At 28.6% G+C, this 115343-nt stretch carries 98 protein-coding genes, 2 tRNA genes and 1 pseudogene (1 of these 101 running past the window's edge); 40 read left to right on the top strand and 61 right to left on the bottom strand.

Translation table 11 applies throughout. The features are described from left to right. The 3 genes in view from C4S76_RS10240 to C4S76_RS10230 are tightly spaced (each overlapping or abutting the next) and all read right to left on the bottom strand, a layout consistent with a single transcriptional unit that may run on beyond the window. Positions 1-343, bottom strand: the 5' portion of a protein-coding gene (locus C4S76_RS10240) for an ArnT family glycosyltransferase (RefSeq protein WP_105194370.1). The gene continues 1301 nt to the left of window position 1, outside the view; only the first 343 of its 1644 coding nucleotides appear in the window; the start codon lies at positions 341-343; the stop codon falls past the left edge of the window. Next, positions 333-995 (bottom strand): lipid-A-disaccharide synthase N-terminal domain-containing protein, encoded by a 663-nt coding sequence (locus tag C4S76_RS10235; RefSeq protein WP_317045863.1) that lies wholly within the window; start codon positions 993-995, stop codon positions 333-335. The genes C4S76_RS10240 and C4S76_RS10235 overlap by 11 nt, the downstream gene beginning before the upstream one ends. Then, entirely contained in the window at positions 992-1708 is a 717-nt protein-coding gene (locus C4S76_RS10230) for a glycosyltransferase (protein ID WP_105194368.1), read from the bottom strand. Before C4S76_RS10230 ends, C4S76_RS10235 begins: the two co-directional genes overlap by 4 nt. A gap of 145 nt (positions 1709-1853) precedes the next feature. On the opposite strand from C4S76_RS10230, the gene mdh reads away from it, so the two are divergent. Both mdh and C4S76_RS10220 read left to right on the top strand, forming a co-directional pair. Continuing rightward, positions 1854-2792 carry a malate dehydrogenase gene (gene mdh / locus C4S76_RS10225; RefSeq protein WP_105194367.1) on the top strand — a complete coding sequence of 313 codons (939 nt, stop codon included), beginning with the start codon at positions 1854-1856 and terminating at the stop codon, positions 2790-2792. A 299-nt stretch (positions 2793-3091) separates the two neighbouring features. After that, on the top strand, positions 3092-4372 hold the full coding sequence (locus C4S76_RS10220) for a UDP-N-acetylmuramoyl-tripeptide--D-alanyl-D-alanine ligase (RefSeq protein WP_105194366.1): 1281 nt from the start codon (positions 3092-3094) through the stop codon (positions 4370-4372). Positions 4373-4610: 238 nt separating this feature from the next. Here the strand turns inward: C4S76_RS10220 and C4S76_RS12055 are convergent, their stop codons facing one another. From C4S76_RS12055 to porG, 7 genes are all read right to left on the bottom strand, one after another. Beyond that, positions 4611-5351 (bottom strand): VOC family protein, encoded by a 741-nt coding sequence (locus tag C4S76_RS12055; protein ID WP_245915828.1) that lies wholly within the window; start codon positions 5349-5351, stop codon positions 4611-4613. Positions 5352-5788: 437 nt separating this feature from the next. Next, positions 5789-6541, bottom strand: coding sequence for a helix-turn-helix domain-containing protein (locus C4S76_RS10210; RefSeq protein ID WP_105194365.1), 753 nt, complete (start codon positions 6539-6541; stop codon positions 5789-5791). A gap of 306 nt (positions 6542-6847) precedes the next feature. Further along, positions 6848-7372 carry an OmpH family outer membrane protein gene (locus C4S76_RS10205; RefSeq protein WP_105194364.1) on the bottom strand — a complete coding sequence of 175 codons (525 nt, stop codon included), beginning with the start codon at positions 7370-7372 and terminating at the stop codon, positions 6848-6850. Positions 7373-7411: 39 nt separating this feature from the next. Next, a complete protein-coding gene (locus tag C4S76_RS10200; protein ID WP_105194363.1) occupies positions 7412-8563 on the bottom strand; it encodes an OmpH family outer membrane protein in 1152 nt (383 codons plus the stop codon). Between the two features lie 92 nt (positions 8564-8655). Continuing rightward, positions 8656-11241: an outer membrane protein assembly factor BamA gene (bamA, locus tag C4S76_RS10195; RefSeq protein ID WP_105194362.1), complete on the bottom strand. Its 2586-nt coding sequence runs from the start codon at positions 11239-11241 to the stop codon at positions 8656-8658. Between the two features lie 14 nt (positions 11242-11255). Continuing rightward, positions 11256-11996 carry an isoprenyl transferase gene (locus C4S76_RS10190; protein ID WP_105194509.1) on the bottom strand — a complete coding sequence of 247 codons (741 nt, stop codon included), beginning with the start codon at positions 11994-11996 and terminating at the stop codon, positions 11256-11258. A gap of 11 nt (positions 11997-12007) precedes the next feature. Further along, positions 12008-12856, bottom strand: a complete 849-nt coding sequence (porG, locus tag C4S76_RS10185) for a type IX secretion system protein PorG (RefSeq protein WP_146105733.1) — start codon at positions 12854-12856, stop codon at positions 12008-12010. A gap of 256 nt (positions 12857-13112) precedes the next feature. On the opposite strand from porG, the gene C4S76_RS10180 reads away from it, so the two are divergent. After that, positions 13113-14090, top strand: coding sequence for a polyprenyl synthetase family protein (locus C4S76_RS10180; RefSeq protein ID WP_105194360.1), 978 nt, complete (start codon positions 13113-13115; stop codon positions 14088-14090). A gap of 107 nt (positions 14091-14197) precedes the next feature. On the opposite strand, the gene C4S76_RS10175 is transcribed toward C4S76_RS10180, so the two are convergent. From C4S76_RS10175 to C4S76_RS10160, 4 genes are all read right to left on the bottom strand, one after another. Next, positions 14198-16399, bottom strand: a complete 2202-nt coding sequence (locus C4S76_RS10175) for an FUSC family protein (protein WP_105194359.1) — start codon at positions 16397-16399, stop codon at positions 14198-14200. 43 nt (positions 16400-16442) lie between these two features. Further along, positions 16443-16838 carry a DUF1634 domain-containing protein gene (locus tag C4S76_RS10170; protein ID WP_105194358.1) on the bottom strand — a complete coding sequence of 132 codons (396 nt, stop codon included), beginning with the start codon at positions 16836-16838 and terminating at the stop codon, positions 16443-16445. A gap of 12 nt (positions 16839-16850) precedes the next feature. Continuing rightward, positions 16851-17723 carry a sulfite exporter TauE/SafE family protein gene (locus tag C4S76_RS10165; RefSeq protein ID WP_105194357.1) on the bottom strand — a complete coding sequence of 291 codons (873 nt, stop codon included), beginning with the start codon at positions 17721-17723 and terminating at the stop codon, positions 16851-16853. A gap of 93 nt (positions 17724-17816) precedes the next feature. Further along, positions 17817-19724: an ABC-F family ATP-binding cassette domain-containing protein gene (locus tag C4S76_RS10160; protein ID WP_105194356.1), complete on the bottom strand. Its 1908-nt coding sequence runs from the start codon at positions 19722-19724 to the stop codon at positions 17817-17819. A gap of 110 nt (positions 19725-19834) precedes the next feature. Between C4S76_RS10160 and C4S76_RS10155 the strand changes: the two genes are divergently transcribed. Further along, on the top strand, positions 19835-20386 hold the full coding sequence (locus tag C4S76_RS10155; protein WP_105194355.1) for a hypothetical protein: 552 nt from the start codon (positions 19835-19837) through the stop codon (positions 20384-20386). Between the two features lie 64 nt (positions 20387-20450). Here the strand turns inward: C4S76_RS10155 and C4S76_RS10150 are convergent, their stop codons facing one another. Continuing rightward, positions 20451-21260, bottom strand: coding sequence for an enoyl-ACP reductase FabI (locus C4S76_RS10150; protein WP_105194354.1), 810 nt, complete (start codon positions 21258-21260; stop codon positions 20451-20453). Between the two features lie 480 nt (positions 21261-21740). Here C4S76_RS10150 and ligA point away from each other — a divergent pair, with 480 nt between their 5' ends. Continuing rightward, positions 21741-23738, top strand: coding sequence for an NAD-dependent DNA ligase LigA (gene ligA / locus C4S76_RS10145; RefSeq protein WP_105194353.1), 1998 nt, complete (start codon positions 21741-21743; stop codon positions 23736-23738). A 198-nt stretch (positions 23739-23936) separates the two neighbouring features. Continuing rightward, positions 23937-24788 carry a helix-turn-helix domain-containing protein gene (locus C4S76_RS10140; RefSeq protein WP_105194352.1) on the top strand — a complete coding sequence of 284 codons (852 nt, stop codon included), beginning with the start codon at positions 23937-23939 and terminating at the stop codon, positions 24786-24788. A gap of 288 nt (positions 24789-25076) precedes the next feature. Here C4S76_RS10140 and hisIE read toward each other — a convergent pair whose 3' ends face one another. The 11 genes from hisIE to holA all read right to left on the bottom strand — a co-directional run bounded on the left by hisIE (position 25077) and on the right by holA (position 35094). Next, positions 25077-25673 carry a bifunctional phosphoribosyl-AMP cyclohydrolase/phosphoribosyl-ATP diphosphatase HisIE gene (gene hisIE / locus C4S76_RS10135; RefSeq protein ID WP_105194351.1) on the bottom strand — a complete coding sequence of 199 codons (597 nt, stop codon included), beginning with the start codon at positions 25671-25673 and terminating at the stop codon, positions 25077-25079. Further along, complete coding sequence (gene hisF / locus C4S76_RS10130) at positions 25670-26422, bottom strand: imidazole glycerol phosphate synthase subunit HisF (protein ID WP_105194350.1); 753 nt, start codon at positions 26420-26422, stop codon at positions 25670-25672. The genes hisIE and hisF overlap by 4 nt, the downstream gene beginning before the upstream one ends. Positions 26423-26534: 112 nt before the next feature. Next, a complete protein-coding gene (gene hisA / locus C4S76_RS10125) occupies positions 26535-27257 on the bottom strand; it encodes a 1-(5-phosphoribosyl)-5-[(5-phosphoribosylamino)methylideneamino]imidazole-4-carboxamide isomerase (protein ID WP_105194349.1) in 723 nt (240 codons plus the stop codon). A gap of 51 nt (positions 27258-27308) precedes the next feature. Next, positions 27309-27545: a hypothetical protein gene (locus C4S76_RS10120; RefSeq protein WP_105194348.1), complete on the bottom strand. Its 237-nt coding sequence runs from the start codon at positions 27543-27545 to the stop codon at positions 27309-27311. A 41-nt stretch (positions 27546-27586) separates the two neighbouring features. Beyond that, positions 27587-28318, bottom strand: a complete 732-nt coding sequence (locus tag C4S76_RS10115; RefSeq protein WP_105194347.1) for a hypothetical protein — start codon at positions 28316-28318, stop codon at positions 27587-27589. 57 nt (positions 28319-28375) lie between these two features. After that, positions 28376-28954, bottom strand: coding sequence for an imidazole glycerol phosphate synthase subunit HisH (gene hisH, locus C4S76_RS10110; RefSeq protein WP_105194346.1), 579 nt, complete (start codon positions 28952-28954; stop codon positions 28376-28378). Between the two features lie 104 nt (positions 28955-29058). Next, entirely contained in the window at positions 29059-30153 is a 1095-nt protein-coding gene (gene hisB, locus C4S76_RS10105; RefSeq protein ID WP_105194345.1) for a bifunctional histidinol-phosphatase/imidazoleglycerol-phosphate dehydratase HisB, read from the bottom strand. Between the two features lie 5 nt (positions 30154-30158). Beyond that, entirely contained in the window at positions 30159-31190 is a 1032-nt protein-coding gene (hisC, locus tag C4S76_RS10100) for a histidinol-phosphate transaminase (protein ID WP_105194344.1), read from the bottom strand. 96 nt (positions 31191-31286) lie between these two features. Beyond that, positions 31287-32567, bottom strand: coding sequence for a histidinol dehydrogenase (gene hisD / locus C4S76_RS10095; RefSeq protein ID WP_105194343.1), 1281 nt, complete (start codon positions 32565-32567; stop codon positions 31287-31289). Positions 32568-32649: 82 nt separating this feature from the next. Beyond that, the gene (gene hisG, locus C4S76_RS10090; RefSeq protein ID WP_105194342.1) at positions 32650-33507 is read right to left on the bottom strand and encodes an ATP phosphoribosyltransferase; all 858 of its coding nucleotides are present in this window, start codon (positions 33505-33507) and stop codon (positions 32650-32652) included. A 576-nt stretch (positions 33508-34083) separates the two neighbouring features. Then, entirely contained in the window at positions 34084-35094 is a 1011-nt protein-coding gene (gene holA, locus C4S76_RS10085; protein WP_105194341.1) for a DNA polymerase III subunit delta, read from the bottom strand. Between the two features lie 11 nt (positions 35095-35105). Between holA and C4S76_RS10080 the strand changes: the two genes are divergently transcribed. Continuing rightward, positions 35106-35549 (top strand): type I restriction enzyme HsdR N-terminal domain-containing protein, encoded by a 444-nt coding sequence (locus C4S76_RS10080; RefSeq protein WP_105194340.1) that lies wholly within the window; start codon positions 35106-35108, stop codon positions 35547-35549. Between the two features lie 82 nt (positions 35550-35631). On the opposite strand, the gene C4S76_RS10075 is transcribed toward C4S76_RS10080, so the two are convergent. Further along, positions 35632-36846, bottom strand: a complete 1215-nt coding sequence (locus C4S76_RS10075) for an MFS transporter (RefSeq protein WP_105194339.1) — start codon at positions 36844-36846, stop codon at positions 35632-35634. Between the two features lie 353 nt (positions 36847-37199). On the opposite strand from C4S76_RS10075, the gene C4S76_RS10070 reads away from it, so the two are divergent. The 3 genes from C4S76_RS10070 (at position 37200) to C4S76_RS10060 (ending at position 40191) form a co-directional block, all read left to right on the top strand. After that, positions 37200-38261, top strand: a complete 1062-nt coding sequence (locus C4S76_RS10070) for a 2Fe-2S iron-sulfur cluster-binding protein (RefSeq protein WP_105194338.1) — start codon at positions 37200-37202, stop codon at positions 38259-38261. Positions 38262-38353: 92 nt separating this feature from the next. Beyond that, complete coding sequence (locus C4S76_RS10065; protein WP_105194337.1) at positions 38354-39535, top strand: acetyl-CoA C-acyltransferase; 1182 nt, start codon at positions 38354-38356, stop codon at positions 39533-39535. Positions 39536-39828: 293 nt separating this feature from the next. Then, positions 39829-40191, top strand: coding sequence for a hypothetical protein (locus tag C4S76_RS10060; protein WP_146105732.1), 363 nt, complete (start codon positions 39829-39831; stop codon positions 40189-40191). A gap of 129 nt (positions 40192-40320) precedes the next feature. Here C4S76_RS10060 and C4S76_RS10055 read toward each other — a convergent pair. The 8 genes from C4S76_RS10055 to C4S76_RS10020 form a co-directional block, all read right to left on the bottom strand. After that, positions 40321-40391: transfer RNA gene (locus C4S76_RS10055), tRNA-Cys, on the bottom strand. Positions 40392-40445: 54 nt separating this feature from the next. Further along, a complete protein-coding gene (gene folB, locus C4S76_RS10050) occupies positions 40446-40802 on the bottom strand; it encodes a dihydroneopterin aldolase (protein WP_105194335.1) in 357 nt (118 codons plus the stop codon). Beyond that, a complete protein-coding gene (metF, locus tag C4S76_RS10045; RefSeq protein ID WP_105194334.1) occupies positions 40803-41756 on the bottom strand; it encodes a methylenetetrahydrofolate reductase [NAD(P)H] in 954 nt (317 codons plus the stop codon). 135 nt (positions 41757-41891) lie between these two features. Beyond that, entirely contained in the window at positions 41892-42368 is a 477-nt protein-coding gene (cdd, locus tag C4S76_RS10040) for a cytidine deaminase (protein WP_105194333.1), read from the bottom strand. 48 nt (positions 42369-42416) lie between these two features. Beyond that, positions 42417-42845, bottom strand: a complete 429-nt coding sequence (gene ndk / locus C4S76_RS10035) for a nucleoside-diphosphate kinase (RefSeq protein WP_105194332.1) — start codon at positions 42843-42845, stop codon at positions 42417-42419. A 77-nt stretch (positions 42846-42922) separates the two neighbouring features. Beyond that, a complete protein-coding gene (locus C4S76_RS10030; RefSeq protein ID WP_105194331.1) occupies positions 42923-44545 on the bottom strand; it encodes a 2-oxo acid dehydrogenase subunit E2 in 1623 nt (540 codons plus the stop codon). A 29-nt stretch (positions 44546-44574) separates the two neighbouring features. Beyond that, positions 44575-45576: a pyruvate dehydrogenase (acetyl-transferring) E1 component subunit alpha gene (gene pdhA, locus C4S76_RS10025; protein ID WP_105194330.1), complete on the bottom strand. Its 1002-nt coding sequence runs from the start codon at positions 45574-45576 to the stop codon at positions 44575-44577. Between the two features lie 348 nt (positions 45577-45924). Beyond that, on the bottom strand, positions 45925-46503 hold the full coding sequence (locus C4S76_RS10020; RefSeq protein ID WP_105194329.1) for an NAD(P)H-dependent oxidoreductase: 579 nt from the start codon (positions 46501-46503) through the stop codon (positions 45925-45927). A gap of 995 nt (positions 46504-47498) precedes the next feature. Between C4S76_RS10020 and C4S76_RS10015 the strand changes: the two genes are divergently transcribed. From C4S76_RS10015 to C4S76_RS09985, 7 genes are read left to right on the top strand one after another with little or no spacing between them, the layout of a single operon-like run. Beyond that, on the top strand, positions 47499-48125 hold the full coding sequence (locus C4S76_RS10015; RefSeq protein ID WP_221405012.1) for a TetR/AcrR family transcriptional regulator: 627 nt from the start codon (positions 47499-47501) through the stop codon (positions 48123-48125). A gap of 7 nt (positions 48126-48132) precedes the next feature. Next, positions 48133-49401: a TolC family protein gene (locus C4S76_RS10010; RefSeq protein ID WP_105194508.1), complete on the top strand. Its 1269-nt coding sequence runs from the start codon at positions 48133-48135 to the stop codon at positions 49399-49401. A 4-nt stretch (positions 49402-49405) separates the two neighbouring features. Continuing rightward, positions 49406-50302: an HlyD family secretion protein gene (locus C4S76_RS10005; RefSeq protein WP_105194507.1), complete on the top strand. Its 897-nt coding sequence runs from the start codon at positions 49406-49408 to the stop codon at positions 50300-50302. 50 nt (positions 50303-50352) lie between these two features. Continuing rightward, positions 50353-51252 carry an ABC transporter ATP-binding protein gene (locus C4S76_RS10000; RefSeq protein WP_105194327.1) on the top strand — a complete coding sequence of 300 codons (900 nt, stop codon included), beginning with the start codon at positions 50353-50355 and terminating at the stop codon, positions 51250-51252. Beyond that, a complete protein-coding gene (locus C4S76_RS09995) occupies positions 51233-51964 on the top strand; it encodes an ABC transporter ATP-binding protein (protein ID WP_105194326.1) in 732 nt (243 codons plus the stop codon). Before C4S76_RS10000 ends, C4S76_RS09995 begins: the two co-directional genes overlap by 20 nt. A gap of 42 nt (positions 51965-52006) precedes the next feature. Then, positions 52007-53113, top strand: a complete 1107-nt coding sequence (locus C4S76_RS09990; RefSeq protein WP_105194325.1) for an ABC transporter permease — start codon at positions 52007-52009, stop codon at positions 53111-53113. Then, on the top strand, positions 53110-54210 hold the full coding sequence (locus C4S76_RS09985) for an ABC transporter permease (RefSeq protein ID WP_105194324.1): 1101 nt from the start codon (positions 53110-53112) through the stop codon (positions 54208-54210). Before C4S76_RS09990 ends, C4S76_RS09985 begins: the two co-directional genes overlap by 4 nt. A 194-nt stretch (positions 54211-54404) precedes the next feature. Here the strand turns inward: C4S76_RS09985 and C4S76_RS09980 are convergent, their stop codons facing one another. Then, entirely contained in the window at positions 54405-55055 is a 651-nt protein-coding gene (locus tag C4S76_RS09980) for a DedA family protein (RefSeq protein ID WP_105194323.1), read from the bottom strand. A gap of 271 nt (positions 55056-55326) precedes the next feature. Between C4S76_RS09980 and C4S76_RS09975 the strand changes: the two genes are divergently transcribed. Beyond that, entirely contained in the window at positions 55327-55746 is a 420-nt protein-coding gene (locus C4S76_RS09975; protein WP_105194322.1) for an Hsp20/alpha crystallin family protein, read from the top strand. Between the two features lie 116 nt (positions 55747-55862). Here C4S76_RS09975 and C4S76_RS09970 read toward each other — a convergent pair whose 3' ends face one another. Then, positions 55863-56855 carry a homocysteine S-methyltransferase family protein gene (locus C4S76_RS09970; protein ID WP_105194506.1) on the bottom strand — a complete coding sequence of 331 codons (993 nt, stop codon included), beginning with the start codon at positions 56853-56855 and terminating at the stop codon, positions 55863-55865. 225 nt (positions 56856-57080) lie between these two features. On the opposite strand from C4S76_RS09970, the gene C4S76_RS09965 reads away from it, so the two are divergent. Beyond that, the gene (locus tag C4S76_RS09965) at positions 57081-57575 is read left to right on the top strand and encodes an RDD family protein (protein WP_105194321.1); all 495 of its coding nucleotides are present in this window, start codon (positions 57081-57083) and stop codon (positions 57573-57575) included. Between the two features lie 147 nt (positions 57576-57722). Here the strand turns inward: C4S76_RS09965 and C4S76_RS09960 are convergent, their stop codons facing one another. Beyond that, the gene (locus C4S76_RS09960) at positions 57723-58718 is read right to left on the bottom strand and encodes a helix-turn-helix domain-containing protein (RefSeq protein WP_105194320.1); all 996 of its coding nucleotides are present in this window, start codon (positions 58716-58718) and stop codon (positions 57723-57725) included. 155 nt (positions 58719-58873) lie between these two features. Here C4S76_RS09960 and C4S76_RS09955 point away from each other — a divergent pair, with 155 nt between their 5' ends. The 3 genes from C4S76_RS09955 (at position 58874) to C4S76_RS09945 (ending at position 63254) form a co-directional block, all read left to right on the top strand. After that, positions 58874-60625, top strand: a complete 1752-nt coding sequence (locus C4S76_RS09955) for an ABC transporter ATP-binding protein (protein ID WP_245915827.1) — start codon at positions 58874-58876, stop codon at positions 60623-60625. Between the two features lie 150 nt (positions 60626-60775). Further along, a complete protein-coding gene (locus C4S76_RS09950) occupies positions 60776-61504 on the top strand; it encodes a DUF6796 family protein (RefSeq protein ID WP_105194319.1) in 729 nt (242 codons plus the stop codon). Between the two features lie 28 nt (positions 61505-61532). Next, on the top strand, positions 61533-63254 hold the full coding sequence (locus C4S76_RS09945) for an ABC transporter ATP-binding protein (RefSeq protein WP_105194318.1): 1722 nt from the start codon (positions 61533-61535) through the stop codon (positions 63252-63254). 86 nt (positions 63255-63340) lie between these two features. Here the strand turns inward: C4S76_RS09945 and dprA are convergent, their stop codons facing one another. The 5 genes from dprA to C4S76_RS09920 all read right to left on the bottom strand — a co-directional run bounded on the left by dprA (position 63341) and on the right by C4S76_RS09920 (position 67889). Next, positions 63341-64426 (bottom strand): DNA-processing protein DprA, encoded by a 1086-nt coding sequence (gene dprA / locus C4S76_RS09940; protein ID WP_105194317.1) that lies wholly within the window; start codon positions 64424-64426, stop codon positions 63341-63343. 107 nt (positions 64427-64533) lie between these two features. Further along, entirely contained in the window at positions 64534-65274 is a 741-nt protein-coding gene (locus C4S76_RS09935; protein ID WP_105194316.1) for an alpha/beta hydrolase, read from the bottom strand. A 198-nt stretch (positions 65275-65472) separates the two neighbouring features. Further along, positions 65473-66441, bottom strand: a complete 969-nt coding sequence (dusB, locus tag C4S76_RS09930; protein ID WP_105194315.1) for a tRNA dihydrouridine synthase DusB — start codon at positions 66439-66441, stop codon at positions 65473-65475. A gap of 361 nt (positions 66442-66802) precedes the next feature. Beyond that, entirely contained in the window at positions 66803-67024 is a 222-nt protein-coding gene (locus C4S76_RS09925; RefSeq protein ID WP_146105731.1) for a hypothetical protein, read from the bottom strand. A 520-nt stretch (positions 67025-67544) separates the two neighbouring features. Next, positions 67545-67889, bottom strand: coding sequence for a winged helix-turn-helix transcriptional regulator (locus C4S76_RS09920; RefSeq protein ID WP_105194313.1), 345 nt, complete (start codon positions 67887-67889; stop codon positions 67545-67547). A 106-nt stretch (positions 67890-67995) separates the two neighbouring features. Here C4S76_RS09920 and C4S76_RS09915 point away from each other — a divergent pair, with 106 nt between their 5' ends. Continuing rightward, the gene (locus C4S76_RS09915) at positions 67996-68820 is read left to right on the top strand and encodes an alpha/beta hydrolase (protein ID WP_105194504.1); all 825 of its coding nucleotides are present in this window, start codon (positions 67996-67998) and stop codon (positions 68818-68820) included. Positions 68821-69303: 483 nt separating this feature from the next. On the opposite strand, the pseudogene C4S76_RS12050 reads toward C4S76_RS09915, so the two are convergent. From C4S76_RS12050 to metH, 8 genes and pseudogenes are all read right to left on the bottom strand, one after another. Continuing rightward, positions 69304-69624: pseudogene (locus tag C4S76_RS12050) on the bottom strand (DUF2071 domain-containing protein); the annotation flags it as partial. A 12-nt stretch (positions 69625-69636) separates the two neighbouring features. After that, the gene (locus tag C4S76_RS12045; RefSeq protein ID WP_245915826.1) at positions 69637-69783 is read right to left on the bottom strand and encodes a DUF2071 domain-containing protein; all 147 of its coding nucleotides are present in this window, start codon (positions 69781-69783) and stop codon (positions 69637-69639) included. A 117-nt stretch (positions 69784-69900) separates the two neighbouring features. Beyond that, a complete protein-coding gene (locus C4S76_RS09905; protein WP_105194312.1) occupies positions 69901-71181 on the bottom strand; it encodes a TolC family protein in 1281 nt (426 codons plus the stop codon). Between the two features lie 12 nt (positions 71182-71193). Continuing rightward, positions 71194-74283 carry an efflux RND transporter permease subunit gene (locus C4S76_RS09900; protein ID WP_105194311.1) on the bottom strand — a complete coding sequence of 1030 codons (3090 nt, stop codon included), beginning with the start codon at positions 74281-74283 and terminating at the stop codon, positions 71194-71196. Between the two features lie 13 nt (positions 74284-74296). Then, positions 74297-75415, bottom strand: a complete 1119-nt coding sequence (locus tag C4S76_RS09895; RefSeq protein ID WP_221405011.1) for an efflux RND transporter periplasmic adaptor subunit — start codon at positions 75413-75415, stop codon at positions 74297-74299. A 122-nt stretch (positions 75416-75537) separates the two neighbouring features. Next, positions 75538-76902: a sensor histidine kinase gene (locus tag C4S76_RS09890; protein ID WP_105194310.1), complete on the bottom strand. Its 1365-nt coding sequence runs from the start codon at positions 76900-76902 to the stop codon at positions 75538-75540. Continuing rightward, positions 76899-77576, bottom strand: coding sequence for a response regulator transcription factor (locus tag C4S76_RS09885; RefSeq protein WP_105194309.1), 678 nt, complete (start codon positions 77574-77576; stop codon positions 76899-76901). Before C4S76_RS09885 ends, C4S76_RS09890 begins: the two co-directional genes overlap by 4 nt. Positions 77577-77945: 369 nt before the next feature. Continuing rightward, on the bottom strand, positions 77946-80615 hold the full coding sequence (gene metH / locus C4S76_RS09880) for a methionine synthase (protein WP_105194308.1): 2670 nt from the start codon (positions 80613-80615) through the stop codon (positions 77946-77948). Between the two features lie 111 nt (positions 80616-80726). Here metH and C4S76_RS09875 point away from each other — a divergent pair, with 111 nt between their 5' ends. Beyond that, the gene (locus C4S76_RS09875; protein ID WP_105194307.1) at positions 80727-82031 is read left to right on the top strand and encodes a M48 family metallopeptidase; all 1305 of its coding nucleotides are present in this window, start codon (positions 80727-80729) and stop codon (positions 82029-82031) included. A 45-nt stretch (positions 82032-82076) separates the two neighbouring features. Here the strand turns inward: C4S76_RS09875 and C4S76_RS09870 are convergent, their stop codons facing one another. Next, positions 82077-83600 (bottom strand): DUF6770 family protein, encoded by a 1524-nt coding sequence (locus tag C4S76_RS09870; RefSeq protein ID WP_146105730.1) that lies wholly within the window; start codon positions 83598-83600, stop codon positions 82077-82079. Positions 83601-84052: 452 nt separating this feature from the next. Continuing rightward, positions 84053-86845, bottom strand: a complete 2793-nt coding sequence (locus C4S76_RS09865; RefSeq protein WP_105194305.1) for a hypothetical protein — start codon at positions 86843-86845, stop codon at positions 84053-84055. A gap of 197 nt (positions 86846-87042) precedes the next feature. Here C4S76_RS09865 and C4S76_RS09860 point away from each other — a divergent pair, with 197 nt between their 5' ends. The 3 genes from C4S76_RS09860 to C4S76_RS09850 are packed head-to-tail and all read left to right on the top strand — an operon-like array spanning position 87043 to position 92431. Then, positions 87043-89562, top strand: coding sequence for a tetratricopeptide repeat protein (locus C4S76_RS09860; RefSeq protein ID WP_105194304.1), 2520 nt, complete (start codon positions 87043-87045; stop codon positions 89560-89562). Positions 89563-89613: 51 nt separating this feature from the next. Further along, positions 89614-91425 (top strand): HSP90 family protein, encoded by a 1812-nt coding sequence (locus C4S76_RS09855; RefSeq protein ID WP_105194303.1) that lies wholly within the window; start codon positions 89614-89616, stop codon positions 91423-91425. Positions 91426-91483: 58 nt separating this feature from the next. Next, complete coding sequence (locus C4S76_RS09850; protein WP_105194302.1) at positions 91484-92431, top strand: DMT family transporter; 948 nt, start codon at positions 91484-91486, stop codon at positions 92429-92431. A 60-nt stretch (positions 92432-92491) separates the two neighbouring features. Here C4S76_RS09850 and C4S76_RS09845 read toward each other — a convergent pair whose 3' ends face one another. Continuing rightward, positions 92492-93859: an HTTM domain-containing protein gene (locus tag C4S76_RS09845; protein WP_317045861.1), complete on the bottom strand. Its 1368-nt coding sequence runs from the start codon at positions 93857-93859 to the stop codon at positions 92492-92494. A gap of 134 nt (positions 93860-93993) precedes the next feature. Between C4S76_RS09845 and C4S76_RS09840 the strand changes: the two genes are divergently transcribed. The 4 genes from C4S76_RS09840 (at position 93994) to C4S76_RS09825 (ending at position 98811) form a co-directional block, all read left to right on the top strand. Further along, a complete protein-coding gene (locus C4S76_RS09840) occupies positions 93994-95181 on the top strand; it encodes a hypothetical protein (RefSeq protein ID WP_146105729.1) in 1188 nt (395 codons plus the stop codon). Positions 95182-95197: 16 nt separating this feature from the next. Next, positions 95198-96262 carry a hypothetical protein gene (locus C4S76_RS09835; protein ID WP_105194300.1) on the top strand — a complete coding sequence of 355 codons (1065 nt, stop codon included), beginning with the start codon at positions 95198-95200 and terminating at the stop codon, positions 96260-96262. Positions 96263-96446: 184 nt separating this feature from the next. After that, entirely contained in the window at positions 96447-97850 is a 1404-nt protein-coding gene (locus C4S76_RS09830; protein ID WP_105194299.1) for an NAD-dependent succinate-semialdehyde dehydrogenase, read from the top strand. Positions 97851-98184: 334 nt separating this feature from the next. Beyond that, positions 98185-98811 carry a porin family protein gene (locus C4S76_RS09825; RefSeq protein ID WP_105194298.1) on the top strand — a complete coding sequence of 209 codons (627 nt, stop codon included), beginning with the start codon at positions 98185-98187 and terminating at the stop codon, positions 98809-98811. Between the two features lie 518 nt (positions 98812-99329). Here C4S76_RS09825 and C4S76_RS09820 read toward each other — a convergent pair. After that, positions 99330-100844, bottom strand: a complete 1515-nt coding sequence (locus C4S76_RS09820) for an oligosaccharide flippase family protein (RefSeq protein WP_105194297.1) — start codon at positions 100842-100844, stop codon at positions 99330-99332. A gap of 405 nt (positions 100845-101249) precedes the next feature. Here C4S76_RS09820 and C4S76_RS09815 point away from each other — a divergent pair, with 405 nt between their 5' ends. Beyond that, on the top strand, positions 101250-101792 hold the full coding sequence (locus C4S76_RS09815) for a hypothetical protein (protein WP_105194296.1): 543 nt from the start codon (positions 101250-101252) through the stop codon (positions 101790-101792). 1003 nt (positions 101793-102795) lie between these two features. On the opposite strand, the gene C4S76_RS09810 is transcribed toward C4S76_RS09815, so the two are convergent. Together C4S76_RS09810 and C4S76_RS09805 are read right to left on the bottom strand one after the other, a co-directional pair. Further along, positions 102796-103668 (bottom strand): aldose 1-epimerase family protein, encoded by an 873-nt coding sequence (locus C4S76_RS09810; RefSeq protein WP_105194295.1) that lies wholly within the window; start codon positions 103666-103668, stop codon positions 102796-102798. Positions 103669-103778: 110 nt separating this feature from the next. After that, complete coding sequence (locus C4S76_RS09805) at positions 103779-104378, bottom strand: NAD(P)H-dependent oxidoreductase (RefSeq protein ID WP_105194294.1); 600 nt, start codon at positions 104376-104378, stop codon at positions 103779-103781. Between the two features lie 1550 nt (positions 104379-105928). Between C4S76_RS09805 and C4S76_RS11835 the strand changes: the two genes are divergently transcribed. The 7 genes from C4S76_RS11835 (at position 105929) to C4S76_RS09775 (ending at position 110009) form a co-directional block, all read left to right on the top strand. After that, positions 105929-106072, top strand: coding sequence for a hypothetical protein (locus tag C4S76_RS11835; protein WP_181044106.1), 144 nt, complete (start codon positions 105929-105931; stop codon positions 106070-106072). 315 nt (positions 106073-106387) lie between these two features. Continuing rightward, positions 106388-106822 (top strand): hypothetical protein, encoded by a 435-nt coding sequence (locus C4S76_RS09800; RefSeq protein WP_105194293.1) that lies wholly within the window; start codon positions 106388-106390, stop codon positions 106820-106822. 98 nt (positions 106823-106920) lie between these two features. Then, complete coding sequence (locus C4S76_RS09795) at positions 106921-107136, top strand: hypothetical protein (protein WP_146105728.1); 216 nt, start codon at positions 106921-106923, stop codon at positions 107134-107136. Between the two features lie 242 nt (positions 107137-107378). Further along, a complete protein-coding gene (locus C4S76_RS09790) occupies positions 107379-107711 on the top strand; it encodes a hypothetical protein (RefSeq protein WP_105194291.1) in 333 nt (110 codons plus the stop codon). 627 nt (positions 107712-108338) lie between these two features. Next, the gene (locus tag C4S76_RS11830; RefSeq protein WP_181044105.1) at positions 108339-108491 is read left to right on the top strand and encodes a hypothetical protein; all 153 of its coding nucleotides are present in this window, start codon (positions 108339-108341) and stop codon (positions 108489-108491) included. A 153-nt stretch (positions 108492-108644) separates the two neighbouring features. Further along, positions 108645-108869, top strand: a complete 225-nt coding sequence (locus C4S76_RS09785; protein ID WP_105194290.1) for a LysM peptidoglycan-binding domain-containing protein — start codon at positions 108645-108647, stop codon at positions 108867-108869. A gap of 831 nt (positions 108870-109700) precedes the next feature. Then, positions 109701-110009, top strand: a complete 309-nt coding sequence (locus tag C4S76_RS09775) for a hypothetical protein (protein WP_105194288.1) — start codon at positions 109701-109703, stop codon at positions 110007-110009. Between the two features lie 169 nt (positions 110010-110178). On the opposite strand, the gene C4S76_RS09770 is transcribed toward C4S76_RS09775, so the two are convergent. From C4S76_RS09770 to C4S76_RS09755, 4 genes are all read right to left on the bottom strand, one after another. Continuing rightward, positions 110179-110263 (bottom strand) — tRNA-Ser (locus tag C4S76_RS09770). Positions 110264-110343: 80 nt separating this feature from the next. Further along, positions 110344-111558, bottom strand: a complete 1215-nt coding sequence (gene lysA, locus C4S76_RS09765; RefSeq protein ID WP_105194287.1) for a diaminopimelate decarboxylase — start codon at positions 111556-111558, stop codon at positions 110344-110346. A gap of 49 nt (positions 111559-111607) precedes the next feature. Further along, positions 111608-112624, bottom strand: coding sequence for a glycosyltransferase family 2 protein (locus C4S76_RS09760; protein ID WP_105194286.1), 1017 nt, complete (start codon positions 112622-112624; stop codon positions 111608-111610). Continuing rightward, positions 112588-113463, bottom strand: a complete 876-nt coding sequence (locus C4S76_RS09755) for a lysophospholipid acyltransferase family protein (RefSeq protein WP_181044104.1) — start codon at positions 113461-113463, stop codon at positions 112588-112590. Before C4S76_RS09755 ends, C4S76_RS09760 begins: the two co-directional genes overlap by 37 nt. Before the next feature lie 129 nt (positions 113464-113592). Between C4S76_RS09755 and C4S76_RS09750 the strand changes: the two genes are divergently transcribed. Beyond that, on the top strand, positions 113593-115343 hold a 1751-nt coding region (locus C4S76_RS09750; protein ID WP_181044103.1), incomplete at its 3' end, for a choice-of-anchor L domain-containing protein.

Genomic DNA, 115343 nt, shown 5'->3' with positions numbered 1-115343 from the left:
AGCTACTTTTATTTGAAAACCCAATTTTTATAGAAAAAATATAAATGTATATAACTAATAATAATGTAATGCATACAACAGCCAAACGCAATACAAAAACAGAATCAAATCCGAAAAAAAATCCTACTAAAGCTGTTATCCAAGTAGGTAATGGTGGCTTTTCATATCGGGGTTCTTCATTAAGGGTCGTTAAAAACCAATGGTTGTCCTGTACCATTTCACGTGCAGTAATAAAATTACGAGCTTCCATAATATTAACAGGAAGAATGCCTAAGTTAGGCACAAGCATAATTACAGTGACAATAAATAAGAAAAAAAGAGGTTTATTATTATTATACGACATGATTTTTCTTTAAAATGATAATATTTCTGGAATAAGCAATAATCCCCACTCCCTGACCTGCAATTAATACAGGATTTAATGTAATAATAGCATAGGTAAATATCATCAGTGATCCTGTTAGGCTCAATAACCAGAATCCCATAGGTAACTCAGATTTTTTAATTCTTTCCGAATAAATCCATTGATAAACAAAGCGCATTGTAAATAAAATTTGTCCAAAACTTCCCCAAATAATTAACCATACAGGATCTTGTTTAAATAATTTGTTAATATCAAAAGCATTATTAAATACCCCTAACCCTATTACAATTACAGGAAGAGAGTAAATAAAATATCGTAATGTAATAGGATATTTTTCCCAAGCATTATGAAGTTGAATATTTCGTATATATATATAATAGGTGATCAATTGTCCTAACATAATAGAAAAGTCATGCAATAAAAAACCATGTATAAACATAAATATAGAGGCCAATAAACTAACTTGCCAAAAAATAAGATCAGAGGTAACTTTTTTATTTTTCTCTGCTGATATCCATTGGATAATCATTCGACTTGAAAACAAAATTTGAGCAAAAAATCCCAAAGAAATTGCAATATATCTTATAAATTTATCACTCAAAAAAACTTCGTCTGCTAAGAAATTCATCATAATTTTTTCTCAGCAACTTTATAGTTAATATATTTCTTTTTCATCCATAAATAAGCAAAACAATCACTTAGAGGACCCAATAAACGATTCCATAAATGAAATTTAGATTTTCCAGCTATTCTTTCGAAATGTTGAACAGGGATTTGTTTTACTTTTCCGTTCTGTAATAAAATCATAGCTGGAAGAAATCTATGCAATCCTTTAAACATAGGAATTCTTTTTGCATATTCCGTATGAATTATTTTTAAAGGACAACCAGTATCATCCATTCCGTCATGAGTAAAAGCTCTGCGTATTCCATTGGCAATTTTAGAAGACATATTTTTAGTAAAACTGTCTTTACGATTTGATCTTACTCCTGTAACTAATTGGAATTCATCTGTATATTTTAATAAAATATTGAAATCCATAGGGCTGGTTTGTAAATCGGCATCAATATAGCCCACCAATTTAGTATCAGCAAAATCAAATCCGGCTTTTATAGCAGGACTTAATCCATAATTTTTATCAAATGAAATAAAAGTGAACCCCTGAGTTTCTTTGCAAATTTTTTTAATAATTAATAAACTATTGTCTTGGGAACCATCATTTACAAAAAGGACTTTAGATTTCTTTTTTGCTAACTTTAAAAAAGATTCCATTTCATTTTTTACTCTTTCGAGATTTTCTTCTTCATTAAAAACCGGTATAATTACCGTTAAGTCATATTCCATGTATAGTTTCAAAATTATTTTTTCAAATTTATAAAAAATTAGTAAATTGAAAGTTTTAAAATTACTATCTAAAAGATGACAAACGACATTTTTTATTAGTTAAGAAAAATCTACTTTTGAATAAAATTTATAAAAATAAGAAAATATGAAAGTAACTGTAGTAGGTGCAGGAGCTGTTGGGGCTACTTGTGCTGATAACATTGCAAGAAAAGAAATTGTTGACGAATTAGTTATCGTTGATATTAAAGAGGGTTTTGCAGAAGGGAAGGCTTTAGATATAACTCAGACCACATCTCTTTTAGGTTTTGATACTACTGTAACCGGAAGTACTAATGATTATTCTAAAACAGCAGGAACAAATGTAGCTGTTATTACTTCAGGAATTCCAAGAAAACCCGGAATGTCTCGTGAAGATTTAATTGGAACTAATGCAGGAATTGTTAAAGAAGTCGCTTCTAATATTTTAAAATATTCTCCAGATGCTATTTTAGTTATTATTTCCAACCCAATGGATACTATGACTTATTTAGCTCTTAAATCTTTAGGATTACCTAAAAACCGAGTTATTGGAATGGGAGGAGCATTAGATTCTTCACGTTTTAAAACTTATCTTTCTTTAGCCAGCGGTGCTTCACAAAATGATATTCAGGCAACTGTTATAGGGGGGCATGGAGATACAACTATGATTCCTTTAACCCGATTTGCATCTTGCCAGGGGGTTCCTTTTTCTAAATTATTACCTGCAGATCAATTACAAAAAGTTGCTTCTGATACTATGGTAGGTGGAGCAACTTTAACTAAATTATTAGGAACTTCAGCTTGGTATGCTCCTGGAGCTGCTGGTGCTGCAGTGGTAGAATCTATTATAAGAGATGAGAAAAAAATAATACCTTGTTCTGTATTCCTTGAAGGAGAGTATGGAGAATCTGATATCTGTATCGGTGTTCCAGTAGTTTTAGGTAAAAATGGAGTTGAAAAAATTGTAGAATTAGAACTTAACGATGAGGAAAAATCTAAGTTTAAAGCTTCTGCTGATGCTGTAAGAAACATGAATAATGTATTACATGATATGAAAGTTTTATAGGAAATTCTTCAATATATATCAAATTAAAAACAGCTTATTTATTCGTAAGCTGTTTTTTATTTAAAATATATCAGAATTTAATAACAGTTTTAAGAGTTCTTCTTTTATTTCAGATGGACTTTAAATTAATTATATTATTAGTTTTTTCCATTTAAATATAGCATAAAATTCAGAATATAACTTAATTTAAATGTTAATTATCTAAAATAGAATAGCAATTTTTAATTCTATATTTTAATAAAAACTATTAAAAACACCTATATTTGTTTGTTTTAAAGCATATATATTTATATAGAAATATGACAATTGAAGAATTATACTCTGTTTATTTACAATCTTCCGGAGTAATCACAGATACACGAAAAATAATAAAAGGAAATTTGTTTTTTGCCTTGAAAGGGGAGAATTTTAATGGGAATTTGTTTGCTTTACAGGCAATTCAAAATGGAGCTTTGGCTGCTGTGGTGGATGAGGAAGATTATTCTGATCCTGAAAAAGGGATTTTTTATTTTGAAAACAGTTTATTTACTTTACAAAATTTAGCCAGATATCATAGAAAACAATTGAATATACCTGTGATAGGACTTACAGGGAGCAATGGGAAAACTACCTCTAAAGAACTTATATCATCTGTCTTAAAAGAAAAATTTAAAGTTTTATATACACAAGGTAATCTTAATAATCATATAGGAGTTCCTTTAACAGTTCTTTCTATTAAACCGGAACATGAGATTGCTATTATAGAAATGGGAGCTAATCATCAGAAAGAAATAGAGTTATTGGTAGGGATTTCTCAACCTACTATAGGTTATATAACTAACTTTGGTAAAGCTCATTTAGAAGGATTTGGAGGTGAAGAAGGTGTAATAAAAGGAAAATCCGAATTATATACTTTTCTTAAAAAATTTAATAAAATAGCTTTAGTTAATTCGGATGATTATAAACAAATGGAACTTACCGAGAATATTGAAAGAATTACTTTTGGCTCTAAAGGATATTATAAGTTTTCTTTAGCCGGAAGTTACAATCATGGTATAAGTGTTGAATATGAAAAAACAATTATAAATTCTCAACTTACAGGAGAGTATAATTTTACGAATATTTGTGCGGCAATTTCTTTAGGTTTATTTTACGATCTTTCTATAAGTCAGATAAAATGTGGGATAGAGAGTTATAAACCTGAAAATCAAAGATCACAAATAGTAGAGAAGAATGGGATTACTCTTTTATTAGATACTTATAATGCAAATCCTAGTAGTATGGAAGTTTCATTAAAGAATTTTTCATCTTTTATAGGAAGTAAAACAATTATTATAGGAGATATGTTTGAGTTAGGGAGAGAATCAGCTACAGAACATCAGAAAATAGCAGATTTGGCAGAAAGTTTAGGGTTTGAATTTATTTATTTAGTAGGTGAAAATTTTTATAAGACCAATGACAATAGTTCTAATATAAAAAAATTTCGTTCTACAGAGGAAATAAAAAATTATGTAAAAACACATAAAATATCCACTCAAAATATATTATTAAAAGGATCAAGAGGTATGACTCTGGAAAAACTTATAGATTATATTATTTAAAAATATAATTATTTGCATTTATATATAAAAGATTGGGTTAAAAATACTAATGAAGCCGTTAATAATATTCTAGTTAATAAATACAAAATATTGAAAATTGTATAAGTAAAAAGTTATAGTATTGAAATTAATTTTTAAATACACATATATTTTTTCAGACATTAAAATTTATGATGTCTGAAAAAATATATGTGTTATATATAATTTTAAAAAGTAGATTATAATAATGTTAATGTATTTATGAAGTATAATCAGTTAATCCGATTATATTATTTGAAGGGTCTATAAATTCAACAGCCCATCCTGTTTTAATTTTAAAAGGTTCTGTCAAAAAAGTTACGTCTTTATTTTTCAATTCTTTGTACATTGCATTGACATTCTCTACCTCTATCCATAATGAGGGTTTTGCATTGGAAAATTTTTGTTTATCTTTCAATATTATTGCAGGTTCTTCATCTCCAACTGAAAATGCTATCATTCCTTTTTCCTTAAATTCAAATTTTATTTTCAAACCTAAAGTTTCAGCGTAAAATTTCTTACTTTTTTCATAATCATCAACCGGAAAAAAGAAATTATCATAATTGATCTTTTTTTTAGTATTTTCTGCTATTGTTAAAATAAACCCATTATTATCTCGAATAGCAAATTCTTCAATACCATACGAAGTTGTGTTCATTTCTTTTACTAAATATTCGGTCTTACAAATTTTATTGTATAATGCATTCTTATTATCCATTTTAATGTAAAAACTTATTGCAGACTGTAATGGTTTTCCATTCAATTCTGGGTATTCTTCTACCAGATTATTGTAATCTTGGAACATTAGACTAATATTTCTGTAAGTAACCATTGCCCAAATAACCTTATTTTCATCAGATACACTCATAACTTTTTTGAAACCTAATACGTGCGTATAGAAAATTACTGTTTCATTTACACTTTTAACCCCTATGTTAGGAGATAATGATTGATATTCCATAAATTTATTGTTTAATTATTATATTATTTTAGTATGTTTATTGTAATCAGAGATTAGTTCTGATAGCTTATTCGTATAAGTTTATTCTAATTGGCTATGCTATTTTAAAAAATTAGCCAACCAAAGTCGTCTGATTATCTATTTATATTTTTTTAGTATTGACTATTGAAAACAATACATATTATTTTAATCTAAATCATTAGTCTATTGCTTTTTTAATTTATATTTTGGAATTTATAAAATATGCACATTCCGTTAATAAAGAAAGTTATAAGGTATCGAACACTATAGAATATAGTATAATAATATATAAACTATCGTATGTATGGTACAATGTAACTGATAAATCTTTTACTTTTATAAACATATCTGATTTTCAGCTAAATTAAAATAAAGTGAAGGTTAAACTTGTGTAAGAAAACGACAAATATTTATTTTTATAAATGTAAGGGAGTATTTCCTGTAAAAGTTTTAAAATCTTTAATCAGATGTGAATGATCATAATATCCACAATCAACTGCTATAGAAAATAAACTTTCAGTAGGATTTTTTTTTATATAAGATAGAGTATGTTTGAATTTTATAATTTTACTAAAGGTTTTAGGAGATATACCTACCGCTGTTTTAAATTTTCTTTCAAAATTTCGTAGAGAAAGACAACTTCTATTCGCAATATCAATAAGTGGGAGCCTACCATTTGTTTTTTTTATAAGTTCAGTTGCAAAAACAATTTGATTGTTAAGCTCAAATATAGAAATCAATCTTTGATTCAAATATAGATCAATATGTTTTATTTTAGCTATAGAAGTTTCTAATTCAGGCAATTTAGCATAAAATTTTTCTTCAAATAAAGTGTCAATTAAAGTTAAATCTGTCTTGCTATCTGTAAAATAATTTATTGGAATTTTTGTAAATGCTGTAATCCCAGCAGGTTTAAAACGGATGCCTAGCATAGATATATTTTGATAATAAGAAATTTCTGAGAAAGTTGTCATGGTTCCTATTAAATTAGGCAAATATGGAACTAATGCTCCATTATTGGGAATTTGGTTAAATGAAAAAATAATATCTACACATCCATCAGGAAATATTTTATCAATTTCTTTTGTCTTTGCATAACCTTCCGCTATCCAATAAGTTTCAATATAAGGTAATAAGGATATAGAAGGTTTATATTCTTTAAAAATCATTTATTATTTTTTATAAGTAAATATATATAAAATATTAGATGTTATATGTCTATTTTTGAAATAGTATTTTTATATAAAGGGAAATTTTTTTAATATAAAATTATTTATAATAAGTTTATGAGATAATTATTATGACTATAAATATATAATCTGAGTCCTTGAATATTAATTTAAATGTTTAATGTAAAGTCAGGAATAAACAAATAGAAGTTATTTGTATTCTTTTTATTATATAAAAAAAGGAATAATAGATAAAAAAACCATCTATAAAATAGATGGTTTTTAATATTTAAAAAAAGGAATATTCTATTTAAGTCCTAATTTAGTTTTAACATCATTTAAAATATTTGGTCCTTCCGCATATAAAAGTGTAGGTTGTGCAGTATCGAATATATAAATATATCCTTTTTCCTTAGCTACAGCATTAATGGCTTCTTGTGCTTTTTTTGTAATTGGAGCATACAAGTTATCTTGTTTTTGTTCTAATTCTTTAGCAGCAGTTTCTCTTAAAGCAGCTAAACTTTGCTGATCTTTTTGAAAATCTTCTTCGTATTTTTGAAGTTGGCTTTTCATTTTTTCTAAATCTGCTTGAGATTTAGATTGTAAATCTTTTTGGATTTTTTCATATTTAGCAGTAAAGTCTTCTTCTTGTTTTTTTATTTCTGATTTTTTCTGATCTGCTAAAGTTTTTAATTGGTCATCTGCAGCTTTTTTTTCCGGCATTAAACTTAATAATTCTAAAGAGTTTATATGAGCTATATTTTGTGCTTTTACAAACTGTAATACACCAATAAATGTAGTCAATAGTACTGCTAATGTAATTTTCTTCATTTTATTTCAATTTTTTAATATTACTTATTATTTTCAGTTTTATTTTTTAGGAGTATATTTACTTCCATAACCGCTTTTCGGTTTAGAAGATTCTGTTGGTTGAATTTCCGAATCAATTGCTTCAGAATTTTTAATGTCTTCTTTTACTTCCGGTTTTTCGGTTTTCTTTTTAGGAGTATATTTACTTCCATAACCGGTTTTCGGTTTAGAAGGTTCTGTTGGTTGAATTTCCGAATCAATTGCTTCAGAATTTTTAATGTCTTCTTTTACTTCCGGTTTTTCAGATTTCTTTTTAGGAGTATATTTACTTCCATAACCGGTTTTCGGTTTAGAAGATTCTGTTGGTTGGTCTTCCGAATCAGTTGCTTCAGAATTTTTATTTTCTTCTTTTACTTCCGGTTTTTCGGTTTTCTTTTTAGGCGTATATTTACTTCCATAACCGGTTTTCGGTTTAGAAGGTTCTGTTGGTTGGATTTCCGAATCAGTTGCTTCAGAATTTTTATTTTCTTCTTTTACTTCCGGTTTTTTGGTTTTCTTTTTAGGCGTATATTTACTTCCGTAACCGGTTTTAGGATTATTGTCTATTGACTCTTCCTCAATTTTATCATTATAATTATTAGAATTATTTACTTCTGAATTTTTAGAGGCTGTTTTTTCTTTTTTATCTTTATCTTTATTTTTATCATTTATTCCTAACTGTTTGAGTACTTTATCTGTAATATCATATTTAGAATCAGTAAATATCATAATTAGATCCGATGATTTATCAAATACAATATTATATTTATCTTTAGCTGCTATTGTATTTATTGCATTCCAAATTTGATCTTGTAAGGGTTTAGCTAAATTGTAGCGTAAAGTTACAGATTCACCATTTGAGCCAAATTTTTTATCAATAAATTCATTCAATAGCTTTTCAGTACTATCTATTGTAGCTAAACGATTTTTTTGTTGATCTTCAGTTAATAGAATTTTTTCGTTTTCAAATGAAATTTTAAGTTTTTCAATTTGAGATTGTTGGTTAACAATATGATCTTGCCACTTTTTAACTTCATTATTTAAACGTTGCTCTGAATTCTGAAATTGAGGTATTTGTTTTAGGATATATTGTGTATCTACATATGCCATTTTTTGTGCACACCCTAACCCAAAAATCAATATTAATATATAACTTATTAATAATTTTTTCATTTCGATTGTTTTAGTTTTACTCCAAAATCTTGCCAAATTTTAAAGTCTTTATGAATTTACAACATAATTTTCATTTTGTCATTCATTTCATTTTAGAATTGTTGTCCAAATATAAAATGAGTTTCCCATCCATTAGGATTTGAAGAATTAATTGTATTATCAAACCCTTTTGCAAAATCGAATCCTAACATTCCGAACTGAGGCATAAATATTCTTATTCCAAAACCAGCAGATCTTTTTAATTGAAACGGATCAAATGATTTATTATTATTCCATGTATTTCCTCCTTCTACAAATGTTAATGCATAAATTTTGGTTGCTCCACCCATTAATACAGGATATCTAAGTTCCATCATAAATCTAGCATAAGATGTTCCTCCGCCTAATGGAGTAATATCTTCTCCACTACGACCTCCAAACGAAGTAGCGTCTTTATATCCTCTTAAAGGTATAATTTCTCTACCATCAAATCTATTTCCATATAATCCGGTACCCCCTAAATAAAAACGTTCAAATGGAGGAATTCCTATATTTGAATTATAGTCATTTAAAAATCCAAATTCACCCCCTGCTTTTAGTACAAATTTACCAACTAACTCTTGGTACCAGTAAGCTTTCATTTTGATTTTATAGTATTCTAACCATTTATATTTTTCATTATCGGTTTTTTTTCTGTAATCATCATTGTTGAAAGCTGAATATGGAGGTGTGAATTTTAATGATACTTCAAATTCTGATCCCATAGTTGGAAATATAGGATCTAATCCGGCAGAATATCTTCCTAAGGTTACATAAAAACTAAAGTTATTACTTTCTCCATTATTCCATTCGGTATATCCAGATTCTGAATTTTGATTTGCTATGTTAAATGGATAATTTTTAAAAGAATAAAGTTGATAATTAATACCATAAGATAAGCGGAAATAATTATCAGGCCAGTTTAAACGTGTTGTTAAACCCACCTGTGCTCCGTAAATGTATAATCTGTTTTTTCCTACTGCATAATAATCATTATAATTCAAGAAAGTTCCATAAATAGAGGCAGTCAAAGAAGTAGGTTTTTTCCCGGTAATCCATGGTTCTGTAAATGATATACTATAGTTTTGATAATTGCTTCCTGCCTGTGCTCGTAAAGAAACACTTTGTCCATCTCCCATAGGAATAGGTTTCCATGCTTTCTTTTTAAAGAAATCATTAAATGAAAAATTACCAAATGTTAACCCTATAGTTCCTATAAATCTATTTCCACCATATCCTCCTTGTAATTCTACTTGACTATTAGAGCCTTTTTCTTCTAGTTTATAGTTTACATCTACGGTTTTTGTTTCTGCGTTAGGAGTAATATCTGGTCTAAGCGCTTGGGCTTCAAAATATCCCATTTGTGCTAATTCCATCATAGTCCTTTGAATATCCTCCTTTGAAAATAATTGACCCGGATATGTTCTTAATGATCTTTGTATTACGTGATCGTGTGTACGTGTATTTCCTGAAAAAGTTACTTTATCCCAATAAGCTTGTTCTCCTTCTTTTATTTTAACTTCAACATCTATAGTGTCGTTTCTTACAGCTTTTTCAATGGGAATAACACTAGAGAAGACGTATCCGTTATTATAATATAAAGTTGCTATATCATCATTTTTTTCTGATCCGGATATTTTTTTATTTAAACCTACGGCATCATAAGGTTCCCCTTTTTTATATCCGATAATTTTAGAAAGTATCTCACTTGAGTATACAGAGTTTCCAGAAAAAGTAATATTCCCTAGATAATATCGCTTTCCTTCTGAAACATTTACTGATATATTAAAATTATTTTTATCGGTTCTTATTACTGTATCTGAAACAATTTTTGCATCTCTAAATCCATAAGATTGAAAGGTTTCTACTACTTTAGTTAAGTCCTCCTGATATTTTTCAGGGATATATTTAGATTTTTTCCAAAATCTGTAAACTCTTTTTTGCTTAGTATTTTTAAAAGAACGGGCTCTTACTTTTGACGCGTTTAATTCTTTTGTTCCTGAAATTTTAATAGATCTTACTTTAACTCTAGGTCCCTTATCTATTGTTATATTCCAATTAACTAAAGTAGAATCTACCGGGTTAATTTGTTCTTTTATGATAGCATGTGCATCTGGAAAACCTTTATTAGCATATTGAGTTCTTATGTTATTCTGCAATTTGGTTCTTAAATCATCTGTAATTTTACTTTTAGATTTCAATCCGTTTTCTTTGATAAGCTTTTCACCTTTAGATTTGCTTACACCGACAAACTTTACTGTTCCAAGATCCGGTAATGCTTTTAAATTAATTCTTAGGTAAACGTTTTTACCTTCTATTTTCGTTAAATAGATTTCTACATCTGAAAATAATTTAGAATCCCATAATTTTTTTACAGCTGTGTTTATCTGCATACTAGGGATTTCTATTGGATCTCCTTCATATAGACCGGTATAACGCATAATCTGATTTTTAGAATATTTATCGGTTCCGGTAATTTTTATTTCTTTTAGTATGAATGAAGTATCATTAATATCGTTGGATGATTGGTTTGAATCTTCGTTTTTATTGGACAAAAAATTTTCAGCCAAAGAATCTTGAACTGCTTGGTTATTATCTGTAAACTGTGAATATAAGAATACTTGTGTAAAAATTGCAATTAGCGTTAATAATTTCTTCATAAATGTTTACAATACTATTTAATTTTTAACTGTTCACTTGTTTTTCCAAATCTTCTTTCTCTGGATTGATAAAACTTAATTGCATTTAAAAATTCTTCTTTATTAAAATCAGGCCATAAAATATCCGTAAAATATAATTCAGCATAAGCGATTTGCCAAAGTAAAAAATTACTGATTCTTCTTTCACCACTTGTTCTTATTAAAAGATCAACATCTGGAATATTTTGGGTATATAAATAATTACTAAACAAATTAGTATCTATTTGATTAATTTGTATTTGATTATTAATAACTTCAGATATAATTTTTTTAGTAGCAGCTAATATTTCTTCTTTAGAACTATAACTCAAGGCTAATATTAAGGTTCCTTTTTTATTATCTTTTGTATTTTCAATTAGTTTGTTAAGTTCTGTTAATACATTTTTTGGTAATTTTTCTGTATTACCTATTACTTTCACTCTAACACCATTTTCATTAAGTTTTTTAGTCTCCTTTTTTATAGTGTTAATTAACAGGTTCATTAGTACATTAACTTCTAAAGCCGGCCTCTTCCAATTTTCAGAAGAAAAAGTATAAAGTGTAAGATAAGGTATGTTATAATCATTACAAAATTCTATCGCTTCTCTTACTGCCTTAATTGCACTTTGGTGACCAAAGGTACGATTCATTCCTCTTTTTTTTGCCCATCTTCCATTGCCATCCATAATAATAGCTACATGTTTCGGCATTTTTTCTAATGTATTATCTTCAGACATCGAAATTAAATTTAATAACAATAACAAGGAGGCCTTCCAAAAGTATAGGTAAGATTTAACCCCCAAATTAAGTACCAATCATTACTTTTATAAGTGTTTCCTGTTTGATGTTTTCCAATAATTTCAGCATTTCTTTTGTTTATTTCATCGGTATAAAGTGCGTCTAATAAATAACTACTTGTATTTATTGTAAATTTATCTGTTTTTATAGCACTATAATCCAAGTTATCTTGGAAAGTATATCTTGCTCCTACTTCAAATGAAAGAAGCCAATTATAATTGAATTTAAGTTTAAAACCAACTCCAAAAGGTATACTGAAATCTACTTTATTACTTTCACTATAGCTAGATTTTGTGTCAAAATCTTTAGGAGAGGAGGGATATTTAAGAGAGCCGTCAGGGTTTTTATATAAATCATGAGTAATAGTATATTTACGGTCATTATAACCATATGCAGCAATTCCCCCAAAAATATAAGGCGATCCCCCAAGCCTTTTTATATCGTTAATATCAAAGAAATAATATTCAAATAAAGCAGAACCTTCTATTATTTTATTATCATCTTTTATATCTCTGTCATATCTGTAATCTTCACTGGCCTTATAATCATCAAAATAAACTTTATTATAAATTAAATTAAATCTTAAACTTTGACGGTTATTAAGATTTAAACGATAAAGAAGCCCTACTGAAATAGGTATTCTATGTAAATCCATAGGGAAAATTTCTATATAATTGGTTTTACCAATGTCTCCAATTATATTAGCTCTACCTAAAGATAATCCGAATTCATGTCTTTGTGCAATGACAGTTACTGAGGAACTTATTATTATGATAATTAATAATAAAAATTTTTTCATACTTAGTTTCATTATTTTTACAATAATTACTTAACGCAAAATTTAATATTTTGTTGCAATCTTATAAGTATTTTGTCAGATTTTAAGAGGACAAATATAGTAATTCTTTTTGTGTATGCATCTTTTATTTTATATTTAACGTATTTTTATGAGTGGAATTTTTAGGTAAATCGAAATATAGATAATATTAAGCAACAAATTTAATTTTGCTTTTGAAATTTACTTTTTATGAAAAAAGTATTACTTTTGAACTCTAATGTCTAAAGTAACAGAACGCATTAAAGCTCCAATTTCTGATGAAATGAAGCTCTTCGAAAAAAGATTCTATGAATCTATGAAGAGTAAAGTTCCTTTATTAGATAGAATTACTCAATTTATTGTAAGACGTAAAGGAAAGCAAATGCGGCCTATGTTTATTTTTCTAACGGCTAAATTAACCGGGAAAATAACGGATAAAACTTACCGTGCTGCTTCATTAATAGAATTAATTCATACAGCTACTTTGGTACATGACGATGTGGTAGATGAAAGTTACATGAGACGGGGTTTTTTTTCCATTAATGCATTATGGAAAAATAAGATAGCTGTTTTAGTGGGAGATTATTTACTTTCAAAAAGCGTTTTACTTGCTACAGATAATCAGGATCTTGATCTTCTCAGCATAATTTCACGAGTAATAAGGGAAATGGCGGAAGGCGAATTATTACAATTGGAAAAAAGTCGAAAATTAGATATTACTGAAAAAGTATATTATGAAATTATTCGCCAAAAAACTGCAGTTCTTATTTCTGCCTGTTGTGAATCTGGAGCTCGTTCTGCCTATGCTTCAGATGAAATAGCTAATAAACTTAGACTTTTTGGAGAATATGCAGGAATTGCATTTCAAATTAAAGATGATCTTTTTGATTATACTAGTACAAATATTATAGGTAAGCCTGTTGGAATTGATATACAGGAAAGAAAAATGACCCTTCCTTTGATTTATATTTTAAATACTACAGATCCTGAACATAAAAAATGGCTGATAAATTCTATAAAAAATTATAATAAAAATAAAAAAAGAGTAGCAGAAGTTATTGATTTTGTAAAGAAAAACGGAGGTTTGGATTATGCTATTAGTATAATGAATGAATACAAGCAGAAAGCATTAGATATTTTGCTGTCTTTTCCTAAAAACGAAAATAGAGATTCTTTAGAGCTTATGCTTACTTACGTTATAGAGAGGGAAAACTAAATTGTGCATTTTTATTTTTTTTTAAATAATGGCCTCTTCAAAATATATTTTAAATACAATTTTTTATGATTGGTTTTTCGTTCTAATAGAAAATTACTTGATTAGAATTATGAAATATATTTGTTAGAAATTTTCCATTCTTCAAATTCTTGTAACTTTATAATGTAGTTATAAATCTGTAAAATTAGCGAATGAATTTCTTTCAGTTGATAGGAAAATAAGGATTCATTATAATTTGAAAAATCATTTTCTTTTAAAGATAAATCTGTTATAATAACATTTGAATTTTGACTTATAACAGCTATACAGTTATAAAGAATGTCTTCAATATTTTTAATTATTATTTTATCATCTCCACTAACATCTATAACTTGAGAAGAATAAGTTCTTAAAGAAGAAATTCGGGTAGATAATAAATTTATTAGTGTAATAAGATTGTAAATATCAGACTTATAATTTTTAGACAATTTAGGTTCAGAAATAACTCTTTGAAAAGCACTGGATAAATTAGAAGTACCTAGTAAAACGTCTTTTCTGGAAAGTTTTATTTCTGTATCAGAAAATTTATGTTCGTTCAGTAAATTATTAGAGATTTTTTGGAAATACTTCAAATTATATTTTAGCAGTTTTCCTATTAACATAGGAAGAACTTTAAATTCCCAAGTAGGAAGAAAGGAAAAGCTGATTATAAAAGCAATTATGATAGCTATAGTGGTTCCTCCGATTCGATGATAAATATTAGTCCAGTTATTTCCATTGTGATGGTCCAAAAAAAGTAATAGAATAACAAAAATTGTTACAAAAGCTACCCCAACTTTATAATTAATGGGGATAAAGCTATAAGCACCAATAATACTTATGGTAATAACCAAGGTTATAATGTACGGATTTTGAGTAATAAGCAGAACTAATAAAGTAATAATTCCTCCCGTTAAGGTTCCTTTTAATCTGTCTATAGCAAAATTTTTAGTATTCCCATACACTGGTTTTAAAATAAGTATGATTGTAAGGAATACCCAGCAAAAATAATTAATTTGGAGTAGAGCACAAGCTATATAAGCTAAAAGTATAGAAAAGCTCATTCTCAAAGCATATTTAAATATATTAGATCTTAAATTAAGATTAGCTTTAAAAGAAGAAAAACTATAATTATATTTTTGAGTAAACTTTTTTAAATCTAAATCTTCATAGGCACTTTTATCCTTTTCAAATTCACCATTTACTAAAGATTTAATAATCTTTACTTGTCTATAAAAGGTTTTAAATATTAACCTTATATGTTTTAAAACATGTAAATCAATTCCACTGGGAATATTGGTATTTTCAAAATATATAATTTGATTTTTTAAATTAGATAATATTGAAGAATCAATAAGAACAGTTACTTTTTTATGTAAATTTATTGACCAACTAATACCATTAAGTATATCTTGCATATTATCCAGTTGGCTGCAAAAATCAGTTTTCAGATTACTATTTTCAAGGGAAGAAATAAGTTTAGGGTCATGAAGATTTAATGAAATCAGGTGTTCATATAAATCTATTAAAGCACTAAAAATAAGAGCCATCCTTCTGCCTTTAGCAGAAAAGCTTTTAGCATTTATTCGTAATTTAAATAAATTTTCTCTGATATCTTCCTGACTACTGTGAATTTTTTCTTGTTTATCAAAAAGCCTGCTCTGTATATCTTCAAATTTATTTTTTTTGGGAGGATTAGGAGCTGCTTTTTCAAGATAATAACTTTTCATTAAGCCGGTATATTCACTTAAATATTTTATATTTTCACTAATCTTTTGCTCTGCTACACGGAAAGGCTGAATTCTCCACAATCCCAGTGATACAATTCCATAATAAATTACTCCGAGCATAAAGAACAGAGTATTTACACCTAGAGAAGGATTTTCAAAACCGCAGGCATAAACTAAACATAATAAAGCAGAGGTCCCGACACTCACTGCTCTGGAACCATATATAAAAAACATGGAGAAAAAGAAACCACAGAAAGTAGCCCATAAACCAAAAGCGATTGTATAAGGTAATAACAGCTGGCTAATAAAGACAACTAGAAAATAGAAAATGGCAGCAACAGATTGAGTATAAAATTTAATTTTTATAGTACCCGGATTATCACCAATACCTGCAACTAAAGCGCCTGATGAAGTTAATATACCTATACTCAATTGATTAAAAAACATACTAACCAAAATGGGGGTAACCATTGCAAAAGCGATTCTTAATCCGCGGCTAAAATAAAAACTGAATACAAAATATGTACTTTCAGAAAATATGTTTTGAAAACGTTTAGACATAGAAATTCAAAAATATATGAAGAAAGATAAATATAAAGATGGTTTAACTTTCAATTCCAAAAAATAAATTAGCTAGAATAATACTAAGTACAATACAAGTGATAATAACATACATATAGTCATGTTCAATAGCAAAAGCTAAAATGGAGAAAACGATTCTTAAAATAGGCGTGGCAATTAATACAGCTACTCCCAATTGAATGATGGCTAATCCATCAAATTGTAAAACCTTGGGAAAAATAGTGCTTAATTCTCTTAAATATTCTGGAGCTCCGGTAAAAGTTTTGAAGTTAGGAACCTCATGAGGATGTTGACTTACATAAATAATTCCCCCTAATATGGTAATTATAGATGATAAAATAACACCATATCTAAGTAGTTTTCCAATATATAGCTCTACATCTCTTTCAATCCAAAATCTTTTAGAAAATATACTCATATATTATAAAATTTATAATTTAGGAAATTTTACCGATGGAAACCAGTGTACTAAACTAGGTTCAAACCCACGATATATCATTTGTATAGCCAATATAATAATTACAAAACAAAATATTTTGCGTAATAAAGAAACATTAATTTTCATTAATATTTTTGAGCCCAAAAAAGCTCCTATTAATACCCCTACCACGATGGGCATGGCTAAAACAGGTTCAATTTGTCCTCTTTGAAAATAAATTACAGCACTAGCCGCTGCGGTAACACCTACCATAAAATTGGAAGTAGTGGTAGAAACTTTAAAAGGAATTTTCATTGCAGTATCCATAGCTAAAACTTTCATAGATCCGGATCCAATTCCTAAAATTCCTGATAAAATACCGGCAAATGTCATTAAAGAAAAACCTCCGGCTACATTTTTAACATTATAATTTTTTATACCTTCCCGAGTAGGGTAAGTACTGTTTAACTTTAGTAATGAAGCAGTCTTGCTAGGCTTTCCTAAATAAGGGGATTCATTTTTTTTTCGGATAGTCATAATGCCTGAAAAAATTAAAACGATACCAAAAATAATGTATACCGCAGAAGCAGGTAAAAATACGGCTAATAAAGCACCAATTACGGCTCCTAAAGTTGTAGCTATTTCCAAAAACATTCCTATCCTTACATTGGTCATTCCTTCTTTAATATAAGCAGCAGCTGCTCCGGATGAAGTAGCAATAGAGGTAACTAATGCGGTTCCAACAGCATATTTGATATCAACACCAAATCCCAAAGTTAATAATGGAATAATTACTACCCCTCCCCCTAAACCAGTTAGAGAACCTAACATTCCGGCAAAAATTGCACCCAAAAATAATATAAGGGTAAAGTATAATATTGTCAAAGTATAATTAGATTAATTTGTTAAAAAACAAATATATAAAAACCATTTAAATAAAATTATTGAATATAAATAAATATAATCTTGTATAAAAAATTATTCATTTAATTCATGGTATATTTCTTCCCATTTTTTATTCAGTTCTTCTAAGTCTTTCTTTAAAAACGAATAAGTGGCTAATTCTTCTTCTGTTGGATTTTTTTGGATAAATAGATCTTCGGTTTTTTTAATATCTTTTTCAATGTTTTCAATTTCAATTTCAACCTTTGATAATTTATTTTCCAATATTTTTAGTTCCTTAGTTTTATCTTTATCGGTTATATTTTTAGATTCTGAAACATTTATAGAGGCAACTTTTTTCACAGTAGATTTCTCTATGTCTACCTCTCGCATGTTTTCTTTTTTTCTATAATCTAAATATTCACTAATTCCGCCTAAAAATTCTTTAACCTCTCCGTTTCTGAATTCAAAAATCTTCTGAGCAAGTCCGTCTAAAAATTCTCGATCGTGAGAAACTAGCAATAAAGTTCCTTTAAAATTTTGAAGCGCTTGTTTTAAAATAGCTTTTGATTGTAAATCCAAATGATTGGTCGGCTCATCCATAATTAAAGTATTAAAAGGACGTAACAATAATTTACAAAGAGCTAAACGGTTTCTTTCACCCCCGGAAAGAACCGAGACCTTTTTTTGCACCTCATCGCCTTGAAATAAAAAAGAACCTAATAAATCTCTTACTCTAGGGCGGGATTCTTCAGTTGCCGAATCTTCTGCTTCTTCCAGAATCGTTTTATTAGGATTTAGAACTTCTGCCTGGTTTTGTGCAAAATAACCGATTTGTACATTATGACCTATTTCCAATTTACCATTATATGATAAAATACCATCCATAATTTTTGCCAAAGTAGTTTTTCCTTGTCCGTTCTGGCCTACAAAAGCAATCTTTTCTCCTCTTTCGACATAGAAGTTTGCATTTTGAAAAACAATATGTTTATCAAAAGATTTTCCCAGATTTTCTGCTTTAAATATAATTTTACCCGGAATTACACTGGGTTCAAATTTTATATGGAAACGGGTAACATCTTCATCTTCCACCTCTATTCGTTCCACCTTATTCAATTTTTTTATAAGTGATTGAGCAAAAGATGCTTTGGAAGCTTTGGCTCTGAACTTATTAATCAATTGTTCTGTACGTTTTATTTCCTGTTCTTGATTTTTTTGAGACTGAATAAGTTTTTCTTTTCTTTCTTGTCTTAATATAAGATACTTAGTATAATTGGCTTTATAATCCTGAATAGTGCGGTTAGATATTTCAATAGTTCTATTGGTAACGTTGGTTAAAAACTGTTTGTCGTGAGAAACTAATACGACAGCACCTTTATAGTTAATAAGAAACCCTTCCAGCCAAATAATAGATTCAATATCCAAGTGGTTAGTAGGCTCGTCAAGAAGCAGTACATCATTTTCCTCCAATAGTAATTTTGCCAGTTCAATTCTCATTCTCCATCCACCAGAAAAATCATCTGTAAGTTTAGTAAAATCAGATTCTTTAAATCCTAACCCTTTTAATATTTTTTCAATTTCACCATCTATATTGTATCCTCCTAAGTGAGAAAATCGTTCTGTAAGGTCTGTTAAGTCATGAATGAGTTTATGATATTCTTCAGATTCATAATCAGTACGAGTAGCCAATTCATGATTAATAGTATCAATTTTTTTATTGATTTTGTTCAATTCTTTAAAAGCCTGCATGGCTTCATCCCATACTGTACGACCTTTTTCAAAGTCCAAATCCTGTTTTAAAAATCCGATTCGTACTTCTCCTTCTTTCTCCACATTTCCTTCGGTAGAAGGTTGTTCTCCAGCCAAAATTTTTAATAAGGTAGATTTTCCGGCTCCATTTTTACCAGCCAGTCCAATCCGGTCATTTTTATTAATTCTAAAATTAACATTTTCAAATAAATAACTTCCGGCAAAATGTAACCCTAAGTTTTGAACTAATATCATTTTTATACTTGAATTTTTGGACAGGCAAAGGTACTATTTTAAACTTACATACATTATAATTGTCTGATGAAAAAAAATATTAACTTTGTTTTAGTTTAAATTTAAAACCTATGAAAAAAGTTATTTCTTTATTATTTATGTTCCTAATTATGGGATTAATTTTTACTAGTTGTAATGATGATGATGATTATTATTATTATCCTATAGATAATAATAATAATAATAATAATAATCCTTTACTTTATGAAGTAAATAATGTATCTTTCAATTACGATAGTTCTGCCAATATGTATTTATTTCAGTCTAAATTTAAATTTAAATTATATAAAGGGGTGAACGTATTAATTTATTTACTATCAGATTGGGATAATAATGAGCCTGTTTGGATGTTACTTCCTAATTCTGCATTATATACAGCTTCTGATAATAAGACATATAACATGTTTTTCAATTATAATTTTACTAATAAGGATTATCAAATTACAGCTTGGAGCGACCCTATGCCACAGTATTTGACTGGTATAACATTTAGAGTTGTTGCAATTCCTGGATTTTTCCCAAAATCGAAAAGTGCAACACCTCCTGTGGATTATAGGGATTATAATGCGGTTGTAAAATATTTTAATATAGATGAAAGTAAAGTAAAAGTAATAAAACCTTAATTCATGAAAATAAAAAGAGGCTTAGAAAAATAAAGCCTCTTTTTATTTTTTGTAAAAAGAAATATTATTTTTCATAACGTTTCATAACTCTTTCACTCACCCCTACATTGGAGAATCCACCATCATGGAAGAGATTTTGAAGTGTAACTTTTCTGGTTAAGTCAGAAAATAAAGTAACACAATAATTAGCACAATCATCAGCTGTAGCATTTCCTAAAGGGGAGATTTCCTCGGCAAATTCTATAAATCCACCAAATCCTTTTACACCGTTTCCTGCTGTAGTTGGAGTGGGGGATTGCGAAATGGTGTTAACCCTAACTTTATTCTTAATTCCCCATTCATAACCAAAACTTCGGGCAATACTTTCCAAATATGCTTTATTATCAGCCATGTCATTATATCCCGGGAAAATTCTTTGTGCAGCGATATAAGTAAGAGCTAATATACTTCCCCATTCATTCATCGCATCCTTATCCCAAGCGGTTTTCATTACTTTATGAAATGAAACAGCAGAAATATCCCAGCCTTTAGTCAGCCAATCGTAGTTAATATCTGTATAATCCTTTCCTTTTCGGACATTAATGGACATTCCTATAGAGTGCAAAATAAAATCCAGTTTTCCGAATTTAGCTAGGGCATGATCAAAAAGCTTTCCTAAATCCTCTATAGAAGTAGCATCTGCAGGAACTACATCTGAGTTTGTTTTTTCAGCCAAAGCATTCAATTCTCCCATTCGTAAAGCTACAGGAGCATTAGTTAACACAAATTCAGCTCCTTCTGCGTGTGCTTGCTCAGCAACTTTCCAAGCTATTGAATTAGAATCTAAAGCTCCAAAAATAATTCCTTTTTTCCCTTTTAATAATCCGTAAGACATATTGTTCTTTTAAAAAATTAATAAGACAAATTTAGAAATTATTTTTTTATATTAGAATGATGTGTATTTATATTGACTTGCTTAATATATATTTATAAAAAGTTAAATATTTTAGAAATTTAAATAAAAGTAAATTTTCGGAAAAATAACTTTCCTTATGTAGTTTTTGTTTAATATTACCTTTTTTGTAAAACCTAAAAATTATATAATTCTAAAATTGTAAAAAAAATCTAAAACTACCTAGTTGGGTACAAGTTTAAAAAATATGAATTTTTTCTTTGTTTTTATATAATGAATTATTATGGAAAGAAACTTTTTTATAATATTTTTATAGTTAAAATGAAATAAAAAAGCGCATATAACATAGTTTGTAAATACGTTTATAACTTATTTATTTACATTATGGTATATTTTGTAAATAATAAAATTTTTTTTCAAGAGCTCTTTTATTAATTTTGAATTTAAATACAGTTCAAAATTATGAATGATATACAATCAAGAATAAAGGTTTTACGTCAAGATATAAATAATCTGAATTATAAATATTATGTGCTAGATCAATCCGAAGTTTCAGATTATGAATTTGATAAAATGATGGAAGAACTGAAACAACTGGAAAAAGATTATCCACAATATGATGATCCGGACTCTCCTACCCATAGGGTTGGAGGACAGATTACAAAAAAATTTCCGACAATTGTTCATGAAAAAAGAATGTATTCATTAGATAACAGTTATTCTTTTGAAGATATAAAAGAATGGTCGAGAAGAGTAACGAAAGCAATTGATGAAAATGTGGAATATGTTTGTGAACTTAAATATGACGGTCTATCTATTAGTATATTATATGAAAATGGACAATTAAAACAGGCAGTAACACGTGGGGATGGAATTCAAGGAGATGAAGTTACAGCTAATGTAAGAACCATTCGATCAGTTCCTTTGAATTTATCAGGAAAATATCCTTCCAAATTTTATATACGTGGGGAAATTATTATGCCTAAAAAGTCTTTAGATAAATTAAATTCCGAAAGAGTAAAAGAAGGATTAGAACCTTATGCAAATCCAAGAAATACGGCCAGCGGAAGTTTGAAATTACAAGATAGTGGAGAAGTAGCCAAAAGAGGGTTGGATTGTTATTTATATTATGTACTTACTGATGATAGGGAATTTTCTACACAGTGGGATTCTTTACAACATGCTAAAGATATGGGCTTTAAAGTAGGAAATTATGCAAAATTATGTAATAATTTAGAAGAAGTAAATAAGTTTATAAATTATTGGGATACAGAAAGATATAATTTGCCTTTTGAGATTGATGGTGTCGTTATTAAAGTTAATTCAATCTCAGAACAAGATGAACTGGGTTATACAGCAAAATCTCCCAGATGGGCAATTGCTTATAAATTCAAAGCAGAAAAAGTAGAAACTCAGTTACTAAGTGTAGATTATCAGGTAGGAAGAACCGGGGCAGTTACTCCTGTAGCAAATCTTAAGCCCATACTATTAGCGGGTACAACGGTGAAAAGAGCATCTTTGCATAATGAAGATTTTATTGCAAATTTAGATTTACGTATTAATGATAAGGTTTTGGTGGAAAAAGGAGGCGAAATAATTCCGAAAATAATAGATGTTAATTATGATAAAAGAGAACCAGGAACAATAAAATTAGAGTTTATAAAAAATTGTCCTGCATGTGGTACCACATTAGTTCGCAAAAAAGATGAAGCTGCTCATTTTTGCCCAAATGAGAAAAGTTGTCCGCCACAGGTTATAGGAAGATTAGAACATTTTGTTTCTAGAAGAGCCATGGATATTAACAGTATAGGAGCAGAAACTGCTTTTATGTTGTATAAAGCCAATTTAGTTAATACTATATCCGATTTTTATATATTGCAAAAAGAGCAATTGTTGGTGCTGGATAGAATGGCTGATAAATCGGCTCAAAATATTATTGAAGGGATAGAAAATTCTAAACAAATTCCTTTTGAAAGAGTTTTATTTGCTTTAGGTATAAGGCATGTAGGTGAAACCATGGCTAAGAAATTGGCTAAAAAATTCAAAAATATTGATAATTTACAAAAAGCTTGTTTAGAAGAATTAATAGCTACAGAAGATATTGGAGAAAAAATAGCCCTGAGCATTCAAGAATATTTTTTAAAAAAAGAACATCTAGAAATTATTAAAAATCTTAAAAAAGCAGGACTAAAGTTTGAATTTGAAGAAACTCATATTCAACTCTCTAATGTATTAGATGGTAAAACCTTTCTATTTACTGGAAAACTGTCAGTTTTTACCCGCGAACAAGCAGAAGAAATGGTGGAGCAGCATGGAGGTAAAAATATATCATCGGTTAGTAAGAATCTTAACTATTTGGTTGTAGGAGAAAAAGCAGGTTCAAAAATGAAAAAAGCTCAGCAGTTAGGGAGCGTAATTATTCTGAATGAACAAGAGTTTTTAAATTTATTGAATGAATAATATTTAAATTATAGTAAAAATCATTAAGTTTTTCTCTTTGTTTATATAAATAATTATATAATTTATGATTTTAATCATAATATTGGAGATGTTAAATAGAAAAAATATTTCTAATTTTTTACAATAAATAAATTTGTAAAAAAGACTTGAATTAACAAATAAATGATAGTTTTTTAATCAAAAGTCTTATAAACTATTATGCAATTACTTTACATTAATGAACACCTTTCATGTTTAAATTATGAAGGAGGGAGTAGTCCTACTATTGAAATTAAAAATATTTTAAAAAGAAAACTATGGAAAACAGAAGCCCAAGTTGCAAAAATTATATTTATTACAAAAGGAGCTATAAAAATTTCTTTTGGTGATATAGAGGAAGAAATCCAACAGGGTAAAATAATATTAATACCTCCGGCAACTAAATTAAAAATTCTTGCAAAAGAAGATACATGTATTACTATATTCAGATTAAGAGTACAGATACGTTTATGTGACAGGTATTCCTTAGAACAACTTTTGCGAGATGAAAATATTAATACTGTAAAGAAACAGAATTTTTTAGATATAAACCCGATAATGTCTGGTTATATAAATATGCTGAATACTTGTATTATAGACCAACTTAGATGTATTTATTTTTTTGAAATTAAAATAAAAGAATTATTTTTTCTTTTGAGAGCGTATTACAGCAAAAGAAAATTGCTGTGTTTTTTTTATCCTTTGTTAAGTAAAGATACCCGATTTTCGGATCTTATTTTGCGTAATTATAATAAAATAAAAACAGTTAAAGAATTAGCAGATTTAACACATTATAGTATTTCAGGATTTGAAAAACGTTTTAAACGGGTATTTGGAATTTCACCATTTAAATGGTTAAAACAACAAAAAGCAAAAAATATTTATCATGAAATTAATTGCAGTGGGAAAACTTTTAAAGAAATAAGTCTTGAATATGATTTTAATTCTCCTGCACATTTAAATAATTTTTGTAAAATAAATTTTGGAGATACTCCCGGAAATATTCGCAAATTAAATAATATTTCCACCTAAAAGGCAGAAATTTAGAAAATTTGGGTGATTATATATAATCTAAAGAACATATATTAAACATAATTTTGTAAAAATAATTTATTACTAAAAAACTTAAGAAAATAAAATGTTAATGATTTTTCTAAAATTTTGTAACACACACACTAATGCAATTTTATTGTATGAAAAATTATCATCATTTTTATTTAAATGAACAACTAAAAAAGTAGTATTAAAATAATACTACCATATGAGTTGCATTTGTAATTTTAAGCCCAATTGATTACGTATTTTAATTTCAGGTGCAGCTCATTTATTTTTTTTATGCCTTCCTCTTAAAACAGTCTCAATATCTTCTAATTTAAAGCCTTTCGATTTTAAAAGAACTAAATAATGGTATAATAAATCTGCCGCTTCATTTTTAAATAAGGTTTCATTATTATCCTTTGCTTCTATAACAACTTCAACGGCTTCTTCTCCAACTTTTTGAGCTACTTTATTAATGCCTTTTTGGTATAATTGGAATGTATATGAATTCTCTGTTTTATTATCAATTCTTTGTTCGATTACATTTTGTAATTCATAAACAAAACCTTGTGAAGTTTTTTCACCAAAGCAGGAATACATTCCGGTATGGCATGTTGGACCGTCTGGCGAAACTTTGATCAATAAAGTATCTTGATCACAATCTAAGGAAATATCTTTCACCCAAAGATAATTTTTTGAAGTTTCTCCTTTGGTCCATAAACGATTTTTGCTACGGCTGAAAAATGTTACTTTTCCTTCTTTTTTTGTTTTTTCAAAGGCTTCCTCATTCATATAGCCTAACATAAGTACCTGTAAGGTCAGGCAGTCTTGAATAATTACCGGAACCAGTCCCTTACTTTTATTAAAATCTATGTTCATCTTATTGGAATATTTTGAATTTTTAAATATTTTTTTAGTTCAGGTATAGGAATTTCATTAAAATGAAAAATACTGGCTGCAAGAGCAGCAGAAGCTTTAGTTTTTAAAAAAACATCTGCAAAATGTTTTTTTGTTCCAGCTCCTCCGGAAGCAATAACCGGAATATTTACCGTTTTAGCAACTTCGTTAGTAATATCTAAAGCAAATCCATTTTTGGTTCCGTCATTATTCATAGAAGTAAGTAAAATTTCACCCGCTCCCAGTTTTTCTACCTGTTTTACCCAATCAAGAGTAAAAATAGGGGTAGGTGTTCTTCCTCCATGAGTGTAAACTTTCCAGCCGTTTTCTTCTTTTTTAGTATCAATAGCAACTACCACACATTGACTTCCGAATTGAGAAGCAATTTCAGAAATCAATTTCGGTTTTTTTACCGCTGAAGAATTAATACTAATTTTATCCGCACCTGCTTTTATAAGAGAAGAAACATCATCTACAGAGGTAACCCCTCCACCTACCGTAAAAGGAATATTAATTTCATGTGCTATTTTGTCTACCAATTGTATTAAAGTAGAACGATTTTCAATGGTTGCAGTAATGTCTAAAAATACAAGTTCATCAGCTCCTTGTTTTACATAAGCTTTGGCTAATTCTACAGGATCTCCGGCATCTGTAAGACTTACAAAATTTACTCCTTTGACCGTTCTTCCATTTTTTATATCCAGGCAGGGGATAATACGTTTTTTTAACAAGGTTTTATTTTTAAGTTTTTTTTAACCAATTTACGATTATTTATTTTCAGTTTAACAAGTATATAAATAAAGTTTATAAAAGTCATTTTTAATGAAATAGGTGAATTATATGTCATAATTTATCAATCAATATTCGTAAATCGTTAATAGTAATTTTCTTTTCATAAATAGCTTTTCCAACAATGGCTCCTTCACAACCTATTTCTTTTAACCTGTGTAAATCATTTATGGAAGAAACCCCGCCGCTGGCAATAAGCTTTACTGAAGTTTTTTGTAAAATTTCCTTATAGAGGTCATTCGAGGTTCCTTCCAGCATTCCGTCTTTAGAAATATCTGTACAGACAACATAAGAAATTCCTTTTTTTTCATAACTTTCAATGAAATCAACAACGTCCAAAGAAGATGATACCATCCAACCCTGAGTAGCTATCATACGATTCTTACAATCTGCACCTAAAATTATCTTATCACTTCCATAGGTCGTGAGCCAAGATTGAAATAATTTCGGATTCTTAACTGCAATGCTGCCTCCGGTAATTTGAGAAGCCCCATTTTCAAAGGCTATTTTTAAATCTTCGTCACTTTTTAACCCTCCTCCAAAATCTATTTTTAAAGAAGTTTGAGAAGCAATTTTATACAGCGTTTTGTAATTGATTATCCGGCTGGATTTTGATCCATCCAAATCGACCAAATGTAAATATTCAATTCCGGCATCTTCAAATTCTTTGGCAGCATCTAAAGGATCTTCCCTATAAATTTTTTCAGTGGAGTAATCTCCCTTGGTTAGTCGTACACATTTTCCATTAATAAGGTCTATAGCAGGTATGATTCTCATGTTTTATTTTTAAAAGTTAAAATTATGAATTACAATTTCATTTATCAATTATCATAATCTTTTTTTAATAAGAGCAAATAAAAATCGCTTAGCATATTCGTTTATAACCAAATCTATATTTATGTATGCATCTTTAGTACAACATAAAGTCCAGGAAATAAAAAGGTTAATTACTTCTTCACATTTATCAGATTGCGATTTGTTGTTTTTTCTATCTTGCCAATTCCAACCTTTAAAGAAAGAAAGTAGTTTTGGGTTTTCTTGTAATAGTTCTGTATAGTTATTCACAAATTAAATTTTTAGGGTCAAAATATTTCTAATTTCGTACTTTATAAATCAGACTTTTTCTCTATATCATATAAGATGAATTGGGAAGGCCCGGGATTATAAAGAGCTAGTAATAACCTGTTTTTATATTCAAATACAAATCGTTTTTGGTGAGATTGATATTTTGTATACAGTAATTTTGCTTTTTCAGGTTCAAAACCCGAAATATTCTTTAATCCGGTTGCAAGAATTTCCACATCTTTTTTCTCTCGAGTATTAGGGGGTAATCTTACTTCTTTATAGAAAGAATCATCCATATTTATTATAGATAAATCAGTTAACATTTCAGAATATTTCTCCTGTTGTTTGTCGGATGTTGTAAAGTCGGATTTAATCAGTCTATATCCGTTTTCTGTTTTTTTTATTAAAAATATTCCTAAATCATGATGAGTCGAATCTATTGAATATGGACAATCCCCTGTTATTTCCAATACATCTAATTTTAAACGGATGTGTGTTTCATCAATATTTTTAAAAGTTCCTTTGGAATGAGGAAAACAATCATTACCACACCAAGCAGAATATCTGGACTTAAAAGTACCGTTAGGATTGAAGGTTACACTGTTTCCATACATCTGCCCTTGTAAAGATTCATCCTCTTTTGCTGGAGATAAATTATATTCATCTGTAGAATATAAACCAATAATTTCATCAATTTTCCATAGGCCGTTTAAATTGTTTTGTGTAAATCCAGATGTCGAAATTAGTAAGAATAGGAAAAGAATTTTTTTCATACAATAACGTTTTTAAATTATGGATTGTTTTTTATTGATATTTCCATAAATATAGAATTATAATTCAATAAAACTTTTCAATATTTTTTCTCCCACATCTGCTGATTTTTCAGGATGGAACTGTGTGGCATAAAAATTATCTTTGTGTAATGCCGCACTAAAAGGCAGAATGTAATTACACGTTGCAGAGGTGCTTTCACATAGATCCGCATAATAGCTGTGTACAAAGTAAACATCTTCATTTTCAGCATTATTTTTAAAGATTTCTCCTTGTAAATCGTAAATGGTATTCCAACCCATGTGCGGAACAATCTCCGTAGGAGGAAATTTCCTTACCTCGACTTCAAAAATATTTAGGCAATTTGTATTTCCCTCTTCCGAATGTTTACACATGAGTTGCAGTCCTAGGCATATTCCTAAAAAAGGTTGTGTCAATGATTTTAGTAAGGTATCCATACCTCTTTCCTGTAAGTAAAACATGGCACTACCGGCTTCACCTACTCCCGGAAAGATAATTTTATCTGCATTTCGAATAGTTTTTTCATCATCAGTAACTATAGACTCAACTCCCAATCGGTAAAGTGCGTTTTGTACGGATTTTATATTTCCGGCGTTGTATTTTATAATTGCAATCATTTTTAATTTTAATTTACGATTTATAAAGTACGATTTTTACTATTGTGTTGTTCTATATTATAAACATTTAGTTTATTCGTAAATCGTACCTCAAAAATCAAAAATTATAATAAACCTTTCGTAGAAGGTAAAGCAAAATTAGTATCCGTTTGTTTTACGGCCATTTTAATGGCTTTTGCAAATGCCTTGAATATGGCTTCTATTTTATGATGTTCATTTTCCCCCTCAGCTTTTATATTAAGGTTACATTTGGCGTTATCGCTAAAAGATTTAAAGAAATGATAGAACATTTCTGTAGGAAGTTCCCCAATTTTTTCGCGTTTAAACTCTACTTCCCATACAATCCAAGAGCGTCCTCCAAAGTCAATAGCCACTTGTGCGAGACAATCATCCATCGGGAGGAGAAAACCGTAACGCTCAATTCCTTTTTTGCTTCCTAATGCTTGTAAAATAGCCTCTCCTAAGGCAATTCCTGTATCTTCAATTGTATGATGTTCATCTACATACAAATCTCCATCGACTTCAATATATAAATCCATATTTCCATGTTTGGAAATTTGTTCCAGCATATGATCAAAAAAACCTAAACCTGTATGAATAAAACTTTTACCTGAGCCATCTAAATTTATTTCTAACAAAATTTTTGTTTCTTTGGTATTTCGTACCACTTTTGCTTTACGGGGTTGTTTTTTCAGATATTGATAGATTTCTGTCCAATTTTGGGTATGCAAAGTAGCATTGCTATTTTTTTCTTTTCCCATATAAATAGATTTTGAACTTAAGTTCTTAGCCAACTGTACATCGGTGAGCCGATCTCCGATCACATACGAATTGGGTAAATCGTAATTTCCTTTTATATAATGGGTAAGCATTCCGACTCCTGGTTTTCGTGTAGGAAGATTTTCGTATTCAAAACTTTTATCTATGAGAATTTCAGAAAATTTAATTCCTTCATTTTCAAAAGCCTGAATTATTTTATTTTGAGCAGGCCAAAAAGTGTCTTCAGGAAAAGACTCGGTGCCTAACCCATCCTGATTGGTAACCATAACCAGCTCATAATCCATTTCCCGAGCAATTTTTGCAAGATTTTGAAATACTCTCGGGTAAAATTCAAGTTTTTCCAAACTATCTAATTGGTAATTTGTGGGAGGTTCAATTACTAAAGTTCCGTCTCGGTCTATAAATAGTACTTTTTTCATAGGATTTAGTTGAGTTTTTTTAATACCGTGATTAATTTTTCATTTTCTTCAGGAGAACCTACCGTTATACGTATACTATTATGGATTTTAGTAGTCTGGTTTCGTACAATTATTTTTTGATTTAGTAATTCATGAAAAATAAGGTTTGCTTCTTTAAATTCTACTAAAAAGAAATTGGCGTCCGAAGGATATATTTTAGTTACTATAGATAAATTTTCAAGTTCCTTTCGGATTTTTTCCTTTTCTGAGAATATAATTTTTCTTCTTTTTTCAAATTCTTCTTTTTGGCTTAATGCTTTTATAGCTGCTTTTTGGTTTAAAACACTGATATTGTATGGATGCTTTACCTTATTAAGTAGTTGAATAATTTCCGGGTTTGAATAAGCCATTCCTACACGAACACCGGCGATTCCCCAAGCCTTACTAAGGGTTTGGAAAATTACAAGGTTGGGATAATGATCTATTTTATCCAGGTAAGAATTTTGGTTTGTAAATTCTATATAAGCTTCATCAATCGCTATAATACCTTTAAAATTTTCTAGAATAAAATTTATATCTTTCGGATGTATATTATTTCCGGTCGGGTTATTTGGAGAGCAAATTACAATAACTTTAAGATTTTCGTCATGAAAATATTTCTTTGCTTCTTCAATATTAATCTGAAAATCGGATGTTAGAGGAATATCAATAATTTCTACTTCATTAAGTTCTGCTGCTACCTGATACATGCCGAAAGTAGGGCTAAAAAACATAGCCTTATCTTTTCCCGGATTACAAAAAATACGGTAAATATGATCTATGATTTCATCACTTCCATTACCTACAAAAATTTTTTCTATAGATATATTTTTAATTTGACTCAGTTTACTTTTTAATTTATTTTGATAAGGATCAGGGTATCGATTATTTTCTCCAAAAGGATTTTCATTTGCATCTAAAAATATTCCTTGTATTCTTCCTGATTCATCTCTTGCACTCGAATAGGGTTGCATGGCAAGAATATTAGGACGAGCTAATTTTGATATATTGGTTTTCATTTTTTTATTTTATAATATTTGTATGATAATTTTAAATACGCAGTATAAATAAAAATAAATTTAATACATATATATTAAATTTTTAAATTTATTCGTTTAATTTTTGTTTATTCGGATACTCACAGCATTTTTATGTGCAAATAATCTTTCAGCTTCTGCCATCAATTCTATAGTTGGACCTATTGTTTGAAGACCTTCTTTACTTAGTTCTTGAAAGGTAATTTTTTTAATAAAACTATCTAATGAAACTCCGCTGTAATTTCGGGCATAGCCATTAGTTGGCAATGTATGATTAGTTCCACTGGCGTAATCTCCTGCACTCTCACAACTGTAATTTCCTAGAAATACAGATCCAGCATTTTCAACGTTATATCTGTATTCTTTTGCTTTGTCAATAGCTAAAATCAGGTGTTCTGGAGCATATAAATTGCTAAATTGGAAACATGTATCTAAATTGTCAAATAATATTCCTATGCTGTTATCTAATGCTTTTTTAGCAATTTCTTTTCGGGGAATTTTTTCTAATTGTGTGGTTACAGAATTTATGGTTTGATTTAAAATAGATTCGTCTGTAGTAAGAAAAATCACTTGGCTATCAGGTCCGTGTTCTGCTTGAGAAAGTAAGTCGGCAGCAATAAAATCTGGATTTGCTTGGGAATCAGCTATTACCAATACTTCACTGGGACCCGCGGGAAGATCTATGCTAACTTTAAACTCCTGTGCATACTGTTTGGCAGCAGTTACATATTGATTGCCTGGTCCGAATATTTTATAAACAGAAGGTATGGATTCTGTACCTATAGTAAGTGCAGCTATGGCTTGTATACCTCCGACTTTAAAAATTTCTGTAATACCAATAGTTTGAGCCGCAAATAAAATTGCCGGATGTATATTTCCTTTTTTATCAGGAGGAGTGCATAAAACGATCTGCCTGCATCCGGCAATTTTTGCTGGAACGCCTAACATAAGTACTGTGGAAAATAAAGGTGCAGTTCCTCCCGGAATATATAAACCGATTTTTTCAATAGCTCGAGATTCTCTCCAACATTGTATTCCGGGTTGAGTTTCTATGAATTGAGAGTTTTCTTTTTGTGAAAAATGAAATTTCTCTATATTGCTTTTGGCTTGAAAGATTGCTTGTTTTAATTCTTGGGATAGTAAGTTTTCAGCCTCTTTTAATTCTTGTTGGGTAACTTTTATTTGTTTGAGCTCTACTCCATCAAAATGAAAGGTATATTTTTTTAAAGCAGTGTCAGCAGATTCCTGAATATCCATGAAAACCTGTTGTACAATATTATGTAAAGATTTTTTTTCATTTTGAGGACGTTGAATGAGCTCTTTCCAATTTTTTTGAGAGGGATTTTTTATAATTTTCATTTCTGTTTACAATTTTTAATCTATGATTTAGTTTATTTCATCATTTGAGATAAAAAACACATATGGGGGTAATTTAAATTTATTATAGAATCATTTTTTCTATTGGGACGACTAAAATACCTTGAGCCCCCATTTCCTTCAAAAGATCTATAATGTCCCAAAATTCATCTTCTTTAATAACAGAATGAATACTGCTCCATCCATTTTCCGCTAAAGGAAGAACGGTAGGGCTTTTCATTCCCGGTAAAAGGGAAATAATATCTTTTACTTTTTCATTAGGGGCATTTAATAATATATATTTATTTTCATGAGAATAGATTACCGATTGAATTCTGAACAACAACTTATCAAGAATTTTTTGTTTTTCTCCAGAAAGGTTATGTGATCTAATTAGTACCGCTTCGCTGTTAGCTACTGTTTCTACTTCTTTTAATCCATTCATTAAAAGGGTGCTTCCGGTGCTTACAATATCAAATATACAATTTGCCAGCCCTATTCCCGGGGCAATTTCAACGCTGCCACTAATTTCTTCAATCTCTACATTTAAATGATTTTCTTGGCAAAATTTAGTTAATATTTTAGGGTAACTGGTTGCTATTTTTTTATTGTTGAAATAAGAAATTCCGGTATATATTTCATCTTTTGGTATAGCTAATGCTAGACGGCAATTTCCAAACCCTACTTTTCTTATAGTTTCTACTTTTCGATTCTTTTCCCAAACTTCATTTTCGCCTAAGATTCCAATATCTGCAACATTTTGTTCAACGTATTGAGGAATATCATCATCTCGAAGAAATAAGATTTCAATAGGGAAATTAGAGGAAACTGTTTTTAATTTTTGATTTCCATTGGATATTTTTATTCCACACTCTTGTAATAATTCTAACGATTTTTCGCTCAATCGTCCGCTTTTTTGAATAGCAATTTTCAGTTTACTCATATTTATTTTTTTGTGCCCCAAGTAATCATAAATTAAAAAACCGCCAGAAGACTCAGGCGGTTTTTTAATTTTATTTTGTAAATCACATACAAAATCATCTACCTTACCTGAATGTGTAAGTTTGTAAATGATGATGATGTAAGTGAAGTTGAATCATTCTTATACTTGTAATTATTTATACAAATTTAAATAAAAAAAATATTAGAATCCTAAAAATATATTAAAAAAAACATGAAATTAATGATTTTTCAAAAAATAATTTTATTTTTAGGAATTTGATAATTTTATTTTAAAATATAATAATTATTTTAAGAGAAAAGTAATTATCTGGATATTTTTTGAAATTTATATATTTTGTAATAATAGATATTGTTTTTTACATTTTTAACTATTATAGCAAGGTATATATGGTAAAAATATTATAAAAAAACACAGGTATATCTTGAATTTTATAGTTATTAAATAATTTTAAAAACTATAAAAATAAAAGCTAAAGGTAACTTATTCTTTATATTAAATTGAATAATTTAAACACAATAAATCATAAAATTAAAATTTGCTGTAGTATTTTGAATTTTAGTGTAGAATTTTATAAAGCATTTCCATAAGAATATCTTTATTTGTAGCTAGGGAAGACACATTTACTCCTTTAGATTTCATATCGGCATCTCGCAAGTAGGCAATGCAGGCAGTAGTTTTTTTTAAAGAATAATTTTTAATAGCTGTAAGGTATTCGTTTGCAAAAAATGGATTGATGCGTAGTTCTTTAGCAATATTCTGAGGGGTTTTTATAGAAAGTGTATGAACGATTAATATATTGCTGAATAGGCTAATTAACGTACCAAATGTAACTACAATAGGATTTGCTTTTGGGTTTTTTTCAAAATAATCTACAATTTTATAAGCTTGCGTACTATTTTTTTCTACAATAGCTTTACGTAATTCAAAATTATTATACTCTTTACTAATACCAATATTCCGTTCAATAATTTCTGGGGTAATTTTTTTTGCTTCTCCTATAATTAGTTTTAGTTTATGAATCTCATTGTCAATACGGGAAAGGTCTGTACCTAAAAATTCGGATAATAAAGCTTTGGATTTTTCATCAATTTCTAATCCTAAAGATTGACAGAGGCTGCCTATCCAGGCAGGAACTTGATTATCATATAATTTTTCACTGGAAAAAATATATCCTTGTTTAGTCAATAATTTAGTAAGTGATTTTCTTCTGTCTAATGATTTATATTTAAAATTAATGGCTAAAATGGTAGAAGGCTGAGGGTTTTTTACATAATTTGCAAAGGCTTCAGATTTATCAAAAGCCAATCCTTTGGCTTCTTTTATGATAAGAAGCTGCCTTTCTGCACCCATAGGGAATTGTTTTGACAAGGAAATGATTTGATCCAAATCCGATTCCGTTCCATAAATAATATTCTGATTAAAAGCCTTTTCATCTTCATTTAATACATTTTCTTCAAGTAAATTACTTATTTTATCAATATAAAAAGGCTCTTCACCTTCCAGAAAATAAATAGGTAAAAACTTTTTGTTTTTAATATCTTTGACCAAATTATTGTATTCTTTCATAACCCAGAATAATGGAACTACCGATTTTAAATTTTCCCGAAAAATATGATTTTGAAATTAAAGAGAAAAATTCTTTTTGGTATATTTTTGACGAAGTTAGAAAAAAATGGTTGATTCTCACTCCAGAAGAATGGGTACGTCAACATATTGTTCGTTTTATTAAAAGTGAAAAAAACACACCTGACTCTGCTTTTGTGATAGAAAAAAAAATAGAATTAAATAGACAGATTAAACGTTTAGACATATTACTATATAAGAAATCAGATCCTTGGGTTTTGGTAGAATGTAAAGCTCCGGAAATCCAAATTTCCCGGAAAACATTTGAACAAGCTGCTAGGTATAATATAAATGTTAAAGCGACCTATATTTTATTGACAAATGGACTGCAGCATATCTACTTTCATTACAATTCAAGTAAAAATGAATATATGATAGTTTCCGATTTTGATTGGTAATTTATTTATAGGTAATGTTGAAGATATTTTTATAGTTTTTTATGGAAGGATTATTAGTGATTTTATGATAATATTTATTCTTTTAAGATTTTCTTTTTTTAGTATTAGGTAAAAAACTAGCGGCCAATCCTAATAAGGGTAGAAATGAACATATACTATATACATATTGAATGCCTGTATGGTCGGCGATTCTTCCTAAAATAGCTGACGCTATTCCTGCAATTCCAAAAGCTAAACCAAAAAACAGCCCCCCTATGAGTCCTACTTTACCTGGAACAAGCTCTTGGGCATAAATAAGTATAGCCGAAAAAGCAGATGACAATATTAATCCTATAATTATGCTTAAAATACAAGTCCACATAAGATTTGCATAGGGCATCATAAGAGCAAACGGAGCTGTCCCGAGAATAGAAAACCAGATTACATATTTTCTTCCGATTCGGTCTCCTACAGGTCCGCCAATAATTGTGCCTGCAGCAATTGCAAATAAAAAAGCGAATAAGTATAACTGTGCATCGTGAATGCTTATATTGAATTTATTAATAAGGTAAAAAGTATAATAACTGGTAAGGCTTGTCATATATACGTATTTAGAAAAAACCAGTATTAGCAAAATTACAATAGCAATTATTACTTTAGATTTAGGAATATTGTTGGAATTTGTTTCTGTACTATCAGAATTTTTTTTTATGACTGTATTTCTTGATTTTAATCGAGATATATTGGCTTTATACCATTTGTTTATAATCAGCATAACTCCAATCGCAATTAAAGCGATAATAGCTAACCAACTTATGTTTTTTTGGCCATAAGGAGTAATGATCCATAAAGCAATTAACGGCCCTATAGAGCTTCCGAAATTTCCGCCTACCTGAAAAATAGATTGAGCTAACCCATATTTTCCTCCAGATGCCAAATAAGCAAGCCGAGAAGCTTCCGGATGGAATATAGAAGATCCTAAACCAATAAAAAATACAGCTATTAATGTATAAAAAAAATCTGAAGCAAAGGCTAAAGAGATAATTCCTATCATGCTTAAAGTCATACCTACTGGTAAAGAATAGGGTTGAGGTTTTTTATCCGTAATTAATCCGATTATGGGTTGAAATATAGAAGAAGACATTTGATAAACAAGATTTATTAATCCGACTTGAGTAAACGTCAGGGCCAATGAGTTTTTTAATAAAGGATAAATAGCCGGAATTATAGATTGTAATGTATCATTGAACATATGGGATATTGCCAATAATGACAAAATTGTAAATGTAATATTTGTTCGCTGTAAAGATTTTTCCATAATAAAATCCGAAAGTATGTCTGTAAAGTTATTACTTATTATTTTATTAATAATAAACTGATACGTATTTAAACAGGTTTCTAAAGTTATTTTAAAGATAAATTTATTATTTTTTATATTCTTAATTATTGTTGATAAGAATCAATAGTTATATTAATAAAAATATTTTTTGAAATTTTGTTATGGTATATATGTAGTTCAATAAAATGAAGGTTATATTATTTCTATAAAAGATATTTTTTCATATTTTTTTGTTTTTGTTGCAGGAAAAAATTCATTTTAAATAACAACAAAGCAGATACTTTTTACTTTAAAAACCATTAATTTTATGCCGATAAAAAAAGTAAAAAATCATGAATTTTTATTCTTTAACTGTAAAGAATGTAGAACAATTAACTACTAAAAGTATTAAAGTAGATTTATTCATACCGACAGAATTGATATCTATATTTAAATGGAAACCTGGTCAATTTATTCGTTTTCAGTTTTTAATTGATGGGCAAAAAGTAGAAAGGGAATATTCTATTTGTACTGCTACTTATGAAAAATATATTTCTGTTGCTATAAAAAAAACTAAAACAGCATTTATATCAGAATATGTTCAAAATAACATAAAAGCTGGTGATAAAATATCAGTTTCTCCGCCTATGGGAGCATTTGGTATTCCGTCTCGACCAAATGAAAAAAGGACTTTAGTAGCATTTTCTGCTGGTAGTGGAATAACTCCGATTATGAGCATCATAAAAGATACATTATATAATGAAAAAGGGGTAAATTTCTTTTTGTTTTATGGGAATTCCAATGAAAAAGAAGTAATGTTTAAAGAAGAATTAGAAGAATTACAAAAAAAATATTCTCAAAATTTTTTTCTACATTATTTTTATTCTCAACAAGAAACTGAAGATAAATTTTTTAAAGGAAAATTAGATGAACATAAGGTAGATTTAATTATTAATCAAATTGTAGATTGGGATGAAGTTGATGAAGCATTAATTTGTGGGCCGAAGGATATGATTATAAATTTAGCAAATGTCATTTATTCTCACGGAATACCTAAGAAAAATATTCATTATGAATTATATGAACCTGTAGAGAAAGTTTTTCATGATGATAAAATTCAAAGATCTACAGTGAAAGAAGTCAAAGTTACGTTTACATACGAGGGGAAAACTCAAACTATGAATTGGATCAATAATGGGTCATCATTATTGGATGCTCTTTTAGTCAATGGAATAAATGCTCCATATTCATGTAAAGGCGGTGTATGCGGTTCTTGTCAATGTTCCCGGGTGCAAGGGGAAGTCATTTTAGGTGAAAACTTAGTGTTAACAGAAGAAGATATTAAAAATAAAAAAATACTAACCTGTGTAGCACAGCCTAAAACAAACACTCTTGTAATTGATATGGATAATTAACATATTTTGCTTTTATCCGTAATAATATTGTTATTTACGTTTATTTAAATTTTAATACATTTACCTATATAATAACAAAGCTAATTATAATAATGAGTAAAGAGATAGTTATAGTATCGGCTGTAAGAACCCCAATAGGGAGTTTCTTAGGAAATCTATCAACAATTCCTGCTACACAATTAGGGGCAATTGCTATTAGAGGAGCGATAGATAAAATAAATTTAGATTCTTCATTAATTGAAGAAGTATTTATGGGTAATGTTTTACAGGCAAATGAGGGACAGGCTCCGGCAAAACAGGCTTCATTAGGATCAGGAATTCCGGATACAGTACCTTGTACTACTATAAATAAAGTGTGTGCTTCAGGAATGAAAGCTGTAATTATAGGAGCTCAAACTATTTTGGCAGGTGATAATGAAATTGTAATAGCAGGAGGAATGGAATCTATGTCTCAGGTACCTTATTATTTATCTTCTGGAAGGACAGGAAATAAATTTGGAGATCAAAAATTAATAGATGGTTTGGTAAAGGATGGTCTAACCAATGTATATGATCAGAAACATATGGGATTATGTGCAGAAGTTTGTGCTGTAGAATATAATATATCAAGAGATGAGCAGGATGAATTTGCAATTAACTCATATATACGATCAAAAAAAGCTTGGGAATCCAGAAAATTCAAAGAGGAAATAGTTCCGGTTAAGGTTCCTCAAAGAAAAAAAGACCCCATAATTATTTCAGAAGATGAAGAATATAAAAATGTGAATTTTGATAAGCTGAAACAATTATCCCCTGTTTTCCAAAAAGAAGGTACCGTTACGGCAGCTAATGCCTCTACTCTGAATGATGGTGCCTCTGCTTTAGTACTTATGTCTGCTGAAAAAGCAAAAGAATTAGGGATAAAACCTTTGGCTAAGATAATAGGTTATGGAGATGCTTCCTGTGAACCTGAAAAATTTACTATAGCCCCATCTAAAGCATTACCTGTAGCGCTAAAAAAAGCGAACCTTTCCATAGAAGAAATAGACTATTTTGAATTTAATGAAGCCTTTTCAGTAGTAGGATTAGCCAATGCTAAAATTCTGAATATAAATACAGAGAAAGTTAATGTAAACGGTGGAGCAGTATCACTAGGGCATCCGTTAGGAAACAGTGGATCAAGGATTATAGTAACTCTCATCAATGTTTTAAAGCAAAATAATGCAAAATATGGAGCAGCAACTATTTGTAATGGAGGAGGTGGAGCTAGTGCTATAGTAATTGAAAATTTATAATTTTTTTTAAAAGGAATACCATATTTATTATATCTAATGATTGTTAGATAATATAGCATTATAAAGTTTTATAAGATATAATATGATGTATATGCGTAAGAATTTTTTTTACGCCCAATATCATTAAAAGATGTTTCTAATATTTGTACAACTATAAACAGAGAAAAGAGTTATTTGAGGGAATGGCTGCTTTTGTCGATACAACTCGAGATATTTCATTTACGCAAATGTATGTGCAAAATATATTATATACTCAGCAGATTCAATATTGTATTTATGAGTAACAACAATTTGTGGGATTGATAGGCTTTAATAATCTGGATGAAATAAATATTGATAATGACAGGTTATGGAAAAACTTTAAAACATTTTTATTTTCAATCCCTGACATGATTAGTCTAATTGTAGGTCATAAAGATGATAATCCCAATAAATTATATTATAGTGATTATCGAGAAAAATTTAAAGTATATTCAAAATTAGAGGAATACGGGGGTGAATTGGTCCAAGACGGGTTTCTAAAGTTTGGAGTTATACATCAAACAGATAATTATTTAGAGGAAGTTTTTATACATAATGCAAAATATATTCAGTATTGGGGAATAGATAGAAAGAAATTTTTAAATATTATGAATCATTTCCTTTGTGTAAAATAAGAGATCTGGAATTTATAGATTCACGAAAACTCTATCTGTTATAGATAATGGGGTCCTTAGTACCGGAGACCTTATAAAGGAGTTAATGAAAACTTAAAAAACCATCTCGATTGAGATGGTTTTTCATTGAGGCTTCGAGCGGATTCGAACCGCTGTACAAGGTTTTGCAGACCTCTGCCTAGCCACTCGGCCACAAAGCCCTCTTTTTGAGATTGCAAATCTACAATTTTTTTTGGATTAAACTAAAGTTTCAATTAAAATTTCTTCTTGAAACTTACTTTTACATGGTTGATATCTGCATTTACCGGAGGATTAACCTTTGATACGGATACTTTTGCTTTTTTTATTTTATGAAATTGTTTTTTTATTTGAGAAAGTATACGAAGAGCTACATTCTCCAGTAAATGAGAACGAATAGCCATTTGATCTTTGATGATTTGGCTTAATTCTCCATAATTAATGGTGTCTTCAAGATGATCTGATTTTCCTGCTTTTTTTAACTTTAGCCATATAGTAAGGTTAACTAAGTAGTAAGAACCTATCTTAGCCTCTTCTTCCATGCAACCATGATAAGCATAAACTTTTAGATCTTTTAATTTTATTTTTTGCATTTAAAATAATTCTTTTGCGATTTTTAAAATATTTTTAGATCTTCCCATAGAATAAAAATGAAGTACAGGAACATTATGCTTCATTAATTCTTTACATTGCTGTATAGACCATTCAATGCCCACTTCATAAACCTCTTTATTATTTTTGCATTTTTCTACCTCTAAAACTAGATCTTGGGGCATATCTATATGGAAAACATTCGGGAGTACAGTTAAATGATTTTTAATGGAAATAGGTTTGATTCCCGGAATAATCGGAACTGTTATTCCTATATTCCTGCATTTATCTACAAAATCAAAATATTTTTGATTATTATAAAATAGTTGAGTAACGATATACTTGGCACCTGCATTTATTTTCTTTTTTAAATAGTGTAAATCTGTATCTAGATTTGGGCTTTCAAAATGTTTTTCCGGATATCCTGCTACTCCTACGCAGAAATTTGTGGCTCCAGAAGCATATTCATCATGTAAATATTTTCCTTTGTTCATAGCAGTTACATGCTCAACTAGTTCATTCGCATATTTATAGCCATTAGGATGAGGTCTGAAAACCCCTTCACTTTTAATAGCATCCCCTCTTAAAACCAATACATTATCTATCCCCAAAAAATTTAAATCAATTAAAATATCTTCTGTATCTTCTTTAGAAAAACCTCCACAAATAAGATGAGGCACAGCGTCCACCTTATATTTAAGTTGTAAAGCAGCACAAATGCCTACGGTGCCCGGACGTTTTCGGATTATTATTTTTTCAAGGAGTCCATTAGGAAGTTCTTTATATTCATATTCTTCACGATGATAAGTTACATCAATAAATGGGGGATTGAATTCCATTAAAGGATTTATATTGGAAAAAATGGTTTGAAGGTTATCTCCTTTTTTAGGAGGAAGTATTTCAAAAGAAAATAAAGTTTTACCTTTAGCTTTTTCAATATGTTCGGTAACTTTCATAAAAATATAAATAATAGTTATACCCCTGTAAAGGTGCTTAATTAAGAAACAAATATGAATAAAATATACATATAAATCAATTAAACTTCAGTTAAATGAAAAATTATTGTAACAAAAAAATTAAATACTCATAAATTATAATAAACTACCATCAAAACAGAAAGGAAGTAAATCAGAACAACGAGAAAAGCTAATTACCCTTCCTTGCATTCCGGTAAACATAAATTCGATAGGTTTATTTTGCCGATTTTCATATTCCAAAAGGACTTGTCTACATGCACCACAAGGAGCAACAACTTCAGAATTTTCAACATTTTTTCCAGCAACTACTGCCATTTTTATAATAGTAGCAGTAGGGTAGTTGGCAATTGCATAGAAAATAGCGGTCCTTTCTGCACATAAACCACTGGGATATGCAGCATTTTCCTGATTGTTTCCGGTTATAACAATTCCGTTATCTAATAATATAGCAGCACCTACTTTAAATTCCGAATATTTTGCATAAGCAGATTCTCTAGCTTCTTTTGCTTTTTGAATTAAATTCAAATTTTCTTTAGGAACTTTATTCCAATCAGAATATTCGTTATATGTTAAAGTTAAGTTTTTAATCATTTTTAGTTGTTTAAAGGAATAGTAATTTATGTATTATATAAATTATAGTTATAAAAAATCATAAATCTCTTTATCGGAAAAATGAAAATGAGATTCTATCCATGCATTTTCATTGCTGTCTGAACCATGTATAGAGTTTCTTTGAAGAGATTCGGCATATTTTTTTCTAATAGTTCCCTCTAAAGCATTTTCTGGATTTGTAGCTCCAATTAATTGTCTAAAATCTTCTACTGCATTTTCTTTTTTTAAAACAGCAGCTACAATTGGAGCAGAAGTCATAAATTCGACAAGCTCATTAAAAAAAGGTTTTCCTTGGTGTATAGCATAAAATTTTTGGGCTTCATAGGAGGTAAGTTGGGTTAGTTTTAATGCCACAATAGAGAATTTAGCATCTGTAATTTCTTTAAGAATTGTACCAGATAATCCTCTTAAGGTTGCATCAGGTTTTATCATAGTTAAAGTAAGGTCAGTTCTCATTATAAATTTTTTTTAAAAATACAAAAACACTTGGTAACTATCGCTACCAAGTGTTTGAATTTTATAAATTTTATTTTTTATGCTAATAAAGAAACTGGGTTCTCTAAATAAACCTTAAGGGTTTGTAGAAACTGAGCTCCAGTAGCTCCATCTACTACTCTATGATCGCAAGCTAAAGATATTTGCATTAAGTTACCCACAACTATTTGACCGTCTTTTACTACAGGTTTTTGAATGATGGCACCTACAGATAGAATGCAGGAATTAGGTTGATTAATAATAGAATTAAACGATTCTACTCCGTACATACCTAAATTTGAAATGGTAAAAGTTGATCCATCCATTTCGTTAGCTTTTAATTTTTTATCTCTGGCTCTTCCGGCTAAATCCTTAACATGTGCAGAAATTTGGGTTAATGACAGGTAATCTGTATTTTTTATTACAGGTACTACTAAGCCATCTTCAACAGCTACGGCAACTCCTATATTAATATTTCCATGATGGATAATTTTCGTATTTGCCCAGGAACTATTTATCTGAGGATGCTTTCTTAATGCGATAGCTACTGCTTTTATTACAATATCATTAAAAGAAACCTTCGTATCTGGTAGGCTATTTATGGCTTTTCTAGCTTCTATGGCTTTATCCATATTTATTTCAAATACTAAGTTGTAATGAGGAGCCGTAAATAAACTATTGCTTAAACTTTTTGCAATAGCATTTCTCATAGAAGAATTTTCTGTTTCAGAATCTACTCCCGGAGTTATTTGAGGTGTAATTGGAACTGAAGGAGATGATGTTACAGAAGTTACAGTTTTGTTTGAAGCTCCTGAAGGTGGAGTGAAACTCTCTACATCTTTTCTAATAATTCTTCCATTGTCTCCACTCCCTTTAACTTGTGCTAAGTCAATTCCCTTATCTTTAGCTACTTTTTTAGCTAAAGGAGAGGCTAATATTCTATGGTTTAAAGAATTTACAGATGAAGAAGATACTTCTGTTTTTTCTTCTTGATTTTTTTCTTCTTTAGGGGAAGATTCAACGGTTTTAGAAGTAGTATTAATGCCCGTTCCTGAAATAATAGCACTTATGTCGGTGCCGGCAGGCCCTATAATTGCTAAAAGGGAATCAATGGGTGCAGATTCACCTTCCTTAACTCCTTGATAAAGTAAAGTTCCTCCGTTACCATCATATTCAAAATCCTGAACAGCTTTATCTGTTTCTATTTCAGCTAAAATATCTCCTTCATTGATAGTATCACCTATCTTCACATTCCATTTGGAAACTTTTCCTTCTGTCATAGTATCACTAAGACGAGGAACTGTAATTACATCTACATTATCTGGGATCTTTGCAGTTTGAGAGGTTTCAGTGACTGATTCTTTTTTATCTTCGGGGGTATTATTTCCCGAATGACTTGTTGTGTTTGAAGTTCCATTGATAAAAGAGCTTATGTCTTCTCCTTCTTTTCCGATAATAGCTAAAAGTGAATCTACAGGAGCAGATTCCCCTTCTTTTATTCCCTGATATAGCAGAACACCGTTTTCTCCGTCGTATTCAAAATCCTGAACAGCTTTGTCTGTTTCAATTTCTGCCAAGATATCTCCTTCTTTTATTGTATCCCCTACTTTGACATTCCACTTTGATACCTTTCCATCAGTCATGGTGTCACTTAGACGAGGCATATTAATAATTTCAGCCATATTGATTTCTTAATTGATTTTAAATGGTATTAATTTTCTAATTTATCTAAAAAAGGGTAATTAGGTTCTGAATATATACAATTGTAAATTTCTTCTTCTTCAGGATAGGGTGCATTTTCAGCAAAATCTCCTACCTTGTTCATATACTCTTTGGTGTTTTTATCTATTTCATCAAGTTCCTCTTCTGTTGCCCAATTATTAGAAATAATTCTATGTTTTACAATTAGAATAGGATCTTCTTTTTTATGATCTTCTACTTCTTGTTTGGTTCTGTAAGGTTCTGCATCGGACATTGAGTGTCCTCTGAAACGGTATGTTCTTACTTCTAAGAAGGTTGGACCGTCACCTCTACGTGCTCTTTCTATAGCTTCAAATGCAGCCTCAGCAACTTTTTCAGGATCCATTCCATCAACCGGAGCACAAGGCATTTCATATCCTAATCCCAATTGATATATATCTAGATTATTAGTTGTTCTTTTGACAGAGGTACCCATGGCATATTGATTATTTTCGCAAACGAAAACTACAGGAAGTTTCCAATTCATAGCCATATTAAAAGTTTCATGAAATGTTCCCTGTCTTACTGCTCCATCTCCCATATAACATATGGTTACTTCATTGCGTTCAAAATATTTGTCAGCAAAAGCAATACCAGCAGCCAGAGGAATATGCCCACCGACTATACCATGGCCACCATAAACATTATGTTCTTTACTAAACAAGTGCATAGATCCTCCCAATCCTTTGGATGTACCTGTAGCTTTTCCGCATAATTCAGACATAGCAGCCTCGGGAGTAACCCCCATTGCCAAAGCATGCGCATGACATCTGTAAGAGGTTATTATTTTATCTTTAGACATGTCCATTGCATGAGTAAATCCTGCAGGAATTGCTTCTTGTCCATTATATAAATGTAAAAAACCTCTGATTTTATCTTTTAAGTATAGGGAGCGTGCTTTTTCTTCAAACCTTCTCCATTTTGTCATATTTTCAAACCAGTTGATATAGACTTCTTTACTGAATTCTTTCATTCTTTACTATTTGTCAGGCAAATTTACATTAAATCCAATGAAATAACAAAATTTAACTTTTATAACTTTATATTCTTATATTGTTTAGTTTTATGCTAAAAAACTAAAGACAAATGGTTATTATTCAAAAAAAAAATAAAAATAATAATTACAAATAATAAATTAGTGTTTTAATTATTTATTTTATCATTTTTAATTGATTTTATTTTTTTCATCTCAACATTAAGATATAATTTTAAAATTTGTATAATGATTATTTGGAGGTATTTAATTACGAATTTTATATTTTATTTTAAATTTTTCTAAAATTAGTTCAATCATTATTTTTAGTAATATTTTAAAAATCTACTATTTTTGTTTTACTCCTAAATTATAAATTTTCTGTAACCATTTTTCTCTCTTAAGATGGTTAGATTTTTTTACAAATTCTATAAAAGTTACTTTAATAGGGCTTACTCCGCAAAATTTCAAAATTATTTTTTTCAATTGGTTAATACTGGGTTTTCCATAAAATAAATGGTAAAACCATCCGGGTTGATCAAGTGTTGTAATAATACGAGCAGATTTGCTTTTTAAATATTTATCAACATGTATTGAGTTTTCTATGTATTGAAAAGCTACACCGGGAAGAAAGACACGATCTATAAAACCTTTCATTATAGCAGGAAATCCTCCCCACCATACAGGGTGAATCCATACTAAGTGGTTTGCCTTTTTTATTGCATCCCACGTTTTTATTAAATCCGGTTCCCAATCCATTCGTTTTTGATATCCGTAAGCCAAATTAGGATCAAATTTTAAGTCTCTTATATGAATTAATTGTACCTGTGCTCCTGATTTTTTAGCTCCTTTATAATAGGCTTCGGCTAATGCGAAATTTAAACTTGTTTTATTCGGATGTCCATTAATTATAAGTATATTTTTCATTTTTTTATATTTATATGAAGTAATATTGCTAAGTTATATCAAAATAAAATTATTATTGTCATCGATATAAAAGAGATTTTTTCATATTTTTATTTTTAAAAGAAAAATGTAAATTCAGCTTATTTATTAATTATATATAAATCCATTATTTCTCAGAATTAATAATTAGGTGTATTCTTTTATTAAAAATAAATATTACTAACAATATGTTAATTATATTTAAAAAATTATCACAAAAATAGGAGACAATATATTTAATGAATAGGGCAAATGTTATATAAAAAATATTTTCATATTCAGCTTAGGTGTCCAACGGATATTCCTAAAAAAAGGCTAAAAATTGTAAAGGAGTTTGTTGTATATAATTAGGCTGTTTTCTAAGAAGTTCAATATACCGTTCTACTGATTTTCTTTTTGAAAAGAAAAGACCCTTTTTTCGAGTTCAATATATTATTGTTCAATAAGCATTTTTATATTTTCAAGAAATTGATATTGTTATTCATAATCAAGTCCTATTTTTTTTACTACTTCTAATTCAATATTACTGATTGTTTCTAAATTTATAGGAGTAGGTTTACAAAAGATATTCGAAGATAAAGCAATAATTAAGGAATTTTTAAACTAGATGCCATAAGTAAATTCATTCTCCTTTTCAGATGTGTAGAAAGATTGTATAATACCTTTCTTAATCCAAGCTAGTTCTAAGCTAATTTCTCTTTCTTTAATAAATAATTCTCCCTTTTTTAAATTTAGAAAAAAATTTTTTATATAATACTAGAGATTTCTTTGTGATTTAAAATACCTAGGCTATTAAAATAGTTTAACATAATTCAAAAATATAAATTTAGTTTATTTTGTGTTTTAATCAAAAAAATTAAAATTATAATTTAATCATTTGTTTAAATCATATTATTAATTACCTTTGCTTTTATAAAATGCTGGGAATAATGCAATACAATTGCAAGTAATAGGTAAATAAATTTGAAAAGTAAAAAATGAATATGGAAAAAGAAGGAAATATATCAACAGAAGAAAAAATAAAAGAAGCAGCAAAAAGAGTTTTTCAACAAAAAGGATATGGACTGACTAGAACACGTGATATTGCTGAAGAGGCCGGAATTAATTTGGCTTTACTTAATTATTATTATAGAAGTAAAAAGAAATTGTTTGATATAATAATGCATGAAAGTGTGAAGGAAATGCTTACTTATATTGAAAATATTATCAACAATAAAAACACCACGTTGTCTGAAAAAATTGATGCCGGAGTAAATAGATATATTGAAGGGATATCTAAAAATCCGCATCTTCCGATTTTTATATTTAGCGAATTACAGGCAAATCCTCAGCAACTATTTGATAGAGTTGGTGCTTCAGACGGTTTTTTAAAGGAAAGCTATATGTTCAAACAAATTCAAGAGCAAATAGATAAAAAGGGATTGAAATTTAGTTCAATACAATTTTTTATAAATATGGTTTCTTTATCTATTTTTCCCATACTAGGGCAACCATTCCTTAAAAATGTTTATAAAATGGAAGATAAAGAATATGTAAATTTTATAAAAGATCGTATTATTTTAGTCCCTATTTGGTTGAAATCAATGTTGAAGTTAGATGAATAATAAATCTATGAATAATACAAAAACTTATATTTTTTTGTGGATATGTTTGTTCCCCTGTCTCTTGTTTTCACAGGTTTCGGAAATAAATTTAGAAGAATGTCAGAAAAAGGCAAAAGATAATTATCCCCTAATTAAGCAATATAGGCTGATTTCTCTTTCAGAAAATTATAATCTGGATAATCTGATTAAGAATTATCTGCCACAGGTTTCACTAAACGGACAAGCTTCTTATCAAACTCAGGTAACAAAAATTCCCGTAAAAGTTCCTGGAATAAACGTTCCTGAAATGAATAAAGATCAGTATAAAATTACATTGGATGTTTCTCAGTTAATTTGGGATGGAGGAGCCACCCGATCTCAGTCCGAAATAACCAAAGCAAGTTCCGCATTAGAAAAAGAAAAGACAGAAGTAAATTTATACACCATAAGAGAAAAAGTAAATCAGTTATATTTTGGAATTCTTACAATAGATAAACAATTAAAGCAACTAGATGTTTTAACTTCTGATTTACAAAGTAATTATAATTTAGTAATTGCTATGCTTAAAAACGGAGTGGCTATGGTTTCTGATTTGGACTTGATAAAAGTAGAATTATTAGATACAGAACAGAATAAAATAGAATTGACAACTTTACGAAGTGCTTACATAAAAATGCTTTCTTTATTTGTTCATGAAGAATTGAATGAAACCACTCATTTGCAAATCCCGGATAAAAATTTAAGTATACAAGAAGAAATAAATCGGCCGGAACTTAGAATGTATGATAAGCAATATTCTTTGTATAAAGTACAGGAGAGCGCAATTAAAGCTAAAAATATGCCTAAGTTTTCTCTATTTGCTCAAGGTGGAGTGGGTAGGCCGGGATTAAATATGTTGGAATCTGATTTTAAAACTTATGCTATGGGGGGAATTCGCTTAAGCTGGAATTTCGGGAATTTATATACTAAAAAAAATGAATATAAATTGTTGGAAATCGATAGAAATGCTGTAGATGTACAAAGAGAAACCTTCTTATTTGACACAAAAGTTCAATTAACCCAGATTCAAAATGAAATATTGAAATATGAGAAGCTTATGAAAAAGGATGAAGAAATTATATCCCTCAGGAATCGGGTAAAAAAAGCAGGAGAGAGTAAATATAAAAATGGAATATATAAAATGAATGATTTGATTGGAGATATAAATTCTGAAAATCAAGCAAGGGTGACCCAGTCATTACATGAAATGCAATTTTTGCAAAGTATCTACAATTATAAAAATATACAAGGGAATTAATAATATGAAACAGTTAGTTTTAAGCATAGGCACATTTTTGATTTTGTTTTCGTGTAATCGAAATAAATTTGCTCACGATGCTTCAGGAACTTTTGAAGCCACAGAAGTTATAGTTTCTTCGGAAACCAATGGAAAATTGGAATCTTTTCAATTAACAGAAGGAGCCGTCCTTGCTAAAGATCAGGTAATAGGATATGTAGATAGTGTGCAATTGTATCTAAAAAAGAAACAATTATTAGCAAATCATAAAGCGATTCAGGTAAAACGTCCGGATATTTCCGTACAAGTTTCGTCTATAAAGGAACAAATAGCGAAAGCAGAATTTGAAAAAAGAAGAATACAAAGATTGTTACAAGACAATGCAGCCACTCAAAAACAGCTAGATGATGCCAATTCAGAAATAGAAGTGCTCAAAAAATCTCTCAATGGTCAAATAAATTCACTCTCAACTTCTGTAAATGGTTTAAATGAAGAAACCAATACTAACGATGTGCAGGTTGCACAAATAGAAGACCAACTAAAAAAGTGCAAAATTATTAATCCTATTCAAGGGACAGTATTAAATAAATATGTAGAAGAAAAAGAAATAGTAACCCAGGGTAAAGCTTTATATAAAATAGCCGATACTAAAAATTTATTTTTAAGAGCTTATATTGTTTCCGAGCAGTTAGAGAAAGTTAAAATTGGACAAAAAGTAACAGTCTATATTAATGTTTCAAAAGACAAGCAGAAATCGTATCTGGGAAAAATCACTTGGATATCTAATAAAGCAGAATTTACTCCCAAAACAATTCAGACTCAAGACGAAAGACAAAATTTAGTTTATGCTGTAAAAATTGAAGTAAAAAATACAGATGGTCTTATTAAAATAGGGATGTATGGAGATGTAGATTTCAGATAAGTATAGAATCATCAATCATGATTTGAAAAATCTAATTATAAAGTAAAAATATGAATGTGATTTCTGTTAAAAATATATCCAAAAATTATTTAGGTAAAAAAGTCGTAAATGCGTTGAAAGATATTAATCTGGAAATAAATAAAGGGGAAATATTTGGATTAATAGGTCCAGATGGAGCAGGTAAAACTTCTCTTTTCAGAATTTTAACTACTTTATTAATACCTGACCAAGGAATAGCTACTGTAGAAGGATTTGATGTAGTAAATGAGTTTAGAGAGATACGTAGTAGGGTAGGATATATGCCCGGTAAATTTTCGCTTTATCAAGATTTAAGTATTGAAGAAAATCTTAATTTTTTTGCGCATGTATTTAATACCACCATTGAAGAAAATTATGATTTGATAAAAGATATATACGTACAAATAGAACCTTTTAAAAAAAGAAAAGCAGGAAATTTATCAGGAGGGATGAAACAAAAACTGGCATTATGCTGTTCTTTGATTCATAAACCTTCAGTTTTATTTTTAGATGAACCCACTACAGGAGTAGATCCGGTTTCTAGGAAAGAATTTTGGGATATGTTAACTCGTCTTAAACAACAAAACATAACCATTATGGTATCTACTCCTTACATGGATGAAGCTGGTTTGTGTGATAGGATAGCCTTGATACAATCAGGAGAAATACTTTCAGTTAATACTCCCTTACAAATTACAAAACAATACCCTGATAAACTCTATGCTATAAAATCGGATAATAATTATCAGTTGCTTGAAAATCTACGAAAAAGAGAAGAAGTATCTAGTTGTTATATTTTTGGAGAGTATTTACATGTTACCTTCAAAACAGAAAAAATTAATATATCCGGTGTAGAAATACATGAAATTGAACCCGGAATTGAAGATTGTTTTATTTATTTAATGAATAGAAATGAAGGCAATAGAAACTAAAAATATAACCAAAAAATTTGGTAATTTTTTAGCTGTAGACCATATAAGTTTTGAAGTTTTCAAAGGAGAAATCTTTGGTTTTTTAGGAGCAAATGGTGCAGGAAAAACAACTGCAATGAGAATGCTTTGCGGATTATTAAAGCCCACATCCGGAGAAGGGAGGGTTGCCGGATATGATATTTACAAAGAATCGGATAAAATTAAAAAGAATATTGGATATATGAGCCAAAAATTCTCTTTATATGAAGATTTAACAATAAAAGAAAATATGCGTTTATTTGGTGGTATTTATGGAATGAATACTAAAAATATTAAGATAAAAACAGAACAGTTGTTAAAAGAACTTTCGCTGGAAGCAGAAAAAGATATTCTGGTAAAATCTTTACCCTTAGGTATAAAACAAAAAGTATCTTTTGCTGTGTCTACATTTCATTCTCCTGAAATCGTATTTCTGGATGAGCCTACTGGAGGGGTAGATCCTATAGCACGACGTACATTTTGGGAAATGATTTATCAGGCCTCCAATAACGGGATAACTATTTTTGTAACTACCCATTATATGGATGAAGCTGAATATTGTAACCGGGTATCCATTATGGTAGATGGACGGATTCAAGCCTTAGATACTCCGGCAGGTTTGCGTAAAAAATATAATGCAACTACTATGGACGAAGTGTTCCAATTACTGGCAAGAGGAGCAAAAAGAGAATAAACTATTATTATTAGAACACAAGCAGAAAAATAAGAAAAAAGCATGAATCAGCTTATAAGTTTTATAAAGAAAGAGTTTTACCATATTACGCGAGATATCCGAACCTTGTTTATGCTTTTAATGATGCCTATAGCGCAATTAATGATTTTTGGATTTGCTATAACTACAGAAATAAATAATACTTCCGTTGTAGTTTTAGATAATTCTAAAACAATAGAATCAGCACAACTTATTGCTCAAGTAAATGCAAGTAAATATTTCAATTTAAAGGGTTATCTTACCAAACAAGAAGAAATTCAAAATTTTTTTCGCTTAGGAAAAACAAAATTAGCAATCGTTATTCCTCAGGAATTTGGAAGAGATATTTATCATTCAGGAAAAACCGAAATACAGCTTATTGCAGATGCCTCAGACCCTAATGAGGCAACAACTATAGTTAATTACATACAACAAATTATTGCACAATACCAACAACAGTCAATAAATCAAGATGGTAATAGTTCTTATGTGATAAAAAGTCAAGTCAAAATGTTGTATAACCCCCAGTTAAAAAGTTCTTATAATTTTGTGCCCGGAATTATGGGATTGGTTTTTATGTTGATATGTACTATGATGACCTCTGTTTCTATTGTTAAAGAAAAAGAAGAGGGGACTATGGAAATTTTATTAGTTTCTCCTTTAAAACCGATTAGCATAATCTTAGCTAAAGTAGTTCCTTATTTTTTAATATCAATAATAGATGTATTTTCAATTTTAATATTATCCGTTTATGTTTTAGAGGTTCCCATTGCGGGTAATTTATTTCTTCTATTCTTTTTATGTACAATCTTCATACTTTCCACTTTGTCATTAGGTCTTTTAATTTCTTCAGTCACGCAAACACAACAAGCAGCTATGATTATCTCCTCTATGGGATTGTTATTACCTACTTTATTACTTTCAGGATTGATTTTTCCCGTAGAAAATATGCCGATAATTCTTAGAATTATTTCTAATATTTTGCCTGCCTTTTGGTTTATATCAGCCGTTAAAGATGTGATGATAAAAGGATTAGGATTTTTTTCTATTTGGAAAGAGTGTTTAATTCTTGTAGGAATGACAATTTTTTTGTTAACAATAAGTGTTAGAATGTTTAAAAACAGATTATGAAAATTTTAAAGTTTTTACTACAAAAAGAATTTATTCAGGTATTTAGAAATAAAATAATATTGAGAATGATTTTTTTTATGCCTATTTTCCAATTATTAATATTACCATGGGCAGCAACATTTGAACAGAAAAATATATTATTAAGTATAATAGATAATGATCATAGCATGACCTCACAAAAACTGATACAAAAAGTGATATCTTCCGGCTATTTTAAATTAGCAGATTATTCAACTTCATATACTGAAGCATTAAAAGCAGTGGAAAGGAATCAGGCTGATTTAATATTAGAGATCCCGCACAATTTTGAAAATGATTTTATTAATGAACATAAATCAGAGGTAATGTTGTCTGTGAATGCTGTAAATGGCCAAAAGGCAGGTTTAGGATCTTCTTATTTAGGACAAATTTTGTCTGAATATAATAAGGAATTAATTCAACAGGAAAAAACTTCTGTGCAAATAGTAAGTAAACCGTATTTTCGATATAATACAGAAATGAATTATCAAAATTTTATGGTTCCGGGTATTCTTGTGATGCTTGTAAGTATCGTAGGGGGTGCATTATCCTCATTAAATATTGTAAAAGAAAAAGAAACAGGAACTATTGATCAGATTAATGTAACCCCTATCCCCAAATTAATTTTCATATTAGGAAAGCTAATTCCTTTTTGGGTCATGGGTTTAGTCATTCTTACCCTAGGTATGTTTATTAGCTGGTTGATTTATGGTTTATTACCTTTAGGGCATTTTATGGTCATTTATACTTTTGCTTTTTTTTATTTGATTGCATTTACCGGATTTGGGGTAATTATATCTAACTATTCAAACACTCAACAACAAGCTATTTTTCTTCTATTTTTTTTATTGGTTATATTTTTTCTATTAAGCGGATTATATACTCCTATTAGTAGCATGCCAAAGTGGGCACAAATAATTACCATATTTAATCCCGTACGTTATTTTATTGAAGTGATGAGAATGGTTTATATGAAAGGAAGTACACTTTTGGATATTTCTACACATTTATATGTGATTATTATTTTTGCTATTTTGATAAATATTGGAGCTATATTAAGCTATAAAAAAACAAATTAATTGAAAAAAGAAGGTAATAATTTTGTTATGTCTGAATATTTTGATTCATATTTATTTTTGATATTATAATAAATCGAATCTGAAAATATAAACCAAATAACCGACTATGGAAGAATTTGTTCAATTTTGTAGTGTAATAAATTAAATAAAGTCTTTGAAAATAAGGGTTCTTTTTTATAAAAAATATTTTAGTTCTAATTTTTTTTATTTACCCATTTATTTCTGGCAACTTCTATAATTCCGGGAATAATAGATACAACAATTATGATAACCATCAATATAGGAAGGTGATTTTTAACCCAATCATTATTTCCTACTAAATATCCGAGAAATAAGAAAATGAAAACCCAAACAATGCCACCTATAATATTATAAGAAATGAAATACTTATAACTCATACGCCCCATTCCGGCTACAAAAGGGGCAAATGTTCTTACAATAGGTACAAATCGTGCAAGAATAATAGTTTTGCCACCATGTTTTGCATAAAATTCATGAGTTTTTTGTAGATAGCTTTGTTTAAATATTTTAGAATTAGGATTATTAAAAAGCTTATGACCGAAATATTTTCCGATTTCAAAATTTACGGTATCTCCAATAATAGCAGCAAAAACAAAAAGTAGGGCAAGTATATATATACTAAGCTGATCACTAGATGCAGCTAATGCTCCTGCAGAAAATAATAAAGAATCTCCTGGTAAAAAAGGTGTTACAACCAGACCGGTTTCACAAAAAATTATCAAGAAAAGAATTGCATATACCCAATTGCCATAATTACTCATTAATTCATCTAAATGAACATTAATATGAATGACAAAATCTATGAGATACTGAATAAATTCCATAAAAACTAATTAAAATATATAAAATTTTTTATAAGCTAACAAATGTAAGAAAATCTCTTAAAAAAACATTTAAAAAATAAGTCAATATGTCGTATTTATATTTATTTTATAAAAAAAACAAGACAAAAAGTCGCTTTTTGGTGTAGGTGAAATTTTAATGTTAATTGTAGTGTTTTGATTTTCAAATTATTAGATGTATCTCCTTTTTTTTATTTTATATTGGTATATATTTTGACAAATAAGTAAATGTAATTTAAAAAATAAATAAATCATGGCAACAGATATTATAAAAACAGAAAATAAAGGATTAAGTAGTTTATTAGATGAATTATTTAGTACATCAACCGGTTGGAATAAGTCAGAAATTAAATTTCCACCAGTAAATATTACAGAAGACAATGATAATTTTGAAGTTGATTTATATGCACCAGGACTTGAAAAAAATGATTTTAAAGTTAATTTAGAAAATGGGCTTTTGACTATTAGTTATGATAAAAAGATAGAAAATAAAGATAAAAAATCACATAGGGTAGAATATATGCAATCTAGCTTTAGTAGGAGTTTTACTATTGATGATGCAAATATAGATGCAGCTAAAATTGATGCTTCATATAAAGACGGGGTACTTAAATTAACCCTACCAAAAAAAGAAAAAACAGAAATAGCACCTAAGCAAATTGAAGTAAAATAATAAATAAATACTAATATAATATAAGAAGTCGGAAGTTATCTTCCGACTTTTTTATTGATTTTAAAACATATTAAATTTTATATTTTTTAATTTAGAATAAAATTTTAATGAGAATTTTAATTTGGTATTTGACGTGGAGGGTATTGAGCGGCTAATTCTGCAAATAGTTTAATATGTGCCGGACTAGTTCCACAACATCCACCTATAATATTAACTAAATTGTTCTCTAAATATATTTTTATTTTTTCAGCCATCATTTCCGGAGTTTCATCATAGCCTCCTAAAGGATTAGGAAGACCAGCATTAGGATGTGCACTAATATAAAAAGTAGATTTTTTAGCTAATATTTCCAGATATTGTAATAATTGTTCTGCACCTAAAGCACAATTTAGACCTATAGATAAAAGAGGAAGATGAGAAAGTGAAATTAGAAATGCTTCAGTAGTTTGCCCGGATAAAGTTCTTCCAGCAGCATCTGTTATAGTTCCTGAAGCCATTAAAGGAAGACTTTTTCCAGTTTCGTCAAAAGCTTCTTCAATTCCAAAAAAAGCAGCTTTAGCATTTAATGTATCGAAAATAGTCTCTACTAAAAGAATATCTGCTCCGGATTTAATAAGAGATATTGCTTGTTCTTTATATATTTCAGCTAAAAAATCAAAATCGACTTCACGATATGCAGGATCATTAACATCTGGAGAAATAGAGGCGGTTTTAGAAGTAGGTCCCAAAGATCCGGCAATAAATAAAGGTTTTTTTCCATATTTTGCCCAATATTCATCTCTAGCTTGTTTAGCTACACTTACAGATGCTGAATTGAGTTCCTTTACTAGATCTTGCATTCCATAATCGGACATAGATATACGATTCGCATTAAAAGTATTTGTTTCAACTATATCTGCTCCAGACTCAAAATATTCCAAATGAATGTTCTGAATAACTTTTGGCTGAGTAATTGATAAAAGATCATTATTTCCTTTTAAATCGGTCTTCCAATCTTTAAACCTTTCTCCACGATATTCTTTTTCTTGAAATTTATATTGCTGAATCATGGTTCCCATAGCGCCATCTAATACCAATATCTTCTTTTTAATAAGGTCTTCTATTTTCATATTTAAATTTACCTCATACAAAGGTACATAAAACATTATTAGATTATGATGATATTAAATTATAAAAAATAAAGTATAAAATATAGTTCGTCTATATATTTTTACATTTTTAATTATTTAAAAAATGATCATTTGTTTAGGCTAAATGAAAAGGATTGATAATATATATTATAATAAATTTTTATAATTAGGAGAATTTTTTACTTTTGTTGCTAAACTAATTAGATGGAATATTATAGCGAAGTAGAATATAATTTAGCTTCAAAAGGTGTTCGTTTTATAAATTATATAATAGATTTAATTATCTACTATGTTTTTATTGTTACGTTTTTTTCTTTTATATGGATTTTAGGAATTGCTGAAAATTTTTTTAGTTACATGGAAGAAAACAGTTTATTGGATAGGTTGATTACTATGTTTTTTTACATCTTATTTATGATTGCTCAAGAAGTGATATTTAAAGGACAAAGTATAGGGAAGTTTTTAACCAAAACTAAAGTAGTCTACGAAAACGGTCAAACTCCGACGTCGAAAGTGTTGGCTTTAAGAAATATTTTACGAATAATTCCTTTTGATCAACTTTCTTTTCTAGGTTATCTAGGTTGGCATGATAAATGGTCAAGTACCAGAGTCGTTAATATTAAAGGATTTGAAAAGGATATACAAGAGAAGAAGGAAAAAGATGCAGTAGAACAAATAGGGAATAGAGAATTAATATAATCTTTATGTAAATGAAAATTTTTTGATTTAAATAAAAAATATAAAGATTCCCAATTTACATTCTCTTTTAAAATTTTATTTTAGTTTTGATGTTGAAGTTTATTAATTTATTCATTAAGGAAATAAGAAAAACTTAAATTTGCATAATTAAATATTTCTATAAATATTATTTAAATGACTAGGAGGAAATCCAAATTTTCGTTTAAATGCAGAAGCGAAATGTCTTTGATTTTTATATCCCATAAAATAAGATATTTCTTTAATATTCATATTTTCTTGTATAAGCATAGATCTTGCTTGCTCCATCTTAGCATCATTCCAGAATTTAAAAACTGTAGTTCCGAATAGCTCCTTGAATCCTTTTTTTAACATAAATTCATTCGTACCTACAAGATGTGCCAATTCAATGAGCGATATATTTTTATTAAGGTTTTTCATTATAATTTCCCGTACAGCATAAATTTTATCAATATCTCTTTTCTTTAATGTAAAAGAGTAATTACCTTGATCAGTGAATTGTTCTAACTGTAACAATAAAAGTTCAATAATTTTAGATTCCAAAAACATTTTTTTGTATAAACCTATTTTTTTACATTCTATAATTTCTTCAATTATAGTATACATTTGTAGATTTATGCAATAATTATAGGGACTGAATGTTCCAGATTTCCCTTTTTCAATGCAATTTCTGAAATTATAGAAAAGTTTTTCATTTGGGAGGAAACGTTTAAAAATATTAGGATTAAAATTAATTTTAAATAATTGTAAATCTTTGCTTTCCCATTTTATTTTACCATTTACCTCATTTGCATAAATAATATTATGATGATTAGATTCAAAGCTTATATTAGAAACAAAATTATTTGAAAAAATAGTATTTTTACCTTTTAATGAAAAAAGCATTTCAACATTTTCATAATCACTTTCAAAATAAAAAAAGGTATCTTTAGCTAAAGATAAAACCCAAAAATCCATGTGTATTCCATCAAAATAAATTTCTTTGTAGTATCCTTTCCCCAAATGAGAATCAATACAAATAATATTTTCATGGATAGGTTCATTAATTATATTATCAACTATACAGGGAAATTTACTTTCCATAAAAAGTTCGGTTCCTTCTTTATTATACAATCGTAGAGCCATATTATTTTATTTGCATTAGATCATACTTTCAAATTATCCTTATTATGGAAATTTTACTCCTTTTAACATCCCTAATTAAATTTTGTAATCAGATATATTTGCAAAAATAGGTAAATTATTTAGAATCATTCTTGATAATTTAATATCTTTTAGTAATGAAAAAAAAGAATAAAAAGAAAAAAGGAATTTTACGGTTGCTAGAAATTGCAGGAAGAAGAAAAGGTCTTCTTTTTATATCCGGTTTTTTAGCAATTATTCATGCCTTGTTGAGTATGATTCCTTATATTCTTGTATTTTATATTATAAAAGAATTAGCTAAAAGTTCAATTAATTACGGAATTATTAAAGAATATATTATTTATGCTCTAATTGCTGCTGTAATAAGCACATGTGTGTTTTATGGTTCAGTAATATTATCACATATTGCGGCATACAATATTTTATTTGAACTTCGAAAATATATTACAGAAAAAGTGGGACGACTATCCATGGGAGTTCTTAGTAATAGCAATTCCGGAACTCTAAAAAAAATACTTTTAGATGATGTTGAAAGGATGGAAAATTTTATAGCTCATCAAATTCCGGATTTTATCAAAGGAATATCCCTACCTATTATCACAATCAGTTATTTATTTAGTCAGGATTGGAGGATGGCTCTTATCAGTTTTTTACCCTTATCTATACTGATGATTTGGATGCCGATTTTATACATGGGTAGAAATAAAGCTTTGATTAAGCAATACCATCAATCTCTTGAAGAAATGAATGCTGGTATCGTAGAATATGTAAGGGCAATGCCGGTAATGAAAATTTTTGGACAGTCAGCAGAAACTTTCAATAAATATGGGAATGCAGTAAAAAATTTTAATCATTTTGTAAATAAATGGATTAGGAGTAATACTCCTGCATATGCTATATTTATGAGTTTTATAAGCAATGCTTTATTACCGGTTTTAGTGCTTGGATTGTATCTATATTTTAAAAATGGAATTACCTTACCAGTGTTATTATTATTTCTAATACTAGGAACCGGATATATTAAACCTCTTTTTGTATTAAATAACATGGGAATGCAACTTTCTATAATAAACAGAGGGGTAGAACAAATTGATCATTTAGTTAATCAAGAGGTATTGCCTGAAAATACTAGAGTACAACATATTGATGCGAACCATGTTGAATTTTTAAATGTTAATTTTGGCTATAAAGAAAATCAAAATGTTTTATCAGACATAAGCTTTCAGGTCCGAGAAAAAAGTATTACTGCATTGGTAGGACCATCAGGAGCAGGTAAAAGTACCGTAGGGCAGCTTTTATCCAGGTTTTGGGATGTAAATGAAGGATCAATTAAAATAGGAGGGGTTAATATAAAAGATTATCCAACAGATCAATTGATGAAATTAGTTTCTTTTGTTTTTCAGGACAGTTTTATGTTTCAGGAGAGTTTGCTAGAAAATATTCGCATGGGAATGCATAAAACTTTTAAAGAAGTAGAACAAGCGGCTAAAGCTGCCCAAATACATGATTTTATTATAAGTCTTCCAAATGGCTATGATACTTTATTCGGACAATCGGGAGTACACCTTAGTGGAGGAGAACAACAGAGATTTCAACTTGCAAGAGCCATACTAAAAGATGCCCCTATTCTTATTCTAGATGAAGCCACTGCATTTGCAGATTCCGAAAACGAATATAAAATACAACAAGCATTCAGCGAGTTAATTAAAAATAAAACAGTTTTGATCATAGCACATCGTTTGAGTACTATTGTTGATGCCGATCAAATATTGGTATTTGACAAAGGAAGAATTGTAGATAAAGGGAAACATATGGATTTGCTTTTAAATAGTCATTTATATCAAAGAATGTGGAATGCGCATATCAGAGCTCAGGAATTTGTAATATAAATCATTCCGGATAGTAAAAGAAAAAATAATATATAAAGAGATAACCTAATAATTAATACATATATGATGAAAGAAAGATAAATACATTCATAAATAACAAGATTTCACAATGCCATAAAAAATATAAATACTCAAACATTTAATTTCAAAATGACTTATTCAACTAAAATTAAAGGATCTTTTATTTCAGCCATTATAGCTTCTTTATGTTGGATTACAGGAGATATTCTCATTGCGGGTTTTACTGTTAATCCTAAAGACTATCCTCTATTTACTGAAGTCTATGTAGGAAAAGTAGATCCGAATATTTCAATACTTATGTTACAAGGATCAACAGAAAGGTTGATGTGTGGAGCCTTAATTGCAGCTATGACAGCTTCATTATTTTTGCCGGGAATATGGTTGGCATATCAATATATTAAAGATAAAAATCCGTGGTATGTTTATGTTACTTATTTTCTTCTAATTTTGAGTGTAATGTTGATGCCTTTAGGACATTCTGTTTTTTTCTTTGTCGGAGAAATTTATAAAACAATTTACCATACAGATGCAATTGCGCACCCTTATTTATTGAAAACAGCTTCAGGATTTATGAAAGTATTTTATATAGCCTGGGCTCCTGCTATTATTGTTTTATTTTTAGGGTGGATATTATATTCTCTATTGATTTTTTTCAAAAAAACCGTTTTACCGAGATGGGCTGGTTTTATAAGCCCGGTTTTCATTTCATTATATCAACAACTTCCCTTACAATTACTACCACCTACTTCAAATTTAAAAAGCTGGATAGGAGCTTCCGTATTTAATATTTCTTATTTGGTGTTTTTCCTTTTATTATTGATTTTATTCAGGAATAAATTAAATAGTAGTACGAAATAAAACAGGTTAAATAAAAATTAAATCCGGAATGATTAAAAATTTAAAATACGTAACCTCCTATAATAGAAAAGATACATGTAAGGTTATGCTATTGGAAATAATTCATAGTATTTTTTTAGTAGTTCCCTCAGGAATTTTATTAGTAATTATATGGGAGTTATTTTCAGATCATCCTAACATTTCAAGAATATGGACAGTGGTTGGAATAATGTTTTTTATGCTTATAATACAATTTATAGTAGCATCTAAAGCTATGGTTACATCCAATATTTGGGTCTATGAATTGTCTTATCGTTTACGAATTAACTTAGGAAATCGTATTCAAAAATTTTCATTAGGTTTTTTTAAACAACGTGACCCTGGAGAAATTGCCTCAGTTATATTACAAGATGTAGCTAATTTTGAAGGAATTTTCGGACATAGTTTTGGAAATCTTACATCAGCTGTATTTGGAACCTGTGTTCTTTCTATTTTTCTTTTTATATATGACTGGCGTTTAGCCCTGTGTTTGTTAGCTGTAATTCCTTTAATTATACCTTTCTTAGGATTTGCAAATTATTTATTTAAACATTTGGGAGAAAAACAGATTTTTGCAAGGAATCAGGTAGGGGCTAAATTCCTTGAATATGTTCAAGGTATTAGACATTTAAAATCATATGGAATTACTGGTGAAAAAAATAAAACTTTGGAAAATGCTTTTGATGATTTACGTAAAAAAAGCATACGAATGGAAGCTTTACCCGGACCTTTCCTTGTAACGACAAGTATATTCTTTGAAATAGGTTTTCTATCTATGATAGCTTTAGGGCTATATTACCTTTCAGTAGGTTCTATAACTATTCCCGTACTCATAACTTTTTTGATTATGGGCTATAATTTGTATAATCCTATGAAAGTGATCATGGTAGATTATTTTACGATTCGTTATATGAATGAAAGTTTAAAAAGGGTCATAAGGGTATTAAAAGAACCTACTATGGAATCTATGGAAAATTTAATTCCCGAAAAATTTAGCATAGAATTTAATGAAGTAAATTTTAAATATCAAGATAAATTAACAGTACATAATTTAAACTTTTTAGTACCAGAAAAGTCTATGCTAGCACTTGTAGGACATTCCGGATCTGGGAAAACAACCATAGCTTCTTTAATTGCCCGTTTTTGGGATGTTACTGAGGGAAGTATTAAAATAGGAGGAATAGATATACGCTCAATCAATCAGAAAGATTTTTATAAAATGATTGCAGAAGTATTTCAGGAAGTATATCTTTTTGATGATTCAATTTATAGTAATATAAAAATAGGAAATCCCGAAGCAACTCAGGAAGAAATATGGGAAGCAGCACGTAAGGCGCAAGTACTAAGTTTTGTAGAAGATTTTCCTGAAGGAATGGAAACACGTGTAGGGGAAGGAGGAGGAAAATTATCCGGTGGTCAGAAACAACGTATAAGCATAGCAAGAGCTTTGCTTAAGAATGCCCCTATAATTTTGCTGGATGAAGCTACCGCTAGCTTAGATCCCGAGAATGAAATATATATACAACAGGCTATACAGGAACTTGTAAAATCAAAAACCGTTGTAGTAATTGCCCATAAGCTTTCAACTATCCAAAAAGCACAACAAATATTGGTTTTAAATGACGGAGAAATAGCAGAAAAAGGAAATCATCAAGAGTTATTAAATAAAAATGGAATATATGCTCGATTATGGGAAATTCAACAAAAATCACATGGTTGGAAAGTGCATTAGGATAATCAAAACATTACATTTATAATATCTAGCATTGTAAATATATCCAATAAAATAAGAGATAATATAAATATTGAAATAGAAATTTATGCGATAGAAAAATATTTTCCAGGTAAAGGGATTATCTTATTTTTGAGTTCTAAGTCAAGTAAAATAGACATAAGCATGTGTGTAGGGGTATTAAATTCTAAAGCTAAATTATCAATTTGAGTTTTTCCTTTTTCTTTTAAAAAGTTAACTATTGCAGTTTCTTGTTCAGTTAGTTCTATAAATAATTCTTGCTGATTGTTTTTTAAATTATTTTCTCCCAATAAAGATAGAATATCATCCGGCCGAGTGATAATTTGAGCTTCCAGGTTTCTAATAAGCCGATTACACCCTTGGCTGGTTGTATCAGTTATTTTTCCCGGTAATGCAAATACATCTCTATTATATGAATTTGCAAATTTTGTTGTTGAAATAGCTCCTCCGCCATATGCTGATTCTATGATAACAGTTATGGTAGATAATCCGGCAATGATACGATTTCTTTGAATAAAATTTGCTCTTTCAGGTTTGATATTTAGGGCAAATTCAGATAAAACCCCACCATTTTCAGTCATTTTTTCAGCTAATAATTGATGCTGTGGGGGATATATGGTTTGTAAGCCATGAGCAAGTACACCTAAGGTAGGAATATTCATTTCGACAGATTTTTTATGTGCACAACTATCTATACCTAAAGCTAAACCGCTGATGATATTTATTTTTCTATCCTTAAGGCATTCCACAAGATCTTCTGCGAAATTTTTTCCATAAGAAGTCATTTTTCTTGTTCCTACAATACTTAGAGAAGGTATATTCCATTTTATATTTCCTTTGTAATAAATCAATACAGGAGCATCTGGACATTCTTTAAGCAAAGAAGGATATTCATTTTCCCATAAATGAATGATTTTTATTTGGTTTTTATTACAATATTGAATCTCTTTCTGAGCCTGAGATAAAATAGATTCATTACCAATATATTGAATTGTTTTTTTACCAATATTGTAAATAGTAAGTATTTCAGTATGATTAGAAAACCAAGCTTTTTGTGCTGTTCCAAATTTTGAAATTAGTTTCTTTATTATAGAATCACCTATATTGGGACAATGTTTTAATGCGATTAAATATAAAATATCGTTGTTCACTTAAAAAATAAATATTTATTATAATTATGCTAAAATATTAAAAAATAATAATATAAAAGACGCTCTATTTTAAATGTAAAACGGAGCGTTTGTTTAATTTTTATGTTTTAAATGTTTTGTTGTATAAACTCATGAGTTTTTTTAACTATCAATTCCCAATCATTATCCAAAGTGGCGACATGATAGCTATTTTTTAGTTCTAATAATTCTTTTTGAGTACTTGCAACATGTGTATAAATATAATCCTGATTATTAGATGGAACTACATGATCTTCTTTGGATTTGAAAATAAGCATAGGGCAATGAATATCATTTAATTTATCTTTTACTATTTTACCTAAAATAATTAAATCATTTATACACTTTTTTGGAGTTTGATCGTAAGCCCATTCTTTTATACCCTCTTTTTTTATGTCTGAACCAATTCCGGGGATAAATCTTGGCGAGTTCTCATTTTCATACATTTCCTGAAAATTAGGAAGATTAACAGCTGCATTTATAGTTATGGCACCATTAATATTATGATGTATAGCAGAATATAAGGTTAAAGTTCCTCCCATAGATAGACCTAATACAAATAATTTTTTAACTTTAGGTTTTAATTCATTATATGCCGTTTCAACAGATTTAATCCAGTCTTCATAGCCTGTGGTTTCCATATCTTCGGGTGTGGTTCCGTGTCCCAGAAGTCGTGGCATCTGGATAGTATATCCTAGATGATTCAGTTTATAGGCTACTTGTCTCATACTTTGAGTAGAACCTGTAAAACCGTGTATAACCAAGATTCCTGTATCATTTTTTCCTTCCAGAAATTCAGCTCTGGCCTCATATGCAATTTTGTTTGTCATTTTTTTGTTTATTTAGTATTCTAAAGTTAATAGTTTATTTATTTTTATGAAAATGATATTTTACATAAAATAGAATAAGACTATCTTAATTTATTTTATAGTTTTTAAATCAAATTTTCTGTTTAAACTTAATTTTGTTATTTGAATGGGAATATTAACGATATGAAAAAAATAGGTAGATATTATTTAATGAACTTCTTATTCTAAAATAGAAGTAAAAACCCAATTGAGTTCTTCTAAAGAAAGAGCAGATAAAAGGTGAGCTTTATGAACTTTAAAATTAGGAATACCACGAAAATAATTGGAATAATGTTGTCTCATCTCCAGTAATCCATTGCGTACACCTTTCCATTCTACAGACCATTGAGCATGATTTTTAACCGCTTCTATTCTCTGGTAAAGTGTAGGAGCAGGAAGTATTTCACCGGTTTTAAGATAATGTTTTATCTGGCTGAAAATCCAGGGATTTCCAATAGCTGCACGTCCAATCATGATGCCATCAATTCCGTAGGTCTCTTTATATTTTTTAGCTTTTTCCGGTGAATCAATATCACCATTACCAAAAATAGGAATTTTAATGCGGGGATTGTTTTTTATTCGTGCAATATGTGTCCAATCAGAATGTCCCTTGTACATTTGCGAACGAGTACGAGCATGAATAGTTAAAGCTTGAATTCCTACATCCTGTAATCGTTCTGCAACTTCATCAATATTAATGGAAGAATCATCCCATCCTAAACGGGTTTTCACCGTTACCGGAAGATGAGTACTTTGTACAACAGCGCGAGTTAGTCTTACCATTAAATCTACATCTTTAAGAACTCCGGCACCAGCGCCTTTACAAGCAACTTTTTTAACGGGACATCCGAAATTGATATCCACCAAATCGGGTTGAACGGTTTCCACTATTTTAGCCGAAAGAGACATGGCTTCCTCATCACCACCGAAAATTTGAATTCCTACCGGGCGTTCATAATCAAAAATATCCAGTTTTTTTCTGCTTTTCATAGCATCCCTTATAAGTCCTTCAGAAGAAATAAATTCTGAATACATAAGATCTGCTCCATGCATTTTGCATAAACGGCGAAAAGGAGGATCGCTTACATCTTCCATAGGTGCAAGAAGAAAAGGAAACTCAGGAAGTTTTATATCTCCGATTGTAATCAAAAAGCTGTGTTTTATAAATTAATTGTAAATAAGGTTTTATCTATGCTATATTTTATTAATGTTAGGTTAATTCAGTGATTTCTTTAATTTTTCAAACTTTTCAATAAACTAAATTTAGCTTAAAACAAAAAATAAATATCAGAAATATGGCAGGAAATTAATTTTATGTTTTTTAATTGAAAAATTTTAAATACATTCAATGAGACAAATATCCATTCTAATACTCTGGAAAAAATAATTTTGTTAAAGTTTAATTTTTCAGATTTTGTCCATCTTCTGGTACTAAATTCCATTTTCTAACTATTGTTTCATGCAAAAATAATTATTTTTTGAAGAAATTTGAATAATGAAAGAACCTAAATTAAAAGAGTTTCTCTTTTTTCCAGGATATTACTATCTCTCCTTTGGAAAAATGAAAAGCATCCGGTGTTTTCTTTTTTAAATCAATACTACTTGTAAGTTTATAATTTATATCTAATCTGGAAAATTCTACCTGTCTTATATCCCATTCTTTATGATGGATTTCATAACGCCCACAAAATGGTAAAATCCTAAAAAGACAGGAAAAGTCAAACAACGACATAAAGTCTGTTAGTCAGTAGATTATCAAACTTTTTTCTTTTCTGCCGAAGCTACTAAAAGACAACAAAAGACAGTAGTTGAGTGAAAAATAAGTGAACATAAATTTCAACTTCGTTTTTTGTTCACTTTCTGTTAAATTACTCGCTGACTATAAGAGTCTTACAACGACCTAGCTTGGCTTTATTCGAGGTGCAGAATCTTTAAGCGATAGTCAATACTTTTGTTCAAGTAACAGGTAAAAAAAGCTGTATATAGTTCTGCATTTTCGAGGGAGGGTCTACTTTCACATTTTCCTGAATTTAGCTTGAATGAGATTTTAGGTAAGGCTGAATATGCTGTCGAGTATGGATATTTTGAACAAAGCTGAGACTTAATGTGGAGTGGACAACTAAATCCGAATACTCTTACATGGAAGCAATTCTTAGAAAGTACAGGATGGAAAGGTCAAAAACTTTCATATTGAAATTTTTCTTCAAATTGAGAAACTAACTTACTGTATAAAAACTTAAGTAACATAAATTCTATCGGTAATGTTTGCCCCAATCACAAAGTGCATTCAGAATAGGCAAAAGCTCTATCCCTAAATCAGTTAATTTGTATTCAACACCAATAGGAATACTATTAGGAATAATAGCTTTAGTAATAATATTATCCTTTTCGAGGGCTTTCAATTGCCGCCCTAATACTTGTTCCGATATGTTATCTATTTTTTTATGGAGCAGATTAAAACGGTTATGTCCTCTAACAATAGAGAGTAGGATTTGAGTTTTCCAGCGACCGCTAATTTTGCTAATTGCTAAATTTAACCCACAAGCATTAAATAAATATTGTTCATTAATAGAGTTTGAAGACTGTTCTTTGCGCATATCACATACTAACAATTTTGTTCGTTATTGTATGGTAAACCCTCGCAGTTTACTTTTGTCAGACAAAAATAACATATTAATAATAAACTTTATAAAATCAGATAAAATGAAGATAAAACAACTTATACTATCAGTCATCTTATTCTTATTTTCTATTACCGTAGATGCTCAAGAGATGTTGATAATTGAATCAAGCCATTTAGTATCCAAGGATACAATATATTGTTTTGTTCCTGATAATTATAGCAAAGAAAAAGCTTATCCCTTAGTATACTTGCTTCATGGCTACTCGACGAATAGTAAACAATGGACAAACACTATTGATTGTAATAGTATGGCTAATAAATATGAAATGATAATTGTTTGCCCTGATGGTTTTACCTCTTTTTATGTAAATAGCATAAATAACAATCAATCTCAATATGAAAATTTTTTCTTCAAGGAATTAGCTCCCAGAATAGAAAATGAATTCAATGTTGATAAAAAGAACATCTTTATTAGTGGATTAAGCATGGGTGGATATGGGGCACTTCATTTCTTTATTAAATATTCTGATTTTTTTAATTCAGCTGGTTCTACAAGCGGTGCATTAACCATTGATGATAAACAATCACGTGAATTGAGTTATTCGTTTTGGGGTAATAATCGTTTGAATGATGATTTAAAGCAAATTTTTGGAGAGAATACGGAAAATTGGAATAAGAATGATATAATCAATCTATTACAAGCTAAGCCTGATTTTAAAAGACCTTTCATACTCGATTGTGGAACAGAAGATATTCTATATTCGGAAAATATAAAGTTGAAAAAAGCAGCTTACAGTTTAGGTATACCTATGACTTTTATTTCTTCGCCTGGCAGGCATAACACCAAATATTGGCACAATTCAATAGAACATCACTTCATATTCTTCAAACAGCATTTGAGGTAGTACGAAACTAAGGCTAATTATGGATATGGCTAATCTATCTGGAAATATTACGGTAATAAGTATGAGCTTATAATTATATCATTCAGCATACACGGGTTAATCAATATATAATCCTATTTATTCACTATTAAAGAATATGCTTATGAATGATCTTACAATAACGAGGCTTATCAGTTCATTACCTGAACCCTCACCAGTGAGGAATAAAGAAATGTAAATTGCTTATGCAGAATTTAGAGAAGAATTAAAGACCCAGATTCAATCCGAAACAGATTATACACAACTGCTACGAACATTAAATCTGACTCATATCGAGTTCCAAGTATTACAAACACAAATTTTATACGAGCAGGGGTAAAATGCGCTTAAATATCTGTATTGTCAAAAAGTTATTGCGGTAATTGATTCCGAATTAATACTATTAGAAACTAGATTTGCTCATCCTGAGCGATTTATTATAGAGCAAACATTCAAATCCAATCTTTATATAATCCCTGAGTCAGATAATGGCTTGGGGATTATTGGTTTTGTTGAGTTAATGGTTTTCTTATTTCTACTTGAGGGAATATATACGAAAGGAGGACGAAAAGCTACATTAATAGTTATAACAAAAGCCTTTTCAGCTTCAATATTTAAAAAATAAACCTTTTTCTTATCATTATTATCTACATAGGTCCGAATATTTATTTTATGAAAATCCGATATGAATTTTAACGGGAATAAATTTTTTGGAGAAATTTTCTGCATAGAAAAAGCTACTAAAGAAATATAGTACTTTCCTTCAAAAGAATCAAGTTGTAATTCTTTAGGAACAAGTTATCTAATTGCTTCATAAGGAAAACTCCAATGTAAAAATAATGCATTATTCCATTCCTGATAGTATTCCCATTTTCCATCAGGAATTTTCCAGGGACGATGAGAATTGGAATTGATAATATTTTGAATATTAGGACATTTAAACATAAAAATATTTTTATAGTTTTATGTTATAAATATAATTTATCAAAATATAGATAAAAGTGTTATTTATTTATCAATGTGATTGCATTTATCATCTAGAAATAAAATATTTTAATAGGATTAAAAATTAATATCCCAGATTCCTACGGTTCTTTCAAGTTCAATTAAAGCTGAACAGTAATTAAATAAGGTCTGATAATAATTTTGTTGTATGTCATTATAAGTTCTTTGAGCATCCAATACTTCAAGTAGTGAAGTATTTCCTCTTTTGTATGAATAAACCTTACCTTCAAGAATGGATTTGGAATTTGAAAGTAAACCGTTGGAAAACTGTTGCATTTGTTTTTTTGTATTTATATAATTTTGATAGGCCTGGGTTACTTCAGTCTGAATTTGAAGCTCAATTTGCTTATATTCTGTTTCTGCTTTTTGAATTGAATATTGAGCAGTTTGAACTTCGCCTTTTCGGTTATTTAAAAAACGTAAAGGAATGGTTATTCCGGCTGTAATACCTGTATGGTAAGGTGAAGGAGCTTCATCATTAGTAGCTTTTCCATTGATTTGCATACCAGCATTGATTCCTAAATCCATAATACGGTTAGCTTTAGCCAGTTTCATCATTTTTTGTGAAATATCTTTGTCTTGCATAGCTGCTTGTAAATCGGCACGATTATTTTGTGCTGTAGTTATCAAATCTGAAAGTTTAAATTCTTTATTGAAATCTGAAAAAGTGCTAGTTGCAGAAAATAAAGAATCTTTTTGTGGTTTTCCCATTAATAAATTTAAAGTAATGAGTGAATTTTTCCATTCGGATTCTGCTTTATAAACCTCGTTTAACATAAATTGAGCTTCTAGTTTACTCTGTTTGGAATCTGTGAGTGTTATATCCCCTAATTTATAACGAATACTGTCTGATGAAGCCAAATTGGACAAGATTTTATAGGAATTAAGCTGTACGTTCAATAAATTTTTATTTTGGATACATTCTAGAAATTGTAAGGAAGCATTAGCATATAAATTTCTCAGAAAATCCTGAAGTAAATATTGGTTTTGTGTCACTTGACTTTTGGCTAGGTCAATACGGGCTTTACGTTTACCTCCAAGTTCAATGGTCCAACCTAAACCGGTTTCCAGCGTGTTTCCCATCTTTTTTTGATTGTGTGAGCCAGCTATATTCCATTCTATATCTGGAATAATCTTAGCATTTTCTATTTCAGCTTCTGCGAGATTTACGTTATATTTTTGTGCTGCGTATTCCAAGTTATTTTCTTTAACCTGTTTAATAAAATCTGTATAACTCAGCTGTTTTTTACTAAAAGTAGTATCCACTTGGGCTTTTAAAACAGAAGTAATAAGTAAAAGACAAATAAATAGTTTAAAAATATAGTGTGTCAATTTCATAAATTTCAATTTTTAAAAGTCTATTATTTTTTTCTTTCCCCATTTAGATTCTATAATGTAATATAGAGCGGGCAAGGCAAATAGTGTAATAATAGTTGAGAATAACAATCCATATACAATTACGGTAGCCAATGTACGCTGTACATCAGATCCAATGCCAGTGGCTAAAGTTGCGGGGAGTAATCCTAAAATAGCCACAGTAGCAGTCATTAATACTGGCCTAAATCGGTCTTTAGTTCCTATGATAACAGAATCGAGAAGGGGAAATCCTTGTTTTCTTAAAAAATTTAGATGAGATATCATAATTACTCCATTTTGTATGGCCACACCCGATAATGCTATAAATCCAACGGCAGAAGAAACATTTAAAGTCATGTTTCTAATATTCAATGCTAACAAACCACCAAACAAGGCTAGAGGAACAATACTCATAAGTAGACCCGCTTGTCTGAATTTTCCAAATGCACTATACAACAAAATAAACATAATACCAAGAGATAGGGGTACGATAAATGCTAGACGAGAATAAGCTCTATTCTGGTTCTCAAATTGTCCTCCCCATTTAATATGGTATTTTTCATGATTGTATTTTACGTTTTTTTCAATTTTATTTTGGGCTTCTTCCAAAAATTTCCCCAAATCTTGATCTCTTAAATTTAGTTTTACTGTTAAATGCCTTTGATTCATTTCTCTTGTGATCGTGCTTTCTCCTGTGCTTAACTTGATATCACACACTTGCGATAAAGGTATTTTTGCACCTGTAGCGGATGTAAGCATCAGATTTGAAATTTTCTCCGGAGTATTTCTGCTATTCTCATCATAACGACATATAATATCGTATACTTTATTACCTATAAAAATTTGGGAAATGGCTTTTCCTCCTATAGCAACTTCAATAAGTTCAGCTACATCGGCTACATTAAGACCGTATTGAGCGATTTTATCTCTATTAGCATGTATTTGAAGCTGCGGTAACGGAGGTTCCTGATCTATAGCTAAATCCACAGCTCCTTTTACATTTTTTAATGTTTTCATTACATCATCTGCAATTCTTCTGGTTTCAATGAAATCATCTCCATAAATTTTCACCACCAGCTCACTATGAGCACCTGATATTTTATCCATGACGCCATCAATCATAGGCTGGGAAAATCCAATATTAAAACCCGGAAGTGTTTCATATTCTTTTTCCAGTTCAGCTATAAGATCGTATTTGGATTTTCCTTTTTTCCATTTCTTATAAGGCTTTAATCCAATTGATACCTCAAAGTGAGAAGCGGTCCAGGGGTCAGTTCCATCATCATTTCTTCCGGCTTGTACCATTATATAGGTAACTTCATCATGTTTTATGGTACGAGCACGTAGAGTATCACTCAGTTCTTTAGATTTTTCAACAGAAATACCCGGAGGTAATTGTACTTGTAACCATATGGACCCTTCATCTAAAGGTGGCAGAAAATCTTTTCCTACATAAAAAGCCAATAAAAAAGTACATCCTAAAATAATTCCTAATGGGAGAAAGATTTTTTTTGGAGATTGCATAATCTTTTTTATACTTGAATGATATTTGTCAGTTAATTTTTCCAACCATTTATTATGATAGAGTTTTTGTGGCTTTTTGTATAGGAAATAAGCTAATCCCGGTATTAACAATAAAGCAACGAGTAAGGCTCCAAAAAGTGCATAGCTAATGGTAAATGCCATAGGAGTGAATAATTTTTTTTCTACTCTTTCAAAAGCGAATAAGGGTAGATAGGCTGTGATGATAATTATAGTGGAGAATAATATAGGTTTGGCTACTTCTGTGGCTCTTTGTGTGATCGTTTTTTCATGAAATTTCTTGTCGGGTTCTTCTTCTCGTTTTCTAAGTATGGTTTCCATCATTACAATAGCTCCGTCTACAATAATTCCAAAATCGATAGCTCCAAGAGAAAGTAAGTTTGCAGGAATGTGTGTAAAATACATAAGGATAAATGCAATAAGTAAAGAAATGGGGATGGTAATAACAACTAGTAAAGCTCCTCTCCAACTACCTAAAAATACAATTAAAACTACTAAAACTAATGACATTCCTTCCAATAAGGTATGAGATACGGTATTTAATGTAGTATTTACTAATTCAGTTCTATCTAAAAAAGGATGTATTTTTATTCCTTTGGGTAAAATTTGGGTATTAAGTTCGTTTATTGCCTCATGTACACTTTCTAAAACTTTGGATGGATTTTGTCCTTTTAATAAGAGTACAATTCCTTCAATACTTTCAGATTGATTCCGTTTTTTGTCTGTGAAGCCTAAAACTCCTTTACGCTCTATATTTCCATATTTTAGTTTACCTAAATCATTCAATAAAATAGGAACTCCGTTTTTTGTTTTTACAACTATTTTACCTATATCTTCCAGATTTTTAACTAAACCGATTCCACGTATTACATATCCTAAATCTCCACGTGGAAGAATACTTCCTCCGGCATTTACATTGTTATTTTCAATGGTTTGAATAACCTCCCCTAAGGATAACTGATATTGATCCAGCATTTTGGGATCTAACTCTATTTGAAATCGAGTGGTAATTCCACCAAAATTTGTCACATCTGCTATTCCTGCTACTTGTTTGATTCTTGGAATAATAACAAAATTTTGTAAATCAGTTAATTCTCGTAAATCATGTGTTTTACTTTCAATAATATATCTGTAAATTTCTCCAATCGGAGAAGTAAGTGGATCTAATTCAGGTAGGGCTTGGTAAGGTAATTCTACATCGTTAAGCCGTTCCTGTATTCTCATTCTAGCCCAGTAGTCATCTACACCATCTTCAAAAACAAGAGTAATTATAGAAAGGCCAAAAGTACTTTTACTTCGCATAACATGCATTCCCGGAAGACCATTTAAAGCCCGTTCAACAGGTATGGTTATTTGTTGTTCTATCTCTTCTGCGGCCAAACCCGGAACCTGTGTTACAACTTGAGAAGTTACATCAGCAATATCAGGATAAGCTTCAATGGATAGTTGTTTCCATGAATAATATCCAAATATGGAAAGTATAATGAAAAGGGTTACTAGTACCCAACGTTTGCGTATGGTAGTTTGAATAAGTTTATTCATGTTATTTTTTTATTTATTGAGCTTCCAGTAAATATATTCCTCCTTCGGTAACTATATGTTCACCAGTTTTTATACCTTTTTTTATTACGGTTTTATCTTTTGAAATATCTTTAGTTGTGACTTTTTTCTTTATAAATTTATTTTTGCCAATTTGTACAAAGACAAATTGTTCATCATTAACTTGATAAATTGCTTTAGTGGGGATGATAAGAGCTACTTCAGGTTCATTTTTGAAAAGAACATTTACATACATTCCCGGTTTTAATATTTTATCAGTGTTGTTGCATTCAATCAATACTTCAACACTTCGGGTATCTTCATCAACTATTTTATTGATATGAAATATTTTGCCGGTAATGTTTTTATCAGGAAAAGCATTAACATTGATGGTAACTTCTTTTAATTTATTGATATATCCTAAGTCTTTTTCTTTAATTTGTCCAGCAATCCATACTTTATTTAATTCGGCAATTGTAGCTATAGGTTGGGCATCTTCTTTTATATATTGTCCTATAACAATATTGCTAGTAATGATTTCACCTTTTAAAGGAGAGGTAACTATAAGGGGCTGACCTAATTTTTGGTGATTAGGGTTGATATTATATACTTTTAGTGCGGCTGATGCATTTTCGAGCGCTGATTTTTTTGTTTGGTAGTCTGTTTGGGCTTCCTCTACAACACGTTGTATGCCCACACCATGCTTTAATAAATCTTTTTGTCTCTTCAAATTTAAATTTGATAATGTATATTCTTGTTGTGCTTCGAAGTAATCTTTTTGAGCATTAAAATATTCAGGAGAGCTGATTGTGAAAAGGGGAGTTCCTATATTTACTTTTTGTCCTAATCTTACAAATGATTGGCTTATTCTTCCGGCAAAGGGTGGAATAATTTCTGCATAATTGGTTGGTATGGCTTTTACTTCACCCACTGTCAATAGATCTGGACTAAGCCATTCACTTTTTACGGATTCAATTTTTATATGATTTTTTATATTTGAATTTTCTGATAAGAAAATAGTATTTCCACTTACGATATATGCAGGTTTTTCTTCTGTGTTTTGTTTATGGCAAGAATGCATTGTAAGTGCACTCCATAAAAATAAGTGTAAGTTTCGGATTTTTATAGATATCATGATCTCCGCTTTAGATTTAGTGAACCTCTTTTTTTTCTGCAAATCTAGGCGAACGGTTTGTAGTTGGTTATTAGAAACCTCTTAAAAAAAAATTAGAATTTTATTAGAAGGTTATTTTTTTACTAATAGGGGAGTTGTAAAATAAAGGTTGTTCCTTTGTCTGAATTGTTGTTAACGGTAATAGTTCCAGAATGTAAACAGATGATTTTTTTGGTTAAAGATAGTCCTATTCCATTTCCATAAGTATATTCTTTATTTTTGCCTCTGTAAAAAGGAGTAAAAATATTAGGAATATCTTTTGGCGAAATGCCTATGCCATTATCTCTAAATTCAATTTGAATTATATTATGGAGGAATGATATGAAAACTTTACATAAATGATCTCCAGAAAATTTGCATCCGTTTTCAATAAGATTTACAAAAGCAACTTTTAATAAATATTCATTTCCATTGATAATGAATTCTTTTTCAAATGTAACATCATTTTTGAAAGATAGGCTTGCATTGTACTCTGGGTTAGCTTGCTGTACTTGTATGCATGCTTCTATTAAGATTTCATCTATTCGTATGGGCTTAAAAGTTATTTCTGAAGGATCATAGTTTGCTTTGGCAAAATCTAATAGATTGTTGGCCAATTTTGCAATTTTTTTTGCATCCGATAGGGAATTTTGAAGTATTATTTTGTATTCTTCGGAAGTTTTATTTTTAGTTAATGAAAGTTCGAGTTCGGTTATTATAGCAGCTAAAGGGGTTCTTAGCTCATGTGAAATATTGGAAACAAAATGTTTTTGTGCTTCAAATGAATTTTCTAAACGTATAAGCATTTGGTTAAAAGTAATAGCTAATTCTGATAGTTCATCTTTATTTGGTTTTGTGTCCAATCTTAAATTTAAATGATTAGCAGATATTTCATTCATTTTATCATTCAAATCTTTAACGGGTTGAAATGCTTTTTTAGAAAAATAATATCCCGCTATAAATATAAAAATGATTGAAAAAATAAATATAATACATGTGTTTTTTAGTAGAGAACTTAATTCATTATATCCATAAAGATCATAAGAAGCAGCTGTAACTATATACTTGTTACCTTCAAATAGATAGACCATTCCTATTACCTGCCAGTCTCCCTGATGAAATTTTATTTCTCCTTTGTTATAAATTTCATTAATCATTTCAGGAGTTTCTTTCACAAAATCAATATCTACTGCGTCATGATAAAAAAGGTTAAAATTTTTATCATAAATAGCAACTTCTACTTCATTAATTGTTTGGGAATTGTTATGGTAAATTTGTTGCAGAGTTTGGGCAGGAACTTTGGCTTTAAAAAAGAGATTTGCTTTAGTTATTGCTTCTTTTTTTAATAAGGAATAGAATTCTTTGTCTCTGTTGTGTTTTGCAGAGTAATAAATGATAGAGGCAAAAATAAGAAGTAGAGTAGCTGTTATAAGTGAAAATAATAAGGTAAGCTTGATACGGATTTTCATTCTTCAGATTTTAAGATAAAACCCATTCCTGATTTTGTATGAATTAACTTATTGTCAAATTCTTTGTCAACTTTTTTTCGTAAGTAATTAATATAAACATCAATAAAGTTTGTTCCGGTATCAAAATGAGTGTTCCATACTTTTTCTGCAATTTCTTTTCTTGAAATTACTCTTTCCTGATTTTGTAATAAAAATTCCAGAAGTTTAAATTCTTTAAGGGTTAGGTTTAGCTCTTTATTATTTCTTTTTACAATTTTGGTTTTTAAATTCATTTCTAAATCGGAAAATCTTAAAATAATTCCAGATTTATTTTTTAAGCTTCTTTTTAAGATAGCTTTTATTCTAGCAACTAATTCCCTCATTTCAAAAGGCTTTACCAAATAATCATCTGCACCAGCATCAAACCCTTCTATTTTATCATCCGTAGTTCCTAAGGCTGTTAACATTAATATAGGAAGATCAGGTTTTAAGTTTCTTACTTCTTTACAAAGGTCTAATCCGTTTATTTCCGGTAATATAATATCAGTAATTAGTAAATTAAATTCTTGTGTTAAAATTAGTTTTTTCCCAGTTAAGCCATCATAGGCTTGAGTAGTGTTAAAACCTTGTTCATCCAAACCTCTTTTTATAAGTTCAGAAACTCTTAAATCGTCTTCAACCAGAAGAATATTCATAAGAGCAAATTTACAGTTTCTTTTTTAGAATATCATATTCTTATTATTTAGATATCAGTATCTAATAAGGGTTATTTTTATAGATTATAGTTCATAATTTTTTAAATTCATTATAAGTGATTGAGTGATTTAATGAGTGAAATATAGTTATTATTAAATTGTTTTAAATAAATAGAAAGGTTTATTTAAAAATAATTAGTTATAAAGTGTTAAAATATTATTTAATCAAGATATAAACATTTAGAAATGTTACATTCATTTTTAAAATTGATATAATAGATTAAAATAATATATAAAATGCGAATTTTATAAAGTTTAAGATTTATAATTTTGAATTTTTAAGATTTATATTGTTCTTTTTAGAATATTTTATTGAGCAATATTAGGTTTTAACCAGTATTTAGCTTGCTCTAAATCTATTTCTTTTCGTTTTGCATAGTCTTCTATTTGCTCTAAAGTAATTTTACCTAAGCCAAAATATTTGGATTGAGGATTAGCAAAATAATATCCTGAAACAGAAGAGGCTGGAAACATGGCTAAATTTTCGGTTAGTTCACAGCCAATACTATCTTTTACATCTAATAATTCCCAAATAGTAAGTTTTTCCAGGTGATCCGGACAAGCAGGATAACCAGGGGCAGGACGTATGCCTTGATATTTTTCTTTTATTAAGGATTCATTCTCTAAGGATTCATCTGGAGCATATCCCCAAATTTCTTTTCGTACTTTTGCGTGCATATATTCCGCAAGAGCTTCAGCAAAACGATCAGATAAGGCTTTAGTCATAATAGCTAAATAATCATCATTTTCTTTTTCAAAATGTTTAGCTAATTGTTCAGCTCCGAAAATAGTTACAGCAAAACAACCAATATAATCATGGATAGAATCAGAATTTTTTGGTAAAATAAAATCAGATAATGCAAAATTTGATGCATTGGCTGTTTTTTTAGATTGTTGGCGCAAAGTTCTAAAAATATTTAGAAAATTTCCTTTTTCATCATATAGCTCAATATCATCTTTTTCATTGGAATTTGCTGCAAATAAACCAATTACAGCTTTTGGTTGTAATAATTTTTCTTTTATGATTTTAGCTAATAAAATCTTAGCATCTTCATAAAGGGTAGAAGCTTCTTTACCTACTATTGGATCTGTTAGTATTTGTGGAAATTTACCGGTTAATTCCCAAGATTTGAAAAAAGGTTGCCAGTCAAAGTATTCTGATAGCTCCTCCAAATTTATATGATTTATAACTTGAATTCCCAATTTCTTAGGTTTGAATGGGGTAAACTTGGACCAATCAATTTTAAATTTATTTTTACGGGCATCCGCAAGACTTAAATATTCTTTATCTACACTTCGGTTGAGGTAATTATTTCTTAAATGTTCATATTCTTCTTTTATTTCCTTTGTGAATTTTTCTTTTTGAGAAGATAAAAGAGATGAAGCAACAGTTACAGATTTGGAAGCGTCTAAAACGTGTATAGTAGTATAGCTATATGATGGTGCTATTTTTAAAGCAGTGTGAATTTTAGAGGTGGTAGCTCCTCCGATCATTACAGGAAATTTCAAATTTCTTTTTTCTAATTCTTTTACTACTTCTATCATTTCATCTAAAGACGGAGTTATTAAACCGCTTAATCCAATGATATCTACTTTTTGTTCAATAGCGGTTTGTATAATTTTTTCCTTAGGAACCATAACTCCTAAATCTATGATTTCATAGTTATTGCAAGCTAAAACTACGCCAACTATATTTTTCCCGATATCATGCACATCTCCTTTTACGGTAGCCATTAATATTTTGCCATTTGATTGAGCTTCTCCAGATTTCTCTGCTTCAATAAAAGGTTGTAAATAAGCTACTGCCTTTTTCATTACTCTTGCTGTTTTTACTACTTGTGGAAGAAACATTTTTCCGGAGCCAAAGAGTTCTCCAACCGTGTTCATTCCATCCATTAAGGGGCCTTCGATAACATCTAAAGGACGAGCAGCTTGTAAACGAGCTTCTTCAACATCTTCTTCTATATGATCAGCATTTCCTTTTATTAAAGCAAATTCTAAACGTTTATTTACAGGAAAAGTTCTCCATTCTTCAATTTTATTTTCATGACTTATAGTTTTATCTTGAGAAATATTTTCAGCATATTCAATCAGTTTTTCTGTAGCTTCTTCATTTTTATCAAATAATACATCTTCAATTTTTTTTAGTAATTCAGGTTCTATTTCTTGATATATAGCTATTTGAGTTGGATTAACAATTCCCATATCCATACCATATTTAATAGCATGATAAAGAAAAGCGGCATTAATTGATTCCCTTACTTTGTTATTTCCTCTGAACGAAAAAGATACATTACTTACCCCACCGGAAACTAAACATCCGGGTAAGTTTTTTTTGACCCAATAAGTGGCTTCAAAAAAATCAAGGGCATTTCTTCGGTGTTCCTGCATTCCGGTGCCTACTGGAAAAATATTGAGATCAAAAATAATATCGGAAGGATTAATACCTAACTGATGAACTAAAATTTCATAGGAGCGTTTGGATATAATTTTTCGTTTTTCCAGATTATCGGCTTGTCCATCTTCGTCAAAAGCCATAACAATCATAGCAGCTCCATATCGTTTAATAATTTTAGCTTTTTTTATAAATTCATTTTCACCTTCTTTTAAGCTAATGGAGTTAACTATTCCTTTACCTTGCAGATTTTTTAATCCGCACTCAATAATTTCCCAGTTAGATGAATCAATCATTATAGGCACTCTTGCTATATCTGGTTCTGAAGCAATTAATCGAAGAAATGTAGTCATTGCTTTAACTCCATCTATTAATCCTTCATCCATACAAATGTCAATAATCTGAGCGCCTCCTTCTACCTGATCTCTGGCAACAGAAAGAGCTTCATCATATTTTTCATTTTTAATAAGATTAAGAAACTTTCTTGAACCTGTAACATTTGTTCTTTCACCAATATTAATAAAGTTAATATCAGAAGATAAAACGAAAGATTCTAGACCAGATAATTTTAATGATTCTTGCATAATTTAAAAGTATACAAAGTTACAATTTAGGTTTTAAATAAATGTTTTTGTGATTTTGATTTGTATTTAATTTAATTAAAAGTTTAAATTTGGCTCAAATTATTATCTACTATGAAATTTATTAAAATATTATTTATTTTTTATTCAGGTATTATTTTTTCTCAAAAATATATCCCTATAGATACAGCAGATAAAAGTGAAAGAGATTTAGCTGTTTCCGCTTTTAAAAAATCCAATAAACAATATATAGAATCTATAAAAAAACAATATTCTGGAAAAGAAGGAAAATTAATGGTTAAAGAATATGAAGGTTTTTTTAAAGATTTTGAAGAGGAAATAAAAAAAGGGACTTTTTGTTTTGATTCTCGTTTTATAGACTATTCCAATCAAATGTTAGCCAATTTAAGAAAGGATAACCCATTAATTCCAAATAATACCCAAATATTAATTTCAAAAGATCCTAGTTTAAATGCATATTGCCTACCCGATGGGACTTTTGTTTTAAATATGGGATTGTTTCATTGGTTAAGTAATGACGATCAGTTAGCTGCAGTTGTTTCACATGAACTCTCTCATAAAATTTTAGAACATTCTTTAAAAAAACAATTGTATTTAATAAAAAATGAATTATCCTCAAAGTCTAAAGGAGAAGCAAAGAGTATAAAAAAACAAAAATACAATAAGAGCAGGATAGCCTTTGATTTAATTAAAAATAAGTTATATGCTACTGGTGAATTAAGCAAAAAAAATGAATATTCAGCGGATTCATTAGGTGTAATTTTAGTAAAAGCTTCTTCTTATAACCAAGGGGCTTTTATAGAGGCTTTACAATTAATGGCAAAGTATGATACTTTAAAACCTAAAGGATTAAATATTGGAACATATAAAAAAGTGTTTAATTTGCCAAACCAGTCGTTTAGAGATGAGTGGTTGAATAAAGAAGGTTTTTCCCAATATGATTATTCCTTGTATAAAGAAAAATTAAATAAGGATTCACTTTCGTCACATCCTGAATTGAAAAACAGGATTGATCGGTTAAAAAAAGATTTTCCTGAATTAGAAAAAAAATCAAAAAAATCTATATCTAGTACTGCATTAAAAAATTTGCAGGGAATAGCTAAAAATGAACAAGTACCTTCAATGTATTTTTTTGAAGAGTATGGATTGGGGATTTATTTGTGTTTGATACGTTTACAAGAAAATATAAAAGATATATATTATAAAGAATGGTTAGGGAAATGTTTTGAAAAAATATATGAAGGAAGAAAAAATTATCAGTTAAACAGATATTTAGAAAGAGTAGATCCTAAAAAACAGTCGGAAAGCTATCAGCAGTTTTTAAATTTTATGTGGAATTTATCTTTAGATGAAATTAAAAATATAACAGATTATTATACACAAAAAGCATCTTCTTAGTAGATGCTTTTTGTATATAATTAAGATAACAATAAATTTCTAATATTAGAAATTTATTTTTTCTAAACGTATTTGATTATATTTTTCTTTTTCATTGTATTCATTTAATATAATATATCCTTCTTTTGCTTTAATAGGGAATATAGTATATTTATCTTCTTTAGAATAAATAGGAATTTTTTCTTCTTTAATTTTTCCATTTATAATAGTATTTACCCCTAATATCCATTTTTTCTCGGATTTTAAATAATCTATAAAAAAGAAAGCAATACCTGTATCATTTTTTATATATTGAGAAAATAAATAATCATGACTATAACCTTTGGTTAGCTCCTTTTGAATTGTTTTTACAGATTTAAAATTAAAATCTTTATCCATAGAAAATAAAATAAAATCTGTAGTTTTTCTATTCGCTTTAGTAACTCCTTGGGTTATCTCACCAATAATAGGAATAGGAAGCCATATACCGTTTTTTTCAGGTTTATATTTTTCTGTTAAAATAGATATAGTACCATCTTTAAAAATATAAAAACTGGTGGGTAATAAACGGAAATTTTTTTCTACTCTTCCATTTTTATCTATTTCTATTTGTTTATTAAATTCATTCCATTGAGAGTATTTTTTAAATATTTCTTTTCCATTATTATCTAGTACAATTTTAAAAAAACCTAAATTTTTTTCCAGATTAAAATTAGAGTTTTTCAAAAATTTAGAATAGGATCCACAAATAATAAGTTGATTATTAATTTCTTTAGAAATTAAAGTATGATTATATTTACTTCTTGTATTTTCAAATATATATTCATATTTCTTTTTTCCATTTGTAGGGTCTAATGCGATAATTTTATATTCTAAAGGATATATATTATAATTGCATTCTAAAAGGTATATATTATTTTGAGAAATATTTTCAATAGCCACAGTATTAAAAATATTGATTTTTTGCACAGGATTATATTCATAGCTCCATAATAATTTATTTTTCGTATTATAGTAACGTATAAATTTATTTAAATGCTTTTTGGTTTCCTGTCTTTCTATAATACAAATGGCATTATGCTTTCTATCTACATAAATTGATCCTTTATATTTAACTTTTTTTAACTGTTTATTAAATTCAGTTTTATTTTTGGATATTTCTATAATATCTCCATTTTTATACCAATAATCTGGCGATATAGTTTTTTCTTTTATATATATAATACAATAAGATTCAAATGTTAATGTCTTATAGTTAAGTTCGAATTTTAATAATAATTCATTATTGTTTATGAGAGAGCAAGAAATATAATTTTGAGATAATAATCTATGATATTTTTTTCTTATAAATGTATTATTAGATACCTTATTTAAATTTTTATCTAAAATTACATATTCCATTTGAATGTTATCTTTATCTACTTCTCCTTGGTTGAAAAAGTAAATGTATCCATAAACTTGATCTTGAGAATCATATAAGATATTGCTTCCTATAATTTCTCCAACAGCTAAACTAGCTAAGTCTTGTATTTGAGCTTGGATGAAGCTCATTGTAATCATAAAAAAAGTAAATAATAATGATTTTTTCATAGTCATTAGATTTATATATTTTATATAGAGTTGATTTAATTTTTTGTAGTAAAAGGCGCATTAAAATAAATAAACTATTTTTTTAAGTTTTATTTTGGTTTCCAAAATCATGATAAGCTTAGGATACCTAAAATTAATAAATTCTTTAAGGTTATTATAAAAGTTGAAGAAGATTCTTTTTTTTCATGTAATTATGTTTTATTTTTTAATCTCAAAAGTAAGATTCTGAATATTGAATAACGAAAAAAAAGAATATTTATTTTTTATTTAATGAATATAAATAACTGATTAAATAATTTATTTATATATTAAATTTCTTAAAATAGTAAAAAAAATAGGTGTTTAATTTGTTGGTTTATTTATAAATATATGTTATTGAGTAAATTATAAATTTTCACATCATATATTATTTTTCTTCAGTATTCTAAAAATATATTTAAAATAAGAGAGATTTAAAATATAAATAAAGCTTCTTTAAGACCACTAAGTGTCATTTTCCATAAAAAATTAAAAAAAGATTTATCTTTAGACCTTGTTAGTTCTTTAATTGTATATATTTTTAAAGAATCACCATTGTTATCCTTCACAGCAAGATTGGCAAGAGAGGATAATAATTTCTTTTCTTCCTTTCCGTTGTTTTTATATATGGAAATTTTAAGGTCTTTGTATTCCATACCAAAAGAACCATTCCCCGTATTTTCATTCCCGTTAAAGTTAAATAAGGTCTGATCAATAATTCCATCCGCAGAAACGTGCAAATAGGGTTTTATAAACATATTTAATTTTTGTGCTGGTAGATGCTTGATTGTTCCCAAAACAGAAAAATTTCCTTGAGTATTCATTACATTAAATTTCCATAATGCGGATAGCTGAGCTGAATCCATAAATTTACTTTTAAAGTCAACACTTACATCAGGAAGGGAATTAACTTTGTATCCGCTGGCAACATTTTTAATAGTAGCATTTATATCAGAAAAAAATATTTTTCCTGTACCTTTGTCCAAAGACTCTTCCTCATAAGATAGATAGGATTTTATTAAGTTGATTTGTCCCAAAAAAAGTTTAAATTTCAAATCATGAAGTTTTTTATTAAATAAAGGTTTATATACTGCTATATATTCATCTTTTGGTATATCATATTGATGGATGGTTGTATATAATCTATAAAAAGTAATTAAAGGTGCGGTAAATTTAATTTCATTATTTGGTAAACCTAAATCAAGATTAGGTATATCCATTTTGTTTAGACTAATAGTATATGCATCTATTCCTTTTTTTTTCATGAATATTATTTGGCTATTTATAGGAAACATTTTCAAATTAGAAAGATTAATCGAATTATTTTTAAAATCTATATATCTTATATACAAAGAATGATAGCCTAAATTATAATAAATAGAATTAGCAGTTAAATGAAATCTTGAAAAAGAAAAAGGAATTGATAGAGTAATATTTTCAGAATTATTATTAAAAATAATATCATTTACTGTAACATTAACATTTTTTGAAGAAAATAAAAGTGTGTTTTTTAAAGCATCATATTGAAATATATTTGAATTTTTTATAACAAAGGCATTAATATGTAAATTAAGGCCTAAATCAGAATTGTTCAATTGTAATTTTTTGCTTATTGATTTAGAATTCTTATTATGAATAAGAATAGCATACATATTATCAATAATAATAGTCGGTGCTTGAATAAAAAAATCATTATTATCAGTATTCCAATTAATTTTAGGAATACTTATAGTTTTAATGTCAGCTTTAAACAAATATTTAGATAATTTTTGTTTAGTAAAAGATATTCGCGATATTTTAGGAATTATTTTTAAACTATGGGCAATAAAAGCATCATTAGCTAACATCATCTTATCTAAATGAAATGTATAATTTTTAAGGGTAGAATAAAATATATTATTTGCTTGTAATTTGTAATTACTGTAAGTAAATGGTAATTTTTTAGTAGTATTGGTTATTAACGTATTAATCACAATATCGTTCATTGTATAATTGATATTGTCCATTTTTAAAACATTAATTTTATTAATGTTATAGTATTTAATATTAGCATTTTCGATAGAAAATTTTTTAATATTTAAAATGTCATCAAAATAATAAGTAAACCTAGATTGTGATTTAGAGGAAATTTTATGTGTAGGCGAATATAATTTAATATTGGTATTTGATAACTTAAGCTCATTAATTGTAATTTTATCATTCAGTTTATTATTAATATTTTTCATTAAAATATTAATATTATCACTTGCCAGACTATTCTCTATATTAACTTTGGATTTTAGAATTTGTATAGTATCTATACGTAAGTTGAACGGGATAATGCGATCAATATAAGAAGTTGTAATTTTATTTTTAGAAATTTTATTTTTAGAACTAATTAATATCTGAGTAGAATCAACCTCTATTTTAGAAGAAGTAACATAAAAAATGCCCAAAGAATCATATCCCCAATTTAATTTTTTTATTTCAGCAGCAGGAACTTGAATGTTTATAAGGCTTTTCTGTAAATAATTATTTTGTTTAAATTGTTCAGGGGTAATATCTGATTTGATTTCAATCTTTTCAGCCTCAATATTTCCATTATCAGTTTTCATTTTTGCCAACTTTAAATAATGTAGATCATTAAGTTGATAAAAAATATTATCAACACTTAGTTTTTCATTTTTAAAAGTAATAGGAATTCTTTTTTCCGTATTTGCAATATCCCATATAACTCCTGATAAATTGATGTTTAGGTTATTTAAAGAGACAATTTTTTTATGGTTTTCAGAAATAAAAAATTGCAGCTTACCATCTTTTAAAATAAAATTATTAATTTGTATAGATTTACCTATATCATAAGTTTTAATCTTTTTTTTCTTGATTTTATCGTTTTTCTTTTGATTAATAATAATATCAGGGCTATCAATTTCAATTAAATCAGCAATTAAATCTTTTTTAGAAAAAAAAGTGAAAAAATGAACTCCATGGATGGTTATTTTTTTTATTTTAATATTATATATTCCAATATTTTTAATTTTTGGAAAAATACTAATCCCTTCTATAACCATTTTTCTTTTAAATAAAGAATAAGAAACTCTTGAATAATTGAAATTATAAGGAGTATCGTTTTTTTCATTAATGAAAGCAGGAAGACTGTTATTTATCCATTTTCCTAGTCCCAAATCTAAAATACCTCCTAAAAAAAGCAATAAGACTATCCAAAAAGAAATTTTTTTCCACTTCATACAATTGGATTCTTTTAATCAAATGTATATAAAAATAAAATAAAAAAGTATAAAATATGAAAATAAGTAAAAAGAAAAATGATATTGTTTAATAATGAGAAAATACACCAGGCATATAGGCTTTAAATATTTGTAAAATATAAAGGTGATTTCTATATAAATTTTATAATTTTAGAACTTAAAAATAAATAGACAAAATGACACTACCAATTATTTTAGAAGTTCGTTATCAAGAATTATTTAGTCAATTAAGTAATCAATCTATTGAAGAAGAAACGCAAAAATTACTAGAACAAAAAGATTTTTTAAATAAAGATGAATGGTTAAAGGGTTTGGTTTTGTGTGATTTAGCACTTGCTGAAGATAAAGTTACCGAAGAAATAAAAAAATTATACACTCAATTATATAAAAAAAACAGTAATCTTTATTTTTCTTCAGGCTTAGATGAAACAGATTATAAATTTTGGTTCAAAAAAAATGAAGAAATAAATGATAAGTTTATAGAAAATAACTTTCCAAGAGCTTATGTTGAAAGAGATTATATACTAGAAACAGCCCGAAGGCCTTATAGGAATAGGGAAAAAGAAAGAGAATATCTCTTAACGGGTATAGAGTTAGAAGATCCTGCTTGTATGGCAATATATGGGTATAATTTATACTTTGCAATGAGGGGGGAAGAAGAAAATAAAATAGAGGGGAAGAAATGGATTGAAAAATCTAAAGAGTTAGGGTATCACAATGCAGATAATTATCTTTTGAATGTAATTTATTATACAGAAACCGATAATAATAAAATTCTTGAGGCTATAGAAGAATATAATAAATCAAGAAAAGAAGAATCAGAAAAGTCCTATCATTTATTAGGAGAATTTTATTTATACAAAGAAGAAAATATTGAAAAAGCAAAAGAAGCTTTAATAGAGGGAATAAAATATAATAACCCTTTCTGTTGTTATATTTTAGGGATAAACATATTAAATGATAGAGTTTCCGGTTATGATAAAACAGAAGGAATTAAACTATTAGAAGAAGCCTATGAGTATGGAGTAATTTATGCAGCCAATTGGTTAGGTCGTTATTATTACTACACTCAGGATGGAAATAAATCAATAGAAAAATCAATAGAATGGCATGAAAAAGCTAAGCTATATTATTTTGAAGATTCCTTAGTTGAATTAGCTTTGATATACTTGTATGAAGATTCTGTAAAAGATCTGGAAAAGGGACAGATTTATTTAGATTGGGCAGTGAAAGAAGAAAGTACCCGAGCGATGACAGAAAAATCACATTTGTTATTAAATCAAGAAGTGCCTGATATAGAAGGAGCTCAAAAATTATTAGAAAAAGCCATAGAATTAGGAGATTCCTATGCGCCTTATCGCTTAGGGCTTATGTATGAAAGAGGAGATATCGGAAAAAATCCTGATTATTACAAAGCTTTTGAACTATATCAATTATCAGCAGAGAGAGGTCATATTTATGGAATAGAATTGGTGGGGCATTATTATAGAATAGGTATAACAAAAGCAGAAGAAGCAAATCCGGAAAAAGCGATAGAATATTTTAATCAAGCGATAGAAAAAGGTTCAGAATATGCTAAAGTTGAATTAGCCTTTTGTTATGAAGATGGATTTGGAGTTGAAAAAGATTATCAGAAAGCCTATGACTTATTTAAAACAGCTGCAGAAAACGGATATGTATATGCTTATAATAAAATAGGTTATTATGAAGAAGATGGGTTAGTAGGAGAAAAAAATGATGCCAAAGCATTTCAGGCGTATCAAAAAGCTGCAGAAGGTGGCAATATTGAAGGAATTTACAATGTTGGGAGATCCTATAAATATGCAATAGGAGTTCCTGAAAATCCGGAATTGGCTATAGAAAATTATAAAAAAGCTATAGAGTATAATTATGGAGATGCCTTTATAGAATTAGCCTTATCTTATGAAACAGAATATGGGGGGCTAGAATTTGATGCACAAAAAGTGATGGAATATATGATGAAGGCGGCAGAACAAGGATATTCCTTTGCGCAATATAAAGTAGGCTATTATTACTATTATGGATTGATAGAAAGAGATTTCGAAAAAGCGTTAGATTGGCTTCACAGATCTTTTGAAAGAGGCTATCCCTATGCCGCTTTGCTTATAGGGGACTACTATTTGTATAATGATGGAAGACAGGAAAATCCAGAATATGATAAAGCATTTGAATATTATCTGGCAGCAGAGCAGCAAGGAGTGATTTCAGAAGGATTAGGAGTTTGTTATGAATATGGGATAGGAACAGAAGAAAATTCTAATGAAGCTTTCAAATATTATACCTTAGGAGCAGAAGAAGGATATACGGCAGCTAAATACAGGTTAGGTACAGCCTACAAATATGGAATAGGTACAGAACAAAATCAAGAGGAAGCCTATCGATGGCTTTCAAAAGCCGCAGAAGAAGGTAATACACAAGCAGAATATTATACGGCTCTTATGCTGTTGGAAGGTGAAGGAACTAATCAGGATTTAGAAAAAGGAATTGTCCAATTAACCAAAGTTGCAGAAACAGAACATGCAGATGCACAATTTGAATTAGGAAATTGTTACTTAATGGGTAAAGGAGTTGCCGAAGATGAAATTAAAGCCATGATGTGGTACCAGAAAGCATCAGATAATGGTCATGAACAAGCTCGCAAAATAACAGGAAAAAGAGAAAGAAGAAGAAGATAAAGAATTTAAAATTAATTTCATAAAAAATTATTAGCATAATAAAAGTAGTTTATGCAAGCAGAAGATAATAAATATTTATTTCAGGTAAACCTGAAAGGAATGATTGAATTACTTTCAGAACATATTTACAGCGCACCCAACGTATTTATAAGAGAACTTTTACAAAATGGAATTGATGCAGTAACTGCAAGGAAAAATTTAGATAAAATTGAAGGAGAGATCAATATTTTCCTAAAAGAAGAACAAGAAATTCCACAATTAATATTTGAAGATAACGGAATAGGTCTTTCAGAAGAAGAAGTACACCAATTTCTTTCCGTAATAGGGCAAAGTTCCAAAAAAAGAGAGATAGATGAAAAAGATTTTATAGGTAAATTTGGAATAGGAATGCTTTCCTGTCTGGTTGTTAGTAATGAAATTATAGTTGAAACTCGTTCACTTCTAAAAAATAAAGGAATATGCTGGAAAGGAAAAGCCGATGGAACTTATACAGTAGAGCCTACAGAGAATATGCAAATGATAGGTACTCGGGTCATCCTTACTCCAAAAAAAGAATGGAAAACCCTTTTTAAAGAAGATGAAATAAAGAAAAATGTACTATACTATGGCGATGCATTGCCTATACAGATTAATTTTATAACTAATAAAGGAAAAGAAATATTAGTAGATAAAGATCCGGTATGGCTAAATAACGATAGTACAAAAGAAGAATTATTAAAATTTGGAAAAAAAACATTTACTACTAATTTTATAGACTCATTTAAGTTATGTTCTAAAACTGGTGATATTCAAGGAATTGCTTATATCATACCCCATAAAGTTCAATTTTCAGGAAATACCAAGCAAAATAAAATTTATTTAAAAAGAATGTTTTTATGCGAAGATGCCAAGGGATTACTTCCGGAATGGTCAACATTTGTACGTTGTATAATTAACACCAATTCCTTACGCCCTACTGCATCACGAGAAGCATTAATGAACGATGGACAAATGGTAAAAGCCAGAAAAGAACTAACACTTTGTTTTAAAGATTATTTAAAATACCTTACAGTTGCAGATACGCAGACACTTAGTCAAATCATTAAAATTCATCATTTATATATTAAAGCATTAGCAGTAGAGGATAATGACTTATTAAAAATGTTTATTGATTATATTCCTTTTGAAACCAATAAAGGGATGATGAATTTTTTATCTCTTAGAACTTATAATGAAATTATCTATTATACACCTTCATTAGATGATTTTAGACAAATACGAAGGATTGCAGGCTCACAGGGAAAAACAGTTGTTAACACAGCTTATAGTTTTGAAACAGACCTAATCGAGAAAATGAAAATTGTAATGCCTCAGATTCATTTTAGGAAAATCACGCCGCAGGATATATTAGAAAATTTTGGAGAAGTTATCACTACTTATAAGCCAGAATATCAAAATTTTGAAAAAAAAGCAAATACCTTATTGAAATTATTTTATTGTAAAGCTCAAATCAAAGAATTTGATCCGGTAGATACCCCTGCAATTTATGTAGCAAATGATGAGGCTATGAATAATAAAAATATTCAGAATCTTTCCAAATCAGCGAATCCATTTGCTTCTACCCTCCATACCTTTATTAAAAAAGAAGAAGACAATATGCCTACCTTATGTTTTAATAAAGATAATGAGATAGTGCAAAAACTTTTTCATATTAAAGATTCCTTTATTTTTGATGCAATCATTCATATAATGTATGTGCAGGCACTTATGTTAGGTGGATATCCAATAAATAAAAAGGAAATGGAAGTCTTTAATAATTCGCTATATCAGCTTATGGTTTTAGGAATGAGTGACTTCATGGGAGATTTAGATTTAAACTCATAATAAATTTAGTAAAATAATATATTGATCTAAATTTTTGAAAATAATTTTTGAATAAATAATGAGATCAGCCCGATATATTTTATTAAGAATTCCAAGAAAATCCAGAATATTAGCAAGGAAATATAGCAGAAAGTCTTCCACTAGTGGAGTATTAAGTGCTATAATTTCCTCTGTTACCTACGGATTAATTCCTTTATTTAGTATTCCTTTAATGAATAAAGGATTACATTTTGATTCAGTATTATTTTATCGTTTTTTTTTAGCAGCTTTATCGGTTGCACTATTAATGCTTATCAAAAATATTAATTTTAAAATATCTTGGAAAGAATTTAAAACCTTAATCTTATTAAGCATTTTATGTAACACCTGTTCGCTGCTTTTTTTCCTTTCATATACCTTTTTGGGAGGAGGAGTAACAACAACTGTGCACTTTATGTATCCGGTATTTGTTACAATTATAATGGGAGTATTTTTTCATGAAAAAATAACTCCTAAAAATATTGTTGCTATTCTAATAGCTATATTAGGAGTAGCATTGCTATCTTCAGGTGAAGGTTTTAGAAAAATAAATTTAAAAGGAATAAGTTGTGCTCTTTCAGCAGCAATCTTCTATGCTATGTTTTTAGTTTTTTCTGTAAAAACATCAGTTAAAGATATGCAGGTATTAAAATTCACTTTTTATATTCAAATTATAGGAGTCATATATTTATTGTGTTTTTGTTTTCTAAGAGGAACTTTTCAATGGTTTCCATTACAGGATACATCTTCTGTAATTAATATGATATCTTTAGCAATTATACCGACTATAGTGTCTACAGTAGCTTTAGTCAGTGCAGTCAGGAAAATTGGTTCCACATTAACCTCGGTACTAGGAGCTTTTGAACCACTTACTGCGGTAATAATAGGAATATGGGTATTTAATGAGCCCTTTACTTTAAAAATGTTACTGGGTATAGTGCTGATCATTACAGCTGTTTTAGGTATAATTCTAACACATGAAAAATAGAAAGATAATATTAGAGTAATAATTAAATAATGATATAAGGAAAAATGAAAAAATAGGTATTTACTTCCTGTAATCCTCATATAATATAATCCATGGACTATGGGTAAAGTAATTCCATTTCACATTTGCCAAATCTGTTTTCTCATTAATTAGCCTTTTGTAAGGATGATTATTTATACTGACCCAACAATCTGCATAAATAGCTACATCTATACCTTTTTTCTTGAAATCTTTTTTAATGTATTGTGCCATTTGCCATATCACATCAGGACTAGTGTTTATTTTATTTTTTTGTTTTTCAGTAAGTAGATGGTCCAAAGAAAATGAAATAGGAAGATTATTCTTTGAATAAATATTTTTAACTTCTTTTCCTGTTTTTTTATCAATAATTAAGAATTGAATAGGATAACCTAATCTTTTTCTCAACATCATTCTCCAACTGAGTCTATGCCCTTCTTCCGTCCAAAAAACATCACCTTCAATAAGCCAATGGCGTAAAGGTAAAAATATCTGTATCAGAAAGTAAGGAATAAAAAGATATTTTAAAACATTTATTCCTTTGAAATTAACATTATCAATGTATGGTTGTAACGTAGGGCGTTTTCTAAAAAAAATTCTCCGTATAGTTTCTGGAGGATAAAAAAATACCACAAAACTTAAAGCAAAATAGGGGAAAATCCCTACTTGTAAAATTAGAGAATTAGATAAATGAAAAATTATATTTGCAATTAATGCGATTGTACGTGTTTTCTTCCATAGTAATAAAGGAACAACTAGTCCATCAAATAAAATACCTAAATATGCAATAGGTAAATAAAACCATTTTTCAGTGAAGTATTTACCAATTACAGGAAAATTAGTTTTATTAGAATATAACAAACGAGTAAAAGTGCCATCCAGCCAATCCGGGTATAATTTAGCTATTGTAGCGTAAAAATATAAAATAGCAATTTGTAACATTAATACATAAGAAAACCATTGAGGCATAAAAAGAGATTTTAAACGTTTATTTCTTTTAGAATCAAATGAGCAATAAGCATTAGCTGGAAGAAATAACATTATAAAACAAATAAGAATTAAAAAATAATAATGATTATTATAAGAAGTCTTTTGCATGAGATATTGTGCCGTCCATAATAATAAAAAGCAAAAAAGGCTTGCCTTATATCTATAGCCGATCATTACAAATAATCCTAAAATAGCCATTAATGCAAAATAAAAATACATACCATACCCTGGTAGTGGATGAAGCCAATCAAAACCTATAAAAGGAAATAAAATTCTAGGTGTAATAAGATTATTTTTTACCCATCCGGTTAAAATAGAACCGAATGATTCTATAAATAATAAAAGGCCTAAAAAAATTCTGAATATAATTAATGGAGAATTATCAATTTGTAAAAATAATTTTTGCGTAAAAATTTTCAAGATTTTTATAATTTTAGTTGTAGTAAAAATAATAAAGTTTAGCTTAAAAAATACTATTTTTGTGAATAAATTAGGTCATTATGCTTTCATATTAATAAATAGTAAATTATAAATCTCAAAAATATATTATGAAAATGAACTATAGATTAGAACTGCAAAAACTAAGCCTTCAAATAGAAGAAACAAAAGATCAAGAAGAAAGAAAAAAACTTTTAAAACAAGCAATAGATATAGCCGATATGAATAATGACTTTTACGAAGGAATAGATTTAAGATATCAGCTAATAGAAGAAGAACAAAATGTAGACTTCAGAATTAAATTATGGAAGCAGTCAATTCAACTAGCAGATTCTGCAAAGGATTTGGAAGAAAGTTTTTACTTAAGAAAAGAATTAATAGAAGAAGAAACTCTTTCTACTGCAAAATGTATAGATAGCTTTCCTGCCATGACCTGGATATTGAATGCGGTTGACACATATCCAGATAGATTTAATGAAGATGAAGTACTATGGCAATATAAATGGCTAGCAAATTCTGCCATTGATAATTCAAACGTAACTTATACACAAATAGAAGAAGTGCTTGATGATTTAAAAATTAGACTAGAACGCAACGGATATGGATTAGGTGCCTATTATGTTCCGAAAATTGAATGGGACATATCTCGCGGATATATAGAATCAGCTATACATACAATTAAAGAAAGAGATAATTATGGAAGAGATGGAATGTCAGATTGCGAAGCTTGTGAACAGAATCTTAAAATAAGAGTCAAATTATTAGCAGGTCAAATAGAAGAAGCCTTGCAAGATATGAATGAAATGAAGATAAAAAAACTGACTTGTGCCGAAGTACCCTTTGAAACTTATACCTATTTAACTTATTATCTTAACAAATACCAAGTAGGAAATGCAAATGAATTTTTCAATAAAGGGTTAAATGAAATTCAAGAAAATGCTGAACCTAATATTATAGAGGGAATTTCCAGATTAATTAATTATGCCTCGTATTTTGATAAAGAACATGCATTATTATTATTTGAAAAATATGCCAACTGGCAGTTAGGAGCAGAAGATTGCGCATTATTTAATATATCATTGAACTTTCTTAAATTATTCCAACAAGATAATATATTGAATATTAAAGGATTGAGTTCAGAGTTTCCGTTTTATAATTCCAATCAAAAGTATGATAGTCATAAAATATATAACTATTATTTAGAACAAGCTCAAAAATTAGCCGATAAATTTGATGCCAGAAACCAAACCGATAATTTTAATACCCTTTTAAAAAAAGAAATAGAATTCAATCAAGTTCATTAATCAATCAATAAATACTATGAATTATAATTTAGAGTTACAAAAATTAGAATTAAAATTAGATACAATCACTGCTGTAGAAGATAGGATTAATATACTAAAACAAGCAATTCAGTTAGCCGATAGCAATCAAGATGTTGAATGGGGCTTTGATTTTAGATTGAGATTAATATCAGAAGAAGTATGTACTTCTCATTGTGTAGAAAGTTTTTCTGCATTTTCATGGATATTGGATGCCTATGATAAAAATCCGGATATATTTGATGAGAGTGAGTTTTTATGGGAATACAAATGGATGGCTAAAGCTTCATATTGTAATGCGAATATATCTAAAGAACAAATAGAAAATATAATTGAAGATTTAAAATCAAGAATGTTAAAAAATGGATATAGTCTGAGAGGATATTATAGTATTGTTATAGCATGGAAACAATTTTTGGGTTTACATGAAGAAGTAGATAAATATATACAATTACGAGAAAAAGAGCAGAGAGATGATATGTCCCATTGTCCTGCCTGTGAATTAGACACGAAAGTAGGAGAAGAATTGAGAAAAGGGAATATAGAAGAAGCCCTAACGATGGCAAATGACCTTATAAACAAGAAACTTACCTGTGCTCATATGCCTTTTGCCACTTTTTGCAATTTTGCATACTATCTCAACATAAAAAAGGATGAAAGAGCTTCTTTATTTTTTGAAAAAGCAATGGAAGAATTAAACAAAATGGATGAAACAGACAGCTCTATTTTAATTAGTATTTCCTTGCTCATTCACTACTTGATAGATAATGATGAAAAAAGAGCATTTTCTTTTTATGAAAAATACTCCATATGGGAACTTGATGCGGATGATTATTTAAAATTTACATTTTCCAAAAATATTTTACCACTTTTCCGAAAAGGAACAAAAAAAGACTTACAAATTAATGTACAACACCCTATTTTTTCAGAATCTGGAGAATATGAACTTTCAGAACTATATAATTACTATTATAAACAAGCAAAATTACTCTCTGAAAAATTTGATACTAGAAACCAGAACTCTCACTTTAGTGAATTACTAGAATCTGCAATAATAAAATAGGAAAACAATTTCTTTTTCTGGTTATTTAATGGACAACAAAATATAATTATACATTTATAATTGATTGCATTTATGTTTCTATTAGTAAAAATTATATGAAATAAATCATGTTTTTAGAATATAATTTGTAACTTATAAAAACGAAAAAATAAATAAAAGTTCAATCACAAAAAATGTAAAAATTATGTCTAAAGAAGCGATAAAATCAACCATTAGGACCATAAATCCTGCTACAGGAAAAGAAGAAAAAGTATTTGATATCATGAGTGAAGCTCAAATAGATCAGATTGTTAGACAGGCAGATAAAGCTTTTAAAAGCTGGAAGAAAACTAAATTTTCAGAAAGAGCGGGCATAATCAATAAAGTTGCTTCTATTTTGAGAGAAAGAAAAGAAGAGTTAGGAAAATTAGCTACTATTGAAATGGGAAAACTAATTGCAGAATCAAAAGCAGAAGTTGAAATAAGTGCCCAAATATTTGAATATTATGCAAAAAATGCAGAAAAATTTTTAGCAGATCAACCTTTGGAAACTCCATTAGAATCAGCTTTTTTAAGTTATGATCCCATAGGAGTAATTCTTAGTATTCAGCCTTGGAATTTCCCATTTTATCAAATTACCCGTTCTGCTGCACCCAATATTATGGCCGGAAATACAATGGTCTTAAAACATGCATCAAATGTACCTCAATGTGCAAAAATAATGGAAGATATTTTCAATGAAGCAGGATTGCCTAATGGAGTATATACCAATTTATTTATCCCGGGATCTAAGATGGAAAAATTAGCCGCTGATCCAAGAATTAAAGGCGTAACCCTAACGGGAAGTGAACCTGCCGGATCAGCTATTGCTTCTATGGCTGGGAAATACGTTAAAAAATCTACCTTAGAATTAGGAGGGAGTGATGCGTTTATTGTCTTAGCAGATGCAGATATAGATAAAACAGTACAGGCAGCCTTAAATGGAAGATTATGGAATGCAGGACAAGTTTGTGTTTCTCCGAAAAGGATGATAGTTGTAAATGCCGTTGCAGAACAATTTACAAAAAAATTAACTGAATTAGTGAAAAAAACAAAAGTAGGAGACCCTATGGACTCTCAAACTCAATTAGCTCCGTTAAGCAGTGAAAAAGCAAGAGAAGATGTCTTAAAACAAGTTCAAACAGCTGTAACCCAGGGAGCTAAATTAATTTATGGAGGAAAAAAAATAGACAGACCCGGAGCATTTATGGAACCTACGATCCTTACAGAAATTAAAAAAGGAACAAATGCTTATTCTCAGGAAATTTTTGGTCCGGTATTCTGTATTTATGTAGTGAAAGATGAGAAAGAAGCCATTGAACTGGCTAATGACACTGATTTTGGGTTAGGAGGAAGTGTATATAGTAAAAATAGAGAACATGCTGTGGAAGTAGCTCGACAAATAGACACAGGAATGGTATATATTAATCATGTAACAGGAATTTCTCCTGAATTACCTTTTGGGGGAACTAAAAACTCCGGATATGGAAGGGAACAATCACCGTCTGGAATTTATGAATTTGTAAATGTAAAACTTATCAGAATTACAGATTTTGATCATCCATATTAAAAAATTTAACTTCTAAAGAAAGCCTGTAATTTCATTGCAGGCTTTTTATTGCAATTTTCGTTATAAATATAAAAAATAGAAGGCATCCTAAAATGTTTTTGCAACATATAAATATGATTTTATAACATATCGTTGTTATTTGTAATAAATATACAAACTTTGAGAAATAAATATCTATTTACCTTAAAGAAAAATAATTTTATAAAGAGTAGAAAATTTATAAAATCAACAGATATAATACTCAGTAATAAATATTATTTAGTTAAATAATCATAGTTATTATTTGTTCAATAAATTTATCTTTGCAAAGTTTATAATTAAAAAAATAAAAACTATGAAAAAAACATTATTGGCGATATTTCTTATCGTTTCAGCCTTATTAAGTGCACAAAAAGTGAAATTTGGTGCTAAAGCTGGGTTAAATGTATCTACCTTAACAGGAGATTTAGGTGATACCTCTTCAAAAGCCGGATTTTATGGCGGGGTTTATACCCGAATTCCAATTTCTTCTTCTAAATTTAGTTTTCAACCTGAAATTTTGTTTTCTATGCAGGGAACTAAAGAAAAAGATTCATATACTACACTTACAGTGCATGAAACAATAAAAGGTAATTATAAATTTAACTATATAAATATACCTTTAATGCTTCAATATGAAATTATACCTGGACTAAGAGTAGAATTTGGGCCTCAGTTTGGCTTTATGGTAACTAAAAAATATGATATAGATTATTATTATTATTATTATAACATTTTAGAAGAAGAATTACATGTTTCAGGAACAGCTAAGAATTTAAAAACTTTTGATTTTGGTTTAAATGTTGGAGCAAACTATGAGTTAAAAAATGGAGTTAATTTTTCGGCAAGATATAATTTTGGTTTAACTAATTTAAGTGATGTTTCAGATTATTCTGTTAAAAATTCAGTATTTTCAATTGGAGTAGGATATACCTTAAAATAAAGAATACAATTAGTAATTTTAAATATTTAAACTTAAATAAACAAATATAAAAGGGCCTCTAGGATTATCCTTGATGTCCTTTTTGTTTTTATATTATCTTTTCTAAAATAGAAGACAAAAATGTTACCCATTCAGATAATATAATTTTTATTAATATTTCTGTAGTAAAAAATCGATTATTAGATTATCTTTCAGCTTATCTAGTTTTTTGTCTGAAGTGTATATGAAAATATCTTTATAAAAATTCTATGATTATTATAGCTCCTTTTTTCAACTAATTCTTTATTAAGAAGTTAAAAAATTAAAATATTTTTTTTAGAAAGATAACCAATTATTCTTTTTGTTTAATTTTTTCATAACCTGACAAAAAAATCATCTTTATCATATCTTTAAATATTAATCAGGAATTTCAGTTAATCTGCTGAAGAAAGGATATAGTAGAAATTATTTTCTAGATTCTTTTTTCTATCAAAGGTAATTTTATCAGAATGATAAATATTCTTCGAAAAAGACCTTTATTATTTTTTAAATCTAAATTTTTTTATTTTTTCTTTAAATACTTTCATGTCCTTATATTCAATTTTTGTAGTAAGATAGATAAAAAGTAGAAAAAATAAATTTCCTAAGATAATCCTAAACCAAAGATTGCCGGAAGTATAATAAGCAATAAGACTTAAAAAAGAACTTCCTCCTATATAAAAAATTAATTTTCTGTAATTATATGGAATAGGATATTTTTTTTGTCCCCAAAAATAAGAAATCAGCATCATTACCAGATAAGAAAGAAGAGTAGCCCAGGCACAGGCCCAGTATCCCCAGTTGGTATACTTTAAACCTATGTAATTTAATATTATAGTAATCAGAGCGCCAATTCCGGAAATCAAAGCTCCATAATGAGTATTGTCAGAAAGCTTATACCAAATAGAAAGATTAAGATATATGCCCAGAAATGTAGAGCCGATTAAAATGATAGGGACCACCTTTAGCCCAACCCAATATTCGGGATTTCCTATATATAAACGACCAATCCAGTCCAAATTTGCTACTAAAAATAACAGTATTAAAGCACTGAAAATAGAAAAATATTTCATTAATGTAGCATATGTTTTTCCAGAGTTTTTATCGCTAGCATGTGAAAAGAAAAAAGGCTCTACTCCTAAAAGATAAGCTGTTTTAAATAAAGCAATAAAAGTAGCTATTTTATATACAGCACTATAAATACCCATCTGGATATCCGCATCTCCTTCCGGAAGTAAATATTTTAGGAATTGGCGGTCCATTGTCTCATTAACAATTCCGGCTAATCCGGCAATTGTTACCGGCCATGCATAGATAAGCATTTGTTTCCATAAAGGAATATTAAAAGAATATTTTCCTTTTATCATTGTAGGAAGCAAAGCAAAAAATGTAAAAATACTTGCAATAAGGTTAGCGGCGAAAGCATAACCTATACCATAATCAATATTATAAATTTTTGTAAAAAACAAATAGCCTATTCCTTGTGTTTCAATTTGTTTGGGGATCCAGAAAATTAAAATTACAGAAAGTAAAAATATAAGGATTGAATTTAAAATTTTCAATGAAGCAAAATAAATAGCCTTGTTTTGAATTCTGAGTTTTGCAAAAGGTACAGCACACATAGCATCAGCAGCCAGAATAAATAAAAACCAAATTAAAAAATTTATTTCATCTGGGTGTTTAAAAGCTAGTGCTAATGGTTTTTTGAATAAAATACCTAAAAACAGAAAGACAACAGATACAATAAAGACGGAAGTCATAGCTGTAAAATAAACCTGATTTTGTTTTTCTTTATTCTCTTTATATTTTTGAAAAAAACGAAAAAAGGTAGTTTCCATGCCATGAGTTAATAATACAGAAATAATACCTGCTGCAGAATAAAAATCTGCATAAATAGAGTATTTTGCCGGTCCAAAAGCTTTTACAAGCATTGGGGTAAGAAAAAAAGGAAATACTCTGACTAATACATTGCTTAGTCCATAAATAAGAGTCTGACTAAAAAGTTTTTTATACAACTATATGGTTTTGAATAAATTATGTGTTTGCATCTCGGGAACTTTTGCTTTAATGTATATGAAAACAAATTCCGAATGTAAATTTATTGACAAATTTAATAAAATTGATTAGGTTTATAGTAAATCATTCCTTAAATTGAAAAATAAAAATAAAAGTCGAAAAGTGTTTATGAGTGCTTAAAATTTCTTCCTCACAAAGTTAATTATAACACAAGAATATTGAAGGAATTGAAAAAAAGAAAGAAGAAAAAGTAAATAATCATAATACTAAAATAAAAGAAATAATGAAAAATAGGAGTTAATCTATCAATATTATTCCTTTGATTAAGCTGAATAACTACACCGACGAATAATTGGATGTTATATATAAGACATAGCTAAATAAAATAAATCGGATATAAATCTATGAAAAAAATATACTTTCTGCATGGCTATCAAACTTCAGGAAAAAAATTTAAATGCCTACAAGAGTTTTATAAAGACTCTAAAGAATATTTACCCATAAATTGGGAATGGGATGAATTTATGGACATCCCTAAATTTATAGAAAACAAAATTAAAATTTTGAAAGAAGATACCGGAGAAAAAATATTGATGGCAGACAGCATGGGCGGAAATTTAGCATGGCATATTATTAATCAAATTCCTGAATTACAATATGTGATGACTAACCCGGTGTTTTCCGCAGAACAAATTGTTGAACAAGAAAAAATCTTACCAGAAATGAGAGTTAAAATTTTTTCAGCAACTTCTCAAACTATTAAAAATAAAAATATAAGATTGATAATATCTTTAAATGATAAAGTATTGGATCCTGAACATTATAAAAAAGTTTTTGGAGAAGAAATATCCGTTTTGCAATTAGAGGATGAGCATTCTATTATAAATATGGCGCAATATATGCCTTTAATTCACACCATAATTCAAGATGCATTTATAAAAAAATAAAATTCATTTTCTTAGTTTTTATTTTCTTATCTATTCTCATATAAATTTTCTCACACAATTTTGTGAAAGAAAAAATTATGAAGGGAATGTAATAATTTCCTTTAGAAAAAATATTTACTTTATATTCTAAAGAATGTAAAATATATTTTTTATTTAATAAAGTGAATGAGTTTTATTTATTCTATCAATAAGCAAAAATTTTCACAAATAAATTTATTTTATATCTTATTTTCATTTCTATAGTTTAAGAGAGTGAAAAATGTATAAAGTTATTCTGATGATTTGAAAATATGTAGTTTTATATAAGTTGGTTATAATTAAAATTTTAAATATATAAGTAAATATATTTTAATTTGTTACAATATTTTATATTAAATATATATATAAAATATCTTAATTTATTTTGTTTATGTAAAAATAATTTTTACATTTGTATCATAAGTTGTGTTTATGTTTAAAGTCTCATTTCTTAGTTTTCAGCATTAGTTTATACTTTAAAGTAAACAACCTTAAGAACCATTTTAGACTTTGGTCCTCATACTCAATAAAGGTATGAGGGCTTTTTTATATGTAAATTTATGATTTTGAATAAATTATATCGTGAGTAATAGGAGAGGTGGATTGGAAAAATACACAATAAATAATGCTTATTATAAGGATTTAATAAGCAATAAAAGCCAAGAATATGTATTTTCTGCTTTTATATAATCTTTTAAAAATATAAAGTTTGTTAATATTTAAAATTTAAAATTAAAAATAATTTTCTTCTTAGTCAAACTTATTTATAGTAAGCAATCTTTTTTTTAATGGAATTAATAAATTTATGAAACGGTATGATATTTTTTATACAAATAATAGTTAAAGACCTTATTTTTTGAAAAAAAAAATTTTATTTAACTTGAAAAAAATGATGTTATATAAATCTAAGCTAAAAAAAGTAGTTTATAAAATTCATATAAACTGTCCAAAATAGATAAACAATTAATTTAATAATATTTAAGATCTAAACAATCTCAATTGTATATGAAGCATAGAATGTATTATTTATAGCTAAGTGGTTCATCCAATCTCTATCTTTAAATTCACCTGTATAATTTATTCGATCGCAACGTCCATACCAAGGTTCTATACACACAAAAGGAGCATTTGCAGAAGGAGACCAAAGTCCTACTAGAGGTGCATCGAAATGAAGGCGTATGTAAGGTTCTTTATTAGGAGAGAGTAAATCGATTCGGGAAACTTGATTATTTTCAAAAATAAGAGCATCATGGTCAAAAAGAGTAGGGGTAATAGGTAATAACCCGTCTTCTAAATGTAAAGAATGATAATCATATACTTGTACACATCCTTTTTCTTTTATCAAGAGATATTTTAGATTATGGTTAACATTAAAGTTAAAATATCCTTTACAATTTTTTTCGTGCTTGTTATCTTTGTACATAAAGGCAGGATGAGCTCCTATCTGAAAGTAAATTTCAGAATCACCGGTATTTTTTACTTTCCATAGAACTGTAATTTTTTTATCCTCTAGTTTATACGTAATTTCTAACAGAAAAGGGAATGGATATATGGCTAAGGTTTGCGGATCGCTTTCCAGAATGAAGCAAATTTCATTTGGTTGAGAGTGAAGCAAGGTAAACTCTCTATCGCGAGCAAAACCATGTTGTTTCATTTTATAAATAATTCCTTTATGCTTGTATTCTCCATTCCATACACTCCCCACGATGGGAAATAATATCGGAGCATGTCTTTTCCAGAATATAGGGTCGGCCTGCCATATATATTCCTCATCAGTAAAGTTGTTTTTTATACTGCAAAGCTCTGCTCCCAAAGGATTTATTTGCAAAGTTAGTTCTTCATTGTATAAAACTTCCATATTTTTTATTTTTATACCAATGTGTCTAAAAATTGGATGTGAGCATCAATAAGTTTTTTCAATATCTTTGATTTCTTTTTTGTATGAAAAAAAGACAATGAACATTTACTTTATAAGGATTGAATAATCTTTTCAATAGATAATCGGGATTTAGGTGATATGGAAGGTTGGTTATGGTCATTTTCATCTCTATACCCGATAGCAACTGCAAATAAAGGTTTGTATTCTCCTGTTTTTACTATTTCTGCATATTTTTCTTTATTGATGCCTTCCATAGGGGTAGAATCTATTTTCATACAGGCACAAGCACTTAAGAAAAAGCCTAAAGAAAGATATACCTGATGTTGCATCCAGGATTTGATTCCAGATTCAGGAAGAGTTTTTATAAACTCATTATAAAATGTTATAGATCCTTCTGGTAAATAAGGTTTCATTTGATTTTCCAGTTTAGCAATATCATCTATAGCGGTAAAAATGACCAGATGACTTGCTTCTTTGATTTTATATTCATTCCAGTAAGAAACTTCCGCTAATTGTTTTTTCAGTTTTTCATCAGAAATGAAAATAAATTTCCATGGCTGACAATTGATAGAAGATGGGCAAAGTCTTAGAATCTTTTTTAGATCTTCAATTTTTTCTTCGGTTATTTTTTTGTTTGGATTATACTTTTTTGTGGTATATCTATTTTCTGCAATGTTTAAAAAATTCATGTATATTTTTTTTAATTAATCTCTATATTTTTTAATAACAAATGTGTATATAATTTTTTTGTTATGCAATATAAGATAAAAAAAGGCAACAAATAGATTTTTTATTTAAAAAAAACAGTAATAGTATTAATAAATAATTATAGCTTTTAAAGTAAGAACAGTATTCCATACAATCAATTTTTAATTTATAAATCATTTATTTAGAGTATGGTATTAAGGGATATTAATAAAGAATGTAAGATTTTCATAGAGAGAAATTGAAAAAAGTACATCTAAAATAAAAAACTAATTTAAAATCTAACAAAACCCATATGAGTAGATACAATATAAAAATAATTAAAGTTTTTCAATTATAATTAGGTAAAAAGGAAATAAAGATATTATTTATTCAGTTCAAATAGTTCGATCAAATAAATATTATTAAAAAATGAAACTACATTTAAATCTATTATTTCCAAAAAAGTATGAAATAATTAATCATTTTATTATATAGAAGAAATACTTGAAAAAATATTGTTTTGATCTGATACAATTAATAATATAAAAGAGATATTTTGTTTATAACTGGGGAATAGAAAAATGTTATATGTATAGTTTCGCAAGTTTTTTTGCTATAAATCCGAAACTTCAATTATTTGTACTATTAGGCTCAAAAAATTATCTAATATATCATGTTGTTAAATTGGCTAGAAAGCTCGCCGAATCCTGTGCAAAAAACACAAATAATATGTTGTAAATTATCTATAATGACACTTTTTCGACAAAATATAAAAATTTATATATCAAGCTAAATGAAAAATGTAAATAGATAACTTAGAGTATAAATTTATTGAGCAAATTACATGCAAAGGGCAAAAACAAAAAAAGCTAATATATTTATTTGGAATATATTAGCTTTTATTTTGCGGAGAAAGAGTGACTGCATTAATGTGGTGTTATGCAATAAAATAGTAATTTTATAAATAATTGATAATCATTTTATTTAGTGTTAAATATGCTTATTCTAACTATTTTAAATAAGTACTCAGATTGCATAATTGTTGTGCAAATTTTTCTTGCTCAGCATATCTAAATTTTGTAGATTTACATACTTGAAAATCAATCAATTTTATTATGGTTAAAGTAAAATTCCTTTTAAGAAATTCAAAAGCAGAAAGAGAATTACCTATTTATATTAGACTTACTGATGGTAGGAGTGTAGATGTTTGGGGGTAGACTAAAGAAAATACACCACAAGACAATTAAGATGCAAATACTGACTTTTTATTGGAAAAATAAAAGATGATAGAGGTAGAATTAAAAAATTTGATTTAGGATAACTATAAATTAAATTTGTTGAAAAAATAATTGTAAAAAAACATTTTTCTTGGTTAAATCTTTCAATTATCGGAAATAGAACAAAATATTTTCTTAAGGGAGAAGGAAGAATAAAACCAATTGGATGTGAAAGATACTATGACATACAAATTTTATTTTCTCCTCTACTAGGAAGAAGATTTGAAGAGATTTTTATAACAAATCCAAAAATAGATTATAACCCGAAAATACACATGTATAAAAATAAATCTTTATGCCTCTATTATCCTAATGACTATTTAGAGCATGTTCCTTTGTATAAGTCTTTAGCTTGGACATCTGAATGGTTAGTAAAATACGAATTTTTTGAAAAATACAGAGTTTGGATTAGGAAATGAATATAAACAATAATATTTAACTATGAAAACATTTAATCAATATTTTAGCCTTTACAAAAAAAAATATTCTTTTGAAAAACTATTTTTACCTCAAACTTATTCATTAAAAGAAAGTAAAATATCTTTGCGGTTATGTATAATTATACTAATACTATATTTCATAAATCTTTATGCCTCTATTATCCTAATGACTATTTAGAGCATGTTCCTTTGTATAAGTCTCTAGTGTGGACATCTGAATAGTTAGTAAAATACGAATTTTTTGAAAAATACAGGGTTTGAATAGGAAATGAATATAAACATTAATATTTAACTATGAAAACATTTAATCAATATTTTAGCCTTTACAAAAAAAAATATTCTTTTGAAAAACTATTTTTACCTCAAACTTATTCATTAAAAGAAAGTAAAATAATTTTGCAGTTCTGTATAATTATACTAATACTATTTGTATTAGGAGATTCAATGTTAATTTTCAATTATGGTACAGGTTCTATTGCCTATATATTAATGTTCGCACCTTCTATTCCCATTTCAATATATGTTTTTATAATTAAAACAATACAGGCTAGAAAAGAATTGAAAAATAATAATTTACCTATTCCTATACAATGGTATAAATGGAAATCAAATGAGCTAAGCGACATTAGAATGACTATTATATATAAAGACTATAAAGATATATCCCCTTCTATATTGGGAGGGTTAATAAAAATTACATATAAATTAAATACATTAATGAACCTATAAAAAATCCTTTTCTCATTTTTGAAAAATATGTAGAATATGCAGGAAAATTATTAATAACTTTACTAATTGGGATATTGACTTATAATCTGTATAGTAATTTGAATATAGATAATTTAGGTATAACTCTTAGGCTTATTATTGGGCTTTTGCTTTTTATTGGATTACTAATATTTATATGGGAATTCCTATTAAAAAGACCTTATTTTGAAAATCAATTGGGCGAGAAAGAAAAATTAAAAGAATATGCTTTTGTTTTAGAAAATATTTCATTGATGAAATTACAAATGAATAATTCTGAAAAATCTAATAATTAAAAAATATTGTATATTTGAGATAGAAAATTTTAAATAAAAGAAGCGACAGCTTTTATTTTGTAACAGGAAATCTGACAGTTTAAAAAATGTAACACAAAATAAATAGTTGATTGCTCGTGGGTTATCCTGTTTATGTAACATAGGCTTTGTCAGAGCCTCCTGATGTAAATAAGACTTAATTCCACGCCTTCTTCATTTATAAACCTCATTGTTTTGGAATTAGGTGAATTAATTTAGTTTTTATGATAAAATTCATTTTGACTTTTAGTGTATTAGGTGTTCTATTTTCTTGCTCTCAACGAGTTCATCAATCTGACAAAGTAATGTATGACATTAAACCCAATCATGGGTTCGACAAACAAAGGTTCTTGGAGTTAACAGGAGCTACTGTAGAAGATATGACAAAATATGTTTCTGTAGACAATGACTGCCCTGTTAAAAATATTCAGGTGTTGTTGGATTTATCAGAACAAATGGGTAACGCTCTTTATATTGTAGATATGTATGGAGTAAAAATGAAATATATACGGACTGGTTCAGTATTCTCAAAAGACACTTCATATAATAACAACTGATTATGAAAAAGATATTATTATTTTTGCTTTTCTTATTGAGTTATTTTTCATTCTCACAAAGCAACAAAGATTTGACTATTAATAAAATCAAAACTTTTATTTTTTAAAAATGGTGTTTTGCCAGGAACAGATAAACTCGTTCGAAATACCCCAGTTATTTATTTTGACAAGTCAACTAAAGATATTAATATAGAAAATTCGTCTTTTTCATTATCAGAGGTAATATAATTTATGAGTATAAATACCAGTACGGAAATCATTCCGTGACTTTTGAACGCAAATATTCTAAAGTGTATTTCTGATATAAATGGGTATAATAGTGATGGTTTTGGTATTCCTATTTCATCTAAATCAAAATGTTATGAATTAATAGGATTATTCAATCAGCTAAAATACAGACATAGTTATGAGAAAGCTCTTAGTATTATTGTTTTTAAATATTCAGGCTGTTTTAAATGCCCAAAACAGCTTTAGGCTAGATTATTAAAATTTGTTACTTATGAAGATGGAAAATGAACTTCTATCCAACGAGGAAACCATACCTTTGTTTTTAACTCTGACAGCAACAGCGATATTAAATGATATAATTCTGTTGGAGTCAAAGCCTTTTATTGAAGAATTTAAGGAATGAGTATTAGTTCTGTTGATTGGAATACCATCAGGATAACAAAGTTTATAGATAATGCAGGAAATGAAGCCTATATTCAATTATTTGATAGTGTAGGATGGTTGGTTTTAATCAATCCATCATTGGATTATAAAATACAGTTTTATCCATAAGGTCAAAATGGAAAGAGAGATATCCCTATACTCATAACTTTAACAATATTAACCTCTTTAGAAGTTTACTAAAATAAAACAATAAACTATATCAATAAAAATAAAATTCAAATAAAATAAAATTTATCTTAAATTAGCCTTGTTATTAAGGCTATGGAATACAAATTACATACAGTAAATGGAGAAGAAAAACTTTCATCTATTGCTGATAAATATAATACAACCCCAGAAGCAATAAAAGCCCTGAATCCCAATATGAAAACTTTTGAAGGTTTTATTGGAGGAACGTTTGTTTCTTATGGGCAGAAAATTAAAATTCCTATACCTGAAAAGAACATAATACAACCTCAACACAATCTTATTCAGATATTCCCTTAAATGCATTTGTTTTTACTTCTAAAGCAAGATACCGATGTAAACAAATTAACAGTACTAAAGTTAATAATACTCTCACTTCATATACCAATCAAAAAACTCAATATCTATTAGAACAAAACTTAGAAGAAAAATATAATAGAACAGAATTAGAAGAGTTCTTATATGAAGTTATTCCCCTGCTTTAGCTGATTCCTTTGAACTCGTAAAAGCCACAGAGTTTATTAAGAATAAGGCTTATTTTCAATTATCAGAAAATGGGAAAATAGAAAAATTATTAAATCGAAATAGTATTTTAAAACAATGGAAGGAATTTAAAGAAAAAGATTTTGCTAAACTTCCTTTTATTGCCTCCCTAAAAAGCAAAGAATCAGTAAAAAACATAGAACAGGCAGAAGATAAACAATTTAACCATCCTAACATTCAGGAATATATTTAATTTTCTTTGTTTTAACCAATATTAATATAAACCAGTAGAAGAACTCGAAAAAGAAGAGTTTTTATATGCTTCTACTTTATTACCCCCTTTAGTCATTCCTTTAGAGTTCAAATATGATAAAGTAAGTGAAAATAAAAATTTACTTACTATTAAAAAAATAGCAGAAGTTAAATTATCAGAAAAACTGTCACAGGAATTAACAGCAAAATATAATGAAATGCTGAAGCCTGCGATTAAATATTCTTTTATGGAGTATAAATTATTTTTTAGTTGTATTATAGAATTAGAAACAGAAACTTAACTTTTGGAAAGAGGCACTCTAAGCCTGAAAGAAGAAGTAGCAGACAATATAGAGAATACCTGTGAGTTTAGTTTAGCCCGATTGCCTCAATAATATGAAACAAGATAATAAAAAATATGAATTTAAGGCTGTGAACTTAAAAGAGAAAATTATAATTGGAATAGTATGGGCAATATTATTTTTATCATTTTTTTTATTAATGCAATATCTGTATTATGATGATAAAATAGTCAATGTAATAACTAATTTAAAGACTATTGGTATTCCTTTTTTAATCTCATTTATATTATCATTTGCTATATCATACTACATTATAAGTGATAAGTACCATATACAATTAGAGGAGAATGTAGGGTTTTCTAATCCATTATTGAAAAAAATTAAGCTGTTAATTAATTTTTAAATTCAATGATAAAAGTTATCAGATATAATATTTTTTATTATAGTTTTAAATTACTTCTTAAAATTTTTTCAAATATCTTAGGATATAAAACATTTGAGCAAATGTCGAGCAAATAATAAAAACAAAAAAAGCTAATATATTTATATGGAATATATTAGCTTTCATTTTGCGGAGAAAGAGGGATTCGAACCCCCGGACCTGTTACAGTCAACAGTTTTCAAGACTGCCGCAATCGACCACTCTGCCATTTCTCCGGTTTCCCATACTTTAATTCTGGGATTGGTTTCTTAAGCGGTTGCAAATATACAACCCTTTTTTATTTTTCCAAATTTTTTTAAATGGAAATGTCTATAGTTGTAGATAATAAATCTTCTAAATTTTCTCTTCTTCTTATTAAATGAGCCTTACCATTAAGTAAAAGAACCTCTGCAGGAAGTAAACGAGAATTGTAATTAGATGACATAGAAAAGCAGTAAGCACCAGCATTTTCTAGACATAGCAAATCTCCCATTCGTACTTCAGAAATTTTTCTATTAGATGCAAATGTATCTGTTTCACAAATATACCCTACTACGTCATATATTTGTTCTTTTCCGGCAGGGTTTGAAATATTAGTAATATTATGATATGCATGGTAAAACATTGGGCGTATTAAATGATTAAATCCACTGTTTATAAAAGCAAAACTTCTATATGGGGTATCTTTTACAACATTTACTTCAGCCACAAAGAAACCACACTGACTTACTAAAAATTTTCCGGGTTCAAAAATTAAGCGCAAAGGCTTGCCATATTTTTCAATAAATTGATTAAAAAGATCACTTAATTTTTCTCCAATTTTTTCAATGTTTGTCTGTTTATCATCGGGTTTATAAGGAACTTTAAATCCGCTTCCAAAATCTAAATAAGTAAGATTGGGAAATTTATCTGCAATACCAAAGAGTACTTTAGCTCCTTGTAAAAATACATCAATATCTAGAATATCTGATCCTGTATGAATATGAAAACCTTCAATATGTAAAGAAACTTCCTGGGTTAATTTTATTATGTCTTGTACTTGCTCTATAGAGATTCCAAATTTAGAATTTACATGTCCGGTTGAAATATTTTCATTTCCTCCGGCTTTTATATGTGGATTAATACGTATTCCAATAGGATAATTTTTAAATTCCTGAGCAAATTTCCTAAGGAATGGGAAATTATCGATATGTATTTTTACTCCTAATTTTGTGGCTTGCCTAATCTCATTAAAATTTACTCCACTAGGAGTGAATATGATCTCCTGAGGTGAAAATCCAGCCTTAAGTCCTATTTCTATTTCTTGTATAGAAACAGCATCTAAACCAGATCCAAGCTTACGTATAAATTTTATAACATTTATATTGGTATTTGCTTTGCAGGCATAATTAAGTTTAACATCTTTTACAGAACTAAAAGCTTTAAATAAACGGGTATATTGCTTTTGAATAATAGAACTATCATAAATATAAAGTGGAGCACCATACTCATGTGCTAGGTATTCAAAATGCTGCATTCTTGCTAATTCCATAGTTTAATGAAAAAAAGTGTTTTGCAAAGTTAAAAAAATTACTAAGCTTTTATTTTAAGTGGGTATATTTTGTTCTTTTTTTTATAAAATATTGAAAAACAATATTTTTTTTATCAAAATAATCAGGTAATCCGGCTTTTCTTTTTTTTAGATATTTAGGTAACATCTTATAAACAGAAAAATGAGCACGTATAACAGCCCAACAATACTTCCACCCATTAGAAAAAATAAAGTTGATCCCGGCAAAACCATCTAATACAAGACGTAATAAGAATATCCATAGAACTTTGTTGGCAGGAAGATTTTTAATTAACATCAAAAGATTATTTCTAAAATTTAGATAAGTTTTATGGGGGTTGTAAGGATCTAGAGTTCCACCTCCATAATGATATACTGTAGATTCACTACAATAATAAATTTTTCTTCCGTCATTTTTTAATCTCCAGCATAAGTCAATTTCTTCCATGTGTGCGAAAAAATCGTAGTCAAAACCTTTTTGTCCCCAGAAATCTTTTTTTCGTATAAACAGGCAAGCTCCGGTTGCCCAAAAAATTTCCTGATTGTTATTATATTGTCCTGAATCTTTTTCAATGCTGAAAAAAATTCTTCCACGACAAAAAGGATACCCCAAATTATCAATAAAGCCTCCTGCTGCTCCTGCAAATTCAAATTTGTTTTTTTCTCTATAACTAAGTATTTTGGGTTGTATAGCCGCAATGGATGCATCTTCTTTAAATAATGAAAGAATTGGAGAAATCCAGTTTTCTGTTACTTCTACATCTGAATTTAATAAACAATAAATATCTTCTGATATTGATTTTAAACCTTCATTATAACCACCGGCATATCCATAATTTTTTTGATTATGGATAATTTTCACATCAGGAAAATGTTCATTCAGATAAATAATGGAATCATCTGTAGAAGCATTATCGATAATATAAATAGAAGATTCGGAGCTATAAGTGATAATTCCGGAGAGAAATTTTTCAAACCAGGTAATTCCATTATAATTAAGAATAACTATGGCTACAGTTGGTAATCTTTTCCGCTGGTATATTTCCATCTTTTATGAGACCAAAGCCAAATGGCTGGGTGTGTTTTTATGTTTTGAGTAAGTTCTTTATAAAATTTTTCAACGATTTCATTTTCCTTGAAATATTCTTTATCAGGAGTAATACGTTTTAAACGAGCTTCATATTTTCCTCTTTTAATTTTAACCATATCCACATAAATGATAGCATAATCTTTTTTTCGAGCAATTTTATCATAACCGTTAAAGGCTGGTGTTAAACGATTAAAGAAATTCAATTCATAATGGATTCTACCTAAAAAAGGACTTTGATCTGCAACAAAAAGAAAAATATGCGAACCGTCATTGGGTAATTTAAGCATAGTTCTTCCTACTTCTTTTACAGTTAGGGGGATAGCTCCAAAACGTGAACGGGATTTGTGAACTTCCTGATCAAAAAAATTACTAGCAACTTTTTTATATACCGCATAAGTGTTTTTTTGATATAAATCGTTTGAAATTCCCGTTAGCCACTCCCAGTTAAACATATGTCCGATGAGTAATATCACATCTTTCTTTTCATTCAAACATTGTTTTGAGATTTCCAAATTAGTAAATTGTATTCGTTTATCATAGTCTTCACCTTTCATTGAAAATGTTTTAATAAGCTCAACTATGAAATCTGAAAAATTTTTATAAAAATCTTTTTCAATTTGTTTTCTTTCTTTTGGAGTTTTGTCAGGAAAAGCAATTAATAAATTATTCTTTACAATTTTTTTTCGGTACCAAATAAAATGATAGGTAATAACATATAATACAGAAGAAAAACCATAGAGAATAGAAAATGGTAGCCGAGATAATAGAATAAATAAACTCTTTATTAATTTTTTCAAGTTGTTTAAAATATTAAAGCAAAAATATGAAAAGAAAATAGATTAATATAGATAAAGATAGTATTATATTATTAATATAAATAATAATAGTTTTTTTATTATTAAAATATACTTATTTATATTTGTGTAATGAAAAAGATATACGTTCTTTTATTTATGTTTATAGTAAATTGTTATATATCACAAAATATTATCTCTGTTAATGATTTAAAATATGATCAATCATCCTATTCTATGGAAGAATTGATTAAAAAAGTTTTAATTTCAGGTGTGGATAATGATTGTGTTATTGTAGAAAATGTAGTTTTTTCTCCCAATTTAAATTATGAGCAACGTAATTATGGATATTTTAATAAAGAAAATACGGGTTTTCCATTTAAAGAGGGTTTGTTTTTATCTACTGGCTATGCCTCATCAATTGGAAATAATGTTTCAGTTGTTGCATCGAACAATCAATTAGGAACTGGAGGTGACATGGATTTAGTAAAGGCTTTACTAGCTGAGAATCCAGGAATAAGCATTAGTAAGATGTATGATGCCACATATATTGAATTCGATTTTATACCTCTTAAAGATGAAATAAGTTTTAAATACTTATTAGCATCTTCAGAGTATACATCAACATATCCATGTAGTTATACAGATGGATTTGCTCTGCTTTTAAAGAAAGTAGGAGATGCCGATTATGTAAATCTAGCAGTTCTTCCAGATAATACTCCGGTAAGCGTTACAAATATAAGGCCAGAAGTAGGTATATATTGTTTAGATAAAAATATAAAATATTATGCGGGAGCATATAAGGAACTCTATGGTATTCCTAAATCCTCAGGTAATTATCTTCCTTTTGAAATGAATTTTACCGGTAGAACAATCCCTCTTATAGCTAAAGCTAAGGTAATACCTTGTGTTAAATATCATTTTAAATTCGTAATTGCAGATTATTTGGATAGTCGATTAGATTCTGCTGTATTTTTAGAGGCAGGTTCTTTTGATTTAGGTGTTAAGATAACGGATATGAATGGAATTAATTTGGATAAAGAAGTATATAAATGCGAAAATGAACAAATTCCTTTATATGCAACAGTATCTTCTCAAGCCGAATGTTTAGACTTTCAATGGTATTATAATGATGTTTTGCTTTCCGGGGCTAATAGTTATAAAATTAATGCTTTAAACCCAGGTTATTATACTGTTAAGGTAACCCCTAATATTTCCAAAAATCAAAAATGTTCACTAAAAGCGTCCATTGAAGTTAAAGATATTAACCAACCTCTTAAGATTTTAGGGAAATTGAAATTTTGTAAAGGAAAAACTACTATTTTAAGCACAGACAAAATCTATTCAAAATATAGTTGGTCAAATGGACAGAATATTATATCAACAGAACCAACCTGCGAGGTAACAAAACCGGGAACTTATACGTTAAGAATAAAAAATGAAAAAGGATGTGATGCAGTATCTTCAGTACAAGTAGAAGAGTATCCCGAGCTGAATCCAGAAATCAAAGGGAAATTGGAATTTTGTAAAGGAAAAACTACAATTTTAAGCACAGACAAAATCTATTCAAAATATAGTTGGTCAAATGGACATAATGTTATATCAACAGAACCAACCTGCGAGGTAACAGAAGCGGGAAAATATACCCTAAAAGTAATCGACAAGAACGACTGCGAAGGAGCAGTAAGTGTACAAGTAGAAGAGTATCCCGAGCTGAATCCAGAAATCAAAGGGAAATTGGAATTTTGTAAAGGAAAAACTACAATTTTAAGCACAGACAAAATCTATTCAAAATATAGTTGGTCAAATGGACATAATGTTATATCAACAGAACCAACCTGCGAGGTAACAGAAGCGGGAAAATATACCCTAAAAGTAATCGA

It is taken from the genome of Apibacter adventoris (assembly GCF_002964965.1).
GTDB classification, from domain to species: domain Bacteria; phylum Bacteroidota; class Bacteroidia; order Flavobacteriales; family Weeksellaceae; genus Apibacter; species Apibacter adventoris.
The sequence above is the reverse complement of the archived record's forward strand: the minus strand, read 5'-3'. Positions and strand labels throughout refer to the sequence as shown.

Excerpts from the sequence above, each read along its gene's own strand:
- hisD (WP_105194343.1), bottom strand. The coding sequence starts at position 32,567 with ATGAAAATTATAAAAAATCCCTCTCAAAAAAATTGGAAAGAGCTCATT.
- C4S76_RS10015 (WP_221405012.1), top strand. The coding sequence starts at position 47,499 with ATGAATATGGAAAAAGAAGGAAATATATCAACAGAAGAAAAAATAAAA.
- C4S76_RS09860 (WP_105194304.1), top strand. The coding sequence starts at position 87,043 with ATGACACTACCAATTATTTTAGAAGTTCGTTATCAAGAATTATTTAGT.
- C4S76_RS09760 (WP_105194286.1), bottom strand. The coding sequence starts at position 112,624 with ATGGAAATATACCAGCGGAAAAGATTACCAACTGTAGCCATAGTTATT.
- hisG (WP_105194342.1), bottom strand. The coding sequence starts at position 33,507 with ATGAGTAAACTGAAAATTGCTATTCAAAAAAGCGGACGATTGAGCGAA.
- C4S76_RS10200 (WP_105194363.1), bottom strand. The coding sequence starts at position 8,563 with ATGAAAAAATTATTAATAAGTTATATATTAATATTGATTTTTGGGTTA.
- C4S76_RS09825 (WP_105194298.1), top strand. The coding sequence starts at position 98,185 with ATGAAAAAAACATTATTGGCGATATTTCTTATCGTTTCAGCCTTATTA.
- C4S76_RS09970 (WP_105194506.1), bottom strand. The coding sequence starts at position 56,855 with ATGAAAATAGAAGACCTTATTAAAAAGAAGATATTGGTATTAGATGGC.
- C4S76_RS10235 (WP_317045863.1), bottom strand. The coding sequence starts at position 995 with ATGATGAATTTCTTAGCAGACGAAGTTTTTTTGAGTGATAAATTTATA.
- C4S76_RS09925 (WP_146105731.1), bottom strand. The coding sequence starts at position 67,024 with ATGTCGTTGTTTGACTTTTCCTGTCTTTTTAGGATTTTACCATTTTGT.
- metF (WP_105194334.1), bottom strand. The coding sequence starts at position 41,756 with ATGAAAGTTACCGAACATATTGAAAAAGCTAAAGGTAAAACTTTATTT.
- C4S76_RS09990 (WP_105194325.1), top strand. The coding sequence starts at position 52,007 with ATGAATCAGCTTATAAGTTTTATAAAGAAAGAGTTTTACCATATTACG.
- C4S76_RS10005 (WP_105194507.1), top strand. The coding sequence starts at position 49,406 with ATGAAACAGTTAGTTTTAAGCATAGGCACATTTTTGATTTTGTTTTCG.
- C4S76_RS09805 (WP_105194294.1), bottom strand. The coding sequence starts at position 104,378 with ATGAATTTTTTAAACATTGCAGAAAATAGATATACCACAAAAAAGTAT.
- C4S76_RS09960 (WP_105194320.1), bottom strand. The coding sequence starts at position 58,718 with ATGGCTCTACGATTGTATAATAAAGAAGGAACCGAACTTTTTATGGAA.
- C4S76_RS09840 (WP_146105729.1), top strand. The coding sequence starts at position 93,994 with ATGAACTATAGATTAGAACTGCAAAAACTAAGCCTTCAAATAGAAGAA.
- C4S76_RS09995 (WP_105194326.1), top strand. The coding sequence starts at position 51,233 with ATGAAGGCAATAGAAACTAAAAATATAACCAAAAAATTTGGTAATTTT.
- C4S76_RS09855 (WP_105194303.1), top strand. The coding sequence starts at position 89,614 with ATGCAAGCAGAAGATAATAAATATTTATTTCAGGTAAACCTGAAAGGA.
- pdhA (WP_105194330.1), bottom strand. The coding sequence starts at position 45,576 with ATGAAAGAATTCAGTAAAGAAGTCTATATCAACTGGTTTGAAAATATG.
- C4S76_RS09850 (WP_105194302.1), top strand. The coding sequence starts at position 91,484 with ATGAGATCAGCCCGATATATTTTATTAAGAATTCCAAGAAAATCCAGA.
- C4S76_RS09985 (WP_105194324.1), top strand. The coding sequence starts at position 53,110 with ATGAAAATTTTAAAGTTTTTACTACAAAAAGAATTTATTCAGGTATTT.
- C4S76_RS09895 (WP_221405011.1), bottom strand. The coding sequence starts at position 75,415 with ATGATATCTATAAAAATCCGAAACTTACACTTATTTTTATGGAGTGCA.
- C4S76_RS10080 (WP_105194340.1), top strand. The coding sequence starts at position 35,106 with ATGGAACTACCGATTTTAAATTTTCCCGAAAAATATGATTTTGAAATT.
- C4S76_RS10010 (WP_105194508.1), top strand. The coding sequence starts at position 48,133 with ATGAATAATACAAAAACTTATATTTTTTTGTGGATATGTTTGTTCCCC.
- C4S76_RS09865 (WP_105194305.1), bottom strand. The coding sequence starts at position 86,845 with ATGAAGTGGAAAAAAATTTCTTTTTGGATAGTCTTATTGCTTTTTTTA.
- C4S76_RS10070 (WP_105194338.1), top strand. The coding sequence starts at position 37,200 with ATGAATTTTTATTCTTTAACTGTAAAGAATGTAGAACAATTAACTACT.
- lysA (WP_105194287.1), bottom strand. The coding sequence starts at position 111,558 with ATGGAATTAGCAAGAATGCAGCATTTTGAATACCTAGCACATGAGTAT.
- C4S76_RS10205 (WP_105194364.1), bottom strand. The coding sequence starts at position 7,372 with ATGAAGAAAATTACATTAGCAGTACTATTGACTACATTTATTGGTGTA.
- C4S76_RS10000 (WP_105194327.1), top strand. The coding sequence starts at position 50,353 with ATGAATGTGATTTCTGTTAAAAATATATCCAAAAATTATTTAGGTAAA.
- C4S76_RS09900 (WP_105194311.1), bottom strand. The coding sequence starts at position 74,283 with ATGAATAAACTTATTCAAACTACCATACGCAAACGTTGGGTACTAGTA.
- C4S76_RS09835 (WP_105194300.1), top strand. The coding sequence starts at position 95,198 with ATGAATTATAATTTAGAGTTACAAAAATTAGAATTAAAATTAGATACA.
- C4S76_RS09950 (WP_105194319.1), top strand. The coding sequence starts at position 60,776 with ATGACTTATTCAACTAAAATTAAAGGATCTTTTATTTCAGCCATTATA.
- C4S76_RS10115 (WP_105194347.1), bottom strand. The coding sequence starts at position 28,318 with ATGAAAAAAATTCTTTTCCTATTCTTACTAATTTCGACATCTGGATTT.
- C4S76_RS09815 (WP_105194296.1), top strand. The coding sequence starts at position 101,250 with ATGAAAAAAATATACTTTCTGCATGGCTATCAAACTTCAGGAAAAAAA.
- C4S76_RS09935 (WP_105194316.1), bottom strand. The coding sequence starts at position 65,274 with ATGACAAACAAAATTGCATATGAGGCCAGAGCTGAATTTCTGGAAGGA.
- C4S76_RS10030 (WP_105194331.1), bottom strand. The coding sequence starts at position 44,545 with ATGGCTGAAATTATTAATATGCCTCGTCTAAGTGACACCATGACTGAT.
- C4S76_RS10155 (WP_105194355.1), top strand. The coding sequence starts at position 19,835 with ATGAAAAAAGTTATTTCTTTATTATTTATGTTCCTAATTATGGGATTA.
- C4S76_RS09945 (WP_105194318.1), top strand. The coding sequence starts at position 61,533 with ATGATTAAAAATTTAAAATACGTAACCTCCTATAATAGAAAAGATACA.
- hisA (WP_105194349.1), bottom strand. The coding sequence starts at position 27,257 with ATGAGAATCATACCTGCTATAGACCTTATTAATGGAAAATGTGTACGA.
- hisIE (WP_105194351.1), bottom strand. The coding sequence starts at position 25,673 with ATGAACATAGATTTTAATAAAAGTAAGGGACTGGTTCCGGTAATTATT.
- porG (WP_146105733.1), bottom strand. The coding sequence starts at position 12,856 with ATGAAAAAATTTTTATTATTAATTATCATAATAATAAGTTCCTCAGTA.
- metH (WP_105194308.1), bottom strand. The coding sequence starts at position 80,615 with ATGCAAGAATCATTAAAATTATCTGGTCTAGAATCTTTCGTTTTATCT.
- C4S76_RS09975 (WP_105194322.1), top strand. The coding sequence starts at position 55,327 with ATGGCAACAGATATTATAAAAACAGAAAATAAAGGATTAAGTAGTTTA.
- C4S76_RS09915 (WP_105194504.1), top strand. The coding sequence starts at position 67,996 with ATGAAGATAAAACAACTTATACTATCAGTCATCTTATTCTTATTTTCT.
- C4S76_RS09870 (WP_146105730.1), bottom strand. The coding sequence starts at position 83,600 with ATGAAAAAATCATTATTATTTACTTTTTTTATGATTACAATGAGCTTC.
- C4S76_RS10140 (WP_105194352.1), top strand. The coding sequence starts at position 23,937 with ATGCAATTACTTTACATTAATGAACACCTTTCATGTTTAAATTATGAA.
- C4S76_RS10020 (WP_105194329.1), bottom strand. The coding sequence starts at position 46,503 with ATGAAAAATATACTTATAATTAATGGACATCCGAATAAAACAAGTTTA.
- C4S76_RS09875 (WP_105194307.1), top strand. The coding sequence starts at position 80,727 with ATGAAATTTATTAAAATATTATTTATTTTTTATTCAGGTATTATTTTT.
- C4S76_RS09885 (WP_105194309.1), bottom strand. The coding sequence starts at position 77,576 with ATGAATATTCTTCTGGTTGAAGACGATTTAAGAGTTTCTGAACTTATA.
- cdd (WP_105194333.1), bottom strand. The coding sequence starts at position 42,368 with ATGATTAAAAACTTAACTTTAACATATAACGAATATTCTGATTGGAAT.
- C4S76_RS09830 (WP_105194299.1), top strand. The coding sequence starts at position 96,447 with ATGTCTAAAGAAGCGATAAAATCAACCATTAGGACCATAAATCCTGCT.
- ligA (WP_105194353.1), top strand. The coding sequence starts at position 21,741 with ATGAATGATATACAATCAAGAATAAAGGTTTTACGTCAAGATATAAAT.
- C4S76_RS10075 (WP_105194339.1), bottom strand. The coding sequence starts at position 36,846 with ATGGAAAAATCTTTACAGCGAACAAATATTACATTTACAATTTTGTCA.
- C4S76_RS09920 (WP_105194313.1), bottom strand. The coding sequence starts at position 67,889 with ATGCGCAAAGAACAGTCTTCAAACTCTATTAATGAACAATATTTATTT.
- C4S76_RS10170 (WP_105194358.1), bottom strand. The coding sequence starts at position 16,838 with ATGAGTATATTTTCTAAAAGATTTTGGATTGAAAGAGATGTAGAGCTA.
- C4S76_RS09905 (WP_105194312.1), bottom strand. The coding sequence starts at position 71,181 with ATGAAATTGACACACTATATTTTTAAACTATTTATTTGTCTTTTACTT.
- C4S76_RS09955 (WP_245915827.1), top strand. The coding sequence starts at position 58,874 with ATGAAAAAAAAGAATAAAAAGAAAAAAGGAATTTTACGGTTGCTAGAA.
- C4S76_RS09775 (WP_105194288.1), top strand. The coding sequence starts at position 109,701 with ATGAAACAAGATAATAAAAAATATGAATTTAAGGCTGTGAACTTAAAA.
- folB (WP_105194335.1), bottom strand. The coding sequence starts at position 40,802 with ATGCAAAAAATAAAATTAAAAGATCTAAAAGTTTATGCTTATCATGGT.
- C4S76_RS09800 (WP_105194293.1), top strand. The coding sequence starts at position 106,388 with ATGAAAACATTTAATCAATATTTTAGCCTTTACAAAAAAAAATATTCT.
- C4S76_RS11830 (WP_181044105.1), top strand. The coding sequence starts at position 108,339 with ATGAGTATTAGTTCTGTTGATTGGAATACCATCAGGATAACAAAGTTT.
- C4S76_RS10150 (WP_105194354.1), bottom strand. The coding sequence starts at position 21,260 with ATGTCTTACGGATTATTAAAAGGGAAAAAAGGAATTATTTTTGGAGCT.
- C4S76_RS09810 (WP_105194295.1), bottom strand. The coding sequence starts at position 103,668 with ATGGAAGTTTTATACAATGAAGAACTAACTTTGCAAATAAATCCTTTG.
- C4S76_RS10065 (WP_105194337.1), top strand. The coding sequence starts at position 38,354 with ATGAGTAAAGAGATAGTTATAGTATCGGCTGTAAGAACCCCAATAGGG.
- C4S76_RS09980 (WP_105194323.1), bottom strand. The coding sequence starts at position 55,055 with ATGGAATTTATTCAGTATCTCATAGATTTTGTCATTCATATTAATGTT.
- C4S76_RS12055 (WP_245915828.1), bottom strand. The coding sequence starts at position 5,351 with ATGGAATATCAATCATTATCTCCTAACATAGGGGTTAAAAGTGTAAAT.
- ndk (WP_105194332.1), bottom strand. The coding sequence starts at position 42,845 with ATGAGAACTGACCTTACTTTAACTATGATAAAACCTGATGCAACCTTA.
- C4S76_RS10210 (WP_105194365.1), bottom strand. The coding sequence starts at position 6,541 with ATGATTTTTAAAGAATATAAACCTTCTATATCCTTATTACCTTATATT.
- hisC (WP_105194344.1), bottom strand. The coding sequence starts at position 31,190 with ATGAAAACCAATATATCAAAATTAGCTCGTCCTAATATTCTTGCCATG.
- C4S76_RS10190 (WP_105194509.1), bottom strand. The coding sequence starts at position 11,996 with ATGTCTGAAGATAATACATTAGAAAAAATGCCGAAACATGTAGCTATT.
- C4S76_RS09790 (WP_105194291.1), top strand. The coding sequence starts at position 107,379 with ATGATAAAATTCATTTTGACTTTTAGTGTATTAGGTGTTCTATTTTCT.
- C4S76_RS10230 (WP_105194368.1), bottom strand. The coding sequence starts at position 1,708 with ATGGAATATGACTTAACGGTAATTATACCGGTTTTTAATGAAGAAGAA.
- mdh (WP_105194367.1), top strand. The coding sequence starts at position 1,854 with ATGAAAGTAACTGTAGTAGGTGCAGGAGCTGTTGGGGCTACTTGTGCT.
- C4S76_RS11835 (WP_181044106.1), top strand. The coding sequence starts at position 105,929 with ATGTATAAAAATAAATCTTTATGCCTCTATTATCCTAATGACTATTTA.
- C4S76_RS09965 (WP_105194321.1), top strand. The coding sequence starts at position 57,081 with ATGGAATATTATAGCGAAGTAGAATATAATTTAGCTTCAAAAGGTGTT.
- holA (WP_105194341.1), bottom strand. The coding sequence starts at position 35,094 with ATGAAAGAATACAATAATTTGGTCAAAGATATTAAAAACAAAAAGTTT.
- bamA (WP_105194362.1), bottom strand. The coding sequence starts at position 11,241 with ATGAAGAAATTATTAACGCTAATTGCAATTTTTACACAAGTATTCTTA.
- C4S76_RS10180 (WP_105194360.1), top strand. The coding sequence starts at position 13,113 with ATGTCTAAAGTAACAGAACGCATTAAAGCTCCAATTTCTGATGAAATG.
- C4S76_RS10160 (WP_105194356.1), bottom strand. The coding sequence starts at position 19,724 with ATGATATTAGTTCAAAACTTAGGGTTACATTTTGCCGGAAGTTATTTA.
- C4S76_RS09785 (WP_105194290.1), top strand. The coding sequence starts at position 108,645 with ATGGAATACAAATTACATACAGTAAATGGAGAAGAAAAACTTTCATCT.
- hisH (WP_105194346.1), bottom strand. The coding sequence starts at position 28,954 with ATGATTGCAATTATAAAATACAACGCCGGAAATATAAAATCCGTACAA.
- C4S76_RS12045 (WP_245915826.1), bottom strand. The coding sequence starts at position 69,783 with ATGTTTAAATGTCCTAATATTCAAAATATTATCAATTCCAATTCTCAT.
- hisB (WP_105194345.1), bottom strand. The coding sequence starts at position 30,153 with ATGAAAAAAGTACTATTTATAGACCGAGACGGAACTTTAGTAATTGAA.
- C4S76_RS10220 (WP_105194366.1), top strand. The coding sequence starts at position 3,092 with ATGACAATTGAAGAATTATACTCTGTTTATTTACAATCTTCCGGAGTA.
- C4S76_RS09890 (WP_105194310.1), bottom strand. The coding sequence starts at position 76,902 with ATGAAAATCCGTATCAAGCTTACCTTATTATTTTCACTTATAACAGCT.
- C4S76_RS10175 (WP_105194359.1), bottom strand. The coding sequence starts at position 16,399 with ATGTCTAAACGTTTTCAAAACATATTTTCTGAAAGTACATATTTTGTA.